This window comes from Brevundimonas sp. AVps31 (assembly GCF_058681355.1).
Genome location: NZ_CM178736.1, coordinates 1,499,960 through 1,610,996, shown reverse-complemented (window position 1 = coordinate 1,610,996; position 111,037 = coordinate 1,499,960). Strand labels below are relative to the sequence as shown.

Below are 111,037 nucleotides of genomic sequence, written 5' to 3'. Positions count from 1 at the left end.
GAGTTCAAGGCGGGCGTCTGCGCCCGTATGAGCGTCTTCACCGCGGACTGCCCCAGCCGCCTGACCATCGACGTGCGGGTGATCCCCCAGTTCAACACCGTGCCGCCGGACCCGATGGCGGGCGGGACGTTCAATGAATCCGGCCTGACCTATTCGAACGGCCAGCCCGGCGACATCGTGCTGGTTCGCGCCTGGTACAGGCAGCCGCTGCTGACCAACTTCATGGCCCAGGGCCTGTCGCGCCTGAACGACGGCACGGTGCGCATGACGGCGACCACCGCCTTCCGGAACGAGCCCCCATGAGCCTGTCACTGTTCAGACGTCTGGCGAAGGACGACCGGGGCATCTCGGCGGTGGAATTCGCCCTGCTGGCGCCGGTTCTGATCGCCTTCTACCTCGGCCTTTCGGAATTCTGTCAGGGCTATATGGCGCAGAAGCGGATGGGGCACGTCGCCTCGGCCGTCGCGGATCTGGTGGCGCAGGAGGAGACGGTGAACACCGCGACCCTGTCGGACATCTTCTCCATCGGCGCCCTGATCATGAAGCCGTTCTCGACCACGCCGCTGAAGCAACGGGTCAGCAGCGTGACCCGCACCGGCAACCAGACGAAAGTCGACTGGAGCCGGGGCAGAGGGATGACGGCGCGGGCGATGAACTCGACCGTCACCCTGCCGCCCGATCTGCTTTCGGACGGGCAGAGCATCATCATGAGCGAAGCGACCTATGACTATGACTCGCCCGCCGACTATCTGATGCCGAGGATCACGCAGTTCTCGCACACCTACTATCTGCGCCCGCGGACGGTGGACAAGACGACCTGCACCAACTGCTAGCCTCCAGTCAGCGCTTCGCGCAGGGCCCGGATCTTGGCCTCGGTCTCGGCCCGTTCGGCGGCGGGGTCGCTGTCGGCGACGATGCCGGCGCCGGCGAGGGTGCGGAAGCGCCAGCCTCCTGAACCCTTCTCGAAGGCGGCCGTCCGGATCAGCACCGAGGCCGTCAGCCGCCCGTCGGCGAGGTGGAACAGGCTGCCGCACCAGGGGCCGCGCGGCGGCTCGTGCCCGGCGATGACCTTCATGGCCTGATGCTTGGGCGCGCCGGTGATGGAGCCCGGCGGAAAGGTCGCTTCCAGCAGGTCGGCGGGGCCGACGCCGTCCCGCGCCCGGGCGGTGACGGTCGAGACGAGGTGGTGGACGGTGGGCAGGGCCTCGACCTCGAACAGCCGGTCGACCGCGACCGAGCCCGGTTCCGAGACCCGGGCCAGGTCGTTGCGCATCAGGTCGACGATCATCAGGTTCTCGGCCCGGTCCTTGGCGCTGGCCTGAAGCTCGGCCGACAGCGCGGCGTCGCGGGCCGGATCGGCGTCGCGGGGACGGGTGCCCTTTATGGGCCGGGTCTCGATCCGGTCGCCGTCGAGGGTCAGGAAGAGCTCGGGCGAGTTGGAGACGATGGCCCGGTCGCCCAGCCGCCAGAAGGCGCCGTAGGCCGAGGCGCGCCCGGCGAGCCGAAGCAGGACGTCGAAGGGGTCGGCCTCGGCGTGAAGCGCGCCGGTCCAGGCGCGGGCGATGTTGGCCTGGAACAGCTCGCCCGCGGCGATGCGGGCGACCACGTCGGCGACGGCGGCCTCATAGGCCGAGCCCGGAGCCTCGGGATCGAGACGGTCGGCGGGCGGCGGCGGGGCGACCGGGTCGACGGCGGCCGTCAGCCAGCTTTCGGCCCGATCGGCGGCGGTCGAGGCGGCGGCGACGTCCCCGCCCCGGCCGATGGCGAAGGCCTGTCGGGTCTGATGGTCGAAGGCCAGCATGGCCGGATAGCGGGCCAGCATCAGGTCGGGCCAGACCCCCGGACGGGGGCCGGTGGCCGGGCGGGCGCCGGCGTCATAGGCCAGCAGGCCGACCACGCCGTCGGCGAAGTCGGGGTCGCGCAGCCGGTCCAGCCCGGACTCGACCGGCTCGATGATCACGCGGTCGGGGTCTGCGGCGACGAAGGACCAGCGGCCCAGCGGCCCGCCGTCGGACAGGAGGGCCAGCGCGCCGTCGCGATGGCGCAGGCCCGTCGCGGCGGCGAGGGGCTCGCGCCACGGTCGGGGGCGTCGCTCGACCGCCCGGAAGCTCACGCCGACAGCCGCTCGCCGATCCGGTCGCGCAAGCGCGCGTCCACGCCCAGCGCCTGTTCGAGATAGGCGTCGAGCGAGCCGTGACGGTCCTCGATCCCGGCGAAGGCGGTCTCGAGATAGACGGGTTCGACGCCGAGGAAGGCGACGACGGCGTCGTGGGCGGCGGGACGGCCGGTGACCTTTTCCAGCTGGCGGGCGACCTTGGGCGCCATGCCGGCCAGATCGACGGCGGTGTTGGTCAGCAGGTAGTCCGCGATCAGGTCGTCGCGGTGGACGCCGAGCAGGTGGTGGGTCAGGGCGGCGAGGGTTCCGGTGCGGTCCTTGCCTGCGGTGCAGTGGATCAGGACGGCCCCCTCCCCTTCGCCCAGGGCGCGGAAATAGCGGGCGAACAGGTCGAGGTGGGCGGGCTCGAACGGGAGGGTTCGATAGATGTTGGTCATGAAGGTCCGGCCCGCGTCCACGGTCAGGTCGGCGGTGCGCAGGAAGCGGATGTGCGGGGCCTCGCCGTCGGGACCGAGATCGCTGTCCAGCACCTGACCGGCCCAGCCGGGGGGGCGTTTCGACGGCTGGTCGCGGCGCTCGCCGGGCCGGCGGAGGTCGACGATGGTGCCGATCCCCAGTCCGCCCAGCCGCTCGAGATCGGCGTCCGAGACCCTCGCCTGGTGGGCGGCGCGGAACAGGCGGCCGGCGGCGATCCGACGACCGGCGGCGGTATCGTAGTCGCCGTAGTCGCGGAAATTATCGAGGGCGTCGAAGCGGTGGATGCGGTCCGTCATCCCTTCGCTCTAGCTCTTGCGCGGGGTCCCGTCACGCCTTCCCGACGAGCCCCTGCATGGCGTCCAGATAGGCGACGAACGCCTTGCGCCCCGCCTCCGTCATGGCGGCCTCGGTCAGGGGCTTGCGACCCTCGAACCTTTTGGTGACCGCGACGAAGCCCGCGTCCTCCAGCTTTCGCAGGTGGACGGACAGATTGCCGTCCGAGGTCTGCAGCCGGGTCTTCAGGGTGTTGAAGTCGGCGCTGTCGATCCCGGCCAGCACAGCCATGATGCCCAGTCGGACCCGGCCGTGGATGACCTCGTCGATCCGGTTGATGTCGAAATCGTCAGCCATGATCAGGCCTTCGACTGGCGCATCAGCAGGAAGCCCGGCAGGGCCATCAGCAGGAAGAGGGCGGCGGCGTAGCCCAGATACTGGGCCGGCTCGCCCGACAGGGCGCCCAGGGCGGGGGCGGCGATGAAGGAGGCGATGCCGAGGAGCCACAGGGGACCGGACTTCAGCATGGCGGCGGTGACCGACCAGCCCAGGCCGTAGAAGACCATGATGATCGACGGGACCATCCAGAACATCATGCTGTTCTGGTCCACGCCCATGCGGGCGCTGACCGCGAACATCGAGGCGAACAGGAAGAAGATGCCGCAACCGACCCCGGCCCAGACCGTGCCGATGACGCGCTGGCCGGCGGTGCGCACGCCCTCGCCGCGGCGCAGGCGCAGGACGAGGATGAGGTTGACGATCAGGAACAGACCGGTGGCGATCAGCCACTCCAGGCCGGCGCCCACCAGACGCGGCGCGATCAGCCCGGTCATATGGGCCCAGTGCAGCAGGCTGGTCAGGCCGTAGATGGTCCCGGCGGCCAGCAGGATGGAGGCGCCGCGCATGGGGGCGGTTCCGTTCTCCTCGGCCAACTGACGCAGCCAGGCGATGTCGACGGGGGCGTTATCGGTGTGGATATCAGGCGTGGGGGTCATGGACGGTCTCTCTTTCAGGCCTTGCGGCCGGACGCCAGCCAGGCGCCGGGGATGAGGACAAAGGCGAACAGGGCGCAAGCGTAGATCAGGTACTGGGACGGGGTCCCGAGGACGGCGGCGGTCAGGCCGACCGCGCACAGGGCGCCGAAGGCGGGGGCCATCATCCAGCCGCGACGGGCGCGGATCGCCGCGGCGGTCCAGGCCACGGCGTACAGGCCGATGCCGACCGGGGTCATCCAGAACATGAGGGTGAAGTCCTGAAAGGCGAAGGCGACCGCCAGCAGGGTCAGGGCGGCCCCGACCATGGCGGCGACGCCGAAGCGCGACCAGACGGCGGCGCGACGGCCATTGTCCCCGCCGATCCGGCGCAGGCGCGCCAGGCTGAACAGGAAGATGCTGATCGTCACCGGCCAGCTGAGGCCGAGGACGGCGGGGTGGAGATGCAGCAGCCCGCTCTGGACGCCGTACTGGAACAGGTTGGAGAGGCCGAAGACGGTCCCGGCGAGGGCCAGCACGCGACCCGCGGCGACGGCGAGGGTCGGCTGCGCGGGGCTGGAGGCGGCGAAGACGGCGGCGGTCATGGGGCGTGTCCCGATTGCGATGACACCGGTTTAGGCGAAGCACTTTATGTTGTAAAGTACTTCTTGTGAACTTCGTATCGGGCGACGCCGGAAGGTCCGGGCATGACTTTTGGCCGCTTCGGCCTGAAGCGGGGATGGGGAGGGCGCGGGACCCCGGGCCTCGCCCGGTGTTTTGATAGGTTTACCGTTTCGACGAGATCGACGTCCCGCGTGGTCGTTCTGCGCGCGCCCTCCGGCTGGCGGCCCTCCTGTTGGAGCCTTGCCGGATCATCCGCCGACGCCGTTGCCGACGACCGACGCGGGGCGGACGTAACGATCAATCGTCATCGGCCCGCTCCACAGGCAGCGCGGCGAGCAAGCGGGCAGGATCCCTCCCTGCCCGACGAGGACCCCTGCACTCTCCATCGCGCAGGCTTCATCGCTCAACCACAGCCCGCCGTCGTCGAGAAGCGTGGATCCGACGCCCTCCCCATCGACGGGATGGATTGAGTGTGCGCGCGGCGCGTCCTCAGGCGGGAAGATGACGCTGGGGGATTATTTTGGGGCGCGGAGTCAGGGGGTTAGCTGGTCGGGAAGCGCGGGTTCGGGGGGAATGACTGCGTATTTTTGGAGGACGGACACGAGGGTTTGGGGAAGGGCCCGCTTGTCATCCCGGCCGCAGCGAAGCGGAGAGCCGGGACGGGACGGTGGTCAAGATGATCCACGCCTGGACAGCCCGACAGGGCTGAGCCGGGCGACAGCCGGACGTGAACTCAACCCTGCTCCCGGATAAACGCTACGCGCTTTCCGGGAGGGCGTTGAAAAGTGCGCCGCGCGTCCCGGCTCTCCGCTTCGCTCCGGCCGGGATGACAAGGGCTGCGGCTTACGCCGAATGCCGAAATTCGACCCTCACCCTTTGGCTGTTTCGCTCCGTCCTCCGGCTCGCCCAAGGACGACGGCTGCGCCGCCGTGCGCTCAAGCCCTCTCCCATCGGGAGAAAGATAGGCATCTTTCGCCCGCCTAATGTATTGAAAAATAATGCGCTTTCTGTGCGCTAAAATGCCGTGCAGAAATCGTGTAGATATTTCTACACGCCTGCTTCGAAAGATGGCCTAAATAGACGGCAGCGTCCAATGGGATCGAGCCGCCTAATCCCTATCAGCGGTGGGGCGTGACCAGCTTGGCAAGGCATCGGACATGGTCCTAATCAGCATCTGCTCCAGGATATGAAAGTTCGACCATGGCTGATGACACCTTCACCGCTGCATCCGACGCACGGGATGGCACGATCGAACTGGTGAGCGCCTATGTCTCGAACACCAACACGCGTCTGACGGCGGAAGAGTTTCAGACCCTGATCCGCGAAACCTTCGCCACCCTTTCCAGCCTCGATGTTTCGCCGACAGCATCCGAGCCGCGAACGACAGCGCCGGATCGTAAATCCAAGGCCGAGATCAAGAAGTCGATTGGCGACGCCGCCCTGATCAGCTTTGAAGACGGCAAACCGTACAAGAGCCTCAAGCGTCACCTTGGAATACGCGGCCTGACGCCTGAGGACTACCGCGTCAAATGGGGTTTGCCGTCGGACTATCCGATGGTCCATCCGGCCTACAGCGCCCAGAGGTCGGAACTGGCTCGCGCCATCGGTCTGGGTTCAAAAGGGCGTCAGGCAAAAGCCGCCGCCGCCCCGGCACCCAAGACGCGCAAACCCCGCCAGCCCAAGGCCTGAGGATAACGCTAGCGTCCACGCCACCGCGTAAACCCCCGGCGCGCTTAGAAGAGCGACAACTGCCTGTTCGCCTGATCGAAGGCCTTCCAATCCGGCGACCGTGATTCATGGTCGAGCCACGCCTCCACGAAGGCTTCCGCACTGTCGTAGCCGTCCATCGCCGCTTTCGGCGTGAAGTGCGATCTGTAACCTGTCTCGGTGATTGGCAATGGCGCCCGCTCGGGCGAAACGCTCACCACTTCCAAGTGGGCCATATGGGTTCGGTCGTCATAAACCAGATAGTCGGCGTTCCACCGGATTTCGATCTCGATGCCGTTCCAGTGTGTCCGTGTGATTGAATAGTCATTCTTCATATCCGCCTCTGGGGTTTGGGTTCGTACTGAACCCTTGCCCGTCGGCGAGACTGGGGGAGCAAACGGAGCGGGAGGCTTCGCGGGGACCCCGCTGCAACGAGCAGGGCGAGTGAAGCTGGGCGGAAGGCTCTCCGAAGTGCGCCAGGGGCAAGGCCCCGAGCTCTTCGCGATAGGGATTGCAACCCGGATGGGCTGAGATCACCGGCGCAGCCGGAAGCTCAGGGCGAAGCCTAAAGCCCGCCCCGCTTCGGCGCGGATCGCCCTGCTGCTGGGTCTCGCTTTTTCAGTCGCGTGAGTTCCAGCACGTTTTCACGCTCGGAGGTCCTGACCGCTCGTGCAAGCCGCACCATCGCGGCGGCAAACGCCGCCTTCACGGCTTCCGGGAGTATTCCCAGATGAAATCCGATCTCATCATAGGTCAGCCCGCCGAAACGATGGAGAACGAACACGTCGCGCAGCTTTGTGGGCAGCCGCAGGATCGCGACTTTGAGGACATCCGGAGAGCTTCGTGCACGCCGGCGTCTTGGCCGAGGTTTTGATGCTGTCATCTGCCTGTCCTCCGATCAAAGTCGTGGCTGGTCTGTTCCGTTTGCGTCTACGCGCCGAACGCGCCGTGCTGGGTATCCGCCGACAGCGCGATGAGATCCTGCCGCGATCTCGCAATCATGGCGTGGGCTTCCGGGTGGTCCTCGGGCCAGATCAGACGCTCTAGGACAGCGAGCCTTGCGATGATCGCCTCGAAGCTCACGGACGCGGAATCCGGAATGGCCCCCAACAGACGCTCACGCTTGTCGAACAACGTGTCCAGGATGCCGTCTATGTCCCGAAGCTCTTTGGACCATGGCAAAGCCTGCTGTTCAGCCGAGGTCAGTTTGCACCAGGAATGCTCCCGGATCAGCCAGCTTTCCAACTTTGTCCAACGGCTTTGGAGACGTTCAATCTGGGCGTCGACCGCCAACCAGTTTCTGCACCGCCGGGTCGCTACGTCCGAAGCGACAACTGAGGCGGGTGGCAGGGTGACGGACGCAGCAGCCGGACTGGCCGTCCCAAAGGCCACGACCGATGTACCAGCGATGAGCGCGCGCCTGGAAAGTGCAGGCAGGCGCGCGTCCTCGATGCCCGTCTTTCGACGCGACCTCATGACTCAACCTCTCTCGATGTGTTAGTCTTTTAGTACCAAATCAGCCTTCGCATATCAATCTAAAAATACCATGATCCGCACAAAAAGCGCCACTACATGCTGACTTCCGGCCAAATCCGCGCGGCGCGGGCTCTTCTGGCGTGGAATGGGTCTGCCCTTGCTGAGGCGGCTTGTGTGTCGCTCCAAACAATCCGGCGGATGGAGAGCGAAGTGGGACCTGGGCGTAGCTCGGCTGCCAACGTCGAAGCCGTACGGCGTGCTCTGGAGGCCGCAGGCGTCATCTTCCTTGATGCAGACCACGCGAACGAAGTCGGCGCAGGCGTACGACTGAGGCTGGGGAGCGAGAAATAGTCTCGCGTTTGGTCTGAAGTGAGATTGGTCTGTCCGAGCGGGCGTTCAAGAAGTCCGCTTGGATTGGAAACCAGTCGTCAAAGACAGCTGTTTGCCTTCCTGGTCACACAGACTTGCAGTGCCCGCTGTTGATCGAAGTCCGGCTTGTAATCGATCAGCCGGTAGACCTCTGCCATCCCGCCAAAGCGCCGGATATAGGTATTGGTGTGGGCTATTCCGGGTGCTGCCAGGATCAACTTTGTGCTGAGCCTTCCGTGTTCAGCGAGAAGCGTCCTGAGTCCGTGCAGCAACTGGTCGTCCGTCCTCGTCTGAGCTGCGGCAATACGAGCGTCGTTAGCACGGCGCAGATGATCGGAGAGATAGGCATATCGCGGTAGAGCGGGCATCCCCACTTCCGCTCGGATTTCCTCAATCGAGCCAACACGGCTTAAGTAAAGGCCAGCACTCCAACGTCCATGTTTGTTCAAGATTTTCTGCGTGATGTTTCCGTGTTCCGAAGCAATTCGTCTGAGATCGGCGACGGCCTCTGAGCGTGTCGCAAATCGCCTCAAACGAGCGCGCTTGCGGGCTACGGCGGCAAAAGTAGCTGGCGAGATGATCGGCGGCACCGCTTTTTCAACGATGACCCACTCCGATTTGGGATTGGCCACTCTGACGCTGGACCCCACCGCATGAGAATAGCGATTGGTGACGAACCTACCGGCATACGTCTCATTCTGCAGGATTCGCGACAGGGTCACTTCCGACCAAGGTTTGCCCATGGTGGAAACCAGGCCCTCACTCACAAGCTGGCGGCTAACCGACGCGATGGTTTCGCCGTCCTTCAAGTACATCCTATAAATTCGTCGCACCAAGGCGACGTCTTCAGCTGCGCCATGAACGAGCCGCCCGTGAACACCCTGCCTCTTCTTCCAGACGTTGCCTTCCGGTTTCGGCGAAGGGTTGCCGTGTTCGTCCTTGATCAATTGGCGCAGTCCAAACGGAGGTGCGCCACCCATCCAATACCCTTGGGCGATCAAACCTTTCTGAGCGCGGCTGACCTTCTGGGAGAGGTCGCGGCTGTATTCCGCAGCCATTGTGCGCTTCATCTGCTTCAGCAGGGCAGACGTAGGGCTTCCGTCGTTCTCAAAATCTTCGGCGCAATAAGCGACGCGAACTCCGGCTTCCGAGCAAATGAACTCGTAGTGCGCGGCTTCATCGGTGTTCTGGAAGCGCCCCCACCTGCTGACATCGTAGACCAGAATGACGGAGTAATCCGCAGCGCCGCTCATGACGTCGGTCAATAGCGATTTCAGGCCCGAGCGCTTCCTAATCGAGACCCCGCTCAATGCGGGGTCTGTGTAAGTTTGAACGATCTGGATGTCTCGCGAAGCGGCGTAGGCCGTATTGGCCAAGATTTGGGTTTCGATTGAGGTGTCCTGCCGTTCGGTGGACATGCGAAGATACTGCGCCGCTCGGGTGAACCGGCGGCCTTCGAAGGCGCGAGCTTGTGTCATCAGGCTGTGTGGGCGCAACAAATGAAGCAACAAATACCGGCCGCGCCGCTCGTCCGTCACTTTTGCGGCTGATCCGACGCCAACGGTTCTTGCGGCGCTGCCGCCACGGTGCACCGTTGAGTTTTGCCGGTCAGGGCCGCCTCTGCACGGCAAGCTTCAATGGCTTCCCGGTTATCACCGACAAACCGCGTGTCAGCGACAAAACGATTCCAAGCTTCCGGATTGGCCGCGCTCATCAGCTCGCCACCCGCCATCCAGCGGTCTTCGCGCATCACCAAGGCGGCCACCCGCGTGTTTAGCCCGAACGGTGCCAAGCTGGCGAGGATGGGCGATAGCAACAGCCCGGCCGCGAACGCAACGCCCCCGGCCCAGCACAGCAGCCGGACTTGACGATCCCGCGCCCACGCCTGACCGATGAGACCGGAGAGCCGCGACCGCTCGCGCTCCGCCTCCTGCGCAGCGCGGTCCAGCCTCTGCGCCGCGTCGCGCACCAGCGCCGAGCCCGCCCGGGCGATACCCTGACCCTGCTGCTCCGGCGTCAGGTTTAGCGCCGGCGAGGCCAGCACGGTCTCCAGCGACTGGCCGATCTCGTCGAGCCCTTTGCCGAGGATCGCCAGGTCCTGACTGTAATTAGGAGCCCGGTGTTCGCGCATCGACGCCGGGAGTCCTTCGATCGCGCGCCGCAACACCGAGACCTCGGCCCGCAGATCCTCGAACGCCTGGGCAGGGTCGCCCGCCTGATCTTCCGCCATCTTCGCCTCCACCTTTGCTACAATGACATGCCTCTGTCCCGGTCCCGCCCGATCTCCAGAGCGGCCTGCCGCACGCTCGGCGCGGCCATCACCCGCCCGAGCATAGAGCCGTGACCCAAGCCCAAGGCCTGCGCTCGTGACCGCACCAGCGATGCCAGCTCTGGATCGCGCTTCAGCGTCCCGGCCATCGCCGTCATCCGGCCCTCCAGCCGCTGGCGCGCGGGCCTGTGCCGCCAGCCGTCCAGTCGGTCGTGCTGCGCTTCCAGCCGCTTCCAGTCCTTGACCAGACGGTCGGCCTTCAAGGCCGGGTCGGCCCGCACCCGGCCTTCGTGACGGATGGCCCCGGCCAGCTCCGCGCCGCGCTCTGTGCCGCGCAGATCCCGCATCGCCTGCCAGGTGGCGGGTTCGTGCCGCAAGGCCTCATGCAGGTCGCGCGTCGCGCCCGGCCGCGTCCGATCCAGCGCCGCCCCCGCCTCACGCAGTTCGCGCGTCTGGTGTTCGAGCACCGGAAGTTTCCGGCTGCGCATCCGCTCGGCGTCGTCCATCGCTCGCGCGTAGCGCTCCACCGAGACCTCCAGCGTCTGCCCGGGAACGGGGGCCGTTCTGTCCGGCCCGGACGACGACAGGCCTTCCACGCGGTCGAGCTGCGGCGTCGCGTGCCGGTCCAAGCTTAGCCCATCGAACATCCCCCGTTTGCGGGGCTCGGCGTCCTGACCCGGGACGCGGGTCTGCGTACCAAGGCCGCGCCGGGCGGCATAGTCCAGCGTGGTCTCCTTCAGCCCGGCGCGTGACAGCCGCGCCGACAGGGCCTCCACGTCCCGGAACGTCTCGCGTCCAGCATAGAGGGTCGCCGCCTCCCGGTGGCGGGTCATGGCCACATAGGTCAGATGCCGGTCCATCGTGCCGGACGCCAGCACATGGACCCGGTCCACCGTTGCCCCCTGGGCCTTGTGGATGGTGGTGGCGTAGCCGTGATCGACGGCGGCGTAGTCCGCGATCGACACCGATACCGCGCGGCCCTGACCGGGTCCCTTGGCGGTATCGAGCCGCACCTCCAGCCGACCGGCCTCGGCCCGCGCCACCGTCCCCAGCATCCCGTTCTTCACCCCGAGGTCGCGGTTGTTCTCGCGGAACAGCAGACGGTCCCCGGCGGCGAACGGCCGGTCGCCCTCGGTCGTCCGATAGACCTGCTCGCCGCGTAGCTCGCCCCGGTCCTGCCGCGCAGTCCGGATCGCATCGTTCAGCTCCGCCACGTCCGCGCGGCGATGCGCCAGCACCAGACGCGACCCGTCCGGTCGGGCGTCCATGTCGGCGATCACGTCGGCGACGATCGCCTGACGGGCTGCGCTTGTGTCGGCCTCGAACCGGACCGCGCCGCGCTCGGCATAGGCCGTCAGCCCTTCCGCCGTCCGGTGGCGGGCGAAGTCCACCGAGGCGTCGCGCTGCCAGTCCTCGCGTTGGCGGCGGATCTCGCCCAGCTCGACGAAGCCGACCCGCTCGGCCACCGCGCGGAAGGCCGCGCCCGGCCCGATCGGCTGGAGCTGTTCTGGGTCGCCCACCAGCACCACCTTAGCGCCGGACCGGTCAGCTTGGGCCAGGACGCGCGATAGCTGACGGCTACCGATCATCCCGGCCTCGTCGATCACCAGCACGCTGCGCGGCCCGAGCGTGTCACGACCCCGCTCCCAACTCCGTTCCCAGCTCGCCAGCGTCCGCGACGCAATGCCCGAGGATTCCTCCAGCCCTTCGGCCGCCTTCCCGGCCAAGGCCGCGCCCATGACCCGATAGCCTTCGGCCTCCCAGGCCTGACGCGCGGCGCCCAGCATGGTGCTCTTGCCCGCGCCTGCCATGCCGACCACGGCCTCGATCCGTTCGGGTCCGGTGAGGTGGCGAACCGCCTGGCTCTGCTGCCCTGACAGGAACGGCCGCTCGGCGAGCGCGCACTCTGTGTGATCTCGCCCGACCCCGAACGTCCGGCTGTCTGCCATCCGGTCGGCGCTGTCGGCCATCGACTGTTCGACGGCGATCATCTCCGTGGTGGAGTATCGCGCCGGCTCCAGAGTGCGTCCTAACTCATCGCGTAGCTCGGGGCGAAGTTCGACGAGGGCGGGCGAGGCCATCGCCCTGGCGAAGGCCCGCTGGAACGCGTCGGGATCATCGACGTAGCGGTGGATCACCTTGGCCACGTCGGTTCGATCGAACACGCTCTTCTCGTTCGTGACTAACGTCAGCGCCTGTTCGGGCTTCTCGCGGATCAGTCTGGCGTTGCGCTGCGCCTGCTCGGCGTCCTGACGCGCGCGGACCACGGACTTGCCGCGCCGGTCCATCTGGGTGGCATGGACACCCATATGCTGGGTTGGCTCGATCTCCAGTCCGCAGGCCTGATGCGAGCGATGATCGATGCGCAGGTCGTGACCCGCCAACGCAAGATGACGGTTGGTGCGATCCTCCCAATCCTGCCGGATATCCCGGAGCTGATCGTGCGAGGTCGGCAGGCCGAGCGCGATCAGCCGTTTGTTCTCCAGCTCCATCTCGGACTTCTCACCGAGGCCCTCGCGCTCAACCTTGCGTGTCGTCAGCAGGATATGGGCGTGGTGGTTACGCACGTCGGTGTCGCCGTGCGGACTGTGGATCGCGAAGTCCACCGCCACGCCGTAGCGATCGGCCAACCCTTGAGCGAACTCCCGTGTCAGCGCCAGCCGCTGCTCGGGCGTCAGTTCATGCGGCAGCGCGACCTCGACCTCGCGGGCCACACGCGCGTCCTTGCGCGCCTCGGCGAACTCCGCCGCATTCCACAGGGTCGAACGGTCTTTCGCCCACTCGGCGTCCACGCCTTCGGGCAGAACGATCTCGGTGTGCTCGACGCCGCGACGAGCAGTGAAGTCGTGGGTCTGGCCGTCGCGTTCGTTCATCAGCTTCTGCGAGGCGCGATAGGCCGCCGCCGCGACGGCGCTGCGCCCGCTCGCGCGGCTGATCGGCTTCATCGCCAGATGATAGATCGCCATGACGACCTCCCAGGAGCCGCCGGGATGGCGGCCGGTCTGGCGGGCCGAGATTAAGCAAAGCCAGGCTGCAACCTGGGTCCGTCAATCTGAAAATACCAAGCCCTGAGTTGCGCAGCAACTCGTAAGTGCGCCCTTCACTAATCTTCACTTCGCTCGATACGCTCGGTGGGGCGCGCTTGTGAACAAGCGGCGTTGGAAGTCAGAGACACCGTTCAGCAATGGAAGGTCGGCCTCTGGGCGAATCGAGTCCCCATCGTTGTGAGAGCATGTCGGGGCTGGTGGATCGTCGCAATGGCGCTGTGAACAACGGGGTGTTGCTAGAACGTTGCTGATCGCGTTGCCGGGGTGCATCGCTGAAGGCCGATGACGACTTGGCGCTCTCGTGCTACCTTGGGTTCCGGAAAAGGAGCGGCGACACGGAGGAGACGATGGCGAGGCGGTCAATCGCCGAACGGCTGGCTCAACTGGAGGCCCAGCGCAAATCGCTACAGACCAAGCTCGGCAAACAGGAGCGGGCCAGAGATACGCGCCGCAAGATCCTGCTCGGTGCCTTGGTCCTGCACCGGCTGGAGAAGGGTCAGGACGCCTTCTCGAAAGACCAACTTCCCGATTGGCTGCGGCGCGAGCTACCCGGCTTCATTACGCGTGACGACGACGCCGCCCTCTTCCCCGATCTGATCGGCGGCGGCGGCGGCGGCGCGGCGCCGCCGCCAGACAAGACCTGATCGGACGCCGGGTGGTGCGCAGGCTCTTCGGTTTGATCGGACTGGTGATCACCCTGATCGGCGGCTACCTGATGGGCACGATCGTCGGCCTGGTCTTCATCATCCCGTTCATCCTGATCCGGCACACCAATGAGACTGAGCAGAACTGGCTGTTGCTCGCGGCCGGATCGGCGGGAGCTCTTAGCGCCTTGCTCAAACGGCGGGCGGCGGGCGCGGGACTCGAAGCTGCCGGCGACGTGCATGGCTCGGCCCGCTGGGCGAGCGAGCGGGAAGTGTGGGCCTCGCTCGGCAGGGCGGACGGGTTGATCGTCGGTCGGGAGAACCGCAGGAACGGTTCGCTTTTGCGCTACGACGGCGAGCAGCATCTAATCACCATCGCGCCCACCCGGTCGGGCAAGGGCGTGGGCGCCATCATTCCCAATCTACTGACCGCGAACCGATCGATCCTCTGCATCGACCCCAAGGGTGAGAATGCGCGGATCACGGAACGGGCGCGGCTCGGCTTCGGGCCGGTTGAGGTGCTGGACCCGTTCGGCGTGTCGGGTGTGCCGTCCGCCACCTTCAATCCGTTGGATGGTCTCGATCCGGACGGTCTGGAGCTGGCCGAGGACGCGGCGCTGTTGGCCGACGCCCTCGTTTACGATCCGCCGGGCCAGACTGGCGAGGCGCATTGGAATGAGGAGGCCAAGGCGCTGATCACCGGCATCATCCTCCATGTCGTCTGTTCCGAACATCCGGGCGCCCGCAACCTCGTCACCGTGCGCGACAGGCTCACCAGTGCTCCCGAGGCCTTCGACGAGATGTTGGCTGTCATGCAGAAATCCAGGTGTGCCGGCGGCCTCGTCGCGCGGGCCGCCAATCGTCATCTGAGCAAGAGCGGTCGGGAGGCGGCGGGCGTGCTGTCGTCGGCCCAGCGCCATACCCACTTCCTCGACAGCCAGCGGATGGCGGCGGTGCTCGGGCATTCGGATTTCCGCTTCGAGGATCTAAAGGCCGGAGTCTGCACGGTGTTCGTGGTCCTGCCGCCGGAGCGGTTGAGCACCCATGCGCGCTGGCTGCGTCTGCTTGTGGCCCAGGCCATCGGGGCGCTCGCCAAATCCACGGGGCGGCCCCACAGGCCGGTCCTGCTTCTGCTGGATGAGTTCGCCGCCTTGGGGCGTCTGGAGCCGCTGGAGCAGGCCTTCGGTCTGATGGCGGGCTATGGTCTGCAACTCTGGCCGATCCTACAGGACCTGCATCAGCTCCGGAGCGTCTATGGCGAACGGGCGGGGACGTTTCTGTCGAACGCCGGGCTGATCCAGATCTTCAACGTCGGTGATGTCGAGACCGCAGGTTGGGTGTCCAGATCGATGGGCTCGGGTACCGTCGCATACCGGACGGCGAGCAGCGGAGAGTCCCAATCGCCGGGACCGATGATGTTCTCACAAACGTCAACCAACACGTCCACGACAGAACATCTGGTGAAGCGGGAACTGCTGACGCCGGACGAGGTCATGCGGCTTGATCCGAGTCTGGAAATCCTGCTGCGTCCGGGGCAGGAGCCTGTCGCCGCGCTGAAGGTGCGGTATTTTTCTGATCCGGAGTTCGTTGGGTCGGTCAACTAGACGGTTCACCCCATACCTCGCCCCGAACGCGCCCATCGCGGAACGCGTGCAGGCGAGACGATGGGAGAGGCGGAGAGCTGCTCAGACCCCAGCAAGGCGGCAGGCGCGCAGGAAGCCGCCGTCGAATTGGATGTCGCCGTTCTCGCCGCGTTCATAGGCATGGACGGCGATGCCTAGATCACCGATTGCTGCCCGCATCGCTGGGGCGACATTCCCTTGCAAGAGTAGCATTGGTTGGTGATTGCGCAGGTTTCTGAACAGCTGACGGTACACGAAAAGCTGACCGACCCCGGTGTGCAGTTCCGAGGCCCCGGCACCGGATTTGATCTCCAAAAGAATCGGTCGAACGCCGCTAGGCGCAATCTCCATGTCGATCGCATAGTTGCCGCTCTGCCATTTGGCGTGAGGCACGCCGTTGGCCGACAGAAGGGCGGCGAGCTGGGTCCAAACCTCTCCCTGAAGGCGTAGCACCTCGCGCGCTTCCTGCGCATCGCGAGGACCAAGCGTGAAGCTCCCGCCGGCTTCCGGCGCTCCGGGGACGGGCGTGGGCGAGCCCGCCTCGTTCGCTGGGGCGGGCCGGAATGTGCTTAGCCCCGTCTCATACAGGCGGGCGGACCAGCACAGATCAACGAACCGAGCGGTATCGCGCCGGATGATTGCGGCTGGGTCGTCGAGCCGGGCGACGCGAAACCAGCGGCGCAGGCTTGCGCGGCCGCTCGCTTCGACGGCGACCGGCTGCAGCCCGGTGCGTCTGATGAACTCGTCCTCGCGGATGTCCGGCGCGTCCCTTCGCCCCCGCAGCCAGCCCTGGCGCAACAGGTGCAGGCCTCCGGTCTCGTCCTCGGCGATAGCGGCCAAGCCGTTGTGGTCGCCGGGGGCATTGGGCGCATTGATCTCGACGCCCCATTCGTTGCCGGTGGGATCCAGCCCGAGTTTCACCTTGGTCGGCTGCGCGCTGGTGGCGCGAAAGACGATGCGCTCCTCCAGCAGGAGCTGCACGGATCCCCGGATGCGCGCGGTCTCGTGTAGGCTTTCAGCCCAGCGCGCGAAGGCGGCCTGCGAAATTGCAGGATCGGCGACGAGTTTGAGATTGGGCGACAACAGACCGAGATGGCCGGCGAGCGCCTCATAGCTCAGGGCGAACTGGCTGATTGCCTCCATACTCCAGTCGACAAGCCCCTCGAGGGAGAGGCGCAAACCGTCCTCCATGGGCAGCGCGCGCGCAATCGGCGAGTCACGATGATCGCCGCCATGAACATCCATGTAGTGGGCGCGAACGCTGCCGCGCTGGTCAACGGTGTCCAACTTGACGAGGAAGTCGCCTTTGGCGTCCAAGCCAACCGTATAGGCCAGCGCCTTTGGCGCGCCTTGTCGGGGATAGATGCGGACCCAGGTATAGGGTTTGAATTTCTGCGCCTGGTCCGTCGGCTTGGAGAGCTTCTTAACGGTGCCGTCAGGAAATAGCCGGTCACGCAGCGCGTAGGCCCAAGCGGCGGTCGCTTCATACGCTAGCCGAAGTTCGTCATAGGCCGCATTCTGCTCAGGATCGGCCTTGTTCCTGGCCACGCCGCTCCAGGTACGCAGCAATGCGACATGCGTCTCGTCGAACCCGCTGTCCATGCAGTCTCTCCCTCGGCTGAGGCAATGCTCATTCAGGATTGACGGTCTAGGGGGACGCGCCATGCTGATGCAATGAAACTCCTAGACGAAACCAGCGGGCTTCAAGTCTTGAAGTCGATGTTTGCCGGAGTCAGCGAGGCCCGGCTCGCCGTCGCCTTCTGGGGACGGGGTGCGGTCGAGGCTCTCGGTCTGGACCGACCCGGTCTCAAGCTCGATATCCTCTGCAATCTGGATTCGGGCGCCTGCAATCCCATCGAGCTTCGACGGCTCCTGGGCCTATCCACCGTGAGACTGCGTGCTCACCCAGCCCTTCACGCAAAGATATATTGGACCCCCGCCCGGGCGGTGCTCGGCTCGTCCAACGCCTCCTCCAATGGCTTGGCAGTGGAGGGACAGATCACTGGCTGGCGCGAAGCCAATCTTCTGGTCGAGGACGTATCTGTGGTCCGGGAGATTGGCGAGCTGTTCGAGACGCTTTTCGCCGAGGGCTACGATGTCAAAACCGAGCATATCGATCGCTGCGGCACCCTGTGGAATGCGCGGGCCCGGTTGATGCCAACAGGGGAGCGGCTAGCGAAGACATTATTCGATGCCTTCGCCGCGGCGCCGGAACATCCCGCTTGGGCAAGCGTGAAGGTCGCCTATTGCAGCGACCCGTTGGACAAGGGCGACGAAGACTGGCTAGCCGGCGAAATCAATGCGAAGCGGATGCCTGACGCCCTGTCCGCCTATGCCGAGTGGAATGAAAAAATCCGAGCGGGCGATGTCGTAATCGACTTCTGGCACCGTGGTGGTGCTGCCTCCGCCCAAGGTCTGTGGCTAGCCGAGACATCGTTGGCTGCCGAAGAACGCAATTTGCGTCTGGTGCGCGAGGTCGATGGTTTCATGCTATCCGGGCTCGGCCAGTTCACGTTGACCAACGCGGAGCGCCGAGTGTTGGCAGAGCTGAAGACTGTGGTTCTACAACTCCATTCGACGGACGGCGGACGCAATGCGATCCTCAATTTCAGCGAGGCGATGACGCTGCTGGATGAGGCCACAGCGCGGCCAGATCCGAAGGCCTTCAACCAGGCGATGCAGCGCATCTATGACGAGGCAACCACCTTCGGCTACCGGCCCGTTTATCTTCTCAAGATGTTGCGTGAGCATGGCGGCGTCGTCGCCGCAAAGCTGCTCATTCAAGGCAGAGCAACCAAGGGGTTCGACCGGCTATGGGAGGAAAAGCGCCTAGACCTGTCAGTTGAGGCCTTGATCCTGCAACCGGAATGGCAAGCCCTGTTCAACGCGGCTGACAAAATGGCCGCCCGCCACCGGCTGCGCCAGTACGGTTACAGGGCCGACGCACCAGATGACCTCACGTCCTAGCCTCAGCGCCAATCAACTTACTGCGCTCGGACTAATCCAGCTTCGCCCGATGTAAGACACGTGTACTGGCTGGCGGGAAACCCCAGGCGCCTATCGTCGACAGTCGCCCACTGAGCTGCTCAGGACCCAATAGGTATTTGCGCATTCGTCCACTTCCCTTTTTCGTTGTCCGTGGGAATGTGCGGCCGGATTTGCTCAACGGTTCGGATGTGAAGGACAGGAGGTTTCTTATCCATATCCCAGATGTGGAACAGATAGGCTTCGCCAATCTGGTCTGCGTTATCCCACTCGTTCCGAGACACGTAAAATCTCAAGGGCGAAGCAATCGTTGATTTGACCTCGATAAGAAGGTTGCTCTCACCGACGAGGGTCAGCCGATAGGACAGCACATCATATCCCGCCGTGTTGTCGTCGATGGCCATCCAAATGGGATCTTTTTTGATCCCGAGCTTCGCAAGCTCAGTCTGTTCGTATGCCATCGAAAGGGACTCAGCCTGTCTCGCACGAACTAGCCTCTCGTGGTCGAAATTGAGACGCACACGCCCTTGCACGAGGTCCCACCAGGAAATGTCATCACCCGAGGGGGGATCATCCAAGAGCTTGGCTTCGCGAAAAACGCTTCTAATGTCTCGATAGTCCGCGCCCTTGATCCGCTTAATGAATCGTCCACGTCCGAGCGTCATCAGCTTCGCAAAGGCCGGCATCATCAAGAGTAGGACTGCGAGGATGCACTCCCGGTAGAACATTACTGTCTCGTGCGGGGCATCTGCCGCCACCAAACCGTGGAGTTCTTTCGCCGCGTCTAGGTCGTACATTTGCGCCTGCGGCGAGTGGGCAATCAGCGCGCCGGGGCAGGATTCAAGCGTAACCTCCGGCACCGTTGAGATTGCGGCGCGCATGAGCCTCAAACCTTCAAATGCCGAGATACTGAAGAGGCGGTCAAACTCCACGATCAAGCCTCTTCTTGAGGTTCAACCGGCTGTCTTCCTTCCAGCTCCTCGACCAGATCGACCAGATCCTGCATATCCACGTCATAGTCGATAGGATCGTCAGCCTGGTCTTCATCAAGCGCGAGCTGACGCAAATCCGGGTCATCAAGCAGATGCTCAAGGCCGTGAATTTTCTGCGCCAGTCGCCGACTGACCGAGAGATCAACGCTGCCCAGACCAGCGGGGGCTTTGGTGCGATATATGTGGATGTTCGTTTCGGTTCCAGGCATTAGCCCGAGGCGATGAATGCGATCAATCGACTGCAAATAGTGCGTCGAGACGTAGCTTCGGTCGAGATAAATGGCGTCGTGACAGACGGTATGTAGGCTGATGCCCTCGCCAGCCGCGGCCGGGTTCGCGATCATCACCTTGCAGAACGGGTCTTGATGGAACTTCGCGAGACGGCCCTCCCGCGTGTTCCCGTCCGTCGCTTCACCAGTCGGGACGGCGCCGTAAAGCGACACAGGATTCAAATCTGCCAAAAGGCGTTCAAGATCGAGAATGGACTGCGTGAAGATGGTCCAGATGACCGTCTTCTTCCCCTCTTTTGCGAGAGCGCGGGCATGCGCGCACACGGCCCGCATTTTCAGCGATGCACCTTCTTCCACGACCTGATCAGCAATGCCCGATGATATCTCGCGCATGTCCCGCGTCATCGCTTGAAGCGCCAGCGTAGGGTTTGTCGAGAGTTGCAAGAGCCGCATGACGGATTTCCGAGCAGACAGGAAATCCGGCTGACTTGCTCCCGCCATGGCCTTGGTGATCTGCCGGAGAATTTCGTCCTTCACGACACCGTAGAGCGCCAGCTGACCGTCCGCCATCGACACATCATGGAAGTGTCGTACGGCCGGCGTCAGGCCCAGTTCCTGTTTGGTCGTGCGGACGTACAGGTCGCCCAAAACCTGCCGAGGCGACACCCCGCGCTGGATTTGATGGTCGTAGCCTTGCCCAGGCCATAGGAAGCCCATTTGGGACGCCATATCATTAGCGTCTTGTGGCATCGGCGTCCCCGACAAGATGTCTCGGCGTGCCAGTGACGAAGCAATATTGATGAGGAACGCACCTCGCTGCGATGCCAGACCCGCCTTCATGCGGTGGGACTCGTCGAGCACGAGGTGGACTGATTGCCGCGAGAAGAAGGCCGCGACTATATGCTGCTGTCTAACCAAGAGATCGTAAGACATTAAAAAACGGCGGGCACCGCTTCGAAGCGCTATTTCATTTTGGAACTCAGTACCCGACAGGACAGTGAACTCCTCGCGAACCCAGTCGGGTGCGTCCGCATCAACGCACTCCGCAACGATGCCTCGCCAAGCGGGGAAAGCTGCTTTGGGCGCGACGACGAAGAGATGATCGTCTGGCCTTGCCGCCAGCAAACTCAGCGCGAAGGTCACGGTGGTTTTGCCCGCGCCCGGCACGGAGAAGTTGGCGCCGTGCGGGAGCGAGAGCAGCCGTGCCAGATCTCTGAGTTGGAACGGCTTGAGCTGGCGACTGAATCCGAGACCGCTTAAGCGCGGTTGAATGTCCGCTTCATTGATCTGAAGCACTAAGGCGTCTTTAGAGGCCCGAGCTTGCTTAGTTTCGGCGACGAAAGTCGCTACCTTCGCCCGAGCGCGCTCACTCGGCACGAGCCGAAATGCCAGAGCTTTTTGGGTGTTCGCACTGCCGAACTCGCGAATGACACTGAGCACTTCAGGCCAAGGAATGTCGATGACATCATTGAGAAGAATGGCGTTCGCCTGAGCGGAAAAGCGAGCCTTCAGCCGCTCCCAGATCGGCGAGGCACCTTCGTCCCCAATCTTTGACAGCATTCCACGGATACGCGTTGGGTCGTAATCAATCCCTATTTCGAGAGGCATTACGCGGCACGCTTTTTTCTATTTAAGATTTCAGCTTCGAGATTTTGTTTTCAAGCTCCGCGACGATCTTCTTGATGGCATCAAGCTGCTTGGAAATTTTGACCACGGTCGATTTCTCGGCTCGCGAAATATCCACCGATGCTAGCTTGGCGTGTGCTTGCTGAACGGCTTTCAGTGCAGCACCACCGGACTTTTGTCCCTTGTCTACTTGGATTTCAGTCTGTGCGGCTTCAATGAGGGCGTCGATTGCCGCCTCATTGTCCGGCGCGCGAAGCGCTGCAATTACCCCAGCAAAGCTGGTGGGCTGCAACTCTTCTCCGATGTCGATAGCGAATTCATCGGCGTCTCCGTCACCATCCGCATCCTGCTCAGCCTCGGTCACGATACCAAGTTCACCGGCGACACGGTCTAGGACGTTGTCGGCGAGCGCTCCGATCGCGGCGTTATAGTCGTACAAGCGACCTTCCAACCGTCCCTTATTTTGGTAGAGCGACCATGCGATCGCGCGGCTCGCCTCTTTCATTGACTCGGACTTGCCTTCTAGGAGCTTCGGTAGATCACCGAAGAGTTGCTCCGCGTCTTCTCGTATCTCGCTGTAGTTTCCTTGGGTGCCGGGTGCCTCTTTTAAGTAAAGGTCGGCCTCGGCTAGCGTCTGGATGGCGTACTTAACATCCTTTTCCTTGCGGCGGAGCTGATCGGCGACAACCTTGGGCGTGCGGCCAAGATTGACTAGACGGCTGATCAACTGCGCCTCGCCGATCCAATCATAGTCCAGCTTCGTCTCAGGTACCGCCTGAAGGTTAGCTTCGATATCGACGATCTCTTCCGCAGTCGCGTCTGCCGGCAAGACGAGCACGTCGATGTGACTGAAGTGCGCAAACTTGCTGCCCTGGGCGTACAACTCCCTGAGTGCCGCAAGCCGCCGGTTACCGTTCACGACAATGCCGCCTGCCGTGATGAGTAGTGGTTGGCGTTGCCCCTCAGCCTCAAGTACATCAGCGACCGGCACGACGGAGTCCGCTTTTCCTTTTAGAGCAAGCCGATGTAGCAACTGGTGTTGGGCTTGCTGCACTTCCTCGGATTCGGTACCCGCCGCGAAATAGCCGGCTTTTTTTCCATTCTCAGCGATGTAGTCCCGCTGATCCGTGAAAGTTCGAAAGTTCTCCATCCGATAAACCGGCAAGTCGATCGGCACCTGAATGAACGGCAGGTGATGCACGCGATTACGAAAACCGTAGAACTCGCGTTTTTCGGTTGAGGAGACGACCTTGCTGGCGATCGTAGCGGCACGCGTGACAGGCGCTGTAAGCTGGACTTTGTACGGCATTGATGCCCCCTACTCGAATGCGATGAGCAGGATAGGCACATGGATGACCTGTGCGAAGACGGCCAGCTCTTTTGACACACGCTCAAAGTTGGCGATGTTGCTTCCAATCTTTGATGCAGCAAATTTCGTGGGTAGGGCGAAGGCGGCCGCCTTGATCCGTTTCGACTGAGCCAAGTATTCCAGCTTCAGGAGATCATACGGCGCGCGACTCATGTTTCCGGTTTGGACTTGGAAGGCCAGATCGTCTTTGATCGCGGTTACGGTGTTGCGCAGCTCTTGATCGATCTTGACGTTCAGCGCCCAGCCTTCCGACGTAAACTCATTGGCGATGTGGTTGCGAATGTCGTTGGTACAGCCCGGCTGCATTTTAATGCCGGGCGCCTCGAAGACATCCGTGATCCACTCGTAAAGGTCGCGTTCTTCCCACGCGGCTCGACCGTGGTGATGATCGTAGATGAACTGAAGCTTCATCCGTTAGCCCTCGTTCGGATCGTATACCGGCTTGTTCAGCGGGCGCGTTCTTAGGTCGCCAGCGTAAAAGCTGGCGATGCGGTCGGAGGCAATGTCGATGTACTGTTCAGTAATGTCGCAGCCGTAAGCTTTTCGGCCGTGTTTCAGAGCGGCGATCGCAGACGACCCGACGCCCAGGTATGGATCCAATACATTCTGACCGGCGTTAGTCAGTGAGAGAACGAGGCGCTCGACAAGCGCCACGGGAAACTGACAGGGGTGGTCAGTCTTCTCAACGTGATTGGCTTTGACGTTCGGGATGTCCCAAACATCTCCGGGGTTCTTTCCGAGAGGATTGCCAGAAAGCTCACCTCTGTTTGGGCCTTTGAAGTGCTTCTTGTTAGGGTACTTCGAAGGCACGCGAACGGGATCGAGGTTGAAGATGTAGTCGTCCGATTTGGTAAACCATAGGATCGTTTCATGCCGGCCGGAAAATCGGCGTTGGCAGTGAAGCCCGTGTCCGAACGTCCAGACGATGCGGTTACGCAGTTTCAACCCGTGCTGTTTGAACAGCCCATAAAGCACTATGTCGAGCGGAAAGATTTCGCCGTCATCAACGTGATTGCCGACCTGCCAGCAAATCGATCCGTTGGGATGGAGCAGACGCACGGCCTCAGCTATAGCGGATGCCTGATGTTCAATGTAGACATCGAGTGATGTTCTGCGCTCGTACTCTTTACCTATGTTGTAGGGCGGAGATGTAACGATAAGGTTCATGCTCTCTTTTTTCAGAGAACGCATGAAGTCAATATTGTCGGAGCACTTGATCGTGTACTGCGGCTGCGACGTGATTGGTACGATGTTATGCGCTGCGTTTTTCACGCCACATTGGTCGCACTTTAAGCCGGTTAAGGCAAGCTCGACCTTAATCGGCCAATCCAAACAAAGTTGTTGTAATCCAGCGGCTTGGGCCGTCATTCCAGCGCGGGTACATGCTCTGTAACGCGCCGTGGCGCTAATTCGCGTCGTTGAGTCCGTCACTGATTCCGATATCTTGACACCTCCGGGTGGACTGCCGCCGCGTTATTCCGTTGCCTCGCCCAGATTGGTCTGGCCAGCCGGCTGCCAGGGTGCTGCTAGCCCGACAAACGAGACGATCCAGTCTCGTCCTCATCCGACACTTTCGAAGCCGGGCTGCGCGAACTGTGGGATGACCGGTGGACGGCTCGATGGATAGAAGCATTGCCGAGTGCCATGCTCCCGTCCAAGAATGTGCGATCAAATCCCACCTACCACCTAAGCCGACATCAAACGGCGCGCGTACGGACAGGCCAGCCGCCTGGGGTTGAGCCGCCATCCATTCTGGTGCGGAATAGATAGCGAGAGACGGGAAAATGTTCGGACGACTGTACCTTCACATCGGGCACCCGGAACTGCCGGCCAACGAAGACGAGGTCAACACCCGGCGCGACATCGTCGAACGCGCTCCGGGCGCGCGAAGTATCGCCGTGGTCTTTCCTCGCTTACTGATCAAAGTGCGCTTTCTAGATACGGCCGACGACATTTGGCGCGATGCGAATTCACTGGTTGCCTCAACGACAGGCAGGGACGGCCAGATCGGCCTGACCAAAGTTCGGACTTGGACGGGGCCGATCCAGTTCCCATTTTTCGCACATCATGAGGGTACCGTGTCGACCCTGAGAATACCGCGCTTCGATGCTACCGTGATCGAGGTGGGCGGCGTCGACGCCGACGCTTCGATGGAAGACGAACCGCCGTTCACGCGCTCCGACATCGTCTCGCTTCAGCTTTGGATCAAGGCAAACCTCTCATGACCAGCGAGGGACCGCCTGGACGGCCTTTGCTAGACACGAATATACTCGGCACACTCTACGACAGGGGCGATTTCATCTTCGACGGCTACTGGTCCGACGATCAGGACGGCCAGCCGGATGAGGACCTAGTAGCCCTCAGAGCGGTGATGGACCAAGCGCGGCGTCAACAGCTTCAGCTTGTGACGTCCCCAATTAGCGTGGCGGAAATCATAAACATTCAAAGTTTGGAAGGGCGAAGACACCGACTTGGTTGGTATCTGGATATGCTCGATTATTGGCTTGTGGAACTTGACGGCAGTGGCGATCGACAGGCCCAGGGCGGGACGGTTCGGCATCGCTTCAAGCTGAACACCGAGCTGCAGAAGCTAGAGGCGGTGCTGATGGAGATACCAGATTTCCGCAAAGATCCCCTGGACCGTCTCCTAGTCCTGCATTGCCGTATGGCTAACTGTGACGTTCTGCTGACTCGCGACCGGAATACCCTTTGGCGTCATCGCGTCCAACTGCGCCTGCTCGGCATATCCGTGGTCACGCCAGTCGAATATCTCGCTCTCATCGAACCGTGGCGCGAACTCTAACGTAGTCAGTCTGCGAGCGTGTGCGAATAGCAGGCCTCCTGTATCGCCGGTATAAGTCTGGGCCAGGTGCAGCGACGTCGCAGATCGCCTAACGCTTGTTTCAACTTCCGTTCGAACAGCGGAAGCCAGCTCCCTATCCGACAGCCATCGAGGCCGTAGCCTTCGCGCGAGACAGGAATGCGACGGTTACGCCAGCCATCATCGCCAGCGGGTGAAGCCGTCAAAGCATCAGCAGATTGATGAGCCTGACGCTACTGCTCTCGCGGCCCTCGAACTCGTCTAGCAGTGCGGCCAATAAGCATTGATACTTGCGGCAAGGGCCAGGCCTTGCGATCGCCCCTCAAGAGCGCCACGGCGCGGGGGCGAAGTGGCGGAAGACGCGGGCCGGCGGGCTGCGTCGAACTCGACGCGGCTTATTCCGCCGGCCCGCTTCGCCAAGTGTCCGATTAAGGGCGCAGGCTGCGCATCGGACGCTTGTCAGCGGCTCAGACCAGCCCTTCGCCACCAGCGGCGCACCGAACTCGGCGCGTGATCCTCGGCGGCGATGGGCAGGACATCAATGAGGTCTGCGCGGCTCGGTATTGATCTTTGCCCGCGCGTTCCGTTTGATCTGAACGGTTTGCTTTTCGTCGGTCGAGGCCGCCAACTCCTGCGGCTCCCAGTCGCTCATGCCCTGCAAGACGAGGTCGGCGTGTTTGATGGTGTCCACATGGCCGTAATGCTCTTGGATCATCTGCACCGACGTGCCCATCTGCTCGGCCAGCAGCAACTCGCTGACGCCCTCGGTCAGGCGGATGGTGGCGTAGGTGTGCCGGAACGAATAGGTCGAGCGTAGAATGCCGGACGGCCCGACGCGCAGATTGGCGTTTCCCAGAAGGTCGGCGATGAAGGCCTTGTAGAGCGTGCGCTCCGTCGTGCCGGTCGCACTGCTGAACACGGGAGCCTCTGGCTCGGTGCTCACCGCGATGGCGCGGATGCGGTCCAGGTATTTCCCGACGTTTCCGCTCGGCGCGACAAGCTGGCGGGACTTGCCCTTGCCCCGCACCGACAACACCGTGACCGGCTGACCGTTCTTGTCGGTCGCCTCCATCACGTCGCGCCAACGCAGGTTGCGGGCCTCGGACGGCCGCATGCCCGTATTGCACATGATCAGGACGAATTGATAAACCATGGCCCGGTACCAGCGGGCAGTCTTGGTCTTCGCGGCCCCGACCCATTTGGTGCGAGCGTGGGTATGGAGGCGGCGGTATTCGTCCAGCGAGAAGGCATCCCGGCGCTGCTTCTCCAGCGACGGCATCCCCTCGATGCGGTGATGAGGCGGGGCTTCTTGTTTAGAGACCGCGTCATTGATGATGGCGCGGTAGATCTTCATCTCGAAACGGATGGTGGCATCGCTGACGATGATCCAGTCCGTCTGCTCCGGCTGGGGGTTCGCCTCGGGCTTCTTACCGCTCCGGCGCAGCGTCTCCTTGGCCTTATCGTCGGCGACCTCTTGAGCGGCCAAACGTTCCGCCTGCGTCATCGGTCGCACATTGCCGTGGCGGGTCATGCGGCCCTGACCGAGCGACCGCCGCCAAGACGGATAGTTCTGCCAGCGGTCCAGAGCGATCAGATCGATCTGGGTCTTGCCGACATAGGGGTTGAGTTGGTTCTTCACGACCGACTCGATGAGCTTCACGCGGCCAGTGGTGATCTCGCCGCGCTGGGCGCGCAGTCTCTGTTCGGCGATATAGTCCTTCGCCACGGCAGAGAACGGGCGGTTGAAGACCGGCAGATTGCGCTTCAACGCAAAGCGGACTTCGCTTTCGTGGTCGTAAGCGAGGGTGCGCGCTGTCGTGATGTCCGGCGTCTTCAAGGCAATGGTCTTGTAGCGGGTCGCCTTTGGCAGCCGAACGCGACAGTACCAATCCCGCGTCTGCAAATCCCCGCGCCGGAAGATGACCAGCCCGGGCTTTAGTTCTTCCTTGTCCGTGACAAACGCCATGACAGCCTCCATCCTCGTGCAGATTTCGTGCACATCCCGGCGCTAAGTCATTGATCCGCCGTGGCGTGCATACATCGTGTAGCAATATCGTAGCAGAAATTACCGTTTGTTTCTAGTTACTTAGTATTTTCGTCTTATCCCATTGGGAGGGGAGGCGCCTTTCCGGCCTCGACGGAGCCGCCCTCTCCTGATCGGCGAAGGCGCCGATCTGTCCTCTCCATCGCCTTGAAGGGGCGATGGAGAGGTGAGGCTGTGGTGCGTGCTCGCTTGCCCGTGTCGTCGTCCCGGGCGACAACCCTGGCCATGAGCACCAGCTACAATCGCATCGCCTATGAGGCGCTGGACGTTTGCAACGGCGTGACCATGGCCGCCGTCGAGGGGGCCGTGGCGCGAGCGGGGGTCGGGCCGGGCGCGGCGGCGGCGGATGTCGGGACCGGCAATGCGGCCGTGGCGATCCGCCTGGCGCAGCGGTTCGGGCTGAAGGTCACGGCGATCGAATATGATCCGGGCATGGCCGCGCTGGCGCAGGCGCGGATCGCGGCGGCGGACGCCGATGTGACGCTGAGCGTCGGGGCGGCGGCGGACGTGTTGGCCGATCTGGGGCCGCTGGACCTGATCACCGCACTGGGCACGACCAATATCAACGGCGAGGGCCGACCGACGCCGGAAGACGGCTTTGCCTTCCTGAAAACGCGACTGGCGCCCGGAGGGCATCTGCTGTGGGGCGATCTGGTGTGGATCGCCGAACCGCCCCCGCCGCTCAGGCTGATCACCGAAGCCACCAATCTGTACACGGACGATGCCGGCTGGAAGGCCGCCGCCGAGGCCGCCGGGTTCGAGGTCGTGTGGTCGGACATCTCGTCACAGGCCGTGTTCGACGCCTATGCGGCGGCGGCGGACGGGGCGGCGCGCGACTGGCTGGCGGCGAACCCGGACGCGCCGGAGGCCGCGGCGGTGCAGGCCAGCGCCGACCGGGTGAAGATGGTGCTGGAGTTCGGCCGCCCGTTCATCGGCTTCGGGCTTTATCTGCTTCGCGCGCTTTAGATTGTCATCCCGGACGACGCGAAGCGTCGATCCGGGACGGAAAGGATCCTTGAGCCTCTGCTCCCGGACGCTGCGCCAGCAGCGAGCCGGGAGACAGCCGGCCAACGCGCCGGTCGCCGACTGTCGCCCGGACAATCGCGCGGCGATTTCCGGGCGGACCTGTTCAGAAAGATGCGCCGTGCCGTCCCGGATCAGCGCCTTGCGCTGTCCGGGATGACAAGCGCTCACCGGGTTCAGGCGGTGCGGATCAGACCACCGGAAACGGCCACCGGCCACGGCGTCAGCCGCCCGCCCGCGCAGGGGCCGCCGGTGCATTCGCCGGTCAGGGGTTCGAACACCGCCCCGTGCCAGCCGCACAGGATCAGCGATCCGTCGGGCGTCAGATATTTGTCCAGTTCAATGGCCAGCGGAAAGCCATGATGCGGGCAGCGGTCGACATAGCCCGCGACCTGGCCGTCCTTGTGGACCACGAAGCCGTGGAAGAAGGCCTCGCCGATCTGGAGCACGAAGGCGCGCGCGCCCGGGTCGGCGATGTCGCCCTCGGCGCACAGGGCGACGTTGGGCGGGGTCGTCCAGACCCGTTTCCGCTCGGCCTGACCCTCCGGCATGGTCAGTTGCGCTCGACCTTGAGCGGACGGGACAGCAGGTTGTCGATGACCTCGTCCACCGTGGTGTCGCCGCCCAGAAGCGCCGCGACGGCCAGGGAGATCGGCATGTCGACGCCCATTTTGGCGGCGAGTTCGCGCACGGCGGGCGCGGATTCATAGCCTTCGGCGACCGACCGCTTGCCCGCCAGCGCCTGTTCGACGGTCTGGCCCTGACCGAGGGCGAGGCCCAGGCTCATGTTGCGCGACTGGGGGCTGGAGCAGGTGAGGACCAGGTCGCCGAGGCCGCACAGGCCCGCGACCGTCTCGGCCTGACCGCCCAGGGCCACGCCCAGACGGGTCATCTCGGCGAAGCCGCGGGTGATGATGGCGGCATGGGCGCTGCGGCCCAGACCCTTGCCCTCGCTCATGCCGCAGGCGATGGCCAGCACGTTCTTGATCGCCCCGCCGACCTCGGCGCCGATCAGGTCGGTGGCCAGATAGGGGCGGAAGCCGGGGGCCGAGAGGGTCCACATCAGCTCCTCGCCGAGCGCCTCGTCGGCGCAGGCCAGGGTCACGGCGCTGGGCAGGCCGCGCGCGACCTCGCCCGCGAAACTGGGCCCGGACAGGACGGCGGCCGGGGCGGCGGGCAGGGTCTCGGCCAGCACGTCGGTCATCAGCTTCAGCGAGCCGCGCTCGATCCCCTTGGAGCAGAGCACGATGGGCACGCCCGCCCGGTGGAAGGGGGCGAAGGCGGTCAGGGTCGACCGCATGTGCTGGGCCGGGGGCACGGCCAGGATGACGTCGCAGGACGCCAGATCGGCCAGGTCGGTGGTGACCGAGACGCGATGGTCCAGCGTCACCCCGGGCAGGAAGGCCTCATTGACGCGGCGCTCGCGAATGCTGTCGGCCACATCGGGTTCGCGCGCCTGCAACAGCACGTCCAGCCCGGCCCAGCCCGCGACCTGCGCCAGGGCCGTGCCCCATGCGCCGGCGCCGATCACCCCTGCCCGTTTGAATTCCATCTGCTCCCCTTAAGCCTTCGCGCCCTTGCGGCCCGGCTTGTGGGCCGGCTCGGCGAGCGCCTTCTGTTCATCCAGCGGCCAGCGTGGGCGGGCCGCCGTGTCGATATCCGAAACCCAACCCTTCCGCAGACGCTCGGCCCCCGCAAGGGCGATCATCGCCGCATTGTCGGTGCAGTAGGCCATCGGCGGGGCCAGGAAGTCGAACCCGTTCTTCGTCGCCACGGCTTCCAGGGTGGCCCGAACGGTCTTGTTGGCCGCCACCCCGCCCGCCACGACGAAAAGGCGGTGCTGGTTTTCGGCCGCATAGTCCTTCAGCGCGCGGTCCGAGCGGTCGCCCAGCTGGCGGGCGATGGCGGTCTGGACGGCGTCGGCGAGGTCGGCCTTGTCCTGATCGGTCTGGCATGTCGCGGCGAGGCGGGAGGCGGCGGTCTTCAGGCCCGAGAATGAGAAGTCGCAGTCCTTGCGGCCCAGCAGGGCGCGCGGCAGGTCGAAGCGGGCGCCGTCGCCGGTCGCGGCCAGCCTTTCCAGCGCCGGGCCGCCCGGGTAGCCGAGGCCCAGCGCCTTGGCGATCTTGTCGAAGGCCTCGCCCGCCGCATCGTCGATGGTGGTGCCCAGCCGGGTCATGTCGCCGACCCCGCGCACCTCCAGCAGCTGGCAATGGCCGCCGGAGACCAGCAGCAGCAGGAAGGGGTAGTCGACCGGCCGCCCCAGCCGGGCCGAGACGGCGTGGCCCTCCAGATGGTTGACCGCCACCAGCGGCAGGTCGCGGGCCAGGGCCACCGCCTTGCCGTAGCTGAGCCCGACCATGACGCCCCCGACCAGGCCCGGCCCGGCGGTGGCGGCGACCCCGTCCAGGTCGCCGTAGTCGAGCCCGGCCTCGGCCATCGCGCGGCGGGTGACGCCGTCGATCATTTCCACGTGACTGCGGGCCGCGATCTCGGGCACGACGCCGCCGAAGGCCGCGTGGTCGTCGATCTGGCTGTGCACCACCGACGACAGGACGGTCGCCTCGCCGGTCGGCGAGAGGCGCACCACCGAGGCGGCGGTCTCGTCGCAGCTGGTCTCGAGACCCAGCACGGTCAGCACCGCGTCATTCACAGCGGTTGTCCGGCCCGGTTCGCTGCTATAGTCGGCGGCGACGTCATTCATCCGGGTCGAGGTAGCGACCCGACCGGACCCGCGCAACGCCTCATGACCTTTCCCATTCGCATCGGCACCCGGCGCTCGAAGCTGGCCCTGACCCAGTCGGGCATGATGCAACGCGCCATCGGCCGGGCCATGGGGGTCGCCGACGCCGATCTGGCCGAGGCCGTGCCCCTGGTCGAGATCGTCACCACCGGCGACCGGGTGCAGGATCGCCGCCTGCTGGAAATCGGCGGCAAGGCCCTGTTCACCAAGGAAATCGAGGAGGCCCTGACGGACGGCCGCGTCGATGTGGCCGTCCACTCGATGAAGGATGTGCCCGCCGAACAGCCGCCGGGCCTGTGCATCGCCGCCATCCCCGAGCGGGAGGACCCGCGCGACGCCTTCATCAGCGAGAATTTCGCCGGCTTCGACGCCCTGCCCGTCGGCGCGACCCTGGGCACGGCCTCCCTGCGGCGGCAGGCCCAGGCCCTGGCCCTGCGCCCGGACCTCAAGATCGAGATGCTGCGCGGCAATGTCGACACCCGGCTGCGCAAACTGGCGGAGGGCGAGTTCGACGCCATCCTTCTGGCCGTGTCGGGACTGAACCGGCTGGGCTTCGAGGCGGTGATCCGCGAGCGGCTGTCGCTGGACGCCTTCCTGCCCGCCCCCGGTCAGGGGGCGCTGGCCCTGCAGACGCGCGAAGGCGAGAGCGCGGCCTGGGTGGCGGCGCTGAACCATCCGTTGACCGAACTGGCCGTGGCGGCGGAACGCGGCGCCATGACGGCGCTGGAAGGGTCGTGCCGCACGGCCATCGGGGCGCATGCGGAGATCGGGGAGGGCCATCTGCGGCTGACGGTCGAAATGTTGTCCCCCGACGGCTCGGCGCGCTGGCGTCGGGCGGGCGAGATGGTGGACGTCACCGCCGGCAACGCCGAGGCGGTGGCGCGCGCCCTGGGCCTGCGACTGGGGGCGGAAGTCCATGCGGCGGCGGGCGACCAGAGGATCGCGATCTGACCGGCCCGCGCCGCGTCTGGGTGACCCGCACCGAGCCGGGGGCGTCACGGACGGCGGCGCGCCTGACCGCGCGCGGCTTCCAGCCCCTGATCGCGCCGGTGCTGGCGGTGCGCCCCCTCGGTCAGCCCACGCCCGACCTGACCGGCGTCGCGGCGCTGGCCTTCACCAGTCCGAACGGGGTGGCGGCCTTCGCCGACCTGACCCCTGACCGGTCCCTGACGGTGTTCGCCGTCGGCGACGCCACCGCGGAGCGGGCGCGACAGGCGGGGTTCGGCAAGGTGATCTCGGCCTCCGGCGCTCTCCCGGACCTGGCCCGGCTGATCGCGGACGAAGCCGCCGGCAGGGTGCTGGTCCCCGGCGCGCGGCAGCCGGCGGGGGATCTCCGCGCCCTGCTGGACGGGGCGGTCGAGACGGTGATCCTGCCGGTCTATGAGGCGATGGAGACGCGGGCGACGCCGCCGGACGCCTTTGACGCCGTCCTGGTCCATTCCCCGCGCGCGGCGCGGGCGGTGGCCGGGGCCCTGGGGCGGAACGGCGGGGCGGGCCGGCTGGCGGTGGCGATTTCAGCGGCGGCGGCGGCCCCGCTGGCGGCCGCGGGTTTCACGGAAATTCGCACCGCCGTCGCCCCGACGGACGCCGCCGTGCTTCTGGCGCTTGGCAATCCGGCGGCTGCCGTATAAAGAGCCCCTCTCGCGCGGTTGGGGACGCCTCCCCTGCCGACCGACAGGCCGCTTTAGCTCAGCTGGTAGAGCATCGCATTCGTAATGCGGGGGTCAGGTGTTCGAGTCACCTAAGCGGCACCATTTTTCCGACAGCGTCAGTTGAAGACCGCGTGGTACAGCCGCCGCGGGCCCGGCGCGGTTTGGGTGGGGATCAGGTGGATGGAGACGGCCTCGGCGTCGGGGCCCGGTCGCATCTGGTAGTGACCCTCGACCAGCAGGGTGTCCCAGGGCGTGCTGAAGATCAGCACGAAGGGGTCGCGCCCCCCGGGCAGGCCGCCGCGCACGCCGTCGATGTCGTCCAGCTGGATGGTGATCGCCTTCGGCTGGGCGTCGACCAGCCACTGACGCCCCTTGAACGGCGTGAAATGATAGGCCTGCAGCAGCATGGGCGGTGACTGGATCGTCGTCATGGGGTCCCCCGGCCCGGTCCTGTCGGGCGCACATCCCCTAAGGTGCATGTTCGGCGCAGGTCTGCAATCTTGAGGCATGGCCCTCCAGAGATCCGAACCCGGGATTGAGCTGCGCGCGGAGCAGGCGGACGACGCCGGGTTCGTCGACGGTCTGGTGCGCGACAATCTCCGCGCGGCGATGCCCGGTGTGGACCTGGGCCCCCTGCTCGACCTGCAGCTGCGGTCGCGGGCCGCGATGCTGGACCGGAATTTCCCGGATCTTCGGCGCCGGGTCGCCTGGGCCGGGGCCTCGCCCGTGGGAAGCCTGCTGACCGGAACCCGCGACGGCGCCGTCCATGTGGTGGAGATTGTGATCGCCCCCGGGTGGCGTCGCAGGGGCGCGGGGGCGGCGATCCTCGCGCAGGTCAGGGCGGAGGCCCGGCGGTCGGGACAGGTCGTCACCGCCTACATTTTCGTCACCAATACCGCGTCCCTGGCGCTGTTCCGGCGCGCCGGCTTCAGCCTGACCACGGCGCCGGGGGCGGCCCAGACCCTGGCGAGCGCCTCGCCGGACTGAGAACCGGTATCATCGTTCGGTCAGATATAGTCCGCCTCGCACAGATATGCGATGGTTGTACCCGGCAAGGACTTCGCGTTGTGCGAATCCTGCGACGGAGGGAAATTCCATGGACGTCTTTATGGGTACAATTCTGGGGTTCGGCTTCAACTTCGCGCCCGTGGGGTGGGCCCAGGCCCAGGGACAGTTGATGGCGATTTCCCAGAACTCGGCGCTGTTCACCCTGCTGGGCGTGACCTACGGCGGCGACGGCCAGTCGACGTACGCCCTGCCCAATCTGACAGGCCGCACGGCCGTCGGCTGGGGATCCGCCAGCGGGGGACTGTCGCCCTATGTGATCGGTCAGGTCGGCGGGAGCGAAACCACCACCCTGCTGACCCAGAACCTGCCGTCGCACAACCACGCGATCAATGTGAACAACGCCGCCGACGCCTCGACCAACAAGCCGGACACCACCTGCTATCTGGGCCAGGCGGTGGGTTCGGATGCGACGAACGGCGACCCCGTGGTGGTGAATGTGTTCACGCCGACCGCGCCCAACGCCCAGCTGAACCCGGGCTCGGTGAGCCTCGTCGGCCAGAACATCCCGATCAACAACATGCAGCCCTATCTGGCGATCACCTACTGCGTCGCCCTGAACGGCATCTACCCCAGCCGGCCCTGACCCACGGCCTCGCATCGCGGACAGATCGGCCGTCCCGTGACGGCTGATCTGGACGCCCCGCGGCAATCGTCCTAGCAAGATCGCAATATCGGAGCGGTCAATGTCGCCAGGACCCAGCGCGCGTCAGGAAGAATGTCTGAGGCTGACAGCCTTCATGACGGACAAGGAGATCGCGGCACAGCTGGGTCTGTCAGAGGCGACGGTCAAGAAACATGTGCATGAGGCCTGCCGCCGTCTGGGCGTGAACCGGCGCAAGGCCGCGCTGGCCATCCTGGAACGAAAAGTACCAGAGGCTACGAAAGACCCCATTGGCCGCCCCGTCGCCGCCGTCTCTTCTGGCCCGGACGTCAGGGAGGCAGGCGATGATTTCGGGCGACAGACCCCTTCCCCAGTGGACCTGGGAAGATCTGGAAGCGGCGCTGGACGGGTTCAGTCCGCTGGGAGAGAACGATCCGGTGCGGGCGCATCTGATGCGCGGCCTCGAAGCGGACGCGGTGAGATCCAGCCCGCGGGAGTTGCTGCAGCAGGTCCTGAGCGCGGGTTGGGTGATGGCCCAGGTGGGCGCGCAGAACCCCGCCTCGGCTACCGCCCCCCGCCACGCAGCTGGGGCGTCCGCCTCCTGATCATCGTCGTGATGGTGGTTCTGGCGGCGGTGATGATGCGGGCGATCGCCGACAGCGTCGTCGCCTATCAGCAGCAGGTCCGGGTCATTGACGAAACCGTGACGAAGGGCGCCGCCCGTCAGCCGACCCGGTAGGGTCCGCCCCGGGCTCCGCCGAAGGGAGGAAGCCGTGGCGCCTTTTCAGCTTTTCTACCTGCTGCTCAGCCTGTCGGTCTTCGCCTGGGCCTGGCTGAGGGGCGGGCATACAGAACGGGCCGGCGTCGCCATCCTCGTTCTGGCGTTTCTGGTGAGCTTCATGATGCAGCCGGTCACCTTGGGCCAGTTCCGGCTCGGCGACGCCATCGTAGACCTGGGGGTCTTCATCGCCATGGTCTGGCTGGCGTTGCGGCGGGACCGCTGGTGGACGCTGGCGGCCGCGGCGTTCGGCGGCCTTATCCTGATCGCCCATGCGCTGATGTTCCTGACACCTGATCTTCAGGAAGCACACATCCGCATGGACGTGGCGTCGAGGTGGGGGATCGGCGTGCTGATGATCCTCTGCCTCGGCGCCGGTGTCGTGGAGCGCTGGATGGCCGGGGAGCGGCCCGTCAGCCTGGAAGCGCGGTGGCGACGTCCCGAGCGTCGGGCGACTTGAACATATAAACATACCTTTATATGTTTGGCGGACCGTCCCTGAGGAGCCCGCCTTGTCCCGTAATTCCTTCCTGTTCACTTCGGAGAGCGTTTCCGAGGGCCACCCGGACAAGGTCGCCGACCGCATCTCCGACACCGTGGTCGACCTGTTCCTGTCCAAGGACCCGGAAGCGCGCGTGGCGTGCGAGACCCTGACGACGACCAATCTTGTGGTGCTGGCCGGTGAAATCCGCGGTCAGGGCATCATGGGCAAGGACGGCGAATGGGCGCCGGGCATCGAGGCCGAAATCGAGGCCGCCGTCCGCGCCGCCGTACGCGACATCGGCTATGAGCAGGACGAGTTCCACTGGAACACCTTCGAGTTCATCAACCGCCTGCACGGCCAGTCGGCCGACATCGCCGTGGGCGTGGACGCCGCCGGCAACAAGGACGAGGGCGCGGGCGACCAGGGCATCATGTTCGGCTATGCCTCGAACGAGACGCCCGAACTGATGCCGGCGACCCTGGCCTACAGCCACGGCATCCTGAAGAAGCTGGCCGAGGTGCGCCATGCGGGCGGCACCCTGCTGGAACCCGACGCCAAGTCGCAGGTGACCATCCAGTACGAGGACGGCAAGCCGGTGCGCGCGACCTCGATCGTGCTGTCGACCCAGCACGCCGTGGGCAAGGCCGCCGAGGTGGCCGCCTTCGTCAAGCCGCTGATCCTGGAGGTGCTGCCGGACGGCTTCACCGACGAGAACACCGTCTGGCACATCAACCCGACCGGCATCTTCGAGATCGGCGGACCGGACGGCGACACGGGCGTGACCGGCCGCAAGATCATCGTCGACACCTACGGCGGCGCGGCCCCGCACGGCGGCGGCGCCTTCTCGGGCAAGGACCCGACCAAGGTCGACCGTTCAGCCGCCTATGCCTGCCGCTATCTGGCCAAGAACGTCGTCGCGGCGGGTCTGGCCGAACGCTGCACCATCCAGATCAGCTACGCCATCGGCGTGGCCAAGCCGCAGTCCATCCACGTGGACCTGCACGGCACCGGCACGATCGCGGAATCGGTTCTGGAAGAGAACATCCTCGGCCTGATCGGCGGCGCCACCCCGCGCGCCATCCGTGAGCATCTGGGCCTGAACAAGCCGATCTACGCCCGCACCGCCGCCTACGGCCACTTCGGCCGCGAGCCGGACGCCGAGGGCGGCTTCTCGTGGGAGAAGACGGATCTGGTGGAGAAGCTGAAGGCGCTCGCCTGAAAGCGCTCGCCTGGAGGCGAGAGGCAGATAGGCAGTAGGCAGCAGGCAGCAGGCAGCAGGCAGCAGGCAGCAGGCAGCAGGCAGCAGTTTGAGGAGGCCGCGGCGGGAACGTCGCGGCCTTTTTCGTGGCCGGCCTCCATTTTCCTGCTGCCTGCTGCCTGCTCACTGCTGCCTTCCCGACCTTCAGCCGCTATAGCCCCCGCCATGGCCTCCGATCACGACACCTCCGACACCCCGACCTGGGGCCCGCTGCGCTCGTTCGGGCGTATCAAGTCGCGCACGCTGAAGCCGCGGCAGGCGGCGCTGTTCGACACCCTGCTGCCGACGATCTCGGTGCCGGATCCCGCGGCGGGGCCGATGGATCCGCAGACCCTGATGCCGGGCGCGAAGGAAGTGTGGCTGGAGATCGGCTTCGGCGGCGGCGAGCATCTGGCGGCCCAGGCGGCGCGGCATCCGGACGCGCTGATGATCGGCTGCGAGCCCTTCCTGAACGGCGTCGGCTCGGCCCTGCGGCACATCGAGGACGGCGAGCTGAAGAATGTCCGCATCCACGCCGATGACGCCCGCGACGTGATGAAGGCCCTGCCCGACGCCTCGCTGGACCGGGTGATGATCCTGTTCCCCGACCCCTGGCACAAGGCGCGCCACAACAAGCGCCGCCTGATCCAGGACGAGAGCGCCGCCGAGATCGCCCGCCTGCTGAAGCCGGGCGGCCGCCTGCGGTTCGTGACCGACTGGAAGGATTACGCCGAATGGGCGCTGGAGCGTCTGGAACGCACGCCGGGTCTGGAGTGGACCGCCGACCGCGCCGCCGACTGGAAGACCGCGCCGGAAGATCACGTCGTCACCCGCTACGAAGAGAAGAAGCTGGGCGACACGGAGCCGCTGTTCCTGGAGTTCGTGCGGGTGTGACGGTGAGGTGTGATTGGTGATTGGTGAGTGGTGATTGGTGAGCGAGAAGGGGCGTCAGGGCCGCGCGCCCGTCACCGCCTTCGCCGCACCCTTTCATCACCCATCACCCATCACCCATCACCCATCAGGATCCGCCGATGACTTTCACCCTCAAGGATGCGTCCGCGCCGATCTTCGTGCGCGGCCTGACCAATCTGTCGAACCTGATCGACACGGCCATCGCCTCCGGGCTGGATGAGGCGGAACTGATGCAGGCGCGGCTGGCGCCGGACATGAAGCCGTTCGCCGACCAGGTCCGCATGGCCAGCTTCTCGGGCCGCAGCTGCGTGGCGCGCCTGACCGGTCAGGCCTGGCCGAAGACGGCGGACGCGGAGGCCACGCCGGCCGAGCTGAAAGAGACCCTCGCCCTGTCGATCGCCTTTATCGAAGGGGTCGATCCGGCCGCGTTCGAGGGCGGCGAGACCCGCCGGATCGAGCTGCGCTTCCCGGGCGTCGAACTGGATTTCGAGGGCGCGAGCTATCTGACCAGCTTCGCCATCCCGAACTTCTTCTTCCACGTGACCACGGCCTACGCGATCCTGCGCCATCGCGGGGTGGCGCTGGGCAAGCGCGACTTCCTGGGCCAGCTGGACCTGCTTCAGGCGGCCTGAAGTCAGGCCTTCGGGCGGTCGGCGAAGGCCTTGATGAAGGCGTACTGTTCGTCGGTTTCGGGCACGGGGCGACCCCGGGCCCGGCCGACGCGCAGGATGGCCTCGTCCACATTCATGCCGCCCGAGACCAGGGCGCAGATGGCCAGGGACGGGGCGCGACCGAGGCCGGCGCGACAATGGATGACAATGGACTGGCCCGAGCGCAGGCGACCGTCGACGGCGCGGGCGACGCGGGCGTAGTGCTCGACATCGCCCGGCAGGCCGTGGTCGACGATGGGGAAGTTGTAGAACCCGATGCCGTTGCGTTCGGCCGCCGCGCCTTCTTCGGCCAGACCGAACCCGGCGGCCTCGGCGGGCTCCAGCAGGCTGACGACGTGATCGACCATGCCGCGGTGCAGGTGGGCCATCTGCGCGTCGAGGGCGTCGCCGCCCTCAGGCTTGCGCGACACGCCGAGACGCCCGGGCGTGTCGAGACCGATCCAGTAGACTTTCATCGGCGGCGTTTCTGACGCCCGCGCCCGGCGAAGGCAATCCGCTATTATTCAGGGCTGACAAACCCGCGGCGTGGGTCTATACGGCCCGCTACATCGTTAGACCGGCTCCTAACGGCGCCGTTTGAAGCGGCGGCCCGGAAGGCCAGCCGCTTTTATTTTGCCCGGGACCCGACCGCTTGAAGGCCAAGACCGCCGAAGACCGCCAGCTGCTGGAGCTGATCGAACCCATCGCTGAAAGCCTGGGCCTCGAGATCGTGCGCGTGCGGCTGATGGGCGGAACCCTGCGTCGGCGCCTGCAGATCATGGCCGAGCGCGGCAGCGACCACGACATCGCGGTCGAGGAGTGCGCCCGTCTGAGCCGCGCCGTGTCGGAAGTGTTCGACGCCGCCGACCCGATTTCCGGCGAATACCTGCTGGAAGTCTCGTCGCCGGGCATTGACCGCCCGCTGACCCGCCTGAGCGACTTCGACCTGTTCGAAGGCTATGAGGCGCGTCTGGAGACGGACCGGATGGTCGAAGGCCGCAAACGCTTCAAGGGCGTGCTGGCCGGGACCGAGGACCAGAACATCGCCATCGATCTGGAAGGGGAGGAAGACACCGCCCTGATCCCGTTCGACTGGCTGGTCGACGCCAAGCTGGTGCTGACCGACGAACTGATGAAGGTCGGCGCCGAGAAACGCGCCGCCCGTAACGAAGACACCCCTTCCGAGACCGAGGACTGAACATGGCTGTTGGCGTTTCCGCGAACCGTCTCGAACTGCTGCAGATCGCCGATGCGGTCGCGCGCGAGAAGAACATCGACAAGGAGATCGTCATCGAGGCGATCGAGGAAGCGATCCAGAAGGGCGCCAAGTCGCGCTATGGCGCGCACCACGACATCCGCGCCAAGATCGATCACAAGACCGGCGAACTGGCCCTGACGCGTCACGTCACCATCGTCGAGGACGACTGGCAGCCGGAAGACGAGCTGGAAGAGTTCAACGACAGCGCCATGGTGCGCCTGACGGACGCCTCGAAGCGCGATCCGGAGGCCGTGGTCGGCAAGGAATACGTCGAGGACCTGCCGCCGTTCGAGTTCGGCCGGGTGCAGACGCAGATGGCCCGCCAGGTCGTGACCGGGAAGGTCCGCGAGGCCGAGCGCGCCAACCAGTACGAAGAGTTCAAGGATCGCGTCGGCGAGATCGTCAACGGCACCGTCAAGCGCGTCGAATACGGCAACACCATCGTCGATCTGGGTCGTGGCGAGGGCATCATGCGCCGCAACGACTCGATCCCGCGCGAAGCCTTCAACATCGGCGACCGCATCCGCACCTACATCTATGACGTCCGCGCCGAGGCCAAGGGCCCGCAGGTCATGCTGTCGCGCTCGCACCCGGGCTTCATGGCCAAGCTGTTCGCGCAGGAAGTGCCGGAAGTCTATGACGGCGTGATCGAGATCCGCGCCGCCGCCCGCGACGCCGGCTCGCGCGCCAAGATGGCCGTGCTGTCGAACGACAGCTCGATCGATCCGGTCGGCGCCTGCGTCGGCATGCGCGGCTCGCGCGTTCAGGCGGTCGTCGCCGAACTGCAGGGCGAGAAGATCGACATCATCCAGTGGAACAACGACGAGCCGACGTTCATCGTGAACGCCCTGGCCCCCGCCGAAGTCTCCAAGGTGGTTCTGGACGAGGAAGCCGACCGCGTTGAAGTCGTGGTGCCGGACGAGCAGCTGTCGCTGGCCATCGGCCGTCGCGGCCAGAACGTCCGCCTGGCCTCGCAACTGACCGGCTGGCAGATCGACATCATCACCGAGTCGCAGGACTCCGAGCGTCGCCAGCGTGAGTTCTCCGAGCGCACCGGCCTGTTCCAGGAAGCCCTGGACGTGGACGAGGTCATCGCCCAGCTGCTGGTCACCGAAGGCTTCGCCACGGTGGAAGACCTGGCCTTCGTCGAGCCGTACGAAATCTCGGACATCGAAGGCTTCGACGAGGACACCGCCGAGGAGCTGCAGGCCCGCGCCCGCGACTTCCTGGACCGCAAGTCGGCCGAGCTGGACGCCAAGCGCGTCGAGCTGGGCGTCGAGGACGGCGTGCTGCAGGTGCCGGGCGTGACCCTGGCCATGGCCGTGGCCCTGGGTCAGGGCGGCGTGAAGACGGTCGAGGATCTGGCGGATCTGGCCACCGACGAAATCCGTGGCGGCTATGAAGTGAAAAACGGTGAACGGGTGAAGGTCCCGGGCGTTCTGGAAAGCTTCAACCTGGCGCAGGAAGACGCCGAAATGCTGATCCTGCAGGCCCGCGTGGCCGCCGGCTGGATCGACGCTTCGGAACTGCCGCAGCCGGAGCCCGAGCCGGAATATGAAGAGGAATACGCGGAAGGCGAATACGACGCCGACGCCGTCTTCTCGAACACCCCGTCGGACGACACGTCCGAAGCGGCTCCGGCGGATGACGCCGATCAGCCCGAAAACACGTGATGAGAGCCCCCGCCGTTCATGAGCTTGCGCGACGCAACGATCGATAGAGACCGCCGCGACCTGGTGACCCACCAGGCCATGGATGAATCTCGCCTGATCCGTTTCGTCGCCTCGCCTGACGGCGGGGTCGTTCCCGACCTGGCGCGCAAGCTGCCGGGTCGCGGCCTGTGGGTCGCCGCCGACCGCGCCTCGATCGAGACCGCGGTGAAGAAGAACCTGTTCAGCCGCGCGGCGAAGGCCCCGCTGAAACCCGCCGCCGACCTGGCGGAAATGGTCGAAAACCTGCTGTTCAAACGCTGTCTGGAGCAGCTGGGTCTTGCCCGGCGCGAAGGCGCGCTTATCTCTGGCTTCGAGAAGTCGGCCGCCGCGATCCGCTCCGGCAAGGCCGCCTGGATCGTGGAAGCGGCGGACGGGTCCGCCGACGGGCGCGGCAAGCTGTTGGCGCTGGCGAAACACCAGACGCCGCCCCCCAAAGTGTGCGGGACATTCAGCGCTGACGATTTGAGTTTGGCCCTCGGGCTGGAAAATGCGATACACGCCGTCCTGCTAGGAGGCGGGCGGGCTGATCGCTGGACCTTCGAGGCCGAGAGATTGGCGGGATTTCGACCGTTGACGCCCCCGCAGTGGGGCGACGAGACGGCTGGGGCCCCGGATGGAATTTCAGACGGGCGGGGTTCTGCTCCCTAAAGGGGGGCGGAGTTCCGCACGGCTTTTTGTGTTTGACGATCAAGTTTGGAATGGGCCCGGGGTTTTCCCGAGCCAAAGTAAAGCGACCGGATGACTGACGAGAACGACAAGACCAACGACGGCAAGACGACCCCTTCGACCCCCGCGTCGACGACCGGGCCGCGCGCGCCGCTGAGCCTGAAGCCCCGGACGGCGGGGTCGGTTTCGACCGGCACCGTGCGCCAGAGCTTCAGCCACGGCCGCACCAAGACCGTGGTGGTCGAAACCAAGCGGCGCGTCGGCGCGACGCCGGGCGGACATCAACGTCCGCAAGGCTTCGAGGTCGCTCGCCCCGCCGCCGCGCAGGCCCCTGCCCCGCAGGCGCCGCGTCCGGCCGCGTCCTCCGACACCGGCAACCTGTCGCAATCCGAGCAGGAAGCCCGTCGCCGCGCGATCGAGCTGGCGACCCGGCAGAACGCCGAGCGTGAACGCGCCGCCGCCGAGGAGCGCGCCCGCAAGGACGCCGCCGCTCGCGAACAGGCCGCCGCCGCTGAAGCCGCGGCCAACGCCGCCCAGGCCGAAGCCGCAGCCGCCCGCGCCGCCGCCGAGGCCGCCCGCAACGAAGCCGCCAAGCTGGCCGCCGCCGCACCGGCGCCGGTGAAGCCGAAGCCGGCCGCTCCGGTCGCTCCCGCGCCTGCCGCCCCGGCTCCCGCCGCTCCGGCCGCTCCGGCTCCGGTCGAGGCCGCCGCGCCGACCCCGGCTCCGGCCGCCCCCGCGGCTCCAGCCCGTCCGGCCGCTCCGGCGCGTCCGGTGGTCAATTTCGGCCAGCGCGCGCCCAAGCCCGGCAATCCGCAACGCGCCCCGGCCCCCAGCTTCGGTGGCCGTTCGGCCCGCGAACAGGCCATGGGCGGCGGTGAACGCAGCTTCACCGATCGCGCCGCCAGCGCCGGCGCTCCCGCCGGTCGTCCGCAAGGCGATCGCCCGCAGGGGGACCGTCCGCAGGGCGCCCGCCCCGCCGGCGCACGTCCGGCCCAGCCGGTCCGCTATTCGGCCCTGGACCCGCGTCCGGCCCCCGCCCGTCCGGGCGCCGCGCGCACCGGCCCCGGTGGTCGTCCCGCCCCCAACGCGCCGCCGGCGACGCCCGAAGTGGCCCGTCCCGCGCGCGCCGGCTTCGGCCGTCCCGCCGGCAGCAAGGCCGAGGAGGATCGCGACAAGCGCTTCAACGACGCCGGCCCGGGCAAGGCTGTCAGCCGCACCCGCGGCGAGCCCAAGCGTCGCGAAGGCCGTCTGACCATCCAGGCCGTGGCCGGTGGCGACGAGGACGCCGCCGAGCGGATGCGCTCGCTGGCCTCGGTTCGCCGGGCCCGTGAACGCGAGAAGGAAAAGCGCCGCGGTGGCTCCACCGACGCGCCGAACCGTCCGCGCGAAGTCGTCATCCCTGACGTCATCACCGTGCAGGAGCTGTCCAACCGGATGGCCGTGCGTGGGGTCGACATCATCAAATTCCTGATGAAGCAGGGCCTGATGATGAAGATCAACGACGTCATCGACACCGATACCGCCGAGCTGGTGGCCGACGAGTTCGGCATGGCCGTGCGCCGCGTGTCGGAATCCGACGTCGAGACGGGCTTCCTGTCCGATGCGGTCGATGACGACGCGACCACGCCCCGTGCGCCGGTCGTGGCCATCATGGGCCACGTCGACCACGGCAAGACCTCGCTGCTGGACGCCCTGCGCACGACCGACGTCGCCGGTGGCGAAGCCGGCGGCATCACCCAGCACATCGGCGCCTATCAGGTTCGCCTGGAAGACGGCCAACGCGTCACCTTCCTGGACACCCCGGGCCACGCCGCCTTCTCGGCCATGCGTGCGCGCGGCGCCAATGTCACGGACATCGTGGTGCTGGTGGTCGCGGCCGACGACGGCGTCATGCCGCAGACCATCGAAGCCATCCAGCACGCCAAGGCGGCCGGGGCTCCGCTGATCGTGGCGGTCAACAAGATCGACAAGCCCGACGCCAACCCGCTGAAGGTCGTCAACGAGCTGCTGCAGTACGAAGTCATCGCCGAGAGCCTGGGTGGCGACACCCAGATCATCGAGGTGTCGGCCAAGAACCGCACCAACCTGAACGGCCTGATTGAAGCCATCCTGGTGCAGGCCGAGGTCATGGACCTGAAGGCCGACCCGGAACGGTCGGGCGAAGGCGTGGTCATCGAGGCCAAGCTGGACAAGGGTCGCGGCCCGGTCGCGACCGTTCTGGTCAAGCGCGGCACGCTGAAGCGTGGCGACATCATCGTGGCCGGTTCGGCCTGGGGCAAGGTTCGCGCCCTGCTGAACGAGCGCAACGAGCAGCTGACCGAAGCCGGGCCGTCCGTCCCCGTCGAGATTCTCGGCCTGGACGAGGCGCCGAGCCCCGGTGAGCCGCTGGCCGTCGTGGAATCCGAAGCCCGCGCTCGCGAGCTGACCGAGTACCGCGCCCGCGTGAAGCGCGAGAAGGCCACCGGCGGCATCAACCAGGTGTCGCTGGCCGACATGATGGCCAAGCTGGGCTCCAAGAAGATCTCGGAGCTGCCGGTTCTCATCAAGTCGGACGTGCAGGGTTCGGGCGAAGCCATTCAGGGTTCGCTGGAGAAGATGGGCAACGACGAAGTGCGCGCGCGCATCGTCATGCAAGGCGCCGGCGGGATCACCGAGAGCGATGTGCAACTGGCCAAGTCGGCCGGCGCGCCCATCCTCGGCTTCAACGTCCGTGCGTCCAAGCAGGCCCGCGACCTCGCCGACCGCGAGGGCGTCGAGATCCGCTACTACTCGATCATCTACGACCTGCTGGACGACATCAAAGGCGTGCTGTCGGGCATGCTGGCGCCGCTGCAACGGGAAACCTTCCTGGGCAACGCCGCCGTGCTGCAGGTCTTCGACATCTCCAAGACCGGCAAGATCGCCGGTTGCCGGGTGTCCGAGGGCGTGGTCCGCAAGGGCGCCAAGGTCCGCATCATCCGCGACGACGTGGTCGTGCTGGAACTGGGCACCCTGCAGACGCTCAAGCGCTTCAAGGACGAGGTCAACGAGGTCCCGTCGGGCCAGGAGTGCGGCATGCACTTCCAGGGCTTCCAGGACATCAAGGCCGGCGACTACATCGAGTGCTTCACGGTCGAAGAGATCAAGCGCACGCTGGACTAGGTCGTTTCGCCTGTCAGGCCATAAGGGAAAGGCGACGCCGCGGCGTCGCCTTTTCGCCATCCGGATCAAGGATCATTTTCCCATGCGCCGTTTCCTTATCGCCCTGCTGACCCTGTCCGCCGTCGCCGGTCCGGCCGCGGCGGAGACCCGCTACCTGGCCTATGACGCCTCGGACCGGGTGACCCAGGCGCTGACCCGGGGCATCACCCTGGAAGGCGACCGGGGCCTGTTCGGCGCGATCACCGTGCGGCGGATCATCTCCACCTCCAATCGCGGTTCGGCGGACATCCGCATCGGCGGTCCCGACGGGGCCCGACGCGCCCTGCCCCGCGGCTCCACCGAAAACGTCCTCTACACCGTGTCGCCGGAGGGCGACGGACGCGGCCTGTCGCGCGCCCTTTGCCCCGGATCGGATCAGGCCTTCCTGATCCTGGGCCGGGTCCGGCTGGGCCATCCGCTGACCGCGCAGGCCATCGGCCGCTGGGCCGACGGGACGTTCCGCCACTGCGTGAGCCTGTCGTACAACTGGCGCGGCGAATGGGCCGTACCGCCCGCCGCGACCCCCGACGATTCCAACGCCCCTGTGGGGGGATAGGGCTTTCGCGGCCCGCGCGCGTCCGGCTAGGGTCGCTTGAATGACCGCCACCCCCGTCAAAAGAGCGAAAGACCGGAGCAACCGGGGCCTGAAGGGGCTCGCCGGCGCGCTGTTCCTCGTCTGCATGGTTCTGTTCCTGATGGCGATCGAGCAGAAGCAGGCCGTCGAGGCCTGGGCGGCGGTCCGCGACGAGGCCGCGCCTACCGTCAGCCGTATCGTCGCCTGGGCCGCCGACGGCGCATCGGACGGGGTGGACGGATTGAAGACCGCGGCCGCCGGGGTCCCGGACCGTCGGCCGACCGCCACCCCCGACGCCGTGGTTCTGGCCGGCGAGTTCGGGCCGGCGGATGATGTGACGCGCGAAACGGTCGGGTCCGCGACCTTCACCGGCGCGACGATCCGGCTGGAGCGCGGCGAGACCCTGCGCACCCGCCCGCTGCGCATCGCCTCGGGCGATCAGGCCTACAACAGCCTGGGCGAGACCTTTGCGGCACGGCTGAACGCACGCCCGGACGCCCAGATCGAACTGCGCGCCGTGGTCCCGAACCTGCGTCAGGCGGCGGTTCCGGCGTCTCCCCTGTGCAAGGGCGCGGCGCCCGGCGTGGTCGCCGTGCTGCACCGGCGCGATCAGGTGGAGATGATGATGTTCCGTGAACGGACCATCGTCGGCGAAGAGGCGCCCGTCGACGCCCTGTGCGGCGTCTGGCGGTTCCGCGCCCGATGAGACGGCGCGAGCGGACCGGGCTGGGCGGCTTCATTCTGGCCGCCGTCGTCGGCGCGGCGGCGGCCCTGTGGACCTGGACCGCGCCGGGCGATCCCGCCCTGTGGCCCGCCCCGGCGACCGGGGCCGGGATCGAGGCCAGCCTGCTGGACAACGGCTTCCACACCGACCTGGCCCTGCCGCGCGCGGCGCTGGAGGCGCGGGGCGGGCCGCTGGCCGAGGCGGTGCGCGGCCTGCCCGCCGGGGACTGGATCCTGATCGGCTGGGGCGACGCCAGATTCTATGTCGACCAGAGCCCCATCGGCGATCGCCTGCCGGACGGCGCGCGGGCCTTCTTCCGGCCGGGCAATGCGTCCGTCCTCATGCTGGACCCGACGCAGCGCGATCCCCGCCTGATCTATGCCGAGGACGGCCGCCGCGACTTCCGTCTGTCGGAGGCCGGGTTCGAGGCCCTGGCGGCGCACATCGAGGCCTCGCTGGACCTGTCGGACGGCGCCGCCCGGCTGGTCGCCGCCCGCCCCGGCGACGACGCGCGCTTCTTCGCCAGCCATGAACATTTCTGGATCGGCCGTCTCTGCAACCACTGGACGGCGGGGGTGCTGAACGCCGCGGGGATGCAGACACGGCCGATGCAGGCGATCACCTCGGGGGAGATCGTCGCGACCATCGACCGGGCGAAACTGGACACCGCGCCCGCGCAGGACTAGACCGCGCGATCGTTTTTCCGGCCGCGAGCGGGAGGCCCGGCCTTCCGATCTGACGCGGCCTTCGCTTTCCGAGCCGGGTCCGAGCCCCGGCGGGCGATACAGAGGAGGCCATCGCATGGGCCGTAAACAGATCAAGACCCTGAGCGGCCCGTCGCAGCGCCAGTTGCGCGCCGGCGAGCTGATCCGCCACGCCCTCGTCGAGGTGCTGCGTGAGGAGGATATCCACGACCCGGCCCTGGAAGGCGTCTCGGTGACGGTGACGGAAGTGCGCCTGTCGCCGGACCTGAAACACGCCACCTGTTTCGTCGAGCCGCTGGGCGCCGGGGTCGCCGAGGCCCCGACCGCCGGCCACGTCGGCGAGATCGTGAAAGCGCTGAACACCCACGCCAAATTCCTGCGCGGCGTGCTGGGCAAACATATCGACGCCCGCTTCACGCCGGACCTGCGCTTCCGCCACGACGAGAGCTTCGAGGCCGCCGAGCGCCTGAACCGGCTGCTGGATGACCCGCGCGTCCGCGCCGATGTCGCGCACACCGACGAAGACGACGACGCCTGATGGGCCGCAGAAAACGGGGCGAGGTCGTCAACGGCTGGGTCTGCCTGGACAAGCCGTACGAGATGGGCTCGACCGAGGCCGTCACCCGCATCCGCCGCCTGTTCGACGCCCAGAAGGCCGGGCATGCGGGCACGCTGGACCCGCTGGCGTCCGGCATACTGCCCATCGCGCTGGGCGAGGCCACCAAGACCGTGCCCTTCATGATGGAGGCGCAGAAGGTCTATCGCTTCACGATACAGTGGGGGGTGTCGACCGACAGCCTCGACCGCGAGGGCGAGATCATCGCCCGCTCGGAGGTGCGTCCGACGGTGGAGGCCGTGAAGGCCGCCCTGCCCGCCTTCGTCGGCGAGATCGATCAGGTGCCGCCCGCCTTCTCGGCCATCAAGGTGGACGGCCAGCGCGCCTATGACCTGGCCCGCGAGGGGATCGAGGTCGAGCTGAAGGCCCGGCGGGTGATGATCCACGAGGCGGCGGTGACGGACGTTCCGGACGCGGACCACCTCGAGATCACGATGCGGACCGGCAAGGGCGTCTATGTGCGTTCGCTGGCCCGCGACCTGGCCGCGGCGCTGGGCGCCGAGGGGCATGTGTCGGCCCTGCGGCGCGAACGGGTGGGGCCGTTCAGCATCGAGAACGCCGTGACGCTGGATTCTCTCGAGGAAATGGTGCATAGGGGCGCCGCCTCGGAAGGCTTGCTTCCCGTCGCGACCGCCCTGGACGACATCCCGGAGCTGGCCGTAACGGATCAAGACGCCTTCTCGCTTCGGCAGGGACGGCCGATCGTTCTGCTCCCCAGACAGGTCGAAACGCTCAAGGGTCAGCTTCAGGCGGACTCGCGAACGGTTTCGGTTTTCCTGGGCCAGACCCTCGTCGCTCTCGGTCAGTTGCGGGCCGGCCGGCTAGAACCCGACCGCGTTTTCAATCTTCCCTGACCACGGTGTCAGGGGACTCCAACATGGAGAATTCCGATGTCGATCACTGCTACCCGCAAGGGTGAAGTCATTGCCGATAACGCCCGTTCGGAAGGCGACACCGGCTCTGCTGAAGTCCAGGTCGCGATCCTTTCGGAACGCATCGCCAACCTGACCGAGCACTTCAAGACTCACAAGAAGGACAACCACTCGCGCCGCGGCCTGCTCAAGATGGTCTCGCAGCGTCGTCGCCTTCTTGACCACCTGACCAAGGTCGACAAGGAGCGTTACACCGCTCTGATCACCAAGTTGGGCCTGCGCCGCTAAGCGCAGATCACGGAACAGATTTGAGGCGCGGGCCACGTCCGCGCCTCTTTCCGCATCCAGAGACCAGCCGCGCGCCGCGGTTCTGCAACGGCGTAATGACGGAGGGCTGTGTACCGGTCCTCGAAGACTCCCGGACGGATCGCGATGGCGCGGACGTCCACGGACCGAAGGACTGAACGCCCGACGCTCCACCCATTGATGGGACCCCGGCCGGAATACGCCGCCCGGGATACGAAAGACGAAACATGTTCGATATCAAACGCAAGACGATCGACTGGGCCGGCCGCCCGCTGACGCTGGAAACCGGCCGCATCGCCCGTCAGGCCGACGGCGCCGTGCTGGCGACCTATGGCGAGACCGTGGTTCTGGCCACCGTCGTCTACGGTCGCGCCCCCAAGCCGGGCCTGGACTTCTTCCCGCTGACCGTCAACTACCAGGAAAAGACCTTCGCCGCCGGCAAGATCCCGGGTGGCTATTTCAAGCGTGAAGGCCGTCCGACCGAGAAGGAGACCCTGGTCTCCCGCCTGATCGACCGTCCGATCCGCCCGCTGTTCGTCAAGGGCTTCAAGAACGAGACCCAGGTCGTCATCACCGTGCTGCAGCACGACCTCGAGAACGACCCGGACGTCGTCGGCATGATCGCCGCCTCGGCCGCCCTGACCATTTCGGGCGTGCCCTTCATGGGCCCGATCGGCGCCGCCCGCGTCGGCTATATCGACGGTGAGCTGGTTCTGAACCCGACCATCGACCAGCTGCCGAGCTCGGACCTGGACCTGGTCGTCGCCGGCACCACCGACGCCCTGATGATGGTGGAATCGGAAGCCAAGGAACTGTCGGAAGCGACCTTCCTCGACGCCCTGATGTTCGCCCACCGCGGCATGCAGCCGGTGATCGACGCCATCATCGAACTGGCCGAACACGCCGCCAAGGAGCCCTTCGACTTCCAGGCCGAAGACCACTCCGACGTCGTCACCCAGATCCAGTCGCTGGTCGGTGAAGACATCAAGGCCGCCTACACCCACCCCGGCAAGCATGCCCGTCATGAAGCCGTCGGCGTCGCCAAGAAGAAGGCCTCGGCCGCTCTGGTGAAGACCGAAGAGAACCCGGACGGCGTCGAGTCGGCCAAGTTCGCCACGGCGTGGAAAGAATGCGAAGCCCACGTCCTGCGTCGCGACATCATCGACAACGGTCACCGCGTCGACGGCCGCGCCCTCGACAAGGTCCGTTCGATCGTGTCGGAAGTCGGCATCTTCCCGCGCACCCACGGTTCGGCCCTGTTCACCCGCGGTGAAACCCAGGCCATCGTGGTCGCCACCCTCGGCACCGGCGAGGACGAGCAGTACATCGACGCCCTGACCGGGACGTACAAAGAGAAGTTCCTGCTCCACTACAACTTCCCTCCCTATTCGGTCGGTGAAACCGGTCGTATGGGCGGCGCGGGCCGTCGCGAAATCGGTCACGGCAAGCTGGCCTGGCGGGCGATCCGTCCGATGCTGCCGGCCGCGGACGAATTCCCCTACACCATCCGTCTGGTGTCGGAGATCACCGAGTCCAACGGCTCGTCCTCGATGGCCACGGTCTGTGGTTCGTCGCTGGCCCTGATGGATGCGGGCGTGCCCCTGAAGAAGCCCGTCTCGGGCATCGCCATGGGCCTGATCCTGGAGCCGTCGGGCGAGTTCGCCATCCTGTCGGACATCCTGGGTGACGAAGATCACCTGGGCGACATGGACTTCAAGGTCGCCGGCACCCGTGACGGCATCACCTCGCTGCAGATGGACATCAAGGTCACCGGCATCACCGAAGAGATCATGCGCAAGGCGATCGCCCAGGCTTCGGCCGGCCGCCTGCACATCCTCGACGAGATGGACAAGGCCATCGACGGCGCCCGCACCGAGCTGGGTGAGTTCGCGCCGAAGATCGAGACCATCAAGGTCCCGACCGACAAGATCCGCGACATCATCGGCACCGGCGGCAAGATCATCCGCGAAATCGTCGAAAAGACGGGCGCGAAGATCAACATCGAAGACGACGGCACCGTGAAGATCGCCGCCTCGGAACAAGAGAAGATCGACGCCGCCAAGGCCTGGATCTCCTCGATCGTGTCCGAGCCGGAAGTCGGCACCATCTACACCGGCAAGGTCGTGAAGGTCGTCGACTTCGGCGCCTTCGTGAACTTCTTCGGCGCCAAGGACGGTCTGGTCCACGTGTCGCAACTGGCCCTGGAACGCGTCGCCAACCCGGCCGACGTCATTTCGGAAGGCCAGGAGGTCAAGGTCAAATTCCTGGGCCTGGACGACCGCGGCAAGACCAAGCTGTCGATGAAGGTCGTTGATCAGGCCACGGGTGAAGACCTGACGGACAAGATCAACGCCGAGCGCGCCGAGCGTGGCGAGTCCCCGCTGTCGGACGACACCGGCGGTCGCCCGAAGCGTGAAGGCGGCGGCGATCGTGACCGCAGCCGCAGCCGTCGCTAAGCCGCGACGCCTTCGCTGAATGACTGAAAGGGGCCCCGGTGGAAACGCCGGGGCCCTTTTTCATGCCCTTTTGTCCGGCGCCCGACGGAACGGCGGCCGGGCCCAACGCTTGCCTCTCCACACCGAGGAGAAGGCTCATGAAGGCGCTGTGTTGGCAGGGTAAGGAAACCATCCGCTGCGAGGAGGTGCCGGATCCCGAGATCAAGGACGGCCGCGACGCCATCATCCGCGTCACCAGCTGCGCCATCTGCGGCAGCGACCTGCACCTGTACGGCGGCTTCGTCCCCGGCATGAAGCATGGCGACGTCATGGGCCACGAGACCATGGGCGAGGTCGTCGCCGTGGGCCGGGACAATCAGAAGCTCAAGGTCGGCGACCGGGTCGTGGTGCCCTTCACCATCAGCTGCGGCGAGTGCGAGTTCTGCAAGCGCGGCCTGTTCAGCCTGTGCGAGGTCTCCAACCCCGCCGGCGCCGAGCAGGCCAAGATGATCGGTTATCCGACCGCCGGCCTGTTCGGCTACACCCACACCTATGGCGGCTTCCCCGGCGGCCAGGCCGAGTATCTGCGGGTGCCCTTCGCCGACGTCGGGCCGATCAAGGTGCCGGAAGGCCTGACGGATGATCAGGTCCTGTTCCTGTCCGACATCTTCCCCACCGGCTGGATGGCGGCCGAGAACGCGGACATCAAACCGGGCCACACCGTGCTGGTGTTCGGCTGCGGCCCGGTCGGCCAGTTCGCCATCCGCAGCGCCTTCATGATGGGCGCCGAGCGGGTCATCGCGGTCGACCAAGTGCCCGAGCGGCTGCAGATGGCGCGCGACGGCGGGGCCGAGACCATCGACTTCTCGGCGGTCGAGGGTGAGCTGCAGGAGCAGATTCTGGCCATGACCCGGGGCCGCGGCCCGGACTCGGTGATCGAGGCGGTCGGGCTGGAAAGCCACGGCGCGGGCAGCCTGATCGAGAAGGTGCAGGAGACGGTCGCCGGCAAGATGGAGCGGTCCTACGCCTTCAACCAGGCCATCATCGCCTGCCGTCCGGGCGGGACCATCAGCCTGCCGGGCGTCTTCGTCGGCGGGGTGCCGGTGATGATGGGCGCCGTCGTCGGCAAGGGCCTGACCCTGAAGACCGGCCAGACCCATGTGCAGCGCTATCTGGAGCCCCTGATGCGCAAGATCGAGGAGGGGGCGATCGACCCGAGCTTCCTGATCACCCACAAGATCCGGCTGGAAGACGGGCCGGACATGTACAAGACCTTCCAGGAGAAGAAGGACGGCTGCGTGAAGATCGTCATCAATCCGTAGACGGACGGTCCACGGCGATGAGACCGCAAGGCCCCGGCGGCGACGCCGGGGCCTTTGTCATGAGAGCCTGAACCGGCGCTCAGAAGGGATAGAGGGCGGCGCAGTCGGCGCGGACGGCGGCGGCGCAGGCCTCGAAGGCGACGCCCTCGGGCGTCTCGGGGCTGGGACGGTAGATGGCGCCGTTTTCGTCACGCGGATAGCAGGGCATCGTCCGCTGGCCGACGCACTGGCGGTACTGGGTGTTGGTCTGGGGCGCGGCGCCGACGGTGGGCGCGACGGCGAACAGGGCGACGGCGGAGACGGCGAGCAGGATCTTCATCGGGAACCTCCGGGGTTGGGAACGGCCACAGGTTCGCGCGGAGGTTGGCAGGATGCAAGCGGAGCGGTTGTGGGATCAGTCGTCTTCCGACGGAGGCGTCCAGTCCGGGTCGTTGACGGGATACCAGTCGGCCGCCAGATCGCGCCATTCGGGGTTGGCCTCCTCGATCAGCTTGAGCTTCCAGTCGCGGAGCCATTTCTTCAACCGCTTCTCGCGATGGATAGCCTCCACGACCCAGTTGAACCGCTGGAACCAGACCAGATCAGCGCAGGCATAGTCGTCGGTAAACCCGGCCCAGGCACGGGTCTTGTGCTTCCACACCCGCGCCATGAGGTTGGCCGTCATGCCGATGTAGAGCGTCCCGTTACGCCTGCTGGCCATGATGTAGGTGGCGATGAACGTGCGGTGCGTTCCCATGCGCACAACTTATCCGCTAACATCCCTGTCGTCATCCTCCGGCGAGCGCAGCGAGACCGGGGGACCCAGCGGCGCCGCGAAGCGGCGAAACACCGTCCGTCGCGGCCAAGGCGCGCTGTTGCGACCGTCCGCGCTCCCGACAGGGTCGCGCTCACGCGCGCCGCTGGGTCCCCCGGTCTGCGCCGCTGCGCGGCTTGCCGGAGGATGACGAAAGGGGGAAGGCGCCGCCGGTGCTCAGGCTTGACCCCGCCCCCGCCGCTTCGGATCATCGCCCATGCCCCGCCCCGTCACCCTCGCCGCCCCCGACCCCCGCTGGCCCCTGAGGGCCGAGGCCCTGATCGCGGAACTGCGCGCGGCCGCGCCCGGGGCCTTCGTGGCCCTGCATCCCATCGGCTCGACCGCCGTGCCGGGGCTGATCGCCAAGCCGGTGATCGACCTGCTGGGCGAGGCCGCCGACCTGACCGCGATCGCGGCGGCGTCGGCGGCGCTGGAGCAGCTGGGCTGGCGTGCGCGCGGCGAGAACGGCGTCGCCGGGCGGCGCTACTTCACCCGCGACGATCCGGAGACCGGCGCGCGGGCGGCGCATCTGCACGTCCATGCGACGGGCGACCCGATGATCGCTTGGCATCTGGCCTTCCGCGACCGGCTGAGGGCGGAGCCTGAGACGGCGGCGGCCTATGGGCGGGAGAAGCTGCGGTGCGCGGCCCTGCATCCGGGAGACAGCGGGGCCTATGCGGCATGCAAGAAGGCCTGGACGGATCGGGTGGCGGCAGAGGCGGTTTCGATGTCGGAGGTCAGGGCATGAGCGAGGATGCGGAGCCCGTGGAGTTCTATGGCGTCCTTGGCCGGATTGATCCGCGCCCCGGAGGCCTGGACCTGCGGTTCTATCCCTATGCCTTCTCGACAGAACCCGCGGCCCGGGTGGTCCTGGTTGTCCGGTTTGAGGACCCCGGCTTCGGAGACACGGAGATCGCCGGGCTGGTTGAGCAGGAGGTGGAGGTCACGGTGTTTCCAAATCGCGCCGAGGTTCACAGCGTGTTCGGCGGAACCACCGACATCCTGACCGCGACGGCCGTCACCGCCGAGTGGTCCGGCTATGACGCGCGGGACCTGTTCCGGCGCGTCCTCCATCTCGAACAGGAGCACGCGCGCCTCAGCCGTTCACTTGGCCGGCTCATGGCCAAGGATCTGCAAGGCAAGACGCTGGTCGAGGAACTGCGCCGCCGGGCGGACATCAAGGCGGCGGCATCGGACGACCTCAAGGCCCGACAGGCCGCCGCGATCACGGTTCTGGAGCGGCTTCTCGTGCATTTCGAAAGCGGGGATCAGGGAGATGGTGGGCCTTCTCCCGCTGCGGGATGAGGTCGCCGAATAGTCACCGGTAAACGAGCGTCGCTAGTCAATTCGAAGATGTATCCATAGCGAACCTGGGGAGGGGCGTCTGGATTTGGCGGCGCGGCTGGCGGAGGTGCGCTTCGACTGAACGAGACGACGCTAATGCACCCGCGCCTTCCCGATCCCGGGTCCGCTGCCGCGGCCCGGGATGACAAGCGGGCCAAGTCCTAGTGGACCTGGACTTTTCCGATTTGAAGCCCCTCCGCCCCCGCTGACACGGCGATCACCGACCCGTCCTCGATCTCGCCCGCCAGCAGCTTCCGCGCGATCGGATCGACGAGGTCCTTCTGGATCACGCGCTTGAGCGGGCGGGCGCCGTAGACCGGGTCGTAGCCCTTGTCGGCCAGCCAGGCGGCGGCGGTGTCGTCCAGGGCCAGGGTCAGGCGGCGGTCGGCGAGGAGTTTCTCGAACCGGGTCAGCTGGATGCGGACGATGCCGGCCATCTGGTCGCGGCCGAGGCGGCGGAAGAGGATGATCTCGTCGATGCGGTTGAGGAACTCCGGGCGGAAATGGGCGCGGACGGCGTCCATGACCCAGGGGCGGACAGCCTCGACGTCGTCGCCCTCGCCCTGATTGGCCAGGGCCTCGGAGCCGAGGTTGCTGGTCATGATGATCAGGGTGTTGCGGAAGTCGATGGTGCGGCCCTGACCGTCGGTCAGGCGGCCGTCGTCGAGCACCTGGAGCAGGACGTTGAAGACGTCGGGGTGGGCCTTTTCGACCTCGTCAAACAGGACGACCTGATAGGGCCGGCGGCGCACGGCCTCGGTCAGGGCGCCGCCCTCGTCATAGCCGACATAGCCCGGAGGGGCGCCGATCAGGCGGCTGACGGAGTGTTTCTCCATATACTCCGACATGTCGAGACGGGTGATGGCGGCCTCGTCGTCGAACAGGAAGTCGGCCAGCGCCTTGGTCAGCTCGGTCTTGCCGACGCCGGTCGGCCCCAGGAAGAGGAAGGAGCCGAGCGGGCGGTTGGGGTCGTTCAGGCCGGCGCGGGCGCGGCGGACGGCGTCGGAGACAGCCTCCAGCGCCGCGTCCTGACCGACGACGCGGCCGCGCAGGGCGTCCTCCATCTTGAGCAGCTTCTCGCGCTCGCCCTCCAGCATCTTGTCGACCGGCACGCCGGTCCAGCGGGAGACGACGGCGGCGATCTGTTCGGCGTCGACCACCTCGGGCGTCAGGGGGGCGGAGGCGTCGGCCTCGGCGGCCTCGGCGTCGGCCAGCTGTTTCTCGATCTGCGGGATCTGGCCGTAGGCGATCTCGGAGGCGCGGCCGAGGTCGCCGGCGCGCTGGGCGGCGGCCAGTTCGGCGCGCAGGCGGTCGAGGGTTTCGCGCAACTGGGCCCCCTGCCCCACCTTGTCCTTCTCGGCCTTCCAGCGGGCGGTCAGGTCGTCGGACTGGCCCTCCAGATCGGCGATCTCATCCTCCAGCTTCTCGAGGCGGTGCAGGGAGGCGTTGTCCGTCTCCTTCTTCAGGGCCTCGCGCTCGATCTTCAGCTGGACCAGACGGCGGTCGATCTCGTCCAGCTCTTCCGGCTTGGAATCGACGGCCATGCGGACGCGGCTGCCCGCCTCGTCGATCAGGTCGATGGCCTTGTCGGGCAGGAAGCGGTCGGTGATGTAGCGGTTCGACAGGGTGGCGGCGGCGACGATGGCGCTGTCGCTGATGCGGACCCCGTGGTGGACCTCATACTTCTCCTTCAGTCCACGGAGGATCGAGACCGTGTCCTCGACCGTGGGCTCGGAGACGAAGACCGGCTGGAAGCGCCGGGCCAGGGCCGCGTCCTTCTCCACATGCTTGCGGTACTCATCCAGGGTGGTGGCGCCGACGCAGTGCAGCTCGCCGCGCGCCAGGGCCGGCTTGAGCAGGTTGGAGGCGTCCATGGCCCCGTCGCCCTTTCCGGCGCCGACCAGGGTGTGCATCTCGTCGATGAACAGGACGATGCCGCCCTCGGCCGCCGCGACCTCGTTGAGCACGGCCTTGAGCCGCTCCTCGAACTCGCCGCGGTATTTGGCGCCGGCGATCAGGCTGCCCATGTCGAGGGCCATGACCTTCTTGTCGCGCAGGGATTCCGGCACGTCGCCGTTGACGATGCGCAGGGCCAGTCCCTCGACGATGGCGGTCTTGCCGACGCCCGGCTCGCCGATCAGGACGGGGTTGTTCTTGGTGCGGCGGGCCAGGACCTGGATGGTGCGGCGGATCTCTTCATCCCGGCCGATGACCGGGTCGATCTTGCCGTCGGCGGCGGCCAGGGTCAGGTCGCGGGCGTAGCGTTTCAACGCGTCATAGCCGTCTTCGGCGGCGGCGCTGTCGGCGGTCTTGCCCTTGCGGACCTCGACGATGGCGGCGTCCAGCGCATCGGCCTTGGCCCCCGCGGCGGCCAGCACGGTGCGGGCCACGCCGCCTTCGCGGGCGAGGGCGGACAGCAGGCGTTCGGTGGTGACGAAGGCGTCGCCGGCCTTCTTCGAGGCGGCCTCGGCGGCGGCGAAGACGCGGGCGGTGTCGCCGTCCAGATAGAGCTGGCCCGAGCCGCCCGAAACCTGGGCGCGCTTGCCCAGGGCGGTCTCGACGTCGGCCTCGGCGCGTTTGGGGTCGCCCCCGGCCGCGGTGATCAGGTTGCGGGCCAAGCCGTCACGCTCTTCCAGCAGCACCTTGAGCAGGTGTTCGGGCGCGAACTGCTGGTGGCGGCGAGCCAGCGCCAGCGACTGGGCGGACTGGACGGCCTGTTTGGCGCGGTCGGAATAAAGGTCGAGATTCACGGCGGATCCCCTGTGCAGGCGGAAGGTGCGTCCAAGGGCGTCCTTTCAGGAAGCGACGCCTTGAGCTGGCTCAAACGTGGGCGCGACAGGGCGGGCGCACAAGAGGCGGGGCCGCGCCGGGAGGCGGGAAATCCAACCGGATTACGGCGCTCCGGTTTCAGCGGTGAAATGTTTGTATTTATTGGCCTTTTTTTGATTTTGACTGACGGAATCGCGGTCCGGACGCGTTTGCTCTTTGTCTCGCCCCGGAGACTGATGGAGATTATCGATGAAGACGCCCCTGATGGCCCGCGCCGCCGCCCTGGTCCTGGCGCTGGCCGCCGCCACCGCCCCGATGGCCGCCTCTGCCGCCACCGCCGACCAGAACCGGCCGCAGCAACAGCAGCCGCACCGCGACAACGATCGTCGCGACAACGACCGGAATGACCGGAACGATCGCAGCGACCGCAACACCAACGACCGCCACGGCCGCTGGGACAACCGCTGGGGCGCCCGTCCGCCGGCGCCGCCGCGCAGCTTCGCCCGCGCCGGCGACTGGAACCGCCACGTCCGCGCCTGCCAGCAGCGCTACCGCAGCTATAATCCGTCCACGGATCGCTACACGGTGCGTCGCGGTCAGACGGCCGTCTGCCGCCTGTAGTTGAGAAAACGGCCCGGGAGAGACAGTCTCCCGGGCCGTTCTGTCCGGCTAGTTGCCGGCCGCCTGCGGGGCGGCGAAGTCGAACTGCGGATCCTGCGGCCGGGCCGGGCCGCCGAAGGTCCAGGTCAGGCCGATGAAGGCCACCCGGCCGCCGAAGATGCGCTCGGTCCGCTCGCTGAAGGTCGCGGTCTCATAGGTGGTGATGTCGCTCGACTCGTCCAGCAGGTCGCGGACGGTCAGTTGCAGGGCCAGGGTGTCGGTCAGCTTGCGACGGTAGCCGAGGTTGACCAGGGTCGAGGCCTCGCGCTGGCCCTGAGCCAGCAGTTGTTCGCCGGTCCAGATGCCCGACAGCTGGACGAAGTCGTCCGCCGTCGGCTGCCAGTTCAGGTTCAGGCGGCCCGAGACCACCTCGCCCGAACTGCTGACGCCGCCCGCGATATTGGTGGCGTCGATCTCCTGCCGGAACAGGTTGACGCTGGCGTTGTAGCGCAGGGTCGAGTGCAGACGGCCGTTGGCGACCAGTTCGACGCCCGTGGCGGTGCGCGCGCCGAGGTTCTCGGTGCGGGTCAGCAGGACGCCATTTCCGAGATCGCTGACCACCGGCGTGAAGGCGTTCTGCGTGTCGCGGTAATAGAGGGTCGCGCCGTAGAAGGACTGTTCGATGCGGCGCTGCCAGCTGACCTCGACCGAGTCGGTTTCCTGCGGCTCCAGATCGGGATTGCCCGCGCGGTAGTTGAGCGGGTCCTGATAGGTCAGGAAGGGGTTCAGGTCGGTCGGTTGCGGACGCTGGACCCGGCGGCTGTAGCTGGCGCGCAGGGTCTGTTCCGGCGTCAGCTGATACGAGACGTGCAGGGTCGGATAGGCGCGGAAGTAATCGTTCTCCGCCAGGATTCCGGTCGTGACCTGATCCAGATCCAGATTGGCCTGCTCCAGGCGCAGGCCGAACTGGGCGCTCAGCTTCTCGCCGAACGGCTGTTCCCAGGTGGCGTAGAGGGCGTGGACGGTCTGGTCGACGTGGAATTCGTTGGACACCAGCGGGTCGCGCGTCAGGGCGCCCGGCGTGGTCCCGCGGGCGACGACATTGTCCAGCTCCAGCGTCGAGACCTCAAGCTCATAGCCGGCGCGCAGGCGGGCGCCGCTGGCGAAGGGCCGGACATAGGCGCTGGCGAAATTGATGCTGTCGGTATTGTTGGCGTTGTCGACGCGCTCATAGCCGTCGGGCGCGACGGGGATCAGCTGGTCGGCGATCGAGTCGACGCCATAGGATCCACGGCCCCGGTTGTAGCGGACCTCGTTGGACCATTCGTGGCCCTGACCGGTGAAGCGGCGGACGACGCGGGCGGTGGCGCCCGAGAACTGGCCCTCGAACCCGCCGTCGGAGGCGCGGCGATAGGACGAGGCGATGCCGCCCAGCGCGTCTTCCGCCTGGAACTGATCGATCACCAGGCCGTCGCTGGTGACGTCCACATGGTAGAGGTCGGCGTACAGCTGAAGCTGTTCCGTGGGACGGTAGTCGCCCGAGAAGCGGACGAAGACATTGTCCGTCGAGCCGCTCCCGCGCTGGGTGTTGACCGAGTCGAGGAACTGGCCGGAGGCGGTGTCGAAGCGGCTGCGCTCGCGGTCCACCGACTGGACGAAGGTGTCGTGGCGCAGGCTGGCGTCTGCGGTCAGGGTCAGCTTGTCGCGGATGATGACGGTGCTCAGGCCGAGGTTGTAGCGCTCGTCATTGCCGATGTTGGCGCGGATGGAGCCGGTCTGGGTCGGGCGGGCGGCCGGGCGGTTGGGCTTGGTGATCAGGTTGATGACGCCGCCGCCGCCGTCGGGACGATAGGCCGCCGAAGGGTTGGTCATGACCTCGATGCGGGCGTACTGGTCCGCCGGAATCTGCAGGATGATCTGGCCGCGGTTCTCGCCCTGGAACAGGCCCGAGGGTCGCCCGTCGACGAGGATGGTCACGCCCGCATCGCCGCGCAGGCTGACATTGCCGTCAGGATCGACCTCGACCGAGGGGATGTTGCGCAGGGTGTCGGCCAGGGTGCCGGTCGCGGTCTGCAGGTCCTCGCCGACATTGTAGCTGACGGCGTCGACCGAGGTGCGGATGTCATTGGCGCGGGCCGTGACGACGGTTTCGCCCAGCGCGGTCGGGGCGTCCTCGGCGGCGGGTTCGGCGTCCTTGTCCGGATCGGCGGCGGGCGCCGCCTGGGTCGCGGGCGGCGGGGTCTGCGGCGCGGGCTGCGGGGCCGGGGCGGTCTGCGCGACGGCGGCGCCGGCCGGCAAGGCAAGCGCCAGCAGCGAGATGAGCGTGGTTCTGGTCATGGCCCCGATATCCTGAGTCCGGAGGTCATGATCGCCCCCGCGCAAGCGCAGCGGTATCAGGACGCGGGGGCAGCCCCGAGTTACATCTTTTTCATTTCATTACGCTTTCTCCATCAACGGCCATGTTTCAGCCGCAGGATCTGCACGCGCAGAAGCGGGGATGACGGCGGGCGAGCGGCGGGCTAGCGTCCGGGCTGTATTCCGTCGGAGCGTTCCCATGTCCATCCGCCTCACGCGCCGCGCGGCGCTGGTCTCATCCGCGATGGGCGCCGCCGCCCTGCCCGCGACCGGCTGGGCGCAGGCGGCGGCCAATGACGCGGCCTCGCTGGCGGAGCAGGTGGACGCCTTCGTGAAGCAGGCCATGGCCGCCTTCCCGGATCAGCCCGCCGTCTCCATCGCCGTGGTCAGGGACGGGCAACCGGTGCTGACGCACGGCTACGGCGTACGGACGATGGGCGGGACGGCGGTCGACGAGCACACCCTGTTCGCCATCGCCTCCAACACCAAGGCGGTGACCTGCGCCGCCCTGTCGATCCTGATCGACGAGGGCAAGGTCCAGTGGGACGCGCCGGTGCGGACCTATCTGCCGACCTTCAGCCTGTCGAAGCCCGAGCTCAACGATCTGGTCACCGTGCGCGATCTGGTCAGCCACCGGATCGGCTTCGGCCTCGGCGCCGGAGACCTGCTGTTCTGGCCTAATGGCGACCGGACCCGGGCCGAGATCATGGCGGCCATCCCGCACGTGCCGATCGAGGACAGCTTCCGCACCTCGTATCATTACTGCAACCTGATGTTCGTGGCGGCGGGCGAGGTGGTGGCGGCGGCCAGCGGCATGGCGTGGGAGGACTTCGTCCAGACCCGCATCCTGACGCCGCTGGGGATGAGCGAGACCCTGCCGCTGATGACGGACGCCGATCCGGCGAAGTCGGCCCTGCCGCACGGACGGCTGGGGCCGCCGCTGCGCTATCAGGGACCGATGCAGACCATCGGCCGGTCGATCAAGGAGGTCTGGGACTGGTCGGCGGCGGGCGCCGCGGGCGGCTTCGTCACCAATCCGGTCGACTGGGCCAAATGGATCGCGGTCCAGCTGAACAAGGGCGCCCTGCCCGACGGGACGCGGCTGTGGTCCGAGGCGCGGGCCAACGAGATGTGGCGGCCCAACATCATCGTCTCCAGCTCGGGCGGACCGACGCAGGACGCGCCCGGACGCGCCATTGCGGCGACCTATGCGACCGGCTGGCAGGTGATGGACTATCGCGGCGAGCGGATGATCACCCATGGCGGCGGCGCGCCCGGCTATCTGTCGGGCACGGTCCTGCTGCCGGGCCGCAACGCGGGCTTCAGCTATTTCACCAATGCCGAAGAGGGCCAGCTGACGCGCACCCTGCGCAGCGGCATCGCCGACATCCTGATGGGCAAGACCGGCTTCGACTGGATCGCCGACGGCGTTCGCCTGACGCAGGAAGGCAATGTGAAGTCCATCGCGGCCGCCGCCGAGATCGACGCCAAACAGGCGGCCGGCGCGGCGCCGTCGTTGCCGATTCCGGCCTATGCGGGCGCGTGGCGCGATCCCTGGTACGGCGAGATCCGGATCGAGGAACGCACCACCGGGCGTGGCCGCAACCGGCGGACGGGCCTGCACCTGGACTTCACCCGCACCAACGCCCTGAAGGGCCCGCTGGAGCCCTATGACGGCGACACCTTCCGCACCCGCTTCCCCGACAAGCGCGAGGAGGATGTGTTCGTGACCTTCAAGGTCGAGAACGGCGTGGCCGTGTCGGCGACCATGAAGGCGGTCAGCCCGGACGCGGACTTCAGCTACGACTATCAGGACCTGAGACTGGTGAAGGCCTGACCCGATGATCTCCCTGCTGCTCACCCTCCTGATCGCGACACCGCAGGTGCAGGACGCGCCCGTGCCGCCCGCCTGTATCGGCGCGACCTTCGTAAGCTGGGAGGCCTGCGCCGCGGCGTCGGAGGAAGGCACGCCGGCCTATAGCCTGGCGATGATGAACCTCGGAACCGACGCCTATCTGGACGGTGATATCGCGGGGGCGCTCGGCTACTACGACAAGGCCGCCCTTGAAGGCCTCTCCATGACGTCGGACGTGACCTTCCACACCTTCCGCGCGGACGCCCGACGCTACGGCGGTCGGATGGAAGAGGCCCGTGCGGACGCCAGCATCGCCTGGGGCTTCCTGGACGGACGGCCGCCGGCCAATACGCCGCCGGACCTGATCCTGCCCGTCAGCGGCGAGATGCGGGCCGCCATCCTGAGTCTGATCCTGCCGATCATGAAGGACGGCGATCCGGAGGCGTTCCAGCGCGCCCGCGATCAATACCTTGCCCTGCCCGCCACCGACTGGAGCGCGCTGAGCCAGAAGGCCGGCGTGCTGACCAGCCTGGGCGAGCACGCGGACGCCGTCGCCGCCAGCAAGGGCGCGCTGGACCTGCGCCCGCAGGACCCGCTGAGCCAGAACAATCACTGCTACGCCTTGGTCGAGGCGGGCCGGGCCGCCGAGGGCCTGCCCTATTGTGAAAGCGCGGTGGCCGGCTTGCCGGACCTGGCCCCTGTCCGGCACAGCCTGGCGACAGTGCTGGCCGAACTGGGCCGCTGCGCGGACGCCGAGGCGCAGATGGCGATCGCGCGAAGCCTCGAACCGGGCGGCAGTCTGTACCGCGAGCCCCTGACCTGCACGCCCAAGGGGTAGTCCGTCCGACGAGGGACGGACCGGATCACCGCACCAGTTCGAGAATCTCCAGCTTGGACTCCACGCGGGGCCACGGCACGACCATGCGCCAGCGCTGCGGACCGATGCGTTCGAAGACGCCGACCTGATCGCGTTCGGGCTGGGCCCCGTAGGCGGGGAAGCCGGTCTCGTCCATGCCCCAGGCCTGGGCGCCGATGAACACCAGACGACTGTCCGTGTCCGGATAAAGCAGGCCGCGCGTGCGCTGCGAACCCGTGGTCTTGGTCAGGATCAGGTCGCCGCCGGGGGTCAGCTCGATCGTGCAGCGGAAGAAAGGATAGGCGACATAGGCCAGCCCGCCCTCGGCCTTTGAGCCCAGCTTGACGGTCCGGCAGCGGTAGGTTCCCGGCGAGGGCTGCAGACGGCCCGCCTGCCCGGCCATGGGATCGACCAAGGGCCCCAGCGCCTCGACCTGGGACGCAAAACCCTTGTCCTCGGCCTCGGCGCGGCCGAGGCGCCAGGCCTGATCCAGACGGCCCAGATTGGCGGCGTCGGCGGTGGAGGCGACCTGACGCCAGTCGGAGACGCCGCCCTGTTCGCCGGCGGCGGGCGTCGGGGTGGGGGCCGGAGCCGGCAGGGCGCCCGGCGCGCCCTCGGGCGCGGGATCGGTCACGCCGTCGCTGGGAATGGTCCCCGGATCGCTGGTCGAGGGCGCCGGGCTTTCGCCGCAGGCGGCGAGCAGGGCGGCAAGGGAAACGACGGCGATCAGGGTCCGCATCGGGCAGGCTCCATAAGGCTGAGCTTGCACAACGGTCGGCGGGCCGTCGGGTTTCCGGTCAGGTCCTGATCGTCAGGCGGGGACCAGTTCGATCAGGTCGAGGTTGGACTCGTTCTGCGGCCAGGGGATCACCAGACGCCAGCGGCGCTCGCCGATCCGCTCGAGCACGGCGACCAGATCGCGGTCGGGCCGTCGGCCGTAGGAGTTGGCGGCGGGCTCCGACGCCAGGGCCATCGATCCCAGCATGACCATGTGGCGATCATCCTCGGGGAAGAGCAGGCCCGAAGGGCGTTGCGAGCCCGTCAGCTTGACGAATTTCAGGCCATTGGGGGTCTGTTCGATGCGGCAGGCGAACCAGCCGTAGATGACATAGCCCAGCCCGTCCTCGCCGCCCTGGGAGCCCAGCTTGACGGTGCGACAGCGGTAGTCGCCGGCGGTGGGAATAACGGACGGGCGGCGGGCGCGGGGGTCGATCAGGTCGCCCAGGCTGTCCAGATCGCCCGAGCCGCGCTGGCGGCGGGCCTGCTGCAGGGCCAGGGACCAGGCGGCGTCGCGGCGGGCGTAGCGGTCACGGTCGGCGGCCGTGACGATGCCGCGCCAGTCCCGCAGGACCGCGCCACCGCCGTTCGCGCCACCGGAAGGGGGCGGCGGCGGCGGGGCCGGCGTCGTGGCGCAGGCGGACAGGATCAGGGCGGCGACGGTCAGGACGACCGGAAGCCGGGGCAGGCGAGGCATGGGCGCTCCCGAACTCAGGCTGAGGGCGTGGCTCGCCTTCTATGGACCGGTCCGGACGGCCGCCGTCAAGCGCCCTCGCCTCGCGGGGGCGCCGGAACAGGCGGTGTCAGGGATCGCATTCGCCCGAAGGCGCGGCCTCAGCCTTCCTCGGCGGGAGCTTCAGCCTTGGCGCGGCGCGGGGCGCGACGCTTGGGCGCGGGCGCCGCTTCGCTGTCAGCCTCGGGCGCTTCGGCGGCGACCGGGGCGGCGACCGGAGCGGTCGAGCGGGTCAGGAAGCCCGGCAGGGCGGAGGGCGCGTCGTCGGCGGCTTCCTCGCGGCGCGGACGGCGCGGGGCGCGTTCGGGACGTTCGGCGGCCGGGGCCGGAGCGGCTTCCGCCGTGACCGGCTGGGCCTCGACGGCGGCCGGGGCGTCAGCGCTGTCCTCAAAGGACTCGGAGCCGGCGTCGCCGCCTTCACCGTCAAAGCGACGATTGCGCTCGTCCCGACGACGCTCCCAGCGTTCGCGGCGGCTCTCGCGGCGTCCGCCCTCACGGGCCTCGCCCTCGGCAGCGGGGGCGGCGGCGCCCTCGGCGCGGGGTTCGCGAGGCTCGCGCGGCTCGCGGGGTTCACGCGTTTCGCGGGTTTCGCGGGTTTCGCGGGGTTCGCGATCGTCGCGCCATTCGCGGCGCGGCTGGTCGTTGTTGTTCTGGCGTTCCTGCTGGCGCTCTTCCTGTTCGCGCTGGCGGGCTTCCTGCTGGGCGAGGCGGTCGGCCTCGGCCTGGGCGGCGGCGACGATGGCGGCGGCCTGGGCGCCGGATTCATCCTCGAAGTCGATGTCGAAGCCCTGACCGGCGAGTTCGCGCTGGGCGATCTCGGACACCGGACGCTGCGGCTGCAGGGCGCGCAGGACGCGGAAATAGTGTTCGGCGTGCTGGGTGTAGTTCTCGGCCAGAACGCGGTCGCCGGCGGCCGACGCATCGCGCGCCAGCTGCATATAGCGTTCGTAGACGGTCTGGGCGTTGCCACGGACCTTGATGTTCTCGGGCCCTTGCGAGTCCCAGGAACGGTTCGGATTGGTGGCGTTGGCGTTGTTGTTGCCGCCGCTGCCGGGCTTTCTGTTGCGTCCGCGTTGACGCTTCATGCCCTTGAAATCTCTCATCGGAAGCTACCGTGCCTTGATGGGGAGGCGGACCGGGCGTCTGGGCTCGGTATCCGTCCGTATGGTGGTTCCGTGTCGGGCGAGGCCTATTCCCCGCTGGCGATGTGTTCGGAAAGCCGTGTCGCCCCGTGGTCCGCCGGGCGACTGGCCCGACCGTCACTGCCCGGAGCGCGCGCGAGTCAGGAACCGGATCGGTTCGAGGCGTGCGTTTCAGGTGGGAGACAAGACAGACTTAGCGCGGGTTTGTGGCGTTTCCAAGAGGGATTGTATGCGGCGGCCCCTAGGCCGCGTCCGGATACATCTTCGGAATGGGGTTGTGGCGCGGGTTCGGGCCGTTGGTGACGACGCGATCGCGGTCGGACAGGTCCTTGACCACAATGACGTTGGCGAAGCCCGCCTGCTCGAACAGGGCCTTGACCTGGGGGCCCTGGTCCCAGCCGATCTCGACCGCGAACGTGCCGCCGGGCTTGAGGATGCGCATGATCTCGGGCGCCAGTTCGCGATAGGCGACGAGACCGTCGGGACCGCCGTCCAGCGCCAGATGGGGATCATGCTCGCGCACCTCCGGGTCCAGGCCGGGGATGTCCCCGGACGGGATGTAGGGCGGGTTGGAGACGACCAGATCAAAGCTGTGCTCGGCGAAGCCCGTGGCCCATTCCGTGCGGATGAAGTCGCAGCGGCCGCCGAGGTCGAGGTTGGCGGCGTTCTCGCGCGCCACAGCCAGGGCTTCTGTCGAAATGTCGGTGCCGACGCCCTTCGCCGCCGGCCGCTCGGCCAGGGTGCCCAGCAGGATCGCCCCCGAGCCGGTGCCCAGGTCGATCATCGTGAAAGCCTCGTGCGGCTGGTAGACCAGCATGATGACGTCGAGCAGGGCCTCGGTGTCGGCGCGCGGGCTGAGGACGTCGGGCGTGACGTTCAGCATGATCTTCCAGAAACCCTTCTTGCCCAGGATGCGCGACACCGGCTCGCGCTTCAGGCGGCGCGCGACATAGCCGTCCAGAACGGCCTGCTGATCCGGCGTCACGGCGCGGTAGGGATCGGTCAGGATGTCGGTGCGCGAACAGTCCGCCGCGACTTCCAGCAGCAGGCGGGAATCGATGGAGGGGCTGTCGATCTTGCCGGCCTTGAGCGCGGCGGTCGCCGCCTTCCAGGCGGTCAGCAGGGTCGGGGCGGAGGAAGCGTCGGTCATGCGCAGGGCTTGGCCCGACTGGCCGAGGATTTCAAGCCGGGAAGGCGATCCCGGCGAGGACCTCGAAAGGGCGCCCGGGCGGGGCGGACGGCGCGCCGGTCGAACAGGGTTCGCAAGACAGTCGGGAACGCGGCGGGCAGCTTGACCGTTGTCGCGCCCATGCAGCGACAGTCGGGAAAGAGGGCCGGAGCCCGCAAGGGCATGGGTCTGTGGAGCGTCTTCGGCGCGATAGCGGGTGGTCTCGCCGCCGGAGCCGGAGGGGCGCACCTCCTCTATACGCGTGGGCACAAATTCGGGCTGGAGTTGCGCGCGCCGCGGCCCGAAATCCTGCCGCCCACCCCGCCGACGCCGGAGGATTTCGAGGCCAAGGAGCCCGGTCGCGGCCGGATGGCGCAACGACCCGAACATATTCCGCACCGGGGCTGGACCGACATCTTCTGGCGCGTTGGCGGCGCCTATTTCGGTGACCGGGTCGGCTTCGTCGCTGGCGGCGTGACCTTCTTCGTGGTGCTGTCCCTGTTCCCGACGCTGGCCGCCTTCGTGACGATCTACGGCCTGTTCGCCGATCCGAACGACGCCTGGAGCCGGCTGCAGTTTCTGTACTCCGTCCTGCCCGCAGGCGTGGCCGAGTTCCTGGGCGCCGAGATGCAGCGACTGGCCGAGAACACCAATACCGAGCTGACCTTCACCTTGGCCTGGACCCTGGCCCTGTCGCTGTGGACCGCCAACGGGGCGATCAAGGTGCTCTTCTACGGCCTGAACATCGCCTATCACGAGGTCGAGCGGCGCAATATCGTCCGCTACAACCTGATCTGCATGGCCTTCACCGTCTCGGGCCTGCTGGCCGTCCTGATCGGCGCCGGTCTGGTGGTGGGCGTCCCCGTCGTGCTGGACGTTCTCGGCCTCGCCGACGAGTGGGCCTATCTGGCGCCGTTCCGGTGGCCGGTCCTGTTGCTGATCTATATCGCCGCCCTGACCCTGATCTATCGCATCGGGCCGTGTCGCCAGAGGGCGCGGTGGCGGTGGCTGACGCCGGGCGCCATCTTCGCGGCCCTGCTGAGCCTCGGCCTGTCGCTGGGCTTCAGCTGGTACATCGGAACCTTCGTGCGCACGGCGTCCTACGGCCCGCTGGCGGCGATGATGGGTTTCCTGCTGTGGACCTGGCTGACCGTCCAGATCGTGCTGATGGGCGCCGAGCTGAACGCCGAGATCGAGCACCAGACCGCGATGGACACCACCACCGGCGACCCGCAGGTGATCGGGGAACGCGGCGCCGTGGTGGCCGACACCGTGGGACCCCGGCGCGGCAGCCCGGCGGCCCTGGCCTTCACCCTGAAACATGCCGAGGCCCTGTCGGACCGGCTGATGCGCCGACGCATCCGCACGCCGGAGAACTGAACCTCAGGTTCAGATTCCCTCTCGCCTCGCGTGGCGACCTGCGGCAGGTTGCCACACCAGAGGGGGATCTCCGATCATGTTCACACGCCTGTTCGCGGCGCTCGCCGTCGCGCTTTCGCTTTGCGCCGTCACGCCCGCGCTGGCGTCCGCACCGCCGGTGTCGCCGCAGGACGCCGCCCGCGTCCAGCAACTGCAGGCCCTGATGGACAGCCTGCACCCCCGCACCGGGTCGGTCGCGATCCCGCAGGCCGATCTGACCCTGAACCTGGGCGAGGGCTATTACATGCTCGACGCCGCCGAGGCGAAGCGCGTGCTGACCGAAGGCTGGGGCAACCCGGCCGACAGCGTGACCAATGTGATCGGCATGGTCTTTCCGGCCGGCAAGAGCTTCGCCGATGACACCTGGGGCGCGGTGCTGACCTGGTCGGCCGACGGCTATGTCTCGGACGACGACGCGCACAAGATCGACTACCCGGGCCTGCTGAACACCCTTCGCGAAGGCGAGGACCAGGGCAATCGCGCCCGTCAGGAGGCCGGCTATCCGGCCATCCATCTGCTCGGCTGGGCGCAGCAGCCGACCTATGACGCCGCGCGCCACTCGATGATCTGGGCCAAGGAGCTGTCGTTCTCGGATTTGCCGAACGGGCCGAACACCCTGAACTACGATGTGCGCGTGCTGGGCCGTCGGGGCGTGTTCAGCATGAACATGGTCACGGGCATGGACAAGCTGGCCGAGACGCGCGCCGCCGCGACCGACCTGATGAACACCGCGACCTTCAATCCCGGCGCGCGCTACGCCGACTATGTCGAGGGCAAGGACCAGAAGGCGGCCTACGGGCTGGCGGGTCTGGTGGCCGGCGGCGCGGTGCTGGCCGTGGCCAAGAAGGCCGGCCTGATCGGCATCCTGTTGCTGGTGTTCAAGAAGGGGGCGTTCTTCCTGCTGGCCGGGGCCGGCGCGGCCTTCGCCTGGCTGCGCAACCTGTTCGGCGGGAAGCGCAGCGCCGATCAACGTCCGGCCTATGCGTCCGACGCCGCCTATGATCCCGCCGCCCCGGATCCCGGCCTGGCCCCGGTCCCGCAGGACCCCGCCCCGGCCGCCGGCGATGATGCCAACGACCGGGACAAGCCGCTCTGATGCGGCTGTTCCGGCCGATCCTGGCGGGCGCGACCGTGCGTGACAGGGCCCTCGCCTGCTTCGGCGCCCTGCTGGGCATCGGCCTGACCGGACTGGTGTCACGCGCCATCCTGGGCGGCGAGACGGTCCTGCCCCTGCTGATGACGGCCTCCATGGGGGCCTCGGCGGTGCTGCTGTTCGTCGTGCCGGCCAGCCCGCTGGTCCAGCCGTGGCCGCTGGTCGGCGGCCATGTGGTATCGGCCCTGACGGGGATCGCCGTCGCGCGCCTGATCCCTGATCCGATGATCGCGAGCGCCGTGGCCGTGGCGGTCGCCATCGGCCTGATGTCCCTGCTGCGCTGCCTGCATCCGCCGGGCGGATCGACGGCCCTGATCGGGGTGCTGGGCGGATCGGCGGTTCACGGGGCGGGATGGATGTTCGCCCTCGTCCCGATCGGGCTGAACGCCGTCCTGCTGGGACTGGCGGGCTTCGTTTTCCACCGGTTCTCGGGCCACGCCTGGCCGCACAGGGCGGTGACGCCGGCCGGCCCGGCGTCCATCACCGACGCCGACATCGAAGCCGCCCTGACCACGGTCGGGGAGCCGCTGGACATCAGCCGGGCGGACCTGAAGGCGGTGGTCAAGCTGACGCTGGAGCACGCCGCCGCGCGGCGGAAACCCTAGCCCCCGAACTCGGCTTCGAGATCCGCCAGACGGGCGGCCTGATCCTCGGCGATGAGGGCGTTCAGCATCGGATCGATGTCGCCCTCGAGGATCTGCGGCAGGCTGTGCAGGGTCAGGCCGATGCGGTGGTCGGTCACCCGCCCCTGCGGGAAGTTGTAGGTGCGGATGCGCTCGGAGCGGTCGCCGGACCCGACCTGCGACTTGCGGGCGTCGGAGCGGGCGTTGTCCTTGGCCTGACGCTGCATGTCGTACAGGCGGACGCGCAGGTTCTTCATCGCCTTGTCGCGGTTCACGTGCTGCGACTTCTCGGACGAGGTCACCACGATGCCCGAGGGGAAGTGGGTGATGCGCACGGCGGAATCGGTCTTGTTGACGTGCTGGCCGCCCGAGCCCGAGGCGCGGAAGGTGTCGATGCGGATGTCCTTGTCCTGGATGTCGATCTCGACGTCCTCGACCTCGGGCAGGACGGCGACGGTGGCCGCCGAGGTGTGGATACGGCCTTGGGCCTCGGTCGAGGGCACGCGCTGGACGCGGTGGACGCCGCTTTCGAACTTCAGCCGGCCGAAGACGCCGTCGCCGGTGACGGTGGCGATGATCTCCTTGTAGCCGCCGGCGTCGCCCTCGGTGGCGCTGTCGACCTCGACCCGCCAGCCGCGCGTCGAGGCGTAGCGCGAATACATGCGGAACAGGTCGCCGGCGAACAGGGCGGCCTCGTCGCCGCCGGTGCCGGCGCGGACTTCCAGGACGGCCGAGGCGTTCTCGTCGGCGTCGCGCGGGGCCAGCAGCAGGGCGACCTCGCGCTCCATCTGCGGCAGGCTGTCGGTCAGGGCCTGAAGCTCATCGGCGGCCATCTCGGCCATCTCGGGATCGGCGGCCATGGCTTCCAGATCGGCCATCTCGGCGCGGGTGCGGGCCAGCGCCATGACGGCGTCGGCGACCGGCTTCATCTCCGCGTGCTCCTTCGACAGGCGGACGATCTCCTGACCGTCCGTGGCCGCGCCCATGCGCGCCTCCACCTGATGGAAGCGGTCGAGCACCTGATCGAGCCGGGCCTGGGGCAGTCGCAAGGGAAAAGCATCCGGAGAGTGGGCGGACCGCAGCCTTTAGCGCGCCCGGCCCCGCCCTGTCGATGCGGTCACGGCTGCGTCAGCCCGCTGTGTGCGAAGCAACCTTTGCTGATACGGTCCATTGGGGCTGAATCGGCGCCGGGTGCGCGAAGACGGGGCCTTCATGGAAACCTTCCTGCTGTTTCTGGCCGTAGGTTTTCTCGCCCAGGCCGTCGATGGCGCGCTGGGCATGGCCTATGGCGTGATTTCCTCCTCCGTCCTGCTGGCCTTCGGCGTCCCGCCCGCCACCGCCTCGGCCAGCGTGCACGGGGCGGAGGTGTTCACCACGGCGGCCTCGGCGGGAAGCCACGCCTGGCACCGCAATGTCGACTGGAAGATGCTGGCGCCGCTGGCTGTCGCCGGCGTGATCGGCGGCTGTCTGGGCGCCTATGTGCTGGCCGGGCTGGACAGCGACGTCATCAAGCCCTTCGTCATCGCCTATCTGGCCCTGATGGGGCTGTGGATCCTGTGGCGCGCCCGCCGTGACGTCGAAGCCAGGCCGATCCGCCCGCGCTGGATCGTTGCGCCGCTGGGGCTGGTCGGCGGCTTCCTGGACGCCATCGGCGGCGGGGGCTGGGGCCCGACGGTCTCATCCACCCTGGTCGGCGCCGGACAGGAGCCGCGCCGCGCGATCGGCACCGTCAACACCGCCGAGTTCTTCGTCACCGTGGCCGTCAGCGCCACCTTCGTCTGGTCACTGGCGACCGGCCACTGGGAAGAGGCCGCGGCGCTTCAGGACCACGCCGCCGCGATCGGCGGTCTGGTGGCCGGCGGCCTGCTGGCGGCGCCGTTCGCGGGCCTGATCGCCAAGCGCGTGCCGCGCCGCCCGATGACCTGGGCCGTGGGCGGTCTGCTGATCGTGCTGGCCATCTTCCAGGGCGTCCAGTTGGCGGGGCTTCTGGGCCAGGCATGAAAAAGGCGGGACAGACCGAAGTCCGTCCCGCCCTTCAGGCAGTCAAGGCTGATCCGATCAGCGCGCGTTGGCGCGGAACCGCTTCAGGAATTCCTTGATGTTCTCCTGGATCGACTTCTCGTTGGCGAGGCGCAGGCGCTCGACCGCGGCGAAAGCCTGACCCATCGTGGCCACGCCGGTGGCGGCCACGGTGTCGTCGAAGATGATCTGGCCGTCGCGCGTGACGGTGTAGCGGACCTGGCTGGTGACCGAGAGGTCGAGACCGGCCAGCGGCTGCTTCAGATCCACCAGATTGGCGGTCACGACCAGCGGACGGCCGTCCGTGCCGGTGTAACCGGCAGCGGTCAGCGAGGATTCCAGGGCCGCCTTGAAGTCCTCATTGGAGACCTGGGCGGTCCACAGCGGGTTGGTTTCGGTGCCGCCCGAGACGTTGACGGTGGTGACCGAATGGTAGCCCACGTCGCCCGGAGCGGCGGTCAGGCCGGCGGTGGCCGGCAGGGCCATGAACTCGGGACGCGAAGGGCTGGCGCAGGCGGCGACGCCCAGCAGGGCGGCGCAGGCGGCGACCGCGGCGGCGCGGCGAAGGGTGACGCGGACCATTATTGAGGGTCTCCCGAGGTGGCGGGAACGGCGGCCGGAGCCGGCGCGGCGGCCGCAGCGGCGGCGGCCTCAGCCGGGGTTTGCAGGATGACGACCAGCGGGTTCGGGCTGAGGTCGTTCATGGCGCCCGAGGTGCCGTCAACCACAGCGCCGATCACGCCGCCGAAGATCACATTGCCCGCCATGCCGGCGGCGCCGCCGCCCGAGATGCCGCTGGTGATGTTGTGTTCCTGCGTGACATAGCCTTCGCGCGAGATGGTGGCGCGGAAGGCGTCCTTGCGCGGCATGCGGAAGGTGCACGGCGTTGCTTCACACTGGAAGCCGTTGGAGGTCGAGACGCGGGCGCCGGACGGCGTGCTCTCGACGGTGAACTCCTGGCTGGAGCCACGCGTGATCGTGGCGCAGGCCGGGAGAGAAAGCGCCACGCCGACGAGCGCGAGCGCACGCACGCCGAAGCGCGCGGTACGGACGGAAATCATGAAAGCCCCCAATAGAATACGGGTTCACCCCCCGGTGAACTGCAACGCTTCTCGCATCACGAGCGCAGAGCGTCAATCAGGGGTCGACATCACGCGGGTCGGGTGGCCGCGAAACTGGGCCGCGCCTCGAGCGTCGTCCGGAGCGCCTCAAGTCCGGGCCGTCCGGTGCGCCAGTCAAAATCCGGGTGTCGGAAGTCGAGCCAGGTCAGGGCCACCCCGGTGGTCAGGGTCCCGATATGGAAGTCGTCGGCGGACAGGTTCGCCGCCTCCAGCGTATCGAGGGCGCGGCCCATATTGGCGGACCAGCGCTCCATCCACGACGGCGAGCGCTCCTGCTCGGGGCGACGCTTCTCCAGCACCAGCTTGACGCCCATCTCCAGCAGGCCGTCGGCGGTCGCCTCGATCCGGCGCACGCGCAACCGTTCGGCGCCGCCCTCCGGCGTCAGCCGCGGGCCGGAGCCGACCATGTCGAGGTATTCGCAGATGATCGGACTGTCGTTGAGCGGCAGTCCGTCCTCGGCGATGAGGGACGGCACCTGGACGACGGGGTTGGAGGCCAGCAGTTCCGGCGCATTCGCATAGGGGTCGACGAAGACCTCCTCGACCGTCACGCCCTTCTCGAGGGCGACGATGCGGCATTTGCGGGCGAAGGGCGACGGGGCGGTGATGTAGAGTTTCATGGTCTCAGCGACGCTCGATGGTGACGCCCTCGGGCGCGGTCAGGGCTTCCAGACGCGCGCGGGCCGCCGCGTCGCCCAGGGCATGGGCGCGCATGAAGTCCAGCGTGGTCGCGGCGATCAGGTCGAAGTCGGCGGCGTCGGCGTTTCCGACCAGACTGTGGTCCCCGCCCGCGAAGGTCAGCAGCATCTTGTCGCCCGCCGGGCTGGTGTCGAACGACAGCCTATGGTCGCGCGGCTCGGTGACGAAGCCCGGCACGGTGTCGGCGTCGCCAGTGATCATCAGGACCGGCACGGTGACGGTGGTGAAGCTCGACGGATTGACCACGCCCGGGATGGTCCCCGGCGAGGACAGGGCCACGACCACCTTCACGTCCGGGTCGGCCTGCGGCCCGGCGACGGTGACGGCGCCGCCCTCCATGAGAGAGTTGAGCGCGCCGAACGAGTGACCGGCGGCGACCAGCGGCTTGCCCGGATGGCTGGCCTTCACATAGGCCTGCACCACCCCGAGATCGACGAGGCGACTGATGAAGATGCTCTGCGTCGTAGCTTCGGCGTGCTGCGGATGCTGCATCGAGTCCGTGTGCATCGGCGCGATCACGGTGAAGCCGTGGGCGACCCAATAGTCGATGATGCGGCGGTAGGCGGCGGGCTGTGCGCCCCAGCCGTGGCTGAACAGGATCACGCCCTGCTCTTCCCCGGCGGCCCAGACGCTGACGTCGATCGTTCGGCCGTCGGGCGCGGGCAACTGGACATGGGCGGCGGCGGTGGCCGTGGAGGCGGCGGTCGGGGCCGTCTGGGCCAGAACGGGCGCGGCGGGGGCGAGGCCCAGCGAAAGGGCGACGACGAACGCGGCGGCGGCGTGACGGACCATGGACTTCCCCCCTCGGACAGGCCCGACTGACTAGCGCAGGTTTCCGGGGCGGAACAGGGTTTTACTCGGCGGCCTCGAAGGCCGGTTCCTCGGCCGCCTTGCGCGCGGCGTCCAGCTCGGCGGCCTTGGCTTCGACCTGGGCGACGATCTCGTCGATCATGCCGTCGTTGGCCTGTTTGTGGGCGATCTTGCCGTTCAGATAGACCATGCCCGACCCCTTGCCGCCGCCGGTGAAGCCGACGTCGGTGTAGAGGGCCTCGCCCGGGCCGTTCACGACGCAGCCGATGATCGACAGCGACATGGGCGTGGTGATGTGGGCCAGTTTTTCCTCGAGCACGCCCACCGTCTCGATGACGTTGAAGCCCTGACGGGCGCAGGACGGACAGGCGATGATGTTGACGCCGCGATGGCGCAGGCCGAGCGACTTCAGGATGTCGAACCCGACCTTGATCTCCTCGACCGGGTCGGCGGCCAGGGACACGCGGATGGTGTCGCCGATGCCGGCCCAGAGCATATTGCCCATGCCGATCGCCGACTTGATCGTCCCGGCGCGCAGGGGCCCCGCTTCGGTGACGCCCAGATGCAGGGGGCAGTCGATGGCGTCGGCCAGCTGCTGATAGGCGGCGACGGTCAGGAAGGGGTCGGACGCCTTCACCGAGATCTTGAACTCGTGGAAGTCGTTGTCCTGCAGGATGCGGGCGTGGTTCAGCGCGCTTTCGACCATGGCCTCGGGACAGGGCTCGCCGTACTTCTCCAGCAGCTCCCGCTCCAGCGAGCCGGCGTTGACGCCGATGCGCATGGAACAGCCGTGGTCGCGGGCGGCCTTGATGACCTCGCGCACCCGGTCGGCGTTGCCGATATTGCCCGGATTGATGCGCAGGCAGGCGGCGCCCGCCTGGGCCGCCTCGATGCCGCGTTTGTAGTGGAAGTGGATGTCGGCCACGAGCGGGACCTTCGCCTCGCGGGCGATGGTGCGGAAGGCGGCGGTCGACTCCTCGTCAGGACAGGAGACGCGGACGATATCGGCCCCGGCCTCTTCCAGCTGACGGATCTGGTCGATCGTCGCCGCCGCATCGGAGGTCGGCGTATTGGTCATCGACTGCACCGTGATCGGCGCATCGCCGCCCACGGGGACATTGCCCACCATGATCTGGCGGCTCTTGCGACGCTCGATATGGCGCCAAGGGCGGACGTGGGTGTGATCGAGGCTCATGCGGGAACGAACATAGGCGCATCAATGCGGCATAGCCACGACAAGGCGCGTTATCGTGACGATCAGCCGCCGGGCTGGAGCGTCACCGGGGTCTGCATCGACACGGCCTGAAGCTGGGCCTGCGCCTGCTGGGCCGCGGCCTGACGGGCGGCCTCGGTGCGGGCGGCGACCTCGCTGGCGGCCTGACGGGCCAGCGCCTGCGCGCGGGTGTTCAGCTGCGCCAGCGGCGTGGTTTCCGCCGTGAGGGCCCCGCCGTGCTCGCCGTTCAGATAGACGTCGAAGGCCGCGAACTCGGACGCGTCGATGACGGCGGCCACGCCCGCGGGCGCGCGCCAGGCTTCGCCGGCGGCCAGCTGGCGGGCGAACAGCACCCGCCCGTCGGCCATGCGGACGACGAGGGCCGACGCCTTGCGGGCCTGAATGATGACGTTCGAGGCGCTGGCCGAGGCGCCGTAGATGGCGCCGCGCGGATTGAAGGCCTTGGCGACCGGGATCGCGGCGGCGGCGGCCTGCAGGCCTTCGGGCGAGGCCGGGTCGATGCCGGTCAGCTGGGCCTCAAGGCCGGGGGTGACGTACAGGGCGGGAATGGTCTGGTCAGGCGGCGCGGGACGCGGCGCGGTCAGGTTCATGGCGGCGGCCTGTCCCGGAACCGTGCCCAGACGCCAGGTTTCCGGCACTTCGGCGATGTCCGACGGCTGGGGCGCGCGCATCAGGTTGACACGCTGGAAGACGTTCCAGCCGACCACCGACATCAGCAGCACGGCGGCCACGGCGATCAGGCGCGGCGAATAGCGACGCACATCCTCGAAGGCGATGCCGACCGGCGGTTGCAGCGGCACGGAGGGATCGGGGCTTTCGCGCTTGAAACGCTCGACGGCCAGTTGCTCGTCCAGGCCGAGCGCCGAGGCATACGCGCGCACATAGCCGATCGAGAAGACGCGGTTGGGCAGGACCGAGAAATCGTTCTGTTCGAGGGCGGTCAGATAGCGGGTCGGGACCCGGGTGAGGGTCGACAGCTCAGCCAGCGAACGGCCTGAATGATCCCGGGCGATGCGGAGGCCTTCACCCAGAGTCGGGGCGTCCATGACGGACGGGACCAGGTCCTTCCAGTCACCCTGCGCATCATACTCGTTCGGGCCCTTGCCCGTATCCAGCGCCATGACGCTCGACCCCACACTCGGAGACGCACCAATCGCGTCAGCCGTACTCGAACCTGGACCCTGTATCATATCGGGATGAGTGTCAGAGCCTGCCCCCGCAGACCCGCCAGGTTCACCTTGTGGATAACTCATAAGGGTCGACCGATCAATGATTTGTTAAGCACCCTGGCCGTTCCGGCCCGGCACATCTCAAATCTGGACGTTCAACTTCCGGGCCAGGGTTTCGAGCTCGCCCCGCACCGATCCCGACGATGATCCCAGCAGGCTGGGCAGGGCCCGGCGCGCCGCGGTGAGGTCCGTGGACAGGATCATCCGCTTGACCGGCCCCACGCCGCCCGCGGGGGCCGACAGGCGGGTGAAGCCCAGCGTCAGCAGGGCGAAAGCCTCCAGCGGGCGACCCGCCAGTTCACCACAGACCGAGACCGGGGTGCCGGTGTCGGCGCATTTCTTCTGGATCTCCGCCAAGGCCCGCAGCGCCGGGGGCGACAGGGGATCGTAGCGATCCGAAACCAGCGGGTTCGTGCGGTCGGCGGCGAACATGTACTGGAACAGGTCATTGGTGCCGACGGACACGAAGTCGGTCAGGGGCAGCAGGGCGTCGAGGTGCCAGAGCAGGCTGGGGCACTCGATCATGGCCCCCACGCGCAGCAGGGCGGGCAGTTCACGGCCCCGGCGTCGCGCCCAGTTGCACTCGATATCAACCAGTTCACGCGCGGCCCGGAACTCGTCCACCGTGGCGATCATGGGGAACATGACGCGCAGCTCGCGTCCGGCGGCGGCGCCCAGCAGGGCGCGGAGCTGGAGCCGGAGCATGGCGGGGCGGTCAAGGCCCAGACGGATGGCGCGGCGGCCCAGGGCCGGGTTCTCCTCCCGCTCCGTTTCGAGATAGGGCAGCACCTTGTCGCCGCCGATATCGAGGGTGCGGAAGGTGACCGGCCGGTCGCCGGCGGTGTCGAGCACCAGCTTGTAGAGCGCCATCTGGCTGTCCAGACGCGGCAGCTCCTCGGAGACCATGAACTGGAACTCGGTGCGGAACAGGCCGATGCCCTCGGCGCCCGTGGCGTCCAGATTCTCCAGATCGACGGCCAGACCGGCGTTGGTCAGCAGGCTGATGCGCTGGCCGTCTGCGGTGATGGCGGGGACGTCGCGCAGCTTGGCGAACTCGGCCTGCCGCTGGTGCCGGACCTCCATCCGCGACTGGACGGCCGCCAGCATGTCGGGGCGCGGGCGCAGATAGGCCTCGCCGGTCTCGCCGTCGACGATGACCAGATCGCCTTCGCTGAGCCGATCCCGCAGACCTTGCAGGCGTCCGACGCAGGGAATGCCCAGCGCCCGGGCGACGATGGCGGCGTGGCTGGCGGCGGAGCCCTCCTCCAGCAGCAACCCCCGCAGCTTGTGCCGCGGATATTCCAGCAGATCAGCCGGGCCGAGATTGCGGGCGATGAGGATGGCGTCGTCGGGCAGGTCCCGCTCACCCGGATTGTCGCCCGCGAGCACGCGCAGCAGGCGATTGGCCAGGTCCTCGAAGTCGTGCAGCCGCTCCTTGATATAGGGGTCGCGGGCCTTGGCGAAGCGGGCGCGGTGCTCGTTACGGACCCGGTCGACGGCGGCTTCCGCGGTCAGGCCGGTGCGAACGGCTTCCTCCAGCGACCGGTTCCAGCCCCGGTCGTCGGCGAACATCCGGTAGGTCTCGAGCACCTCGAACGACTGGCCGCCCAGCTTGCCGGCGCCGCCCTCCAGCATGCCGTCGATATTGGCCTTCAGCCCGACCAGGGCCTCGCGCAGGCGGATTTCCTCGACCTGCTGGTTCTCGGCCAGCAGGTTTTCCGGCGCGACCGGCGCTTCGTGCAGAACCACATGGCCATAGGCGAGGCCTTCGGCGAAGCGCTGGCCCTTCAGCCGTTCCGGGCGGTGCGGCGCGACCTCGATATCGCGCAGTTCGTCCTGACCCAGCAGTTCGCCGGAGGCCACGGTCTCGGCCAGCACCATGGCGATGGTCTGGATGTCCTCGACCTCGTCCTCGTCATAGCGGCGCTCGGACCGGTTCTGGACGACCAGCACGCCGATGGCCCGTCCGCCGCGCAGCAGCGGGGCGCCGAGGAAGGCGTGGTAGGGGTCTTCGCCCGTTTCCGGACGGTAGGAGAAGCTGGGATGCGAGGGCGCGTCCGACAGGCTGATGGGGCCCGCGCTGCGCGCCACCTCGCCGACCAAACCCTCGCCGGGACGCAGGCGTGTCGTGTGGACGGCGTCGGTCTTCAGGCCCTGGGTGGCGAACAGCTCCAGCTCGCCCGACGCCCGGCGAAGATAGATGGAGCAGACCTCGGCGACCATCGACTGGGCGATGATCCGGACCACGGTGTCGAGCCGTTGCTGCGCCGGCGCGGCCCCCGCCATAGCCTCGCGGATCTGGCGAAGGAGGTTACGCGGCCCCCTTGTCGTCAATCCGCCAACCGGCATGGCCCCTCCCAAAGGTCAGCGCTCCAGATGGGCGCCGCCAAGCTTGATTTCTAGACCGCTTCCAACCCGTAAGCCGAATGAAGCGCACGAACGGCCAATTCCGCATAGGCCGCGTCGATAAGGACACTGATCTTGATTTCCGACGTGGAGATGGCCTGGAACTTCACGCCCTTGTCCGCGAGCGCCTTGAACATGGTCTGGGCGACACCCGCGTGACTGCGCATGCCGACGCCGACGACCGAGACCTTGGCCACATCCTCGTCGACGCGCAGCTCCTCGAAACCGATCTGGTCCTGGGCGGCCCGCATCAATTCGGCGGCGCGCTGGGCGTCGCGGCGGCCGGTGGTGAAGGTCAGGTTGACCGTCCCGGCGGTGCGGGCCTGCGACTGGACGATCATGTCCACGTTCACATTGGCCTCGGCCAGTCGGGTGAAGACATCGGCGGGGGCGTCGACCCGGTCCGCGAGGCCCAGCAGGGTGATGCGGGCCTCGTCACGGCTCATGGTCACACCGGACACGATACGTTTTTCCACGATCTCCTCCTCGTCGCAGATCAGGGTTCCACCCTTGTCGGGCATGACGCCGTTCGCGTCGGGTTCGATGAAGCTGGACAGGACCCGGACCGGGACCTGCTTCGCCATGGCCAGTTCGACCGATCGGGTCTGCAGCACCTTGGCGCCCAGCGACGCCATCTCCAGCATCTCCTCGTAGGAGACCTTTTCGAGGCGGCGCGCGCGGGATTCGATCCGCGGGTCGGTCGTGTAGACGCCGTCGACGTCCGTATAGATGTCGCAGGGACACTCCAGCGCCGCCGCCACGGCCACCGCCGAGGTGTCCGAACCGCCGCGGCCCAGGGTGGTGATCCGGCCGCCCCGGGTCACGCCCTGGAAGCCGGGGACGACGGCGATCTCGCCCGCGTCCAGGGCGGCGCCCAGCACCTCGCCCGGCACGTCCTCGATGCGGGCGCGGCCGTGGGCGTCGTCGGTGATGATGGGGATTTGCCAGCCCATCCAGCTGCGGGCGTTCAGCCCCATGTTGCGCAGGGTCAGGGCGAGAAGGCCGGACGTGACCTGTTCGCCGGACGCGACGACCACGTCATACTCATCGTCCGACATGGCGACGCCGGCGCCGGGACGGCCCGCGCCGTCTGTCCAGGCCACCAGCTCGTTGGTCTTGCCCGCCATGGCGGACACGACGACGGCGACCTTCTTTCCCGAAGCGGCCTCGGCGGCGATGATCCGCGCCGCGCGGCGGATGCGTTCGAGGTCGCCCATCGACGTCCCACCGAACTTCATCACCAGTCGCTGTGAGTCGGTCCGCGTCATCCTGGCAGGCTGCTCCATCTTGCGTGAAAGGGCGCGCGGGTTCATCGCTGCGCCATGGTCGCTTCTAACGGCACGGTATCGGCGCGGGAACCCCAAAGCGCCGGGGAAATCAACGATCGCGCGGCGGGGCCGTCGATCGACCCCGCGGACGTGGCCCGCTTTTCGGCGCAGGCCGCCGAGTGGTGGGACGCGCGCGGCCCCTTCGCGCCCCTGCACCGGTTCAATCCGGCGCGGCTGGCCTTCGTGCGCGACCAGGTCGCCGAGCGTTTCGGGCGCGATCCCAGGACGCGCGAGGCCTTCGCCGGCCTGACCCTGCTGGACGTGGGCTGCGGCGGCGGGCTGATCGCCGAGCCGATGCGTCGGCTGGGCTTCGAGGTGACGGCGGCGGACGCCTCCTCCGAAAACATCGGCACGGCCCGCGCCCATGCGGCGCAATCCGGGCTCGACATCACCTATCGCGCGGCCACCGTCGAGCAGCTGGAGGCCGAGGGCGCGGGGCCGTTCGATGTGGTCCTGACGATGGAGGTGATCGAGCACGTCGCCGACCCGGAAGCCTTCGTGCGCGCCTGTTCGCGGCTGGTGAAGCCCGGCGGCCTGATGATCGTCGCCACCCTGAACCGGACCCTGAAGGCGCTGGCCCTGGGCAAGTTCGCGGCCGAATACGTGCTGCGCTGGGTTCCGGCCGGCACCCACGACTGGAACCAGTTCCTGAAGCCGGACGAAATCCGCGCCATGCTGGCCGCCGAGCCTCTGACCGTTACAGGTCCGTTCGGGCTGGAGTATAATCCGCTGAGCGACCGCTGGAGCGAGGGCGGCTCCGACATCAACTACATGATGATCGCCACGCGGGACTGAGGTCGGCTCAGCGCGCCTGCCGGGTTTCGCGGATCAGGGCCAGGTCGTAGCCGAGCGCCTGCGCCCGTTCCATGATGGTTCGGCGCGCGTCCGCCGACGGAGACGCCGTCCGGCTCAGCAGCCAGAGATAGCGGCCCGACGGCTCGCCCACGATCGACCACGAATAGTCCTCGGCATGATCGAGGACCCAGTAGTCGCCGACGAAGAAGGGACCGAAGAAGCTGACCTTCAGCTTGGCCCCGTCGCTGTCGGGCACGATCTTCGCACGCCCCTCGGAAACCTTCTCCGGACCGTCGACCGCACCCTGGCGACAGGTGTTGACGACGCTGACCAGTCCGTCCTCGCGCAGGCCATAGCGCGCGGTCACGCCCTCACAGTCGCGTTCGAACCCGTTTTCGTATCGGCCGATCTCGTACCAGAGGCCCAGATAGCGGCTGAGTTCGACCGGGCGGGCGGGTTGAGGCACGGCGGCATTGCCGACCGGCCCGCGGGAAAGCGTGGCGCAGGCGCCGAGCGCCAGGGCGCTGCCGGCGAGAACGATCAGAAGAGCGGAACGACGGGTCATGTCGCCAAGAGCGAACATCGCCGCCGACGGTTCCCCGCGGGGTCTCCGGTGGGCCGCCTTACCGCGAATTCACCCACCTTGCGGGCTTGTAACGGGATCAGGGCGGAACTGCGTGCGACCCCTTGAGCGTCAACTTTCGCCTTGGGGAACACCGCCATGAAACGCCTTCTCGTCCTGTCCGCCGTCACCGCCGCCGCCCTGCTGAACACCGCCTGCGTCACCGTCATCGGTGTCGACAGCGACTACCGCTGGACCGGAGAAAACGCCCAGCCGTTCGACGGCGCCAAACGCGACTGTCGCCATGCCGCGGGCAACGACGAGGGCTCCACCGCCTTCGTTCAGTGCATGTCGGACAAGGGCTGGACCCGCGTCCGGGACTAGAGGGCGCGCACCATATAGCGGGCGTCGGAGCCATAGGAGGCCAGTTTGGCCGCCATCTCCGGCGTCTGGCGCACGACGAAGCCGTGCCGGGCCCAGAAGGGCGCCGCATCGTTGACGGCGACCAGGGCGATAGCAGGCCAGCCCGCCGCGCGCGACGCCTCGACCAGCTGCGCGATCACCCGGCCCGGATGTCCGCCGCCGCGCGCGTCCGGATGCAGGGCCATGTCGTGCAGATAGATGACGGAGGCGTCGTCGGGGATCGCCTCGATCAGGGTGTTCAGCGTCGGGGCGGCGTCGGCCCGCCAGGGATAGGCGACCATATAGCCCTTCGCTTCGCCCTGACCGTCGGCCAGCACGAAACAGCCGGACGGGTGGAGCGCCAGCCGGTTCTCGAACAGGTCGCGGCCCTCGAAATGGTCAGGAAACCCGATCACGGCGATGGCGGCGACGGCGTCCAGATCGGCCGCCGTCATCGGCCGCCAGTTCAGCCCGCCGGGCAGGTCGCGTTCAGTTCGGCCTTCTGGAAACGCCACCGGATCGTCCTCGCCTGCCCGTCAATCTCGCCCTCGATCCGGGCGTTCAGCACATCGCCGTCGCGTTCATAGATGACCCGCTTCGGGAAGTCGTGGGCCGCCTGTTCGAAGACGACCCGGGCCGGACCTGACTCGATCACCGGGAAGGTCGTCGGGGCCTGTCCCTCCGGAATGGCGAAATAGCCGAGCGGCGCATCCGGGGCCGGGCCGGTCGGGGCGATCCGCGACAACTCCCAGCCCACGCGGCCGTCGCGCACGGTGATCGAGGTTCCCGCCATCAGGTTCAGGCGAGGGACGCTCCAGGTCTCGGCCGCCTCACGCCCGCCCTCGCAGGACAGCCAGTAGCCGGCCATCCACCCGAGGTCGGGCCGAAGGTCGGCTTGCGGCGCAGCGAGCGCGGCAGTCATGATCAGGACGGTCAGCATCTGGGGTCTCCCTCCGGGTTCGAGGGCAAGCTAGGCCGGCGGGGCGGCGTCCGGCTTGTAGGATTGCGACGCGATGGCCCGCGCCATCGCCTGTTGCTCCCGCGCCCATTCGGTCGCCGTGCAGCCGAGGAAACGGCGGAAGTCCCGCGCCATCTGGGGCTGATCGAAATAGCCCGCCTCCAGCCCCGCGCCGAGCCAGCCCTCCGCCTCGGGTCGACCGGGGTGGGCCGCGTGGTCGAACACCCGGCGGAAGCGCAGGATGGATCGCAGCATCCGGGGCGACACCCCGACCCGATCGGCGAACCGACGCTGAAGCGCGCGTTGGTCGGCGGGCGAGAGCGGGTCCCGCGCCGCGCCCCCGACCTCATCCCGCACGACGGGATCAAGGCGCCAGTCGGCGGCGGCGCGCTGCGCCTTGAGCCAACTCAGGAAGGCGTCCACCTGACCGGCCGGATCGCCTTTCGGAGCGGAAAACCCCGCCAGCCGCGCGGTCATGTCCAGTCTTCGGTCCGTGGCCTGGCTCAGCGGGAAACCCAGCCAGTCCCGCGCCCCGTCGGGCTCGAACCGGATCGCGACGAGCTCGGTCGGCCCGACGGGGCGCAGGGCCAGCGGCCGGGTCATCTGTCCGGCGAAAAGAGCCGGGGGCTGGAGCCGCCAGATTCCGTCCTCGCCCTGCTCCTCATAGGGATCGCCCAGATCGAAGATCAGCTCGGGGCAGCCGTCCGGCGCGATCCGCTGCACCACCGGCGCCGGGTCGGGGTCGGCGTAGGTCCAGATGACCCGGACGAAGGGCTTGAGCGCCGCCGGCGGTTCGAACTCCTGATACCGCTCCCCCTCCCCCGCCATGGCTTCAATGGACCTCGGACTTGTTCGGCGGCGGCGCCGGAAGCGGGGCGACCGGCACCCCGTCGTCCTTCAACTTCCTTACATCGGCGGGCGTGGCCTCGCCGTAGATCTCGCGCTTCTCGGACCGGCCCTCATGGATGTCCCGGGCCTCGCGAGCGAAGGCGTCGCCGACATAGTCGAAATTCCGTTCGACATGGGATCGCACCTCGCGGGCGGCCTCCATCATCATGGTGCGCATCTTCGCGGCGGCGTCGGACGGGAGGGCGGACGCCTTCGTGCCCGCCACGGACGGCGCCATGATCTGCTTGGACACGCCGTTCGAGCCGCAGAGCGGACACTCGACCAGCCCTCGCGCGGCCTGGTCGTCATAGTCGGCCGAGCCGCCGAACCAGGCCTCGAACCCATGGCCGCGGTCACAGCTGAGGGCGTAGCGGATCATCGGGGGAGCGCGAAATCGCGGTCATGGGTGAGTTGCGGCACCGCATTGCGCGCCGTCTCGACCGCATCGAAATCCAGTGTAGCGAACAGGACGCCGGGGGCGTCGTTGTCGAGTTTGGCGACCACCTCGCCCCACGGCGCGATAACGGTGGAGCGCCCCCAGGTCTGGCGGCCGTCCTCATGGTCCCCCGCCTGCGCGGGCGCCAGGATCCAGGCCCCGGTCTCGATGGCGCGGGCGCGCAGCAGCACCTCCCAATGCGCCTCCCCCGTCGGAACGGTGAAGGCGGCGGGGACGGCGATCATCGAGGCTCCGGCCTTGGCCAGCGCGCGATGCAGTTGCGGGAAGCGGATGTCGTAGCAGATGGTCAGGCCCAGCCCGCCCCACGGCGTCTTCGCCACCACCGCCTGTTCGCCCGGCCGCACGGAGGCGCTCTCGCGCCAGCGTTCGCCGGTCGGCAGGTCGACGTCGTACACATGCATCTTGTCGTAGGTCGCGTTGACCGCGCCGGTGTCGTCGATCAGCAGCGAGCGGTTGGCGGCCCGGTCGTCACCCGCGTGTCCGGAGCGAACGATCGCCGAACCGATCAGCAGCCAGACGCCCAGTTCCTTCGCCAGATCGCGCAGCTTCAGCACCACCTCGTCCCGGTCGTCCGTGGTCAGGGCCGCCTCGCGGGCGTCCTTGTCGCGGATCAGGAAGTTGGTGGCCTCGGGGGTCAAGATCATCCTGGCGCCGCCCGCCGCCGCCTGACGGACCAGAGGCTCGACATGGGCGAAGGCCGCCGCCGGCGAGGCCGGCGTGCGGGTCTGGATGAGGGCGACGGGAAGGGGGGTCATGCCGCGAGCAAGGGGTCCAGCTCGCCCTTGCGGTCAAGCGCGTGCAGGTCGTCGGACCCGCCGACATGCTTTCCGTCGATGAAGATCTGCGGGAAGGTCATGCGACCGTTCGAGCGCTGGATCATCTCCTGCTTCTTCTCCGGATCATTCGAGGCGACGATCTCGGTGAAGGCGGCGCCCTTCTTGTCCAGCAGCCCCTTGGCCGCGATGCAGTAAGGGCAGCCGGGCTTGGTGTAGATGACGACTTCGGCCAATTCTGATCTCCTGATACTGAGGCCCCGTCGCCGCCGCGCGGCGGACGGAGGGGCGCTTCGGTTCCTACATAGTCAGTTCGCGCACGGTTCGCACCCGTGCGATCACGGCAAGATCGACGGCCCGCGCCCCGGCCTGCAGAAGCGCCCGGGCGCAGGCCTCGGCCGTTGCGCCCGTGGTCAACACGTCGTCGATCAGAAGGATGCGGCGTCCCCTGATCCGACGCGCGCCCGCAGGCGTCAGCGCGAAAGCCTTCTTCACATTCAGACGCCGCCCGCGCGCCGACTTGCCGCCCTGGCTGGTCGTATGGGTCTGGCGGACGAGGGCGTCGGGGACGTAGTCCAGCCCCGCGTCACGGGCCAGGGGCCGGGCGATCTCGGCGGCCTGGTTGAAACGCCGGGACAGCAGTCGCCAGCGGTGCAGGGGGACCGGGACGATCACATCGGCCTCGGCCAGCAGGGGGGCGGCGGCGCGGCTGAGCCAGCGGGCGAACAGCGGCGCGAACGGCTGATGGTCGCCGTGCTTGAATTTCAGGACCAAACCCCGCGACGCCTCGTCGTAGATACAGGCCGCCCGGGCGCGCGCGAAGGCATAGGGCTGGGCCAGACAGGCGGGGCACCGTTCGGCCGCGAAGGCTCCGCCGTCCATCTCGAACGCCACGCCGCAGCCGTCACAGACCGGGTCCTCCAGAAAGATCACCCGGTTCCAGGCATCCGCCGTCAGGCCCGCGGAGGCGGTCGCTTCCGGGCTGTCATGGGCCAGAGGGGGCAGCAGCAGATCGATCACGCCGCGGCCCAGTTTGAGCCCGATCCGACGTCCGAAGCCGGTCGCGACTTCCCATCGCGCGCGCCAGACCCCATCCTGAACGCTCATGAGCCCCTCCTCCGGTCCCCCCGTCATCTTCGACAGCCAGCGCCGAACGGCAAGGCTTGAGCGCAGCGAAAAGTTGTTTTCCGGCGCCGATTTCCTTCATGCGCGCGCGGCGCAGAACGCCGTCGACAGTCTGGACGCCCTGCTGCGCGACTGGCCGGCGGTCGCCGACCTGTCGGCGCATCCCGGATCCTTCGCCGCCGCCCTGACCGACAGTTTCGCCGCGGCGCGCGTCGGGCCGGTCAGGATCGTGGGCGATCGGGCGTCGCGCGCCGGGCCGGGGGCCGCGCCCCTGGAGCTGGCGGATCAGTCCCAGGATCTGATCGTCAGCCTGATGAGCCTGCACTGGGCCAACGATCTCCCGGGCGCGCTGACCCAGATCCGGCGCGCGCTGAAGCCCGATGGCCTGTTCGTCGGCACACTTCTGGGCGCCGGGACGCTGAAGGAGCTCCGCGCGGTGCTGACGGAGGCGGAGCTGGAACAGCGCGGCGGCGCGCAGGCGCGGGTGTCGCCCTTCGCGGACGGCTTCGACGGCGCGGCCCTGCTGCAGCGGGCGGGCTTCGCCCTGCCGGTGGCGGACGTGGACCGGCTGACGGTGCGCTATCCGGACGTGTTCGCCCTGATCCGCGATCTGAGGGCCATGGGCGAGACCAATGTGCTGGCCGGGGACGGCCGCCCCCTGACGCGCGGCATCGTCGCCCGTACGGCCGAGCTTTACTCGGAACGGTTCGGCGAACCGGACGGGCGCATCCCCGCAACCTTCGAGATCGTCCATCTGGCCGGCTGGGCGCCCCACGAAAGCCAGCAGAAACCCCTGCCCCGCGGCTCGGCCAAGATGCGGCTGGCGGATGCGCTGGGGGTGAAGGAGCAGACGGGCGAGGAGTAGGCCGGCCTCAAGCAGCGCGAACAGCCTTGGGCCAAGAAGAACGGCCGTCAGCCGCCCATCGCGGCGCGGACAGCGTTCATGGCGCTGTTGAATATTCCGCTGGAGGTCCCGCCGAAGGCCGTGAGGGCCGACAGGATGACCAGAAAGATCAGGGCGATGATCAGCCCGTACTCGATCGCGGTCGCACCGCGTTCGTCGCGCCGGAAGCGGTTCAGGAAGCGTTTCATCGGCGCCTCCCTTTCCGGACGGCTAGAGCAGGTCGCGCAACCACGCGATCAGGGGTTCGTCCGCCGGCGGCATGGGATAGTCGGACAGTTGCGCCGGGCGCACCCATTTCAGCGCCGAATGCTCCAGCGCCGTCACCACCCCCGACCATCGTCGGCACAGATAGAGTGGCATCAAGAGGTGAAACGACTCGTAAGCGTGACTGGTAAACACGAACGGGGCCAGGCAGGCCTCGTTCACGTCGATGCCCAGTTCCTCCTTCAGCTCGCGGATCAACGCCGCCTCGGGGCGCTCCCCCGGCTCGACCTTGCCGCCGGGAAACTCCCACAGTCCCGCCAGTTGCTTGCCCTCGGGCCGCTGCGCGATCAGCACCCGCCCGTCAGTGTCGATCAGGGCGACGGCGACGACGAGGACGGTCTTCACCCCCTCGGTCATGAGCGGTAATCACCGTTGATCTCGATGTAGCGTTTGGTCAGGTCACAGGTCCACACGGTCGCCGAGGCGCGGCCCGAACCGACATCGACGGTGATGTCGATCTCCGGGTTCTTCATATAGGCGCTCATCTTCGCCTCGTCGTAGTTGGGCGACGGGGCGCCGTCGATGGCGGCGACGTGGGGGCCGAAACGGATGGCCAGACGGTCGCGATCCACCGGCTCCTCGGTCTTGCCGACCGCCATGACGACCCGACCCCAGTTGGCGTCCTCACCGGCCAGGGCGGTCTTGACCAGCGGGCTGTCGGCGATGGATTTGGCCAGCTTGCGGGCCGAGGCGGGGCTGGCGGCGCCGTCGACGGTGATCTTGACGAATTTCGTCGCACCCTCGCCGTCGCGGACCAGCTGGTGCGCGAGATCCAGCATCACCTGATCCAGCGCGCGGCTGAAATCCTTCAGGCGACGATCGCCGACCCGGCCGATGCGCGGCGCGCCCGAGGTTCCGGTGGCGAACAGCAGGGCGGTGTCATTGGTCGAGGTGTCGCCGTCCACCGTCACGCTGTTGAAGGTGGTGCGGACGTGCAGGCCCAGCAGCGCCTGCAGCACGGCGGGTGAGATGGCGGCGTCCGTGACGATGAAGGCCAGCATGGTCGCCATGTCCGGCGCGATCATGCCCGAGCCCTTGGCGATGCCGGCGATGCGGACCTTATGTCCCTCAATCTCGCACTCGGCGTACGAGCCCTTGGGGAAGGTGTCCGTGGTCATGATGGCCTGACCGGCGCGAGCCCAGTTGTCCGCGTCCAGGCCGGCCTCGATCTCGGGCAGGCGGGCCGCGATCTTGCGGTCGTCCAGCACCACGCCGATGACCCCCGTGGAGGCCAGCATGACATCGCGCTGGCGACAGGCGAAGCGTTTGGCGACTTCCGACGCCGTGCGGCGCGCCGCGTCCGCCCCGGCCTTGCCCGTAAAGGCGTTGGCGCAGCCGGCGTTGACCACCAGCGCCCGTACGTCCTGACCGCCGTCCTCCGCGCCCAGATGGCGCTTGCACCAGTCGACGGGGGCCGAGCCCACCTTGTGCCGGGTGAACACCCCGGCGCAGGTCGTTCCGCGCGCGAAACTGAACACCACCAGATCGTCGCGCTCATGCTTGTAGAAGCCCGCGCGGGCCGTCGCGATCTCGACCCCGCCGATCGGCGGAATGGTCGGGAAGGGCACGGCCAGCGGAGAGATTTCCAGCCCCGGCTTGCCCGGCGCGGCGGCGGGCGTCGGCGTGACCGGCTTCGACGGCGTCGTGGCCCGCTTGATGGCCGTGGTCATCGGCTCCAGCGCCTTTTCCAGCGCCTGTTCGATCTTCTGGCCGGTCGAGCCCCGGTTGGGCGTGCTGGGAGTCTTGCTCATGAGGCCTTGGTCGGAACGGGGGCGGGAACGGAGGGGGCGGACGCTGACGGCGCCGGTTGCTGAGCCGGCGGGGCGGAGGCCGGCTCGGGAGACCGAGCTTCCCCACCGTTGAGCAGAACCTCAACCGTCGCCTTGCCGCGCAACCGGGCCAGCAGCTCGCGCACCCCCTCATAGGTCAGATAGCGCACGATCTGGGGGCGGGCCTGATCGAGGGTCGGCGGGGTTTCGCGGCGGCGATCCTCGATCCGCAGGACGGCCCAGCCCCCTTCCGTCTGCAAGGGGCCCACCGTCGAGCCCGCGGGGCGGTCCCGCATCGCGTTGCGGTAGGCTTCCGGCATCACATCCAGGGTCGAATAGCCGAGATCGCCGCCCGAGAACCGGGTCGCCTCGTCGACGGACCGCTCCATGGCCACAGCCTCGAAGGTCGCGCCCTGGCCGAGAATGCCCATGACGGCGTCCGCCTCGGCCCGGGTGCGCGAGAGGATCAGCCGGGTGCGGATTTCGTCCGAGGTTTCGGCCAGCCGCACCTGTTCGCGGTACAGGTCCTCCACCGAGCGGTCATTGATCGTGCCGTTCACCTCGGTCTCGACAAGGATGTCGCCGAGGATGCGCTCCCGGGTCGCCGCCAGCCGACGTTGGGCCAGCGGCGAATTGTCCAGACCCCGGCGCTCCGCCTCGCGGGCCAGCAGCTTCTGGTCGATGACCTCATCCAGCACCCGCCGGAACAGGCCGGACGACACATCCAGCGGCTCGCCCTCGCCCACCAGGCCCTGGGCCACGGCCTCGCGTTTGACGTCAGAGGCCCAGATGGTCTCGTCCTGGATCTTCGCCACGGCCCGGTCGCCCGGCTCGGGCGGACGGTCGGAACCCCCTCCGCGACCACAGGCGGCCACCGTCAGGGCGAACGCCATCAACAGGGGAAAAAGGACGCTGGAAGGCCTCATGCAGGCGCGCTCCGTCTGCGGGCGGCGAAAGGCCCTCGCGTTGACAGGGATAGGGGCGGTGCTTAAGTCCCGCCTGCGCCCAAGTCGAGGGATTTTCGATCGTTCGCGCGGCCCTCGCGCGCGCCTGTCACAGGCGCGCCGGGCCGTCGTCGCCGAAACCCCTCGCAGCGCTCGCCGCCGCCCCTTCGGGACCTCGTACCAGAGCCAGTGTCGCTCGCCCGCCTTCGGATGCTCCATGCTCGGCTTTGCCAAGAAGATTTTCGGCTCTTCCAACGACCGCAAGGTCAAGGATTTCATGGGTCGTGTTCAGAAGATCACCGCGCTTGAGGCGAAATACGCCGCGCTGTCCGACGACGAACTCCGGATGATGACCGACGCCTTCCGCGACCGTCTGGCCGGGGGCGAGAGCACCGACAAGATCCTGAACGACGCCTTCGCGGTCGCCCGCGAAGCCTCCAAACGGGTCCTGGGCCAGCGTCAGTACGACGTGCAGCTGACCGGCGGCATGATCCTGAACGACGGCGGCATCGCCGAAATGCGCACCGGCGAGGGCAAGACCCTGGTCGCTATCGCGCCCGCCTATCTGAACGCCCTTTCGGGCAAGGGCGTGCACGTCATAACCGTGAACGACTATCTGGCCCGCCGCGACGCCGAATGGATGGGTCGCGTCTATCGGTTCCTGGGTCTGGAAGTCGGCGTCATCGTCAACGGCCTGTCGCAGGCCCAGCGCAAGGACGCCTACGCGGCCGACATCACCTACGGCACCAACAACGAGTTCGGCTTCGACTACCTGCGCGACAACCTCGTCTACGACCGCAACGAGATGGTGCAGCGTCCGCATCACTTCGCCATCGTCGATGAGGTCGACTCCATCCTGATCGATGAAGCCCGGACGCCGCTGATCATCTCGGGCCCGACCGAGGACCGCTCGGACCTGTATGTGACGGTCGACGCGATCATCAAGGACCTGATCCAGGACAAGTCGACCTACGATCTGGACGAAAAGCAGAAGCAGACCCTGCTGACCGAGGAAGGCTCGGAACTGATCGAGCAGCTGATGGAAGAGCGCGGCCTGTTCGCCGAGGACACCACCGGCCTGTACGACGCGGCCAACATCACCCTGGTGCACCACATCAACCAGGCCCTGCGCGCCAACACCCTGTATCAAAAGGACAAGGACTACATCATCAAGGCCGGCGAGGTCATGCTGATCGATGAGTTCACCGGCCGCATGATGCAGGGCCGTCGCCTGTCCGAAGGCCTCCACCAGGCCATCGAGGCCAAGGAAGGCGTCAAGATCCAGCCCGAGAACCAGACCCTGGCCTCGGTGACCATCCAGAACTATTTCCGCCTCTACGAGAAGCTGTCGGGCATGACCGGCACGGCCGCGACCGAGGCCCAGGAGTTCATGGACATCTACAAGATGGATGTCCTGGAGGTGCCGACGCACCGCCCGGTCCAGCGCATCGACTATGACGACGAAATCTACCGCACCGAGCGCGAGAAGAACCTCGCCATCGCCGCCCAGATCGCCGAGCGCCATCTGGCGGGGCAGCCCGTGCTGGTCGGCACGGTGTCGATCGAGAAGTCGGAAACCCTGTCCGAACTGCTGAAGACCTATGTGCACAAGGTCGAGACCGGCCGGACGCCCAAGAAGGAATTCGCGGGCCGGGAGAAGGAGGCCGAGAAGCTCGGCGACGCCGCCTTCGACATTGAGTACGAGATCAAGCTGCGCGGCATCCCGCACAGCGTCCTGAACGCGCGCCAGCACGAGCAGGAAGCCTATATCGTCGCCGACGCGGGCCTGCCCGGCGCGGTCACCATCGCCACCAACATGGCCGGCCGCGGCACCGACATCCAGCTGGGGGGCAACCTCGAGATGCGGATGCAGAGATGGCGGCTGGAGCTGCGCAACATGGCGCAGGAGGTCACCCCGGAGATGGAGGCGGCCGAAGAAGCCCGCCTGAAAGCCGACATCAGCGCCCAGAAGCAGATTTCGATGGCCGCCGGCGGCCTGTTCGTCCTCGGCACCGAGCGTCACGAAAGCCGACGCATCGACAACCAGCTGCGCGGCCGGACCGGTCGTCAGGGCGACCCCGGCACCTCGAAATTCTTCCTGTCGTGCGAAGACGACCTGCTGCGCATCTTCGCCGGCGACCGTCTGGACTCGATCATGAAATCGTTCGGCGTCGCCGAGGGCGAGGCCATCAGCCACCCGTGGCTGAACAAGGCCGTCGAACAGGCCCAGAAGCGCGTCGAGACCCGCAACTACGACATCCGCAAGAACCTGCTGAAGTACGACGACGTCGTGAACGACCAGCGCAAGGCGGTGTTCGAGCAGCGCCAGGAGTTCATGGACTCCACCGACCTGTCCGAACTGGTCGGCGAATTCCGCTCGGACGTGATCAACGACCTGGTCGAAAAGCATATGCCGCCCAAGGCCTATGCCGAGCAGTGGGACATCCCGGGTCTGGACGAAAAGGTCCGCTCCACCCTCGGTCTCGAGCTGCCGCTGGCGGAATGGGCGGCCGAGGAAGGCGTCTCCAACGAGGAGATCGAGGAGCGTATCGTCGCCGCCTCGGATGCCCGCGCCGCCGAGCGTCTGGCGCTGGTCGGCGCCGACCAGATCCGCAGTCTCGAACGTCAGTTCATGCTGCAGATGATCGACATGCAGTGGCGCGAGCATCTGGTCCAGCTGGACCACCTGCGCGGCGTCATCGGACTGCGCGGCTATGGCCAGCGCGATCCGCTGAACGAGTACAAGACCGAGGCCTTCAACCTGTTCGAGACGCTGCTGTACGAGCTGCGCCACAACGTCACCCGCTGGCTGATGACGGTGGAGTTCCGCTTCGACGCGCCCCCGGCGATGGAGATGCCCGAGTTCCAGGAAATCCACCTGAACCCCGGCACCGGCGAGAACGAGATGGCCAACCCGCTGGCCCAGCTGCCGGAAGGCATTCTGGAAGGCGACGCCCGGTCACGGCTGCCGGTGGACGTGCTGCCGGTCGGCTGGGAGCGCACCGCGCGCAATGCCGACTGTCCCTGCGGTTCCGGCCGCAAGTTCAAGCATTGCCACGGAAGCCTCGTTTAAGGGCGCTGGCGCGCCGGGCGCTATCGCTCGGCTCGCGGAGCCTCGCGACTTGAGCGCAAGACGATTGTTCTGATTTGGAGGCGGGTCAGCAATGGCCCGCCTCTTTTCTTTTGGGCCACGGTGCGAACCGGCTAAGATCAGGCATGAGCCACAAGTCCCTGTTCTCCCGCGCCCTGTCCCTTGATCCCGAGCGACTGCATTTCGCCGCCCACAGCCACCACCTGTGGCCCGACGCCAGTTTCGACGGTCAGGTGCGGGCCTGGGTCGAGGCCAATCAGTTCGCGGACCGGAAATGGGATCTGATTTTCGGCGAGGTCATCCCCGAGGCGCAGGCGCACGTTGCGAAAGAGCTGAACCTGCCCTCGCCGGACAGCGTCGTCTTCGCCACCAACACCCACGACTTCCTGCTGCGCATCGCCTCCGGGGTCGAGACGAAGCCGGTCCGCATCCTGTCCACGGACGGCGAGTTTCACTCGTTCCGGCGTCAGGGCGAGCGCTGGGAAGAGGCGGGCGAGGCGGTGATCACCCGCATCCCGCTGCATCCGGTCGACACCTTTGAAAGCCGCTTCCTGGACGCCGCGCAGGCCGGCGCGTTCGACCTGATCGTCATCAGCCAGGTCTTCTTCCGCACCGGTCAGGTGTTCGGCGGCATCGAGGCGCTGGCGGCGCTGGCGCGGCCCGAGGGGCCGTGGGTAGTGGTCGACGGCTATCACGGCTTCATGGCGACCCCGACCGACCTGTCCGCCGTGGCGGACCGCATCTTCTATGTCTCGGGCGGGTACAAATACGCCATGTCCGGCGAAGGCCTGGGCTTCCTGCATGCCCCCGACGGCTTCTGCCCCCGCCCGGTGATCACCGGCTGGTTCGCGGAGTTCGGCAATCTGACCGGACCGCCCGAGGGGGTGCAGTATCGCGCCGACGCGGGCCGGTTCTGGGGCGCCACGCTGGAAGCCACGCCCTTCTACCGCTTCAACGGCGTGCGCCGGATGCTGGACGAGGCCGGACTGACGACGGCGGCCATAGCCGCCCACGCGCGCGGCCTGATGCAGACCTTCCAGGGCGCCGTGCAGGCCGGCGAGGCGGGGCGGCTGGACAGGGCGGAACTGTTGAACCCCGTCGACGGCGACGGCGCGCGCGCCCGCTTCCTGGCCTTCCGCCACGCGGACGCCCAGACGTGGCGCAAGCGGCTGCTGGACGCAGGCGTGATCACCGATGTGCGCGACGACGTCATCCGCTTCGGCTTTGGCCTCTATCAGGACGATGCCGACGTGGCCCGGCTGATCGAGACCTGCCGCCGCGCGCTGTGACCGCGGCCTAGTAGAAGGTGGTGTCTTCCTGCTGCCGCGGCTCGGGCGCCTTGCGCGGGGCTGCGGGCTGGGCCGGACGGGCGGGCGCGGGCGTGGCCTGACCCGGCTGGGCGGGCTGCCCCGGCTGGACCGGCGTCGGGGTCTGGCCGGGCACCGGAACCACCTGCGGCAGGGTCGGATACGGCAGGGTCCGGGGCGCAGGGCCGCCGTCAGGATAGGGCATGGGCGCCTGACCATTGGCGTCCACCGCCGGCACATCCGGCGCGACCCGATCCGGGGCGTCCAGATCATCGCGGATGAAGACCCAGGAGCGGGCATCCGAACAGGCGCAGGCCTTCATGAAGCCGTCGCGGTCCCGCCAGATGACCAGCGGATAGCGCGTCTGCAGGCCCGCCTCGCTCAGGTTGCGGCTCAGCTGGCCGACGAAGTCCCGGCCCGCATCGACCACCGCGCCTCGCGCCAGATTGCCGTCCGACGCCGGAATGCCGGCCGCCGTCCAGTTGTTCACCGGGGTCGCGGTCCAGCGCTGGTACAGCACCCAGTCGCGGGTCAGCCACAGCTCGGCCACCGTGGCGCGTTCCGCCGCCGTGGATTGCTGAAGCCCCTCGCGGTCGGGGCGGGCGAAAATGATGATCCGGGTCTCGACCCCGGCGGCGCGCAGCTTGGGCGCCTCCTCGCGTTCGAACCGCTGCATGGCGGCGCTGTCGCGGTAGCCGATCAGATACAGGGCCGGCCCGCCGCCGCCCGCTGAAATCCACGAGCTCTCGTCCAGCAGACGCTGGATTTCCCCCTGATTGCGGCTGACCACGACCGGCTGGAAGCGCGCGTAGAAATTCCAGTAGGCCCAGTAGCCTCCGCCCGCGAGGGCGAGGCCGATCACGGCGGCGAGGGCGGACCAGACGAAAAAGCGACGCATGCGGGGAAGCGCTCCAAGCCAATCTCTGAGGCAGCCATAGCAAATCGCTTACGGTTTGGCTTGTCTGCACGCCCTTCAGGGGAGGGGCTCAATAACAACAAGGCCGCCGACCTCTTTCGAGAGCGGCGGCCCTGCCTTGGCGAGGATGGAGCCGGCCCTCGAAAGAGCCGGCTCCACCCCGGTTTTTACCGGTCGACTTCGACTTAGAAGTTGATGCCGATGGTGGCGCGACGGTTCAGCGGCTCGCGAACGCCGTCGGCGGTCGGACGGGCCAGGGCGGTTTCACCCTTGGCGTCGAGCGAGATCACGCCGCCGCTGACGCCTTGAGCGACCAGGGCGTCAGCCACGGTGCGCGCACGGCGGTTGGACAGGCCGACGTTGTACGCCGCCGAGCCCGAGGTATCGGCGTGGCCGACGATCAGGACGCGGGTCGGGGTGCCCGACCGGGCGTAGTTGGCGGCTTGCGTGACCACCGACTGCGCTTCAGCCGTCAGTTCCGAGCGATCCCAGTCGAAGTAGACCACGAACTCACGGGCGACCGGCGTCTGACGCACCGGCGCGGGCGGAGGCGGCGGCGGCGGCGGCGGGGGCGGCGGGGGCGGAGGTGCCATCACCGGCGGGGGCGGCGGAGCCGCCACGGCGCCGAAGGAGTAGCGCAGGCCCAGGCTGACCGAGTGATCCTCGAAATCGCCCGACAGGCTGTCGATGTCGTCGCCCATTTCCAGATCCGCGACGTTCAGATAGCGGTACGTCAGGTCCAGGCTGGCGCGCTCGCTCAGGCGCCAGGCGGCGCCGGCCAGCAGTTGCCAGCCGAAGGCGGTGTCATCAACGTCTTCGACCTCGACCTTGGCGCCACCGACGCCCGCGCCGACGAACGGACGGAACGAGGCATCGCGGTTGCCAAAGTCGTACAGGACGTTCGCCATCAGCGTGCTGGCGCTGGCGTCGACGTCTTCGACGACGAGGCCGTCGAGCTCGAGCTCATTGCTCTCGCGATAGCCAGCCTCGGCCTCAATGCGCCAGTTAGCGTTCAGGCGGTAGCCGAGACGGGCGAAGCCGGCCCAGTCATCACCGGCCTTGACCTCGACCGGAGCGCAGACGGCGCCGACGCAAGCGTCCCAGTCGTTGCTTTGCGGCCAGTGGTAACCGATGTCGCCGGCGACATAGACGCCATCCGGATCAGCCAGCGCCGGGGTGGCGCCGAACAGGGCCAGAAGCGCGGTTCCTGCCAAGAGTTGCTTTTTCATAATCTCTCCCAAATCGCGGGAAGGACGCCCCACGTGCGGGGGTTAAAGGCAAAGCTGGCGAAGGGTTGCAAAGCGTCCTGTCAGAAAGTTGATCTCGGGGGCGACTGTTGCCACAAAGACACAAATTAGCCCATCGTGGGAATGACGAACGAACTGTCGGCATGCTCCAGCGCGCTGTCGGGCCAGCGGGCGGTGATGGTCTTGACCTTGGTCCAGAACTTCACGCCTTCCACGCCATGCTGGTTGGTGTCGCCGAAGGCCGAGCGCTTCCACCCGCCGAAGGTGTGGTAGGCGACCGGCACCGGGATCGGGACGTTGATCCCGACCATGCCGACGTTGACGCGGGCGGCGAAGTCGCGGGCCGCGCGGCCGTTCTGGGTGAAGATGGCGACGCCGTTTCCGTACTGGTGCTTCGACGGCAGCGACAGGGCTTCCTCGAAGCTGGCCGCGCGGACGATCTGCAGCACAGGACCGAAGATCTCCTCCTTGTAGGACTCCATCTCCGGCGTCACGTGGTCGAACAGGGACGGTCCGACGTAGAAGCCGTTCTCGTGGCCCTGCAGCGTGAAGCCGCGGCCGTCGACGACCAGCTCGGCGCCGTCCTTGACCCCCTGATCGATCCAGCCTTCGACCCGCGCCTTGTGGGCGGCCGTGACGACGGGACCGTAGTGGGCGCCCGCATCGGTCGAGACACCGACCCGCAGGGTGTCGATCTCGGCGACCATCCGCTCGCGCAGCTCGTCCGCGGTCTTCTGGCCGACCGGCACGACCACCGGCAGGGCCATGCAACGCTCGCCGGCGGACCCGAAGGCCGCCCCGGCCAGATCCTTGATGACCTGATCCATGTCGGCGTCGGGCAGGACGATGCCGTGGTTCTTGGCGCCGCCCATGGCCTGGACGCGTTTCCCGTGAGCCGCGCCCAGCTGATAGACATAGTGGGCGATGTCGGACGAGCCGACGAAGCTGACGGCGTGAACCTGCGGATGGGTCAGGATGGCGTCGACGGCGGTCTTGTCGCCGTGCACGACGTTCAGAACGCCGGCGGGGGCGCCCGCCGCCATCATCAGCTCGGCCAGACGGATCGGCAGGGACGGATCCCGCTCGGACGGCTTCAGGACGAAGGTGTTGCCGACGGCGATGGCCACGCCGAACATCCACATCGGGATCATGCCGGGGAAGTTGAACGGGGTGATGCCCGAGACCACGCCCAGCGGCTGGCGCATGGAATAGACGTCGATGCCGGGGCCGGCGCCGTGGGTGTATTCCCCCTTCAGGACGTGGGGGATGCCGCAGGCGAACTCGATCACCTCAAGCCCGCGCTGGATGTCGCCCCTGGAGTCCGCGATGACCTTGCCGTGCTCCGAGCTGAGCAGCTCGGCCAGTTCGTCCATGTTGGACTCGACCAGACGCTTGAACTCGAACATCACCCGCGCGCGGCGCTGGGGATTGGTCGAGGACCAGCCCTCAAAGGCGTCCTGGGCGGCCTGAACGGCGCGATCGACCTCGCCGGGGGTCGCCAGCTGGACACGGGCCTGAACCTCTCCGGTGTTCGGATTGAACACATCCGAGAACCGACCCGAGGCGCCGACGAACGCCGCGCCGCCGATGAAGTGATTGATGTCACGCATGATAGGCGTTTCCCTGAACCAGAAGGCTTGTTCTTATGGGCGGCGGTTTAGCGCCTGCCGCCGAAGGGCGCCAGCGTGGCTTCAGACCGCCGCGTCGAACAGGGCGTCGCGGGCGACGTCGGACTTGAGCATGGGGAAGAAATGGGTGCCCCCGTGCACCGTCTCGACGGTGACGTCGGGCAGGCCGCGCAGGCCCGGCGAGGGATGGCAGGTGGAGCCCGCCTCGGCCTTGAGGATGCGCACCGGACGGTTCACCCGCTTCAGCGCCCGCCACGGATCATGGGACTGGGCCGCATAGTTCGACGCCTCCCAGTCCGGCGCGCAGGCCAGGGTGTAGCCGTCGGGGGTCTCGACCAGGCCGTCGGTCAGGTAGTCGGCGATCATCATCTCGGGCCAGCCCCGGAAGGCGCCGCGCCCCGAATAGGCGGCCAGCGCCTGCTCCCGGCTGTCGAACACCGCGCGGCGGCGCAGCGCCCCCTTCACCAGCGGGATATGAGACGCCATGCGGTCAAACAGCGGCAGCTGGAACAGGGCGACCGTCAGCCGCCCCCAGATGACCGGATCCATCAGCACCAGCTTCGACACCCTGTCCGGGCGCTCCGCGGCGGCCAGCAGGGCCGAGGTGCCGCCCATGGAATGACCGGCCATCACCACCGGCGGCCCCTCCAGCGCGTCCAGCAGGGCGACCAGATCGTCCCGGTGATCGATCCAGCCCCGACGATCCTCACGTCGCGTCGGCAGGGTGGTCTGGCCATGTCCCCGAAGGTCCAGCGCCCAGATGCGCAGCGTCCCCGACAGGGGCGCCAGCAGACTGCGGTAGGTCATGGCGTTGAAGCCGTTGGCGTGGACGAAGACCAGATCGACGGGCCGTTTCGGATCGCCGAAGTCGAGCACGGACATATCACCCGCGCCCCAGCGGTTCTCGACCGGCAGGTTCAGACGGCGGGGCGGGGAGAGCCGGATCGCATCCATGGCGGAGAGATAGAGGCCCGGGCCGGGGTTTTCCAGAAAAACCGACTTTCCGGTCAGGCGGCGACGCGACACGCCGGGCAGCGGCCGTGGGCCTCGATGGTGGTGCGCGTAATCTCGTAGCCCGCAGCGCCGGCGGCGCGGTCCAGGCCTTCGGCGACCGCCGCCGCGACCTCCTGCGTCGCGCCACAGCAGTCACAGATCAGGAAGGCGGCCGAGTGATCCGCAGGTCCGGACGAACAGGCGACATAGGCGCTGATGGAGGCGATGCGGTGAGCCAGCCCCTTGCGCTCCAGAAACTCCAGCGCGCGATAGACGGTCGGCGGCTTGGCCGGCTGCCCGTCCTCGCCGAAGCGCGCGATCAGGTCATAGGCCTTCACCGGCTCACCCGCCGCCAGCAGCAGCTCCAGCACCCGCAGGCGGGCCGGGGTCATGCGCTCGCCCTCGCCCGTCAGGCGCGCGCCGGCGGCGGCCAGCGCCGAGGCCACGGTCGAGGCGGACGGCGGACCGTCATGATGATGGTGATGGCAGGCGTCGCCCATGGGGCGACAGCTAATGCTTCCCTGAGGTCGCCGCAACCGCGCGCGGCTTGACTTGATGTGATGTTATCTCATAACACCCAACTATCGTCACCGTTTGAAGCGTCCTCCCCATGATCCTCGCCGCCGTTTCCCGCACCGCCCTGCTGACCGCTCTCGGCTGGGGCGCGCTGACGGGCGCCGCCTCCGCCCAGGCCGCGCCGCCGCAGTCTTCGACCCAGTTGGACGAAGTCGTCGTCACCGGCGCGCCGTTCGGGATCAATCGGCGCGCCACCACCATCGCCACCACCGTGATCGACGAGCAGACCCTGGCCCAGGCGCCGGCGGCGTCGCTGGGCGATCTGGTCAACGGCCTGCCGGGCGTCCGCTCGACCGACTTCGCGCCGGGCGCCAGCCGTCCGGTCATTCGGGGGTTGTCGGGCCCGCGCGTGCAGGTCCTGACCAACGGCATCGGCCTGATCGACGCCAGTTCGGTTTCGCCGGACCACCAGGTCGCCACCGACCCGGCCGAAGCCAACCGGATCGAGATCGTGCGGGGCCCGGCGACCCTCGCCTATGGCGGCAGCGCCATCGGCGGCGTGGTCAATGTGCTGGACGACCGCATTCCGGACGCCCTGCCGGACGGCGTGGACGGCCTGGTCTCGACCCAGGCGTCGAGCGTCGATGACGGCTGGGCCGCCTCGGGCCGCGCCACCTTCGCCCTCGGCCCCATCGCCGTGAACGTCGAAGGCGTGAAGAAGGACGCTTCGGACTACGACATCCCCGCCCCCGCCATTTCGCAGCGTCTGGCCGACGCCGAAGGCCTTTCGCGCGGCGACGGCGGGACGCAGCCGAACAGCTTCTCGCAGCTGGAAAGCTGGGGCCTGGGCGCGTCCTACATCGGCTCGCGCGGCTATCTCGGCGCGTCCTACAAGGACCTGTCCTCGACCTACGGCACGGTGGCCGAGCCCGACGTGTTCATCGAGCTGAAGCAGACCCGCGAGGACATTCGCGGCGAGCTGCGCTTTGACAGCGGCCCCTTCCAGGCGCTGCGGGGCTCCGCCGGTCACGCCGAATACACCCATACCGAATTCGAGGCGCCGGGCGAGCCGGGCACCGTCTTCAACTCGGACGGTCAGGAAGCCCGGGTCGATCTGGTCCAGCGCGAACGCAACGGCTGGAACGGCGCCGTCGGCGTCCAGGCCCTGTCCCGCAGCTTCGAGGCCATCGGCGACGAAGCCTTCGTTCCCTCCAGCAAGATCGAGGAGGCCGGCATCTATACGATCCAGCGCCTTGATCGCGACCGTTGGGGTCTGGAAGGCGGGCTGCGTTACGACCGTCGCTCGCTGGCCGCCAATCCGCTGGACGGCGGCGCCCGCGTGGACCGCAGCTTCGACAACTGGTCGGGGTCGGCCGCCGCCTTCATCCGCCCGACGCACAACCTCTTCCTGGGCCTGAGCCTGGCGCACAACGAGCGCGCGCCGTCCGAGGTCGAGCTGTTCGCGGACGGCCTGCACATCGCCACCGCCGTCTATGAAACCGGCGACGCGACCCTCGACAACGAGAAGGTCACCACGCTGGAAGGCACCGTCCACTATGACGCCGGCAAGTTCCGGGGCGACCTGCACGTCTATGCGTCCAAATACGACGGCTTCATCGACGAACGGGCGACCGGCGCCGTCTTCATCGATGACGGCGAGGAATTCCCGGTCTTCCAGTTCACCCAGACGGGCGCGGAATTCCGCGGTTTCGAGGCCGAGGCCTCGTATGAACTCTGGGCGTCGGGCGCCCGGGCGCTGTCGCTGGAAGGCGCGGCGGATTATGTGCACGCCGACACCGATCTGGGGCCCGCGGCGCGGATCCCGCCCTACAGTGTGACCGGCCGTCTGGTCTGGACCTCCACCCCGTTCGACGCCACCTTCGAGATCCGTCACGTCGGGGAGCAGGATCGTCTGGCCGAGTATGAGCTGGGCACCGACAGCTACACCCTGGTGAACCTGTCCGGTGTCTGGCGCCCGTTCCGCGACCGCAACATCTCGGTCTTCGCCGAGGGGCACAACCTGACGGACGAGGAGGCGCGCGAGCACGTCAGCTTCCTCAAGGACATCGCTCCGCTGCCCGGCCGCAACCTGCGGATGGGCGTCAGCTACCGCTTCTAGAAGAGCGTGGAAGGCGAGCCCGTTTGCCGGTCCGCGAACTGTGGGCTAGAAGGCCCGCCTTCCTCTTTTTTACAGAGCCAGACTGCGTCCATGACCGACACCACCGCCCAGAACGCCGGCCTGTCCGGCAATGTCCTGTTCTACAGCCAGCCCGAGCCGCTGTCGGTCGAAGCCCATGGCAAGCTGGGGGTCGATCCGGTCGACAAGCCCTACGCCTTCGCGGGCGTCACCAACCTGGTGCCGCTGACCGTGACCGAGTTCGCTCCGGCCACCCTGTCCTACCCGGTGATCTTCGCCGGTGAAGCCCGGCAGCCCGTCGCCGTGATGGGCCTGCGCTCGGGCGAGAACCTGTTCGTCAGCGACGACGGCGACTTCCGCCCCGAGGCCTACATCCCGGCCTACATCCGCCGCTACCCGTTCGTCTTCGCCAACGACGACGTCCAGAAGCGCCTGATCCTGTGCGTCGATCGCGGCGCGACCTTCCTGAAGGAAGGCGGCCAGACGCCGCTGTTCGACGGCGACCAGCCGTCGGCCTACGTCCAGCAGGCCATGGAGTTCTGCAACAATTTCGAACAGGAGCGTCAGCGCACCGAGGCCTTCGTCGGCCTGCTGACCGAACTCGACCTGTTTGAAAGCAAGGAAGCCGTCTTCACCCCGCGCAACGCCGACGGCACCGCCGGCGCCCCGCAGAAGCTGGCCGAATATTTCGCCGTTTCGGAAGACAAGCTGAAAAACCTGTCGGCCGAGAAACTGGCCGAACTGCGCGACAACGGCGCCCTGGGCCAGATCTACGCCCACCTGGTGTCGCTGCTGGGCTGGGACCGCCTGATCGCGATGGCCTTCCAGAAGGCGCAGCAACAGCCGGTCGCCGCGAACGCGTGACCCCCTCTTGAATGATAGGTGACTGGTGATCGGGGGCCATTGGGTCGCCGGTCACCGCGCTTTCTGATCGATCAAAAAAGAAGCCCCGCCCGGTTCGCCGGACGGGGCTTTTTCTTTGCATCAGACCGGCTCGGTCACCGGGCCTATGACTCGCCAATCACCAGTCACGCCTCACCGCGTTCCCGTCACCGACGCGCCAGCAGAGACCGCGTCAGGCAGGAGAAGACCAGCCGGCCGGCTTCATCCAGCAAATCCTGCTGGGCGATGACGATGCCCTTTTCGTCGCCGACCGGATCCTTGCCCATGATGGTGACCCGGCCCCGCATTAGCTCGCCCGCGGGCGGGTTGCGCAGGTAGCGTAGACCGTCGACGGCCAGCACCTTGGACTGGGCCCAGCCCGCCGCCTTGTCGGCGAACAGGCGGCTCCACAGGACATAGACCATGGCGTCGGGCGCGCCATAGGCCGGGTCCCAGCCGGGCAGGAAGCGTTCGATGAACACCTCCATCGCCGCCTGATCGACCATACAGGCGCCCAGCGGCACCACCTCTCCGACGCCCAGATCCTCGAAATGGACGTGCAGGTTCTCGGTCATGCCAGGCGCTCCGTCAGGCGGCCGGCTCTTCCGACACCCGAACCAGCAGCTTGCCGTCGTGGTCGCCCGTGAACAAGCGATTCAGCGACTCCAGCGCGACCTCCAGACCGTCGTCGACGTGGACCTTCCACTTCACCCGACCGTCGGCCAGCATCGGGCCGACCTCGGCCACCATCTCCTTGCCGCGATGACCATAGTCGAGGACCAGGAAGCCCTTCACGTCGAGGCGGTGGGTGATGATCCGGCTGAAATTCGGCGACGGCGGCATGCGGGTCGCATTGTAGGACGAGATCAGGCCGCAGACGGCCATGCGGCCGTGCACCTTCAGGCGATTGAAGACGGCGATCATGATGTCGCCGCCGACGTTCTCGAAATTCATCTCGAAGCCGTCGGGAGCCAGGCGGTCCAGAGCCTCGCCGACATCCTCGCCCTTGTAGTCAATGGCGGCGTCGAACCCGAGGTCCTCGGTCAGCCAGCGGCATTTCTCGGGCCCGCCGGCGATGCCGATGACACGGGCGCCACGGGCCTTGGCGATCTGGCCGGCGATGGAGCCGACCGCGCCGGCGGCGGCGGAGATGACGATGGTTTCGCCCGCCTGCGCCTTCAGCACATCCGTGACCCCCGCCCAGGCGGTCATGCCCGTCATGCCCAGTACGGACATGTTGGCCGTCAGCGGCAGACCCGGGGCGCGGTGAACCCGCGAGGCCGCGCCGTCGGGAATGACGGCATAGTCGGCCCAGCCTCCTGCAGCGGTGGTGATGACGTCGCCGACGGCGAACCGACCGGACTTGCTGTCCTCGACCACGCCCAGGGTCAGGCCGCGCATCACCCCGCCCAGCGGAACGGCGGGCAGATAGCCCTCGGCCTCGTTCATCCAGGTGCGGTTCGTCGGATCGAGCGACAGATAGACGGTGCGAACGAGGATTTCCGCATCCTTCAGTTCGGGAAGCGGGGCGTCGATCAGTTCGAGGTCGCCCGGCTGGATCAGACCCTTGGGTCGTTGGCGCAGCACCCACTGACGGTTGGTTCGAGCCATGACGTTTTCTCCGGGTTTTCTTTGTAGACGCATAGTGGCGCGCGCCACGCGCCTGTCCAGCCGGAGAAAAGAAAAAGGCGGACCGCAACGGGTCCGCCTTGAAGTGGCATCATCGAGAATGAGGCGCGGAGGCGACAGACCGGCTTTCGCCAGTCTCAAGTCGGGGGGGCGTCGCCGCCTCCGCAGACAGATAACGAGGTCTCCTCAAACCGGTTCCAGGCCGGTGGGCGTTTTTTCGCCCTGCCCGCGAACCGGAACGCCGCTGCCCTGGGCGGCGTTGAACCGGATATTAATTTGAACAGTCCGGGAGACCGACATGAGCCATGAATCCCCCCACGACAAGGTCGCGGACGCTGTCCACGAGGGTCGCCCGATCGAGGCGCAGTATGTGCGTCAGGGCCGCAGCGGGGTCCGCATCCTGCTGTTGCTGGTCGTCTCCGCGGGCGCGGCGGCGGTGCTGCTGCTGGGCCTGTGGCTGGTGACCAACGGCAGCTTCAACAATCTGGAGCCGTCCAGCAACGAGAAGGCGGCCGAAGCGCAAACCTTCAGCGACGTCACGCCCTCCTCCGACGCCCCCACCACCACGACGGGCCAACCGACCGCCCCCACGCCCGGCGACACCGCCAACGTCAACGCGCCGGCGCAGTAGGCAAAACGCCTCAAGAAAAAAGGCCCCGGTCAGATGACCGGGGCCTTTCTCATATTCCCGGAAGGCGGAAACGGTCAGGCCGCTTCCTTCTGACGCGAAGGATGGAAGAACAGCGCCTGGCTGATCGCCGCCTTCACCGTCTCCGGCTGGAACGGCTTGGTGATCAGGAAGGTCGGCTCCGGACGCTCGCCGGTCAGCAGGCGTTCCGGGAAGGCGGTGATGAAGATCACCGGCACGTCGATGCGCTTCAGGATGTCCTTGACCGCATCAATGCCCGACGAACCGTCGGCCAGCTGGATGTCGGCCAGCACCAGACCCGGGCGATGACGCGACACGGCGTCCACGGCTTCGTCATGGGTGGTGGCGGTGCCGGTCACGCGGTGACCGAGTTCCTTCACCAGGCTTTCGATATCGGCCGAGATGATGGCTTCGTCCTCGATGATGAGAACGTCGGTGGCCAGCTCGGCGTCGATGTCGGACTGGGCTTCCGAGATCAGGCGTTCGACGTCCAGAGCATCCGCGTCCAGGATCTGGGCGGCTTCCGACGGGGTGAAGCCTTCAAGCGCGGTCAGGAGGAAGGCCTGGCGCGACTTGGGCGCGATGCGCATCAGCCGGCCCGACGGATCGTCGCGTCCCTCGATGCCGCTCTTGTCTTCCAGCTGGGCGCCGGTCGAGGCCCAGATGGCGTGAAACACATGGTACAGGGCCACGCGCGGCGTCATTTCGGCCGGCAGCTGGCGTTCACCGGCGGCCAGCGCTTCAAGCGCGACCCGGACGTAGTTGTCACCGGTGGTCTGATCGCCGGTCAGCGCGCGAGCGTAACGGCGAACATAGGGAAGGTGCGGCGCAAGGCGGGCCAGCAGGCTCATACTCGAAGTCCCCGACAGGATTGCAGCCCCGGAAGCGGGACCGCAGCAGTCACCCGAAACGTACCAAATCAGCCACGGTTCCCGACCCCTGCTGCCAAAGCTTCAGCATATTTTGGGCTTATGACCGGAACCCGAGCCGGGGCGTGGCGTTTCGGGCTTCTACAAGTAGTGGGTGGCGACCAATTTCCATGACAGAAAACACGAACCCTTCGGGGAAACCGGCCAAGGGCGGCGCCGGCCTCGAGGAGGCCCGCCTGCGTCAACAGGCCATCGGCGTGAAGCTGAGGCATATGTTCGACGAGGTGGTGAACGAGCCCGTGCCCGACGAGTTTCTGGACATCCTGCGCCGCGCCGATGAGCGCGGCACGGGCGGGAGCGGCGCATGAGCGCCGCCCCCAAGCCGCCGTCGGCTGACGACAATGCCTTCAAGAAGGAGCTGGTCGCCCTGATCCCGCACCTGCGGGCCTTCGCGCGCACCCTGACCGGCGACCCCACCGCGGCCGACGATCTGGCCCAGGACGCCATGATGAAGGCGTGGGACGCCCGCGCCAGCTATCAGATGGGCACCAATATGAAAGCCTGGACCTTCATGATCCTGCGCAATCAATTCTACTCCGAAAAGCGTCGTTCCTGGCGTCAGTCGCAGCTCGATCAGGAAGCCGCCGAGCGGACCCTGGTCGCCGTCGACGATCCGGAATCGCCCGTCGCCCTGGATGAGCTGCGCCTGGCGCTGGCCACCTTGCCGGAAGAGCAGCGGGAAGCGCTGATCCTCGTCGGCGCCGGCGGCTTCGCCTACGAAGAAGCCGCTGAAATCTGTCAGTGCGCTGTCGGCACGGTGAAAAGCCGTGTCTCCCGCGCCCGCAAGGCGCTGCAGGCCACGCTCGAGAAGGGCGGATACGCCCGCGACGGCAGGGCCGCCGGTGACGCCATGCGTTCCATTCTCGCCGCCGCGGACCGCCTGAGCAGCGTCCGGAACTGATCGGGTGCGGCTCGGACGCGCACTTGGACGGGGATTGGCCCAGCCGAAATTCCAAGGCATCCGGTTCCGGCTGGGCGTCGCCCTGGCGCTCGCCCTGTTGCCGATCCTGCTGCTGGGCGCCTTCCAGGCGCAGCAGCAGTTCCGCGACCAGGACATAGAGCGGCGGCAGGACCTGCAACTGGCCGCGGAGCGCACCGCCGCCAGCGCCAAGGCGCGGCTCGATTCCACCAGCGTCCTGCTTCAGGCCCTGCGGCCCGAAGCGCTGGAAATCTTCTGCGAGCCCCGACTGACGGCGCTCGTCGATCGACTGGACGACCTCGACGGACTGGCGCGTCTGACGTCCACGGGTCAGACGACCTGCGCCTCCCAGGCCCTCGGCGCCGCGCCGCCGCCCTGGCTGATGGACGCCCGCCGCAGCGCCTGGTTCCAGCGCCTGCGCTCGGGTGAGAGCACCGTGCTGGCCCGGGCCCCCGCTGTCCCGGGGCGCGCGCCCGGACTGATCGTCGCCCTGCGCCTTGAGCGTCCCATGGGCGCATTTGACGGGGCCATGATCGCCGTCATCCCGCTGGCCTCACTCCAGCCTGACGTCGCCGACGCCGCCTTGCCCGAAGGGTCCGAGGCGGCCCTGACCGATGCGCAGGGGCGGATCCTGACCGCAAGCGATCCCGACGTCTTCATGCTCGAAGGCGAGCCCAAGCTGGCCGGCTGGGTCGATCGGGCGCGTGAAAGCGGGTCTTCCATCTTCGAAGCCGACTCCGACGGCCGTCACCGGGTCTTCGCCGGCGCGGCGCTGGCCGGGCGGGATGTCTACGCCCTGCTGTCAGCCCCCTCTCCCGGCCTGCTGTCCTGGGCGCGACTGAACCCGGTCGGCCTGCTGGCGATGCCGCTGGCGGCCTGGCTGGCGGCCTTTGTTTCGGTGATGCTGTTCAGCGAACGGATCGTCGTCCGCTGGCTGAACTATCTGGAGCGGGTCGCCGCCATCTATGCGCGCGGTCGCTTCTCCGTTCGTCCCGTTCAGGCGATCAATGCGCCGTCCGAAATCCGGGTGCTGGCCAGGACGCTGGACGAACTGGCCGAGACCATCACCACCCGCGACGCCGCCCTGCTGGCCTCCGTCGAGGAGAAGGACGCGCTGATGCGCGAGATCCACCACCGGGTGAAGAACAACCTGCAGATCATCTCATCCCTGCTGTCGATGCAGCAGCGGGCGCTGACGGACGAACAGGCCAAGGCGGCGGTGGGCGATACCCGTCAGCGGATCTCGGCCCTGGCCCTGATCTACCGCACCCTCTACCAGAGCGACGACCTGCGCTATGCGGACGCCCGCATCTTCCTGACCGAACTGGTCGGCCAGCTGATCGCCAGCGAAAGCGGGCGTGGACATCTGGTGACCTCTTCGGTGGAGGCGGACTCGCTGGTGGTCGATCCCGACAAGCTGGCGCCGCTGGCCCTGTGGCTGGTCGAGGCGGTGACGAATGCCCAGAAGCACGCCTTCGCCGGACGCGGCGGCGACCTGAAGGTTCGCTTCCGGGTGCAGGGTGAGCGCAGCGTGCTGGAAGTGCAGGACAATGGGCCCGGCGTCAGCGAGACCGAACGCGCCGGCGTCGGCCGAACCCTGATGGGCGCCTTCGCCAAGCAGCTGCGCGGAGAGGTCGAAATGGTCCCGGCGGAGGGCGGCGGAACCGTCGCCCGCATGACCTTCGCGACGCCGGAAGCAATTGTGCCGACAGACCCGACGGATCTGGGAACCGTAGCGGCGCCGCGCCGTTGATACGGCAGACGCCTCCCCTGGCTTTTGGAGTTCACCCGATGCGCAAGATTTTCATCCTGGTCGCCGCCGCCGCCGCCCTGACCACCGCCGCCTGCAACACCGTGTCGGGCGTGGGCCGTGACGCCTCCGCCGCCGGCAACGCCGTGACCGGCGCCGCGGAAGAAGCCAAGAACTAAATCTGATTTCCAGTTCCCGTTTGCGGTTCCCCCGACACGCAGACGGTTGAAAGAGGCCCGCCGGTTCCCCCACCGGCGGGCCTTCGCTTTTTCAGCGCCCGGTTGACGCTTGCGCCCGGCGCGAGGCCCGTTCAGCATCGGCCCTGAAGCGTCCGCAGATGGCGCGGGGAGGTTCTGAATGACGGTAGCGACTGAGGGGCCGAAGGGCCCGGGCCTGAAGACGGTGGTCGGAGCCTCGGCGGCCGGCACGGCCTTCGAATGGTACGACTTCTTTGTCTTCGGCTCTCTGGCGACGTTGATCGCCAAGCATTTCTTCGCCGATGCCGGCGAGACCGTCAGCTACATCATGGCCCTGCTGACCTTCGGGCTGGGGTTTGTCGTCCGGCCGCTGGGCGCGCTGGTGTTCGGCTGGTTCGGCGACAAGACCGGGCGCAAGACGACCTTCCTCGTGACCATCACCATGATGGGTCTGGCGACGGTGGCCATCGGTCTGTTGCCGGACTTCGGGACCATCGGCATCGCGGCGCCCATCCTGCTGCTGATCATGCGGATGCTGCAGGGGTTCGCCCTGGGCGGCGAGTACGGCGGGGCGGCCATCTATGTCGCGGAGCACGCGCCGATCAAAAAGCGCGGCCTGCTGACCGGCTGGATCCAGACGACGGCGGCCATGGGCCTGATCGGTGCGCTGGCGGTCATCCTGATCACCCGCGCCATCGTCGGGACGGCGGCGTTCGACGAGTGGGGCTGGCGCATCCCCTTCCTGCTGTCGGCCCTGCTGCTGGCGGTGTCGCTGTGGATCCGGCTGAAGCTGAACG

The 111,037-nt window shown here is 67.5% G+C and carries 113 protein-coding genes, 1 tRNA gene and 1 pseudogene (2 of these 115 cut by a window edge); 55 read left to right on the top strand and 60 right to left on the bottom strand.

Features of this window, described 5'->3' with window-relative positions; translation table 11 throughout:
- Together ACW174_RS07730 and ACW174_RS07725 are read left to right on the top strand one after the other, a co-directional pair.
- Positions 1-303, top strand: partial view of a TadE/TadG family type IV pilus assembly protein gene (locus ACW174_RS07730; protein WP_492017068.1) — the 3' portion only. It extends 216 nt beyond the left edge of the window; only the last 303 of its 519 coding nucleotides appear in the window; its start codon lies off the left edge, out of view; its stop codon occupies positions 301-303.
- The gene (locus ACW174_RS07725) at positions 300-833 is read left to right on the top strand and encodes a TadE/TadG family type IV pilus assembly protein (RefSeq protein ID WP_492017067.1); all 534 of its coding nucleotides are present in this window, start codon (positions 300-302) and stop codon (positions 831-833) included. The genes ACW174_RS07730 and ACW174_RS07725 overlap by 4 nt, the downstream gene beginning before the upstream one ends.
- On the opposite strand, the gene ACW174_RS07720 is transcribed toward ACW174_RS07725, so the two are convergent.
- From ACW174_RS07720 to ACW174_RS07700, 5 genes are read right to left on the bottom strand one after another with little or no spacing between them, the layout of a single operon-like run.
- Positions 830-2,113, bottom strand: coding sequence for an anthranilate synthase component I family protein (locus tag ACW174_RS07720; protein WP_492017066.1), 1,284 nt, complete (start codon positions 2,111-2,113; stop codon positions 830-832). The two genes, ACW174_RS07725 and ACW174_RS07720, sit on opposite strands and share 4 nt — an antisense overlap.
- The gene (locus tag ACW174_RS07715) at positions 2,110-2,889 is read right to left on the bottom strand and encodes a tyrosine-protein phosphatase (RefSeq protein WP_492017065.1); all 780 of its coding nucleotides are present in this window, start codon (positions 2,887-2,889) and stop codon (positions 2,110-2,112) included. Before ACW174_RS07715 ends, ACW174_RS07720 begins: the two co-directional genes overlap by 4 nt.
- A gap of 31 nt (positions 2,890-2,920) precedes the next feature.
- Positions 2,921-3,223 (bottom strand): winged helix-turn-helix domain-containing protein, encoded by a 303-nt coding sequence (locus ACW174_RS07710; RefSeq protein WP_492017064.1) that lies wholly within the window; start codon positions 3,221-3,223, stop codon positions 2,921-2,923.
- Between the two features lie 2 nt (positions 3,224-3,225).
- Entirely contained in the window at positions 3,226-3,861 is a 636-nt protein-coding gene (locus ACW174_RS07705; protein ID WP_492017063.1) for a hypothetical protein, read from the bottom strand.
- A 14-nt stretch (positions 3,862-3,875) separates the two neighbouring features.
- Positions 3,876-4,442, bottom strand: a complete 567-nt coding sequence (locus ACW174_RS07700) for a hypothetical protein (RefSeq protein WP_492017062.1) — start codon at positions 4,440-4,442, stop codon at positions 3,876-3,878.
- Between the two features lie 1,219 nt (positions 4,443-5,661).
- Between ACW174_RS07700 and ACW174_RS07695 the strand changes: the two genes are divergently transcribed.
- Entirely contained in the window at positions 5,662-6,150 is a 489-nt protein-coding gene (locus tag ACW174_RS07695) for a Ros/MucR family transcriptional regulator (protein ID WP_492017061.1), read from the top strand.
- 44 nt (positions 6,151-6,194) lie between these two features.
- On the opposite strand, the gene ACW174_RS07690 is transcribed toward ACW174_RS07695, so the two are convergent.
- From ACW174_RS07690 to traA, 6 genes are all read right to left on the bottom strand, one after another.
- Complete coding sequence (locus tag ACW174_RS07690) at positions 6,195-6,503, bottom strand: hypothetical protein (protein ID WP_492017060.1); 309 nt, start codon at positions 6,501-6,503, stop codon at positions 6,195-6,197.
- Positions 6,504-6,733: 230 nt separating this feature from the next.
- On the bottom strand, positions 6,734-7,051 hold the full coding sequence (locus tag ACW174_RS07685) for a sigma factor-like helix-turn-helix DNA-binding protein (RefSeq protein ID WP_492017059.1): 318 nt from the start codon (positions 7,049-7,051) through the stop codon (positions 6,734-6,736).
- A gap of 47 nt (positions 7,052-7,098) precedes the next feature.
- On the bottom strand, positions 7,099-7,461 hold the full coding sequence (locus ACW174_RS07680) for a hypothetical protein (protein ID WP_492017058.1): 363 nt from the start codon (positions 7,459-7,461) through the stop codon (positions 7,099-7,101).
- 611 nt (positions 7,462-8,072) lie between these two features.
- Positions 8,073-9,551: a recombinase family protein gene (locus ACW174_RS07675; RefSeq protein WP_492017057.1), complete on the bottom strand. Its 1,479-nt coding sequence runs from the start codon at positions 9,549-9,551 to the stop codon at positions 8,073-8,075.
- Complete coding sequence (locus ACW174_RS07670) at positions 9,548-10,243, bottom strand: DUF6118 family protein (RefSeq protein ID WP_492017056.1); 696 nt, start codon at positions 10,241-10,243, stop codon at positions 9,548-9,550. The genes ACW174_RS07675 and ACW174_RS07670 overlap by 4 nt, the downstream gene beginning before the upstream one ends.
- Before the next feature lie 17 nt (positions 10,244-10,260).
- The gene (traA, locus tag ACW174_RS07665) at positions 10,261-13,248 is read right to left on the bottom strand and encodes a Ti-type conjugative transfer relaxase TraA (protein ID WP_492017055.1); all 2,988 of its coding nucleotides are present in this window, start codon (positions 13,246-13,248) and stop codon (positions 10,261-10,263) included.
- 428 nt (positions 13,249-13,676) lie between these two features.
- Between traA and ACW174_RS07660 the strand changes: the two genes are divergently transcribed.
- Both ACW174_RS07660 and ACW174_RS07655 read left to right on the top strand, forming a co-directional pair.
- The gene (locus ACW174_RS07660) at positions 13,677-13,973 is read left to right on the top strand and encodes a mobilization protein (protein WP_492017054.1); all 297 of its coding nucleotides are present in this window, start codon (positions 13,677-13,679) and stop codon (positions 13,971-13,973) included.
- 44 nt (positions 13,974-14,017) lie between these two features.
- Positions 14,018-15,577 (top strand): type IV secretory system conjugative DNA transfer family protein, encoded by a 1,560-nt coding sequence (locus tag ACW174_RS07655; RefSeq protein ID WP_492017053.1) that lies wholly within the window; start codon positions 14,018-14,020, stop codon positions 15,575-15,577.
- Between the two features lie 81 nt (positions 15,578-15,658).
- Here the strand turns inward: ACW174_RS07655 and ACW174_RS07650 are convergent, their stop codons facing one another.
- Positions 15,659-17,197 carry a hypothetical protein gene (locus ACW174_RS07650; protein WP_492017052.1) on the bottom strand — a complete coding sequence of 513 codons (1,539 nt, stop codon included), beginning with the start codon at positions 17,195-17,197 and terminating at the stop codon, positions 15,659-15,661.
- 72 nt (positions 17,198-17,269) lie between these two features.
- Here ACW174_RS07650 and ACW174_RS07645 point away from each other — a divergent pair, with 72 nt between their 5' ends.
- Complete coding sequence (locus ACW174_RS07645; RefSeq protein WP_492017051.1) at positions 17,270-18,562, top strand: phospholipase D family protein; 1,293 nt, start codon at positions 17,270-17,272, stop codon at positions 18,560-18,562.
- A gap of 119 nt (positions 18,563-18,681) precedes the next feature.
- Here ACW174_RS07645 and ACW174_RS07640 read toward each other — a convergent pair whose 3' ends face one another.
- The 5 genes from ACW174_RS07640 to ACW174_RS07620 form a co-directional block, all read right to left on the bottom strand.
- A complete protein-coding gene (locus tag ACW174_RS07640; RefSeq protein WP_492017050.1) occupies positions 18,682-19,512 on the bottom strand; it encodes a protein NO VEIN domain-containing protein in 831 nt (276 codons plus the stop codon).
- A 2-nt stretch (positions 19,513-19,514) separates the two neighbouring features.
- Entirely contained in the window at positions 19,515-21,362 is a 1,848-nt protein-coding gene (locus tag ACW174_RS07635) for an SNF2-related protein (RefSeq protein WP_492017049.1), read from the bottom strand.
- 70 nt (positions 21,363-21,432) lie between these two features.
- On the bottom strand, positions 21,433-22,737 hold the full coding sequence (locus tag ACW174_RS07630; protein ID WP_492017048.1) for a hypothetical protein: 1,305 nt from the start codon (positions 22,735-22,737) through the stop codon (positions 21,433-21,435).
- 9 nt (positions 22,738-22,746) lie between these two features.
- Positions 22,747-23,208 (bottom strand): BglII/BstYI family type II restriction endonuclease, encoded by a 462-nt coding sequence (locus tag ACW174_RS07625; protein WP_492017047.1) that lies wholly within the window; start codon positions 23,206-23,208, stop codon positions 22,747-22,749.
- 3 nt (positions 23,209-23,211) lie between these two features.
- Positions 23,212-24,165 (bottom strand): DNA-methyltransferase, encoded by a 954-nt coding sequence (locus ACW174_RS07620; protein ID WP_492017046.1) that lies wholly within the window; start codon positions 24,163-24,165, stop codon positions 23,212-23,214.
- A 416-nt stretch (positions 24,166-24,581) separates the two neighbouring features.
- Here ACW174_RS07620 and ACW174_RS07615 point away from each other — a divergent pair, with 416 nt between their 5' ends.
- Both ACW174_RS07615 and ACW174_RS07610 read left to right on the top strand, forming a co-directional pair.
- Positions 24,582-25,022 carry a hypothetical protein gene (locus tag ACW174_RS07615; protein WP_492017045.1) on the top strand — a complete coding sequence of 147 codons (441 nt, stop codon included), beginning with the start codon at positions 24,582-24,584 and terminating at the stop codon, positions 25,020-25,022.
- Positions 25,019-25,600 (top strand): hypothetical protein, encoded by a 582-nt coding sequence (locus tag ACW174_RS07610; RefSeq protein WP_492017044.1) that lies wholly within the window; start codon positions 25,019-25,021, stop codon positions 25,598-25,600. The genes ACW174_RS07615 and ACW174_RS07610 overlap by 4 nt, the downstream gene beginning before the upstream one ends.
- A gap of 556 nt (positions 25,601-26,156) precedes the next feature.
- Here ACW174_RS07610 and ACW174_RS07605 read toward each other — a convergent pair.
- Positions 26,157-27,584, bottom strand: a complete 1,428-nt coding sequence (locus ACW174_RS07605) for a tyrosine-type recombinase/integrase (RefSeq protein WP_492017043.1) — start codon at positions 27,582-27,584, stop codon at positions 26,157-26,159.
- Between the two features lie 255 nt (positions 27,585-27,839).
- Here ACW174_RS07605 and ACW174_RS07600 point away from each other — a divergent pair, with 255 nt between their 5' ends.
- The gene (locus tag ACW174_RS07600) at positions 27,840-28,628 is read left to right on the top strand and encodes a class I SAM-dependent methyltransferase (protein WP_492017042.1); all 789 of its coding nucleotides are present in this window, start codon (positions 27,840-27,842) and stop codon (positions 28,626-28,628) included.
- A gap of 233 nt (positions 28,629-28,861) precedes the next feature.
- Here the strand turns inward: ACW174_RS07600 and ACW174_RS07595 are convergent, their stop codons facing one another.
- The 3 genes from ACW174_RS07595 to tsaD are packed head-to-tail and all read right to left on the bottom strand — an operon-like array spanning position 28,862 to position 31,386.
- Positions 28,862-29,236 (bottom strand): Rieske (2Fe-2S) protein, encoded by a 375-nt coding sequence (locus tag ACW174_RS07595; protein WP_492017041.1) that lies wholly within the window; start codon positions 29,234-29,236, stop codon positions 28,862-28,864.
- A gap of 2 nt (positions 29,237-29,238) precedes the next feature.
- Complete coding sequence (locus ACW174_RS07590; protein ID WP_492017040.1) at positions 29,239-30,237, bottom strand: NAD(P)H-dependent glycerol-3-phosphate dehydrogenase; 999 nt, start codon at positions 30,235-30,237, stop codon at positions 29,239-29,241.
- 9 nt (positions 30,238-30,246) lie between these two features.
- Positions 30,247-31,386, bottom strand: coding sequence for a tRNA (adenosine(37)-N6)-threonylcarbamoyltransferase complex transferase subunit TsaD (gene tsaD / locus ACW174_RS07585; RefSeq protein ID WP_492017039.1), 1,140 nt, complete (start codon positions 31,384-31,386; stop codon positions 30,247-30,249).
- 42 nt (positions 31,387-31,428) lie between these two features.
- Between tsaD and hemC the strand changes: the two genes are divergently transcribed.
- The 3 genes from hemC to ACW174_RS07570 all read left to right on the top strand — a co-directional run bounded on the left by hemC (position 31,429) and on the right by ACW174_RS07570 (position 33,179).
- Positions 31,429-32,376: a hydroxymethylbilane synthase gene (hemC, locus tag ACW174_RS07580; protein WP_492017038.1), complete on the top strand. Its 948-nt coding sequence runs from the start codon at positions 31,429-31,431 to the stop codon at positions 32,374-32,376.
- A gap of 20 nt (positions 32,377-32,396) precedes the next feature.
- Positions 32,397-33,056, top strand: coding sequence for a uroporphyrinogen-III synthase (locus ACW174_RS07575; protein ID WP_492017037.1), 660 nt, complete (start codon positions 32,397-32,399; stop codon positions 33,054-33,056).
- A 47-nt stretch (positions 33,057-33,103) separates the two neighbouring features.
- Positions 33,104-33,179: transfer RNA gene (locus ACW174_RS07570), tRNA-Thr, on the top strand.
- Positions 33,180-33,193: 14 nt separating this feature from the next.
- Here ACW174_RS07570 and ACW174_RS07565 read toward each other — a convergent pair.
- Entirely contained in the window at positions 33,194-33,508 is a 315-nt protein-coding gene (locus ACW174_RS07565) for a DUF6916 family protein (RefSeq protein WP_492017036.1), read from the bottom strand.
- Positions 33,509-33,584: 76 nt separating this feature from the next.
- On the opposite strand from ACW174_RS07565, the gene ACW174_RS07560 reads away from it, so the two are divergent.
- The 9 genes and pseudogenes from ACW174_RS07560 (at position 33,585) to ACW174_RS07520 (ending at position 38,789) form a co-directional block, all read left to right on the top strand.
- The gene (locus ACW174_RS07560) at positions 33,585-34,064 is read left to right on the top strand and encodes a GNAT family N-acetyltransferase (protein ID WP_492017035.1); all 480 of its coding nucleotides are present in this window, start codon (positions 33,585-33,587) and stop codon (positions 34,062-34,064) included.
- Between the two features lie 109 nt (positions 34,065-34,173).
- The gene (locus ACW174_RS07555; RefSeq protein WP_492017034.1) at positions 34,174-34,728 is read left to right on the top strand and encodes a phage tail protein; all 555 of its coding nucleotides are present in this window, start codon (positions 34,174-34,176) and stop codon (positions 34,726-34,728) included.
- 100 nt (positions 34,729-34,828) lie between these two features.
- Positions 34,829-34,930, top strand: a pseudogene (locus ACW174_RS07550) (hypothetical protein); the annotation flags it as partial.
- Positions 34,931-35,090: 160 nt separating this feature from the next.
- The gene (locus ACW174_RS07545) at positions 35,091-35,351 is read left to right on the top strand and encodes a hypothetical protein (RefSeq protein WP_492017325.1); all 261 of its coding nucleotides are present in this window, start codon (positions 35,091-35,093) and stop codon (positions 35,349-35,351) included.
- A gap of 8 nt (positions 35,352-35,359) precedes the next feature.
- Entirely contained in the window at positions 35,360-35,485 is a 126-nt protein-coding gene (locus ACW174_RS07540) for a hypothetical protein (RefSeq protein ID WP_492017324.1), read from the top strand.
- 34 nt (positions 35,486-35,519) lie between these two features.
- Positions 35,520-35,984, top strand: a complete 465-nt coding sequence (locus tag ACW174_RS07535) for a hypothetical protein (RefSeq protein ID WP_492017033.1) — start codon at positions 35,520-35,522, stop codon at positions 35,982-35,984.
- A gap of 52 nt (positions 35,985-36,036) precedes the next feature.
- Complete coding sequence (gene metK, locus ACW174_RS07530) at positions 36,037-37,227, top strand: methionine adenosyltransferase (RefSeq protein WP_492017032.1); 1,191 nt, start codon at positions 36,037-36,039, stop codon at positions 37,225-37,227.
- Positions 37,228-37,431: 204 nt separating this feature from the next.
- Entirely contained in the window at positions 37,432-38,139 is a 708-nt protein-coding gene (trmB, locus tag ACW174_RS07525) for a tRNA (guanosine(46)-N7)-methyltransferase TrmB (RefSeq protein WP_492017031.1), read from the top strand.
- A gap of 137 nt (positions 38,140-38,276) precedes the next feature.
- Complete coding sequence (locus ACW174_RS07520; RefSeq protein ID WP_492017030.1) at positions 38,277-38,789, top strand: DUF1993 domain-containing protein; 513 nt, start codon at positions 38,277-38,279, stop codon at positions 38,787-38,789.
- A gap of 2 nt (positions 38,790-38,791) precedes the next feature.
- On the opposite strand, the gene ACW174_RS07515 is transcribed toward ACW174_RS07520, so the two are convergent.
- Positions 38,792-39,283, bottom strand: a complete 492-nt coding sequence (locus ACW174_RS07515) for a protein-tyrosine phosphatase family protein (RefSeq protein ID WP_492017029.1) — start codon at positions 39,281-39,283, stop codon at positions 38,792-38,794.
- A gap of 176 nt (positions 39,284-39,459) precedes the next feature.
- Here ACW174_RS07515 and rimP point away from each other — a divergent pair, with 176 nt between their 5' ends.
- From rimP to ACW174_RS07455, 12 genes are all read left to right on the top strand, one after another.
- Complete coding sequence (gene rimP / locus ACW174_RS07510; RefSeq protein WP_492017028.1) at positions 39,460-40,005, top strand: ribosome maturation factor RimP; 546 nt, start codon at positions 39,460-39,462, stop codon at positions 40,003-40,005.
- A 2-nt stretch (positions 40,006-40,007) separates the two neighbouring features.
- Entirely contained in the window at positions 40,008-41,738 is a 1,731-nt protein-coding gene (nusA, locus tag ACW174_RS07505) for a transcription termination factor NusA (RefSeq protein ID WP_492017027.1), read from the top strand.
- An 18-nt stretch (positions 41,739-41,756) separates the two neighbouring features.
- On the top strand, positions 41,757-42,425 hold the full coding sequence (locus ACW174_RS07500) for an RNA-binding protein (protein WP_492017026.1): 669 nt from the start codon (positions 41,757-41,759) through the stop codon (positions 42,423-42,425).
- 90 nt (positions 42,426-42,515) lie between these two features.
- Complete coding sequence (gene infB / locus ACW174_RS07495) at positions 42,516-45,584, top strand: translation initiation factor IF-2 (protein WP_492017025.1); 3,069 nt, start codon at positions 42,516-42,518, stop codon at positions 45,582-45,584.
- A gap of 82 nt (positions 45,585-45,666) precedes the next feature.
- Positions 45,667-46,179 (top strand): hypothetical protein, encoded by a 513-nt coding sequence (locus tag ACW174_RS07490; protein WP_492017024.1) that lies wholly within the window; start codon positions 45,667-45,669, stop codon positions 46,177-46,179.
- A gap of 40 nt (positions 46,180-46,219) precedes the next feature.
- Positions 46,220-46,903, top strand: coding sequence for a hypothetical protein (locus ACW174_RS07485; RefSeq protein WP_492017023.1), 684 nt, complete (start codon positions 46,220-46,222; stop codon positions 46,901-46,903).
- A complete protein-coding gene (locus ACW174_RS07480; protein ID WP_492017022.1) occupies positions 46,900-47,607 on the top strand; it encodes a DUF2459 domain-containing protein in 708 nt (235 codons plus the stop codon). The genes ACW174_RS07485 and ACW174_RS07480 overlap by 4 nt, the downstream gene beginning before the upstream one ends.
- 115 nt (positions 47,608-47,722) lie before the next feature.
- Complete coding sequence (gene rbfA, locus ACW174_RS07475; RefSeq protein WP_492017021.1) at positions 47,723-48,163, top strand: 30S ribosome-binding factor RbfA; 441 nt, start codon at positions 47,723-47,725, stop codon at positions 48,161-48,163.
- Entirely contained in the window at positions 48,163-49,095 is a 933-nt protein-coding gene (truB, locus tag ACW174_RS07470) for a tRNA pseudouridine(55) synthase TruB (RefSeq protein WP_492017020.1), read from the top strand. The genes rbfA and truB overlap by 1 nt, the downstream gene beginning before the upstream one ends.
- Positions 49,096-49,131: 36 nt before the next feature.
- Positions 49,132-49,401, top strand: a complete 270-nt coding sequence (rpsO, locus tag ACW174_RS07465) for a 30S ribosomal protein S15 (protein WP_492017019.1) — start codon at positions 49,132-49,134, stop codon at positions 49,399-49,401.
- A 245-nt stretch (positions 49,402-49,646) separates the two neighbouring features.
- On the top strand, positions 49,647-51,875 hold the full coding sequence (gene pnp / locus ACW174_RS07460; RefSeq protein WP_492017018.1) for a polyribonucleotide nucleotidyltransferase: 2,229 nt from the start codon (positions 49,647-49,649) through the stop codon (positions 51,873-51,875).
- Between the two features lie 137 nt (positions 51,876-52,012).
- Complete coding sequence (locus tag ACW174_RS07455) at positions 52,013-53,176, top strand: zinc-dependent alcohol dehydrogenase (protein WP_492017017.1); 1,164 nt, start codon at positions 52,013-52,015, stop codon at positions 53,174-53,176.
- A 79-nt stretch (positions 53,177-53,255) separates the two neighbouring features.
- Here ACW174_RS07455 and ACW174_RS07450 read toward each other — a convergent pair whose 3' ends face one another.
- Together ACW174_RS07450 and ACW174_RS07445 are read right to left on the bottom strand one after the other, a co-directional pair.
- Positions 53,256-53,495: a hypothetical protein gene (locus tag ACW174_RS07450; RefSeq protein ID WP_492017016.1), complete on the bottom strand. Its 240-nt coding sequence runs from the start codon at positions 53,493-53,495 to the stop codon at positions 53,256-53,258.
- Positions 53,496-53,570: 75 nt separating this feature from the next.
- Positions 53,571-53,912 carry a GIY-YIG nuclease family protein gene (locus ACW174_RS07445; RefSeq protein WP_492017015.1) on the bottom strand — a complete coding sequence of 114 codons (342 nt, stop codon included), beginning with the start codon at positions 53,910-53,912 and terminating at the stop codon, positions 53,571-53,573.
- Between the two features lie 274 nt (positions 53,913-54,186).
- Here ACW174_RS07445 and ACW174_RS07440 point away from each other — a divergent pair, with 274 nt between their 5' ends.
- Positions 54,187-54,717, top strand: coding sequence for a GrpB family protein (locus ACW174_RS07440; protein ID WP_492017014.1), 531 nt, complete (start codon positions 54,187-54,189; stop codon positions 54,715-54,717).
- Positions 54,714-55,274 (top strand): hypothetical protein, encoded by a 561-nt coding sequence (locus ACW174_RS07435; protein ID WP_492017013.1) that lies wholly within the window; start codon positions 54,714-54,716, stop codon positions 55,272-55,274. Before ACW174_RS07440 ends, ACW174_RS07435 begins: the two co-directional genes overlap by 4 nt.
- Before the next feature lie 200 nt (positions 55,275-55,474).
- Here ACW174_RS07435 and clpB read toward each other — a convergent pair whose 3' ends face one another.
- A complete protein-coding gene (clpB, locus tag ACW174_RS07430) occupies positions 55,475-58,063 on the bottom strand; it encodes an ATP-dependent chaperone ClpB (RefSeq protein ID WP_492017012.1) in 2,589 nt (862 codons plus the stop codon).
- 268 nt (positions 58,064-58,331) lie between these two features.
- Between clpB and ACW174_RS07425 the strand changes: the two genes are divergently transcribed.
- Entirely contained in the window at positions 58,332-58,703 is a 372-nt protein-coding gene (locus ACW174_RS07425) for a BA14K family protein (RefSeq protein WP_492017011.1), read from the top strand.
- Between the two features lie 48 nt (positions 58,704-58,751).
- On the opposite strand, the gene ACW174_RS07420 is transcribed toward ACW174_RS07425, so the two are convergent.
- The gene (locus tag ACW174_RS07420) at positions 58,752-61,019 is read right to left on the bottom strand and encodes a TonB-dependent receptor domain-containing protein (RefSeq protein ID WP_492017010.1); all 2,268 of its coding nucleotides are present in this window, start codon (positions 61,017-61,019) and stop codon (positions 58,752-58,754) included.
- Between the two features lie 217 nt (positions 61,020-61,236).
- Between ACW174_RS07420 and ACW174_RS07415 the strand changes: the two genes are divergently transcribed.
- Positions 61,237-62,874, top strand: a complete 1,638-nt coding sequence (locus tag ACW174_RS07415; RefSeq protein ID WP_492017009.1) for a serine hydrolase — start codon at positions 61,237-61,239, stop codon at positions 62,872-62,874.
- A gap of 4 nt (positions 62,875-62,878) precedes the next feature.
- The gene (locus ACW174_RS07410; protein WP_492017008.1) at positions 62,879-63,730 is read left to right on the top strand and encodes a hypothetical protein; all 852 of its coding nucleotides are present in this window, start codon (positions 62,879-62,881) and stop codon (positions 63,728-63,730) included.
- Positions 63,731-63,755: 25 nt separating this feature from the next.
- On the opposite strand, the gene ACW174_RS07405 is transcribed toward ACW174_RS07410, so the two are convergent.
- From ACW174_RS07405 to prmC, 4 genes are all read right to left on the bottom strand, one after another.
- Positions 63,756-64,487: a DUF4893 domain-containing protein gene (locus ACW174_RS07405; protein ID WP_492017007.1), complete on the bottom strand. Its 732-nt coding sequence runs from the start codon at positions 64,485-64,487 to the stop codon at positions 63,756-63,758.
- A gap of 72 nt (positions 64,488-64,559) precedes the next feature.
- The gene (locus ACW174_RS07400) at positions 64,560-65,222 is read right to left on the bottom strand and encodes a DUF4893 domain-containing protein (protein WP_492017006.1); all 663 of its coding nucleotides are present in this window, start codon (positions 65,220-65,222) and stop codon (positions 64,560-64,562) included.
- Positions 65,223-65,359: 137 nt separating this feature from the next.
- Entirely contained in the window at positions 65,360-66,343 is a 984-nt protein-coding gene (locus ACW174_RS07395; RefSeq protein WP_492017005.1) for a DUF4167 domain-containing protein, read from the bottom strand.
- A gap of 298 nt (positions 66,344-66,641) precedes the next feature.
- On the bottom strand, positions 66,642-67,550 hold the full coding sequence (gene prmC, locus ACW174_RS07390; protein ID WP_492017004.1) for a peptide chain release factor N(5)-glutamine methyltransferase: 909 nt from the start codon (positions 67,548-67,550) through the stop codon (positions 66,642-66,644).
- Positions 67,551-67,751: 201 nt separating this feature from the next.
- Between prmC and ACW174_RS07385 the strand changes: the two genes are divergently transcribed.
- From ACW174_RS07385 to ACW174_RS07375, 3 genes are all read left to right on the top strand, one after another.
- Complete coding sequence (locus ACW174_RS07385; RefSeq protein ID WP_492017003.1) at positions 67,752-68,948, top strand: YihY/virulence factor BrkB family protein; 1,197 nt, start codon at positions 67,752-67,754, stop codon at positions 68,946-68,948.
- A gap of 76 nt (positions 68,949-69,024) precedes the next feature.
- The gene (locus ACW174_RS07380; protein ID WP_492017002.1) at positions 69,025-70,083 is read left to right on the top strand and encodes a DUF2167 domain-containing protein; all 1,059 of its coding nucleotides are present in this window, start codon (positions 69,025-69,027) and stop codon (positions 70,081-70,083) included.
- Complete coding sequence (locus ACW174_RS07375; protein ID WP_492017001.1) at positions 70,083-70,745, top strand: HPP family protein; 663 nt, start codon at positions 70,083-70,085, stop codon at positions 70,743-70,745. The genes ACW174_RS07380 and ACW174_RS07375 overlap by 1 nt, the downstream gene beginning before the upstream one ends.
- Here ACW174_RS07375 and prfA read toward each other — a convergent pair.
- Positions 70,742-71,812 (bottom strand): peptide chain release factor 1, encoded by a 1,071-nt coding sequence (gene prfA, locus ACW174_RS07370; RefSeq protein ID WP_492017000.1) that lies wholly within the window; start codon positions 71,810-71,812, stop codon positions 70,742-70,744. The two genes, ACW174_RS07375 and prfA, sit on opposite strands and share 4 nt — an antisense overlap.
- 163 nt (positions 71,813-71,975) lie before the next feature.
- Here prfA and ACW174_RS07365 point away from each other — a divergent pair, with 163 nt between their 5' ends.
- Entirely contained in the window at positions 71,976-72,764 is a 789-nt protein-coding gene (locus ACW174_RS07365; protein WP_492016999.1) for a sulfite exporter TauE/SafE family protein, read from the top strand.
- 57 nt (positions 72,765-72,821) lie between these two features.
- Here ACW174_RS07365 and ACW174_RS07360 read toward each other — a convergent pair whose 3' ends face one another.
- From ACW174_RS07360 to ACW174_RS07325, 8 genes are all read right to left on the bottom strand, one after another.
- Positions 72,822-73,364: a hypothetical protein gene (locus ACW174_RS07360; protein WP_492016998.1), complete on the bottom strand. Its 543-nt coding sequence runs from the start codon at positions 73,362-73,364 to the stop codon at positions 72,822-72,824.
- Positions 73,364-73,843: a translation initiation factor 2 gene (locus ACW174_RS07355; protein ID WP_492016997.1), complete on the bottom strand. Its 480-nt coding sequence runs from the start codon at positions 73,841-73,843 to the stop codon at positions 73,364-73,366. The genes ACW174_RS07360 and ACW174_RS07355 overlap by 1 nt, the downstream gene beginning before the upstream one ends.
- Positions 73,844-73,932: 89 nt before the next feature.
- Positions 73,933-74,523, bottom strand: a complete 591-nt coding sequence (locus tag ACW174_RS07350; protein ID WP_492016996.1) for a glutathione S-transferase N-terminal domain-containing protein — start codon at positions 74,521-74,523, stop codon at positions 73,933-73,935.
- 4 nt (positions 74,524-74,527) lie between these two features.
- Positions 74,528-75,394 (bottom strand): alpha/beta hydrolase family protein, encoded by an 867-nt coding sequence (locus tag ACW174_RS07345; protein WP_492016995.1) that lies wholly within the window; start codon positions 75,392-75,394, stop codon positions 74,528-74,530.
- Positions 75,395-75,455: 61 nt separating this feature from the next.
- Positions 75,456-76,607, bottom strand: a complete 1,152-nt coding sequence (gene ispG / locus ACW174_RS07340) for a flavodoxin-dependent (E)-4-hydroxy-3-methylbut-2-enyl-diphosphate synthase (RefSeq protein ID WP_492016994.1) — start codon at positions 76,605-76,607, stop codon at positions 75,456-75,458.
- Positions 76,608-76,669: 62 nt separating this feature from the next.
- Entirely contained in the window at positions 76,670-77,767 is a 1,098-nt protein-coding gene (locus tag ACW174_RS07335; RefSeq protein ID WP_492016993.1) for a helix-turn-helix domain-containing protein, read from the bottom strand.
- A 189-nt stretch (positions 77,768-77,956) separates the two neighbouring features.
- Positions 77,957-80,161: a phosphoenolpyruvate--protein phosphotransferase gene (ptsP, locus tag ACW174_RS07330; RefSeq protein WP_492016992.1), complete on the bottom strand. Its 2,205-nt coding sequence runs from the start codon at positions 80,159-80,161 to the stop codon at positions 77,957-77,959.
- A 113-nt stretch (positions 80,162-80,274) separates the two neighbouring features.
- Positions 80,275-81,549: an aspartate kinase gene (locus ACW174_RS07325; RefSeq protein WP_492016991.1), complete on the bottom strand. Its 1,275-nt coding sequence runs from the start codon at positions 81,547-81,549 to the stop codon at positions 80,275-80,277.
- Between the two features lie 54 nt (positions 81,550-81,603).
- On the opposite strand from ACW174_RS07325, the gene ubiG reads away from it, so the two are divergent.
- Positions 81,604-82,404 carry a bifunctional 2-polyprenyl-6-hydroxyphenol methylase/3-demethylubiquinol 3-O-methyltransferase UbiG gene (gene ubiG, locus ACW174_RS07320; RefSeq protein ID WP_492016990.1) on the top strand — a complete coding sequence of 267 codons (801 nt, stop codon included), beginning with the start codon at positions 81,604-81,606 and terminating at the stop codon, positions 82,402-82,404.
- Between the two features lie 7 nt (positions 82,405-82,411).
- Here the strand turns inward: ubiG and ACW174_RS07315 are convergent, their stop codons facing one another.
- On the bottom strand, positions 82,412-82,969 hold the full coding sequence (locus ACW174_RS07315; RefSeq protein WP_492016989.1) for a lipocalin family protein: 558 nt from the start codon (positions 82,967-82,969) through the stop codon (positions 82,412-82,414).
- Positions 82,970-83,125: 156 nt separating this feature from the next.
- Between ACW174_RS07315 and ACW174_RS07310 the strand changes: the two genes are divergently transcribed.
- Positions 83,126-83,350 (top strand): hypothetical protein, encoded by a 225-nt coding sequence (locus tag ACW174_RS07310; protein ID WP_492016988.1) that lies wholly within the window; start codon positions 83,126-83,128, stop codon positions 83,348-83,350.
- Here the strand turns inward: ACW174_RS07310 and ACW174_RS07305 are convergent.
- The 7 genes from ACW174_RS07305 to ACW174_RS07275 all read right to left on the bottom strand — a co-directional run bounded on the left by ACW174_RS07305 (position 83,347) and on the right by ACW174_RS07275 (position 87,551).
- Positions 83,347-83,883, bottom strand: a complete 537-nt coding sequence (locus ACW174_RS07305) for a GNAT family N-acetyltransferase (RefSeq protein WP_492016987.1) — start codon at positions 83,881-83,883, stop codon at positions 83,347-83,349. The two genes, ACW174_RS07310 and ACW174_RS07305, sit on opposite strands and share 4 nt — an antisense overlap.
- Positions 83,835-84,308 (bottom strand): DUF6265 family protein, encoded by a 474-nt coding sequence (locus ACW174_RS07300; RefSeq protein WP_492016986.1) that lies wholly within the window; start codon positions 84,306-84,308, stop codon positions 83,835-83,837. Before ACW174_RS07300 ends, ACW174_RS07305 begins: the two co-directional genes overlap by 49 nt.
- Positions 84,309-84,338: 30 nt before the next feature.
- The gene (locus tag ACW174_RS07295) at positions 84,339-85,154 is read right to left on the bottom strand and encodes an AraC family transcriptional regulator (RefSeq protein WP_492016985.1); all 816 of its coding nucleotides are present in this window, start codon (positions 85,152-85,154) and stop codon (positions 84,339-84,341) included.
- Between the two features lie 4 nt (positions 85,155-85,158).
- Positions 85,159-85,593 carry a DUF1178 family protein gene (locus ACW174_RS07290; RefSeq protein WP_492016984.1) on the bottom strand — a complete coding sequence of 145 codons (435 nt, stop codon included), beginning with the start codon at positions 85,591-85,593 and terminating at the stop codon, positions 85,159-85,161.
- Entirely contained in the window at positions 85,590-86,426 is an 837-nt protein-coding gene (locus ACW174_RS07285; protein ID WP_492016983.1) for a carbon-nitrogen hydrolase family protein, read from the bottom strand. The genes ACW174_RS07290 and ACW174_RS07285 overlap by 4 nt, the downstream gene beginning before the upstream one ends.
- On the bottom strand, positions 86,423-86,680 hold the full coding sequence (gene grxC / locus ACW174_RS07280) for a glutaredoxin 3 (RefSeq protein WP_492016982.1): 258 nt from the start codon (positions 86,678-86,680) through the stop codon (positions 86,423-86,425). Before grxC ends, ACW174_RS07285 begins: the two co-directional genes overlap by 4 nt.
- A gap of 64 nt (positions 86,681-86,744) precedes the next feature.
- Positions 86,745-87,551 carry a ComFC family protein gene (locus ACW174_RS07275; RefSeq protein WP_492016981.1) on the bottom strand — a complete coding sequence of 269 codons (807 nt, stop codon included), beginning with the start codon at positions 87,549-87,551 and terminating at the stop codon, positions 86,745-86,747.
- Between ACW174_RS07275 and ACW174_RS07270 the strand changes: the two genes are divergently transcribed.
- Positions 87,550-88,434, top strand: coding sequence for a methyltransferase domain-containing protein (locus ACW174_RS07270; protein ID WP_492016980.1), 885 nt, complete (start codon positions 87,550-87,552; stop codon positions 88,432-88,434). The genes ACW174_RS07275 and ACW174_RS07270 overlap by 2 nt on opposite strands.
- Positions 88,435-88,481: 47 nt before the next feature.
- Here the strand turns inward: ACW174_RS07270 and ACW174_RS07265 are convergent, their stop codons facing one another.
- The 4 genes from ACW174_RS07265 to ACW174_RS07250 are packed head-to-tail and all read right to left on the bottom strand — an operon-like array spanning position 88,482 to position 91,432.
- Positions 88,482-88,661, bottom strand: coding sequence for a Flp family type IVb pilin (locus tag ACW174_RS07265; RefSeq protein ID WP_492016979.1), 180 nt, complete (start codon positions 88,659-88,661; stop codon positions 88,482-88,484).
- 22 nt (positions 88,662-88,683) lie between these two features.
- Positions 88,684-89,094, bottom strand: coding sequence for a (deoxy)nucleoside triphosphate pyrophosphohydrolase (locus tag ACW174_RS07260; RefSeq protein WP_492016978.1), 411 nt, complete (start codon positions 89,092-89,094; stop codon positions 88,684-88,686).
- Positions 89,091-90,488 (bottom strand): bifunctional glutamate N-acetyltransferase/amino-acid acetyltransferase ArgJ, encoded by a 1,398-nt coding sequence (gene argJ / locus ACW174_RS07255; RefSeq protein WP_492016977.1) that lies wholly within the window; start codon positions 90,486-90,488, stop codon positions 89,091-89,093. Before argJ ends, ACW174_RS07260 begins: the two co-directional genes overlap by 4 nt.
- The gene (locus ACW174_RS07250) at positions 90,485-91,432 is read right to left on the bottom strand and encodes a peptidylprolyl isomerase (protein WP_492016976.1); all 948 of its coding nucleotides are present in this window, start codon (positions 91,430-91,432) and stop codon (positions 90,485-90,487) included. Before ACW174_RS07250 ends, argJ begins: the two co-directional genes overlap by 4 nt.
- 235 nt (positions 91,433-91,667) lie before the next feature.
- Here ACW174_RS07250 and secA point away from each other — a divergent pair, with 235 nt between their 5' ends.
- Both secA and ACW174_RS07240 read left to right on the top strand, forming a co-directional pair.
- Positions 91,668-94,523, top strand: coding sequence for a preprotein translocase subunit SecA (secA, locus tag ACW174_RS07245; protein ID WP_492016975.1), 2,856 nt, complete (start codon positions 91,668-91,670; stop codon positions 94,521-94,523).
- 143 nt (positions 94,524-94,666) lie between these two features.
- Positions 94,667-95,830 (top strand): aminotransferase class V-fold PLP-dependent enzyme, encoded by a 1,164-nt coding sequence (locus ACW174_RS07240; protein WP_492016974.1) that lies wholly within the window; start codon positions 94,667-94,669, stop codon positions 95,828-95,830.
- Positions 95,831-95,837: 7 nt separating this feature from the next.
- Here ACW174_RS07240 and ACW174_RS07235 read toward each other — a convergent pair whose 3' ends face one another.
- The 5 genes from ACW174_RS07235 to ACW174_RS07215 all read right to left on the bottom strand — a co-directional run bounded on the left by ACW174_RS07235 (position 95,838) and on the right by ACW174_RS07215 (position 101,132).
- Positions 95,838-96,746: a hypothetical protein gene (locus ACW174_RS07235; RefSeq protein WP_492016973.1), complete on the bottom strand. Its 909-nt coding sequence runs from the start codon at positions 96,744-96,746 to the stop codon at positions 95,838-95,840.
- Positions 96,747-96,949: 203 nt separating this feature from the next.
- A complete protein-coding gene (locus ACW174_RS07230; protein WP_492016972.1) occupies positions 96,950-97,993 on the bottom strand; it encodes an OmpA family protein in 1,044 nt (347 codons plus the stop codon).
- A 125-nt stretch (positions 97,994-98,118) separates the two neighbouring features.
- Positions 98,119-99,621 (bottom strand): CoA-acylating methylmalonate-semialdehyde dehydrogenase, encoded by a 1,503-nt coding sequence (locus ACW174_RS07225; RefSeq protein WP_492016971.1) that lies wholly within the window; start codon positions 99,619-99,621, stop codon positions 98,119-98,121.
- 81 nt (positions 99,622-99,702) lie between these two features.
- Positions 99,703-100,593 carry an alpha/beta hydrolase gene (locus ACW174_RS07220; protein WP_492017250.1) on the bottom strand — a complete coding sequence of 297 codons (891 nt, stop codon included), beginning with the start codon at positions 100,591-100,593 and terminating at the stop codon, positions 99,703-99,705.
- 53 nt (positions 100,594-100,646) lie between these two features.
- On the bottom strand, positions 100,647-101,132 hold the full coding sequence (locus ACW174_RS07215; protein ID WP_492016970.1) for a Fur family transcriptional regulator: 486 nt from the start codon (positions 101,130-101,132) through the stop codon (positions 100,647-100,649).
- Positions 101,133-101,242: 110 nt separating this feature from the next.
- Here ACW174_RS07215 and ACW174_RS07210 point away from each other — a divergent pair, with 110 nt between their 5' ends.
- Entirely contained in the window at positions 101,243-103,267 is a 2,025-nt protein-coding gene (locus tag ACW174_RS07210) for a TonB-dependent receptor (protein ID WP_492016969.1), read from the top strand.
- 90 nt (positions 103,268-103,357) lie between these two features.
- Positions 103,358-104,149, top strand: a complete 792-nt coding sequence (locus tag ACW174_RS07205; protein ID WP_492016968.1) for a SapC family protein — start codon at positions 103,358-103,360, stop codon at positions 104,147-104,149.
- 185 nt (positions 104,150-104,334) lie between these two features.
- Here the strand turns inward: ACW174_RS07205 and ACW174_RS07200 are convergent, their stop codons facing one another.
- Positions 104,335-104,742, bottom strand: coding sequence for an acyl dehydratase (locus ACW174_RS07200; RefSeq protein WP_492016967.1), 408 nt, complete (start codon positions 104,740-104,742; stop codon positions 104,335-104,337).
- Positions 104,743-104,755: 13 nt separating this feature from the next.
- Complete coding sequence (locus ACW174_RS07195; RefSeq protein ID WP_492016966.1) at positions 104,756-105,778, bottom strand: NADP-dependent oxidoreductase; 1,023 nt, start codon at positions 105,776-105,778, stop codon at positions 104,756-104,758.
- A 316-nt stretch (positions 105,779-106,094) separates the two neighbouring features.
- On the opposite strand from ACW174_RS07195, the gene ACW174_RS07190 reads away from it, so the two are divergent.
- On the top strand, positions 106,095-106,427 hold the full coding sequence (locus tag ACW174_RS07190; protein ID WP_492016965.1) for a hypothetical protein: 333 nt from the start codon (positions 106,095-106,097) through the stop codon (positions 106,425-106,427).
- A gap of 74 nt (positions 106,428-106,501) precedes the next feature.
- Here ACW174_RS07190 and phyR read toward each other — a convergent pair whose 3' ends face one another.
- Positions 106,502-107,296: an anti-anti sigma factor/receiver protein PhyR gene (phyR, locus tag ACW174_RS07185; protein WP_492016964.1), complete on the bottom strand. Its 795-nt coding sequence runs from the start codon at positions 107,294-107,296 to the stop codon at positions 106,502-106,504.
- A 188-nt stretch (positions 107,297-107,484) separates the two neighbouring features.
- Between phyR and nepR the strand changes: the two genes are divergently transcribed.
- The 5 genes from nepR to ACW174_RS07160 form a co-directional block, all read left to right on the top strand.
- Positions 107,485-107,682, top strand: coding sequence for an anti-sigma T factor NepR (nepR, locus tag ACW174_RS07180; RefSeq protein WP_492016963.1), 198 nt, complete (start codon positions 107,485-107,487; stop codon positions 107,680-107,682).
- Complete coding sequence (locus tag ACW174_RS07175; protein ID WP_492016962.1) at positions 107,679-108,275, top strand: sigma-70 family RNA polymerase sigma factor; 597 nt, start codon at positions 107,679-107,681, stop codon at positions 108,273-108,275. The genes nepR and ACW174_RS07175 overlap by 4 nt, the downstream gene beginning before the upstream one ends.
- A gap of 34 nt (positions 108,276-108,309) precedes the next feature.
- The gene (phyK, locus tag ACW174_RS07170; protein ID WP_492016960.1) at positions 108,310-110,046 is read left to right on the top strand and encodes a sensor histidine kinase PhyK; all 1,737 of its coding nucleotides are present in this window, start codon (positions 108,310-108,312) and stop codon (positions 110,044-110,046) included.
- Between the two features lie 38 nt (positions 110,047-110,084).
- The gene (locus ACW174_RS07165; protein ID WP_376859470.1) at positions 110,085-110,222 is read left to right on the top strand and encodes an entericidin EcnA/B family protein; all 138 of its coding nucleotides are present in this window, start codon (positions 110,085-110,087) and stop codon (positions 110,220-110,222) included.
- 178 nt (positions 110,223-110,400) lie between these two features.
- Positions 110,401-111,037, top strand: the beginning of a protein-coding gene (locus tag ACW174_RS07160; protein ID WP_492016959.1) for an MFS transporter. It continues 1,022 nt past the right edge of the window; only the first 637 of its 1,659 coding nucleotides appear in the window; it begins with the start codon at positions 110,401-110,403; the stop codon falls past the right edge of the window.

Coding starts and splice junctions, on each gene's coding strand:
- ACW174_RS07725 (WP_492017067.1), top strand. CDS start 300: ATGAGCCTGTCACTGTTCAGACGTCTGGCGAAGGACGACCGGGGCATC.
- ACW174_RS07715 (WP_492017065.1), bottom strand. CDS start 2,889: ATGACGGACCGCATCCACCGCTTCGACGCCCTCGATAATTTCCGCGAC.
- ACW174_RS07710 (WP_492017064.1), bottom strand. CDS start 3,223: ATGGCTGACGATTTCGACATCAACCGGATCGACGAGGTCATCCACGGC.
- ACW174_RS07705 (WP_492017063.1), bottom strand. CDS start 3,861: ATGACCCCCACGCCTGATATCCACACCGATAACGCCCCCGTCGACATC.
- ACW174_RS07700 (WP_492017062.1), bottom strand. CDS start 4,442: ATGACCGCCGCCGTCTTCGCCGCCTCCAGCCCCGCGCAGCCGACCCTC.
- ACW174_RS07695 (WP_492017061.1), top strand. CDS start 5,662: ATGGCTGATGACACCTTCACCGCTGCATCCGACGCACGGGATGGCACG.
- ACW174_RS07690 (WP_492017060.1), bottom strand. CDS start 6,503: ATGAAGAATGACTATTCAATCACACGGACACACTGGAACGGCATCGAG.
- ACW174_RS07685 (WP_492017059.1), bottom strand. CDS start 7,051: ATGACAGCATCAAAACCTCGGCCAAGACGCCGGCGTGCACGAAGCTCT.
- ACW174_RS07670 (WP_492017056.1), bottom strand. CDS start 10,243: ATGGCGGAAGATCAGGCGGGCGACCCTGCCCAGGCGTTCGAGGATCTG.
- traA (WP_492017055.1), bottom strand. CDS start 13,248: ATGGCGATCTATCATCTGGCGATGAAGCCGATCAGCCGCGCGAGCGGG.
- ACW174_RS07660 (WP_492017054.1), top strand. CDS start 13,677: ATGGCGAGGCGGTCAATCGCCGAACGGCTGGCTCAACTGGAGGCCCAG.
- ACW174_RS07650 (WP_492017052.1), bottom strand. CDS start 17,197: ATGGACAGCGGGTTCGACGAGACGCATGTCGCATTGCTGCGTACCTGG.
- ACW174_RS07645 (WP_492017051.1), top strand. CDS start 17,270: ATGAAACTCCTAGACGAAACCAGCGGGCTTCAAGTCTTGAAGTCGATG.
- ACW174_RS07635 (WP_492017049.1), bottom strand. CDS start 21,362: ATGCTGTCAAAGATTGGGGACGAAGGTGCCTCGCCGATCTGGGAGCGG.
- ACW174_RS07630 (WP_492017048.1), bottom strand. CDS start 22,737: ATGCCGTACAAAGTCCAGCTTACAGCGCCTGTCACGCGTGCCGCTACG.
- ACW174_RS07625 (WP_492017047.1), bottom strand. CDS start 23,208: ATGAAGCTTCAGTTCATCTACGATCATCACCACGGTCGAGCCGCGTGG.
- ACW174_RS07620 (WP_492017046.1), bottom strand. CDS start 24,165: ATGACGGCCCAAGCCGCTGGATTACAACAACTTTGTTTGGATTGGCCG.
- ACW174_RS07615 (WP_492017045.1), top strand. CDS start 24,582: ATGTTCGGACGACTGTACCTTCACATCGGGCACCCGGAACTGCCGGCC.
- ACW174_RS07610 (WP_492017044.1), top strand. CDS start 25,019: ATGACCAGCGAGGGACCGCCTGGACGGCCTTTGCTAGACACGAATATA.
- ACW174_RS07605 (WP_492017043.1), bottom strand. CDS start 27,584: ATGGCGTTTGTCACGGACAAGGAAGAACTAAAGCCCGGGCTGGTCATC.
- ACW174_RS07595 (WP_492017041.1), bottom strand. CDS start 29,236: ATGCCGGAGGGTCAGGCCGAGCGGAAACGGGTCTGGACGACCCCGCCC.
- ACW174_RS07590 (WP_492017040.1), bottom strand. CDS start 30,237: ATGGAATTCAAACGGGCAGGGGTGATCGGCGCCGGCGCATGGGGCACG.
- tsaD (WP_492017039.1), bottom strand. CDS start 31,386: ATGAATGACGTCGCCGCCGACTATAGCAGCGAACCGGGCCGGACAACC.
- hemC (WP_492017038.1), top strand. CDS start 31,429: ATGACCTTTCCCATTCGCATCGGCACCCGGCGCTCGAAGCTGGCCCTG.
- ACW174_RS07565 (WP_492017036.1), bottom strand. CDS start 33,508: ATGACGACGATCCAGTCACCGCCCATGCTGCTGCAGGCCTATCATTTC.
- ACW174_RS07560 (WP_492017035.1), top strand. CDS start 33,585: ATGGCCCTCCAGAGATCCGAACCCGGGATTGAGCTGCGCGCGGAGCAG.
- ACW174_RS07555 (WP_492017034.1), top strand. CDS start 34,174: ATGGACGTCTTTATGGGTACAATTCTGGGGTTCGGCTTCAACTTCGCG.
- ACW174_RS07545 (WP_492017325.1), top strand. CDS start 35,091: ATGATTTCGGGCGACAGACCCCTTCCCCAGTGGACCTGGGAAGATCTG.
- trmB (WP_492017031.1), top strand. CDS start 37,432: ATGGCCTCCGATCACGACACCTCCGACACCCCGACCTGGGGCCCGCTG.
- ACW174_RS07520 (WP_492017030.1), top strand. CDS start 38,277: ATGACTTTCACCCTCAAGGATGCGTCCGCGCCGATCTTCGTGCGCGGC.
- ACW174_RS07515 (WP_492017029.1), bottom strand. CDS start 39,283: ATGAAAGTCTACTGGATCGGTCTCGACACGCCCGGGCGTCTCGGCGTG.
- nusA (WP_492017027.1), top strand. CDS start 40,008: ATGGCTGTTGGCGTTTCCGCGAACCGTCTCGAACTGCTGCAGATCGCC.
- ACW174_RS07500 (WP_492017026.1), top strand. CDS start 41,757: ATGAGCTTGCGCGACGCAACGATCGATAGAGACCGCCGCGACCTGGTG.
- infB (WP_492017025.1), top strand. CDS start 42,516: ATGACTGACGAGAACGACAAGACCAACGACGGCAAGACGACCCCTTCG.
- ACW174_RS07490 (WP_492017024.1), top strand. CDS start 45,667: ATGCGCCGTTTCCTTATCGCCCTGCTGACCCTGTCCGCCGTCGCCGGT.
- ACW174_RS07485 (WP_492017023.1), top strand. CDS start 46,220: ATGACCGCCACCCCCGTCAAAAGAGCGAAAGACCGGAGCAACCGGGGC.
- ACW174_RS07480 (WP_492017022.1), top strand. CDS start 46,900: ATGAGACGGCGCGAGCGGACCGGGCTGGGCGGCTTCATTCTGGCCGCC.
- rbfA (WP_492017021.1), top strand. CDS start 47,723: ATGGGCCGTAAACAGATCAAGACCCTGAGCGGCCCGTCGCAGCGCCAG.
- truB (WP_492017020.1), top strand. CDS start 48,163: ATGGGCCGCAGAAAACGGGGCGAGGTCGTCAACGGCTGGGTCTGCCTG.
- rpsO (WP_492017019.1), top strand. CDS start 49,132: ATGTCGATCACTGCTACCCGCAAGGGTGAAGTCATTGCCGATAACGCC.
- pnp (WP_492017018.1), top strand. CDS start 49,647: ATGTTCGATATCAAACGCAAGACGATCGACTGGGCCGGCCGCCCGCTG.
- ACW174_RS07455 (WP_492017017.1), top strand. CDS start 52,013: ATGAAGGCGCTGTGTTGGCAGGGTAAGGAAACCATCCGCTGCGAGGAG.
- ACW174_RS07450 (WP_492017016.1), bottom strand. CDS start 53,495: ATGAAGATCCTGCTCGCCGTCTCCGCCGTCGCCCTGTTCGCCGTCGCG.
- ACW174_RS07445 (WP_492017015.1), bottom strand. CDS start 53,912: ATGGGAACGCACCGCACGTTCATCGCCACCTACATCATGGCCAGCAGG.
- ACW174_RS07440 (WP_492017014.1), top strand. CDS start 54,187: ATGCCCCGCCCCGTCACCCTCGCCGCCCCCGACCCCCGCTGGCCCCTG.
- ACW174_RS07435 (WP_492017013.1), top strand. CDS start 54,714: ATGAGCGAGGATGCGGAGCCCGTGGAGTTCTATGGCGTCCTTGGCCGG.
- ACW174_RS07425 (WP_492017011.1), top strand. CDS start 58,332: ATGAAGACGCCCCTGATGGCCCGCGCCGCCGCCCTGGTCCTGGCGCTG.
- ACW174_RS07420 (WP_492017010.1), bottom strand. CDS start 61,019: ATGACCAGAACCACGCTCATCTCGCTGCTGGCGCTTGCCTTGCCGGCC.
- ACW174_RS07415 (WP_492017009.1), top strand. CDS start 61,237: ATGTCCATCCGCCTCACGCGCCGCGCGGCGCTGGTCTCATCCGCGATG.
- ACW174_RS07410 (WP_492017008.1), top strand. CDS start 62,879: ATGATCTCCCTGCTGCTCACCCTCCTGATCGCGACACCGCAGGTGCAG.
- ACW174_RS07405 (WP_492017007.1), bottom strand. CDS start 64,487: ATGCGGACCCTGATCGCCGTCGTTTCCCTTGCCGCCCTGCTCGCCGCC.
- ACW174_RS07400 (WP_492017006.1), bottom strand. CDS start 65,222: ATGCCTCGCCTGCCCCGGCTTCCGGTCGTCCTGACCGTCGCCGCCCTG.
- ACW174_RS07395 (WP_492017005.1), bottom strand. CDS start 66,343: ATGAAGCGTCAACGCGGACGCAACAGAAAGCCCGGCAGCGGCGGCAAC.
- prmC (WP_492017004.1), bottom strand. CDS start 67,550: ATGACCGACGCTTCCTCCGCCCCGACCCTGCTGACCGCCTGGAAGGCG.
- ACW174_RS07385 (WP_492017003.1), top strand. CDS start 67,752: ATGGGTCTGTGGAGCGTCTTCGGCGCGATAGCGGGTGGTCTCGCCGCC.
- ACW174_RS07380 (WP_492017002.1), top strand. CDS start 69,025: ATGTTCACACGCCTGTTCGCGGCGCTCGCCGTCGCGCTTTCGCTTTGC.
- ACW174_RS07375 (WP_492017001.1), top strand. CDS start 70,083: ATGCGGCTGTTCCGGCCGATCCTGGCGGGCGCGACCGTGCGTGACAGG.
- ACW174_RS07365 (WP_492016999.1), top strand. CDS start 71,976: ATGGAAACCTTCCTGCTGTTTCTGGCCGTAGGTTTTCTCGCCCAGGCC.
- ACW174_RS07360 (WP_492016998.1), bottom strand. CDS start 73,364: ATGGTCCGCGTCACCCTTCGCCGCGCCGCCGCGGTCGCCGCCTGCGCC.
- ACW174_RS07355 (WP_492016997.1), bottom strand. CDS start 73,843: ATGATTTCCGTCCGTACCGCGCGCTTCGGCGTGCGTGCGCTCGCGCTC.
- ACW174_RS07350 (WP_492016996.1), bottom strand. CDS start 74,523: ATGAAACTCTACATCACCGCCCCGTCGCCCTTCGCCCGCAAATGCCGC.
- ACW174_RS07345 (WP_492016995.1), bottom strand. CDS start 75,394: ATGGTCCGTCACGCCGCCGCCGCGTTCGTCGTCGCCCTTTCGCTGGGC.
- ispG (WP_492016994.1), bottom strand. CDS start 76,607: ATGAGCCTCGATCACACCCACGTCCGCCCTTGGCGCCATATCGAGCGT.
- ACW174_RS07335 (WP_492016993.1), bottom strand. CDS start 77,767: ATGGCGCTGGATACGGGCAAGGGCCCGAACGAGTATGATGCGCAGGGT.
- ptsP (WP_492016992.1), bottom strand. CDS start 80,161: ATGGCGGGGGCCGCGCCGGCGCAGCAACGGCTCGACACCGTGGTCCGG.
- ACW174_RS07325 (WP_492016991.1), bottom strand. CDS start 81,549: ATGACGCGGACCGACTCACAGCGACTGGTGATGAAGTTCGGTGGGACG.
- ubiG (WP_492016990.1), top strand. CDS start 81,604: ATGGTCGCTTCTAACGGCACGGTATCGGCGCGGGAACCCCAAAGCGCC.
- ACW174_RS07315 (WP_492016989.1), bottom strand. CDS start 82,969: ATGACCCGTCGTTCCGCTCTTCTGATCGTTCTCGCCGGCAGCGCCCTG.
- ACW174_RS07310 (WP_492016988.1), top strand. CDS start 83,126: ATGAAACGCCTTCTCGTCCTGTCCGCCGTCACCGCCGCCGCCCTGCTG.
- ACW174_RS07300 (WP_492016986.1), bottom strand. CDS start 84,308: ATGCTGACCGTCCTGATCATGACTGCCGCGCTCGCTGCGCCGCAAGCC.
- ACW174_RS07295 (WP_492016985.1), bottom strand. CDS start 85,154: ATGGCGGGGGAGGGGGAGCGGTATCAGGAGTTCGAACCGCCGGCGGCG.
- ACW174_RS07290 (WP_492016984.1), bottom strand. CDS start 85,593: ATGATCCGCTACGCCCTCAGCTGTGACCGCGGCCATGGGTTCGAGGCC.
- ACW174_RS07285 (WP_492016983.1), bottom strand. CDS start 86,426: ATGACCCCCCTTCCCGTCGCCCTCATCCAGACCCGCACGCCGGCCTCG.
- ACW174_RS07270 (WP_492016980.1), top strand. CDS start 87,550: ATGAGCCCCTCCTCCGGTCCCCCCGTCATCTTCGACAGCCAGCGCCGA.
- ACW174_RS07275 (WP_492016981.1), bottom strand. CDS start 87,551: ATGAGCGTTCAGGATGGGGTCTGGCGCGCGCGATGGGAAGTCGCGACC.
- ACW174_RS07265 (WP_492016979.1), bottom strand. CDS start 88,661: ATGAAACGCTTCCTGAACCGCTTCCGGCGCGACGAACGCGGTGCGACC.
- ACW174_RS07260 (WP_492016978.1), bottom strand. CDS start 89,094: ATGACCGAGGGGGTGAAGACCGTCCTCGTCGTCGCCGTCGCCCTGATC.
- argJ (WP_492016977.1), bottom strand. CDS start 90,488: ATGAGCAAGACTCCCAGCACGCCCAACCGGGGCTCGACCGGCCAGAAG.
- ACW174_RS07250 (WP_492016976.1), bottom strand. CDS start 91,432: ATGAGGCCTTCCAGCGTCCTTTTTCCCCTGTTGATGGCGTTCGCCCTG.
- secA (WP_492016975.1), top strand. CDS start 91,668: ATGCTCGGCTTTGCCAAGAAGATTTTCGGCTCTTCCAACGACCGCAAG.
- ACW174_RS07240 (WP_492016974.1), top strand. CDS start 94,667: ATGAGCCACAAGTCCCTGTTCTCCCGCGCCCTGTCCCTTGATCCCGAG.
- ACW174_RS07235 (WP_492016973.1), bottom strand. CDS start 96,746: ATGCGTCGCTTTTTCGTCTGGTCCGCCCTCGCCGCCGTGATCGGCCTC.
- ACW174_RS07230 (WP_492016972.1), bottom strand. CDS start 97,993: ATGAAAAAGCAACTCTTGGCAGGAACCGCGCTTCTGGCCCTGTTCGGC.
- ACW174_RS07225 (WP_492016971.1), bottom strand. CDS start 99,621: ATGCGTGACATCAATCACTTCATCGGCGGCGCGGCGTTCGTCGGCGCC.
- ACW174_RS07220 (WP_492017250.1), bottom strand. CDS start 100,593: ATGGATGCGATCCGGCTCTCCCCGCCCCGCCGTCTGAACCTGCCGGTC.
- ACW174_RS07215 (WP_492016970.1), bottom strand. CDS start 101,132: ATGGGCGACGCCTGCCATCACCATCATCATGACGGTCCGCCGTCCGCC.
- ACW174_RS07210 (WP_492016969.1), top strand. CDS start 101,243: ATGATCCTCGCCGCCGTTTCCCGCACCGCCCTGCTGACCGCTCTCGGC.
- ACW174_RS07205 (WP_492016968.1), top strand. CDS start 103,358: ATGACCGACACCACCGCCCAGAACGCCGGCCTGTCCGGCAATGTCCTG.
- ACW174_RS07200 (WP_492016967.1), bottom strand. CDS start 104,742: ATGACCGAGAACCTGCACGTCCATTTCGAGGATCTGGGCGTCGGAGAG.
- ACW174_RS07195 (WP_492016966.1), bottom strand. CDS start 105,778: ATGGCTCGAACCAACCGTCAGTGGGTGCTGCGCCAACGACCCAAGGGT.
- ACW174_RS07190 (WP_492016965.1), top strand. CDS start 106,095: ATGAGCCATGAATCCCCCCACGACAAGGTCGCGGACGCTGTCCACGAG.
- phyR (WP_492016964.1), bottom strand. CDS start 107,296: ATGAGCCTGCTGGCCCGCCTTGCGCCGCACCTTCCCTATGTTCGCCGT.
- nepR (WP_492016963.1), top strand. CDS start 107,485: ATGACAGAAAACACGAACCCTTCGGGGAAACCGGCCAAGGGCGGCGCC.
- ACW174_RS07175 (WP_492016962.1), top strand. CDS start 107,679: ATGAGCGCCGCCCCCAAGCCGCCGTCGGCTGACGACAATGCCTTCAAG.
- ACW174_RS07165 (WP_376859470.1), top strand. CDS start 110,085: ATGCGCAAGATTTTCATCCTGGTCGCCGCCGCCGCCGCCCTGACCACC.